We start from the raw sequence: 110,416 nt of genomic DNA, 5'->3' as shown, positions 1-110,416 counted from the left end.
TGAGCGTGCTCGAAGACATCGTCGCCGGCGTGCGCGAGGACCTCGCGGCACGCGAGTCCGTGCTGCCGTTCGACGAGCTGAAGATCCGCGCGGCGGCCGCCCCGGCGCCCCGCGACGTGATGTCCGCGCTGCGCGAGTCCGGCATCGGCGTGATCGCCGAGGTGAAGCGCCGCAGCCCCTCCAAGGGCGAGCTGGCCGACATCCCCGACCCCGCCGCGCTGGCGAAGGACTACGAAGACGGCGGCGCGCGCGTGATCAGCGTGCTCACCGAGCAGCGCCGCTTCGGCGGTTCGCTGGCCGACCTGGACGCGGTGCGCGCGGCGGTCGACATCCCGATCCTGCGCAAGGACTTCATCGTCAGCCCCTACCAGGTGCACGAGGCCCGCCTGCACGGCGCCGACATGGTGCTGCTGATCGTCGCCGCGCTGGAGAAGAACGCCCTCGCCGCGCTGCTCGACCGCGTCGAGTCGCTGGGCATGACCGCGCTGGTGGAGATCCACAACGCCGAGGAGGCCGACAAGGCCCTCGAGGCGGGCGCCAAGGTCATCGGCGTCAACGCGCGCAACCTGCACACCCTCGAGGTGGACCGCGACGTCTTCTCGCGGCTGGCCCCCGGCCTGCCGATGGACGTCTACAAGGTCGCCGAGTCGGGCGTCCGCGGGCCGGGCGACCTGATGTCCTACGCCGGCCACGGCGCCGACGCGGTGCTGGTCGGCGAGGGGCTCGTCGCGTCCGGCGACCCGAAGGGCTCCCTGGTCAAGCTGGTCACCGCCGGTTCCCACCCCGCCTGCCCGAGGCCCTCCCGGTGACCACGGAGCACGGTGTTGAACGGCCTCATGAGTTCGGCACGCACGACCCCGACGACCGTGGCTACTACGGCCCGTACGGCGGCCGGTTCATGCCGGAGGCGCTGATCGGCGTCGTCGACGAGGTCGCCGCCGAGTACGAGAAGGCCCGGCACGACCCGGAGTTCCTGAACGAGTTCAACCGCCTGCTGAAGGACTACGCGGGCCGCCCGTCGCTGCTCACCGAGGCCAAGCGCTTCGGCGAGCACGCCGGCGGCGCGCGCGTCTTCCTCAAGCGCGAAGACCTGAACCACACCGGCTCGCACAAGATCAACAACGTGCTGGGCCAGGCGCTGCTCACCAAGCGGATGGGCAAGAAGCGCGTCATCGCCGAGACCGGCGCGGGCCAGCACGGCGTCGCGACGGCGACCGCGTGCGCGCTGCTCGACCTCGACTGCGTCGTCTACATGGGCGAGGTCGACACCGAGCGCCAGGCGCTGAACGTCGCCCGCATGAAGCTGCTCGGCGCCGAGGTCATCCCGGTCAAGACCGGTTCGCGGACGCTCAAGGACGCGATCAACGAGGCGCTGCGCGACTGGGTCACCAACGCCGACACCACGCACTACCTGTTCGGCACGGCGGCCGGTCCGGCGCCGTTCCCGACGATGGTCCGCAACTTCCACCACGTCATCGGTGCCGAGGCCCGCGAGCAGATCCTCGAGCAGGCCGGCCGCCTGCCCGACGTCGTCGCGGCGTGCGTCGGCGGCGGGTCGAACGCGATCGGCATCTTCTCCGGCTTCTACGACGACCCGTCGGTGCGGCTGGTCGGCCTGGAGCCGGGTGGCGAGGGCATCGAGGGCAACCGCCACGGGGCGACGCTCACGAAGGGCTCTCCGGGCAACCTGCACGGCGCGATGACGTACCTGCTGCAGGACGAAGACGGCCAGACGGTCGAGTCGCACTCGATCTCGGCCGGGCTGGACTACCCGGGCGTCGGCCCGGAGCACGCGTGGCTGAAGGACACCGGCCGCGCCGAGTACCGGCCGGTCACCGACGCCGAGGCGATGGACGCGTTCAAGCTGCTGTCGCGCACCGAGGGCATCATCCCGGCGATCGAGTCGGCGCACGCGCTGGCCGGCGCGCTGGTGCTCGGCCGCGAGCTGGGTCCCGACGGCCTGATCGTCGTGAACCTCTCGGGCCGCGGCGACAAGGACATGGACACGGCGGCGAAGTGGTTCGGGCTGGTGAACGGATGAGCAAGCTCGACGACCTCTTCGCGACGACGCGCGCCGAAGGGCGTGGCGCGCTGATCGGCTACCTCCCGGCGGGCTTCCCGACGGTCGAGGGGTCGAAGGACCTGATCGCGGCGTGCGTCGACGGCGGCGCGGACCTCATCGAGGTCGGCGTGCCGTATTCGGACCCGGTGATGGACGGCCCGACGATCCAGGCGGCGTCCGTGACCGCGCTGGACAACGGTTTTCGCCTCAAGCACCTGTTCGAGGTGGTCGAGTCGGTGTCGGCCCGCGGCGGCAACGCGGTCGTGATGACGTACTGGAACCCGGTGAACCGCTACGGCGTGGACCGCTTCGCGCGCGACCTCGCTTCGGCCGGCGGGCTCGGCCTGATCACGCCGGACCTGATCCCGGACGAGGCCGCGGCGTGGATGACGGCTTCGGCCGAGCACGGACTGGACCGGACGTTCCTGGTGGCGCCGTCGTCGTCGGAGGAGCGGCTCGCGCGCACGGTTTCGGCGTCGTCGGGCTTCGTGTACGCGACGGCGGTGATGGGCGTGACCGGCGCGCGCGACCAGGTGGGCGCGGGCGCGGAGACGCTGGTCCGCCGCACCCGGGCGCACACGTCCCTGCCGATCGGCGTGGGTCTGGGCGTGCGGTCCGGCGAGCAGGCGGCCCAGGTGGCGTCGTTCGCGGACGCGGTGATCGTGGGGTCGGCCCTGGTCACGGCGGCGGCCGAGGGCCCGTCCGGCGTCCGGGCGCTGTCCGCCGAGCTGGCCGAGGGCGTACGCCGGGCGGTCGCGACCGCTTGACCTGGAGTGCACTCCAGGTGCCACTCTGGGTCGGTGACGTCCTACACCCCGGCCCAGGTGACCGAAAAGACCGGTTTCACGATCGACACCCTGCGGTACTACGAGCGCATCGGCCTGCTGCACGAGGTAGGCCGCACAGCCGGCGGGCGTCGGGTGTTCACCGACCAGGACGTGGAGTTCCTGCAGTTGCTGAGGTGCCTGCGGTACACGGGCATGCCGGTGGCGGAGATGCTCCGGTTCGTGGAGCTGCTGCGCTCAGGTGAGGCGACGCGCGAAGAGCGGGTGGACGTCCTGCGCGAGCACGAAGAGCGGGTGGCGGCCCAGATCGCGCGGCTGCGGGAGCACCAGGAGCACATCCAGTTCAAGATCCGGCTGTACAGCGGCGCGGGCCAGCTGGCTGTCACCTCCGCGTGACGCCCTCACCTGATCCAGAACTGTCGGTAGCGGTCCGCATACTCCTCGTGTGATGATCCACAACGAGGGGACCGAGCGGACCTGCCACACTGGAACAGACCTGCGGCGATCGGCTGGAGCGGAGGTGAAGCGCGATGGCAGCACCGACTGAGCCCCAGCCCGGCATCCCACTACGGCCCGAAGGCTGGACTGCCGAGGATGTTCTCGCCCTGCCCGAGGACCAGACCTCCCTTCAGCGAATCGAACTCGTGGACGGGGTGCTTCTCGTGAGCCCCGCCCCGACCTCGGTGCACCAGCGGCTTCTGCAGAAGTTGCAGTTCGCCTTCGCGCCCGCACTGCCGGACGGCACCGAGCTGCTGCCGGGCGTGAACGTACGTTTCGGCGGACGCCGGCTGCTGATCCCGGACCTGGTGATCTTGACCTGCGCCGAGGTTGACACCTTGGTCTACGCGGCGAGCGATGTCCTGCTGGCGGCGGAGATCGTGTCGCCTTCGACGAAGATGCAGGACCGGATCCTCAAACGGGCGATCTACGCCGAGGCTCTGGTCCCGTTCTACCTCCTGGTCGAGCCGCCGGAGCCGGTCAGCGCCACGCTCTTCGCGCTCGAAGGCGGCGAGTACGCGCCCATAGCCAAGAGCGAGAACGGCGAACTCCACCTCACCCGCCCCTTCGAGGCCACCCTCAAGCTCTGACGGCGTTTGTACGAAAGCTGTACAGCGGCGCGGGAGAGTCCGTCCCATGGACCTCAGCCACCTCCCGCGGCGCACCTTCCTCCGCGGTGCCGCCGGCCTGGCCGCCGCCGGCGCCACCGGACTCCTGCTCCCGCAAGCAGCCCGAGCCGCGACCGAACCGCGGATCTACAGCTGTGCCGAGTGGGGTGCCCGGCCGCCCTCGGATGCGCTCACCACCCTCGACCACCCGGCGAACCGCGTGCTCATCCACCACATCGCCAGCGCCAACAGCACCGACTACTCCCTCGCGCACGCCTTCCAGGTCGCGCGCGACGACCAGCACGACCACATGGACAACAACGGCTGGTCCGACACCGGTCAGCACTTCACCGTCAGCCGTGGCGGGTACCGGCTCGAAGGGCGGCATGGCAGCCTGGATGCGCTCAAGAGCCGCACCACCATGATCCAGGGCGCGCACTGCCCCGGCCAGAACACCAACGCCATCGGCATCGAAAACGAAGGCACCTACACGAGCGTCGAGCCGCCCGAAGCGCAGTGGGCGGCGCTCGTGATCTTCTGCGCCTACGTCTGCCGCCAGTACGGCATCCCCGTCGAGGAGATCAAGGGCCACCGCGACTACTACAACACCGAATGCCCCGGCGACCGCCTCTACGCGAAACTCCCGCAGCTGCGCGACGAAGTGGCCGCCTCAATGTAGGTAGCGCATGAGCGAGCACAGCTCGTCCGGCGGCAGGGAACCCAGGCGGGCGATCTCCCCGCGCCGCACGTCCATCAACGTCGTCGCCAGCTCCGCCCCGAACGCCGAGGTCAGCTCGGAGTCCGCTTCGAACGCCTTCACCGCGTCCGCCAAGGAGGTCGGCAGGCGGACCGCCGACGGGAGCGTCCCCGGGTCCACGTCCACCGGCTCCGGCAACGAGGCCGACGCCGAAACCCCGGCCAGGCCCGCGAACAGTAGCGCCGCGACCACCAGGTACGGGTTCGCCGTGAGGTCGAAGCACTTGACCTCGAAGTTCGCCGCCCGGTCGCGCTGCCCGGCCGGGCCCCGCACCAGCCGCAGCGGGGCCTCGCGGTTCTCCAGGCCCCACACCGAAAAGACGCCGGCCCAGTGGTGCGGCTCCAGGCGCAGGTAGCTGACCACCGACGGCGCGCCGATCGCCAGCAACGCCGGCAGCCGCGAGAAGATCCCGGCGCCGAACGCCTCCGCCGTCGGCGTCAGGCCGAACCGGCCGTCGCCACCGGCGCACAGGTTCCGGTCGCCGTCCCAGAGGCTCAGGTGGACGTGGCCGCCGTTGCCCACCCCGTCGGGCGAGAACTTCGGCGTGAACGACGCCCGCAACCCGTGCTGCTCGCTCACCATCCGGATGGTCTCGCGCGTCAGCACCGCGATGTCCGCCGCGCGCACCGGGTCGTCCGGTGCCACCGACAGCTCGAACTGCCCGGCCGCGTACTCCGGGTGGACCTGCTCCACCGTCACGCCCTGAGCGGACAACGTGGACACCAGTGCGCGCAGGTAGTCCGCCTGCGCGGAAAGCCGAGCGAAGCCGTAGGCCGGGCCCGCGGTGGCCGAGCGCGGGTCGTCCGGCGCGTCCTCCGCCGTGATCACCCACTCGATCTCGAAGGCCGTCCGCACGTTGTAGCCCAGCGACGCGAGCCGGGCCGTCGCCGTCGCGGCCAGCGCCCGCGCGTCCTGCGGGTGCGGCTCGCCCTCCTGGTCGTACTTGCGGACCGGCGCCCACGCCCAGCCGGGCTGCGCGGCCAGCGGCACGAGCGCGTCGAGGTCCGGGTGCAGCCGCAGGTCGCCGACCGGACCCCGCGAGTACGTCCCGTCGGTGATGTCGTCGGTCGCCAGGAAGAAGTCGAACGAGTTCGACGCGCCGACGCCCCACGCCGCCGCCGACCACAGCCGGTCCACCGGGACCGCCTTGACCCGCGCGATGCCGCTGTTGTCCACGAAGGTCAGCGCGACGAGCTCGACCCCGGCCGCGCGCAGGCCGTCCGCCCGGAGCGCGCCCTGTTGTGCGAGTTCGGCCCGATCGAGCTGGCTCATCCTGCTCCCGTCGATGTTCACTGAATACTCTTGAGAAAGAGGTGGAGATCGTGTCAGACACCGTCGAAACCCGTCCAGGGCTGCGCCGCTCCCTCTCCGTCTGGCAGGCCGTCGGCCTGTCCGTGGCGTTGATGGCCCCCAGCATGGCCGCCAACATCAACCCCCAGCAGACCGCGTCCGCCGCCGGCCGCGCCGTCCCGCTCGCCTTCCTGCTCTCCGCGGTCGGCGTCCTGCTGGTCGCGTACGGCTTCGTCAAGCTCTGTCAGCACTACCAGCACGCCGGTTCGGTGTACGCGTTCGTCGGCGCGACGCTCGGTCCGCGCGCCGGTGTCGTCTCCGGCATCGGCCTGCTCGGCACGTACACGTTCTACGCCGTCGTCACGAGCTCGGCCGCGGGCACGCTCGGGACCGCGTTCCTGACCCAGGTGGGGATCTGGCCGAACCCGCCGTCGTGGGGCCCGTTCGTGCTGACGGCGGTCGCGCTGATCGGCGCCTGGCTGCTGTCCGTGGTGCCCGCGCGCCGCGGCACGAGCACGCTGCTCGCCGTCGAGGGCGCCACGATCGCGGTGATCCTGCTGGTCACGGTCGTGATCCTGGTCCGGCTGCTCGCCGGGAACGCGCCCGGGGGCGGCCGGTTCACGATGGACGTGTTCGTCCCGGAAACCGGGGTGTCCGGCGTGTTTCTCGGCGCGGTGTTCGGTTTCCTGTCCTTCGCCGGGTTCGAAGCCGCCGCGACGCTCGGCGAGGAAACCCACGACCCGAAGCGCAACATCCCGCGCGCGATCCTCGGCACGGCGATCTTCGGCGGCGTCTACTTCGTCGTCGTCACCGCGGTCGAGATGATGGCGTTCGGCACGGACGCGACGGCGTTCCACGACTCGCCGTCCCTGCTCGGCGACCTCGGCAGCCGGTACGCGGGCGCGTGGGTCGGCGACGTGATCAGCGTCGGCGCGGCGATCAGCGCGTTCGGCTGCTGCCTGGCCTGCGTCGTCGGCGGCTCGCGGCTGCTTTACGCGCTGGGCCGCGACGCCTACGGCGGGCGTGGCATCGGCCGGACCTCCAGTCGCGGCACCCCGGTCGCCGCGGTCAGCGCGGTCACCGGCGCGGCGGTGCTGATCATCCTGGTCTGCGCGCTGTTCTTCGGCGCGACGGCGTCGGACACCTTCGCGTGGTCCGGCTCGATCGGCACGCTGACTGTTTGAAAAGATACCATAACTTCTGTGTCCTCTGACCAGCTGATTCTCCGTCCGTACGCCCGTGTTTCGCAGGACAGGAGGAAGAAAGGTCGCTCGCCGGCCCAGCAGATCGCCGTCCTTGGAGCCGACGCCGAAGAGCGGGGGTGGAGCGTCCACCCGGACGCCTACTCCGACACGGACGTGTCGGCGAGCAAGTACGCGCGCGGGGAGCGCGACGACTTCACGCGGCTGATGGACGACCTGCAGGAGGGCCGGTTCGGCGCGGATCTGCTGGGCCTGTGGGAGACCTCGCGCGGCACCCGCCAAATGGAGCAAACCCTCCCGCTGGTGAACGCTCTCGCCGCTGCCGGTATCCGGGTGTGGGTCAGTGTCAAGAGCCGCATCTTCGATCCCCGCAACCCGCACGACCGGGTCGCCCTGCTGGAGGCCGCGGTCAAGGATGAGCTGAGCAGTGCGGAGACTTCCGCGCGCGTGCGGCGGGAGGCTCGCACCAGCGCGGAGGAGGGCCGTCCGTGGGGCGAGGCGCCGAAAGGCTTCATTCGGCGCTACGACCCGGCAACCCGCGAGTTCACCGAGCAGGTGCATGACCCCGAATGGGCGCCACGGATGCGCGATGCGTTCGAACGCATCTCTCGGCGCGAGTCGCTGCGTTCGATCGAGACCGCGTGGAAGGACGCCGGTGTACGGCACGCCAACGGGCCGTACAAGCCCGCCCACATCCGGAGCATGCTGCTGTCGCCGACCTACGCGGGGCTGCGGACCATCGACAACCCGGATGGCTCCAAGCGCTTCGTCACGGCGCAGTGGGAAGGGATCGTGTCCGCCGAGCTGTGGCACACGGTGCGGGGCATCCTGGAGGACCCTGCCCGCCGGACAGCGCTCGACGGTCGTGCCAGGTACCTGCTCAGCATGTCCACGGCTGCCCGCTGTGCGTCCTGCGTGGACGAACACGAACATCGGCACCGGAAGGCCTTTCAGTGCGACGGCTGCTCCGAGTGCTCGGAGAAGCATGTGTGCGCCGGAGAACTGGGCCCCTCAAACGCACCTCGCCTCGCCGGAGTCCCGCACTACGTATGCGCGGGCCACGGTCACCTGCGCATCGAGCGCGAGCCGTTGGACACGCTCGCGGAGCGTGTGCTGCTCGCCTGGCTCGGAGTCCCCGAAAACTACGACGCCCTGGCTCAGCCAGGGGAGAGGGTGACAGCTGAGCTGCAGCAGGTTCGCAACCAGCTCGCCCAAGCCCGGCGTGACCTTGCTGAGTACGAAGACCGGGCCGATCGTGGCGAGCTGGCCGCGATCGAAGCGCGTGCCGCGGCGGGGACCGAGAAGAAGGTGGCCGAGCTGGAAGGCCGAGAGCGAGAGCTGTCCGCGCCGACAACGCTGGTCGACATCCTCGGCGGACGCCGGGAGGATGTCCGCGCCCGATGGAAGAACGCGGCCATCTCGTCCAAGCGTGTGGCCGCGAAGGTGCTCTTCACGCCCTCCCTGATCGGCGAGATGCACGTCTTCTCCGTGGGCAGAGGGAACGCGCGGCACGGCGGCCCGCCCCTGGAGGACCGGGTGCGGTTCTTCCGGATCGTCGAGGGCGAACCAGTCTACTTGCGACTCGACGCCATCCCGTAGAGGTACGATGGAGTCATCAGGGCCTCTCTGGTCAGGTGAAGGTCCTGGTCACGTCCCCGGAGTTCGCGCTCGCGGGGACACAGAAACCCCCGCCGTAAGACGGGGGTTTTCTCTTGTCGGCACGACAAGGGATTCAAGAATGCATTCACAGAATGCCAATCACGAATCGGTAACCTTGAACGATCCGAGTTGACTGCAAGATTTTTCGGTGCGTAACGTCGGTGGGGTCAGACGAACGGGACAGAATCGCAGCGCAGATAGCGCCGTCGTCATCCATCGGATGAGAGAAGCGTTGTCGTGGCGACAAGTGTTGTTGTCTCGGTCCGTCCATTCCGGACGAAGAACCTGCTGCCCGTAGCCCTCCGAGCCTACGTGGTGGGGCTGTCGCTGGGTTCCGGGGTCTCTGTTACCCCGAAAGAACTGGCGGGGCACATGCCCCCGTTCGACGAGCGGAACATCCGCCGGGCGCTCGGGCAGCTCACCGACGAGGGGCTTGCCGAGTGGTCGCCTCGGATCAGCACGACGGGCGTGATGACGTCCGCCTGGTCCTTCGTCGCCCCCGACGGCGGCGAGTGATCCGTGCTCGCCGTTCCAACCCGGACGGTCACCTTGGCGGAGCTGATCAGCTCGACTCCGCCGATCACGTCCGAAGTCCGCGCGCTGATGCGGAATATCTTGCCGCCGGTACAAGGGAAAACCCCGTCTCCGGAGAAGGAAGACGGGGTTTTCGAACCCACTTACCCCACGAGGGGACCGCGATGATGCTCAACTTTAGCACCAGCACGCGAGTCCGTTCCGAACCGTCACTCTGCACACGGATCCCGAATGTAGAAGGGCTGACTGTCGCCGAGGCTGCGCTGGAGTACGCCCGGCGCGGAATCCGTTTGCTGCCAATCGATCCGGCGACGAAGCACCCCGGTTCGATTCTTCGTGCGGGGTGGCAGAACCAGGCCACAGCCGATCCGGGGCGAGTGATGGGGTGGTTCAACCTCCACCCATCGGCGGGAGTCGGACTGGTGCTGGGACAGTCCGGGCTGCTGGCGTTTGATGTTGACGATGCCGACGCGCTGCCGCTGAAGCTCCGTCACCATCTGACCCGAGACGATCATCCCTTCCAGGCCACGCGAAGCAACGTGCCGCTTCGAGGACACCACTTGTATCGACTGCCCGAGGGTCGGAAGATTGGCTGCCCGACGAGGTTTCTCGGCGCGGGATGGGGCGAGGTCAAGGATCTCAGCGGCTTCATCGTTGCTCAGCCCACGCCACACTCCCGTGGCGGGATGTACTGGTGGATGCGGACCGGAGACGTGCCGGAACTTCCTGTCGAGCCTGCGGAGAAGCTGCCCGAGTACGTTCCTGTCAGCCAGCTCTCCAACGGTTCGGCAGGTGTGGACGAGGTGCGGCAGTTCCTCGACCTTCACACCGTCGCTGACCGACCGGGGATGCTCGATGCCCTTGTTCGGCGGGCCGAACATGCGCTTGACGAAGGCGAGCCTCGTCACGAAGTTCTCGTTCGTGCTCTCCCGCAGGCACTTCGCGAGGCGAGCTGGGGTTGGTACCGCGCCTCTGATGCTCTGGCTGCGTTGGAGCCGTTGTTCTTCCGGGGCGGGGGCAACTCGTTGTCCGAGTGGGTTGGGCTGCAGCGGCACGCCGTCGCTGCTGCTCTTGCGGACGATGCCGATGACCGACGACGGGAAGCCGAAGCGCGGCTTGGGATCCATCGCCCTGCTGGGCGGAAGCTTGTCCTCCCTCAGCAAACTCCTCAGACACAAGGGACCTCACGATGAACGAGGCGTTGCCGGAGAGCATCCGGCTTCTGCTGACCGAAGGGAATACCGCTTCCACTGCCGAGGCGGATGGACTCGTGGACGCGCTGGTGCAGGCCATGGTCAGTGCGGGCCTGAAGATCGGGCAGGTCTCCGACGAGCTTCTGCGGTTCGCTCCCGCCGTTCGCAAGTGGCCAGAGGAGGCAACGCGCGCCGCGAAGCTCGATGAGGTGTGGGACCAACAGCAGAAGGCCAAGCGCCGCCGGGACCGGGCAACGATGTGCGCCCCGGGCCTCATCGGTGACCAGTACCTGATCGAGCCGATCGACTCGCAACTGACCGACGCGTTCTTGCACTTCTTCGGCGAGCAGATGCGATTTCTTATGACACGGAGAAATTCTACGGCTACACGGCGGGCGTCTGGCGAGCCAACGCCGTGGACCCGTTGATTCGCAGGTGCATCACGGAGCACGTGTCGATGGTCGCGGACGCGCCGGAAGGTGAGGACGACGAACCCTCGGTCTCTTTCAAGAGCCGCGCGTGGATTGGGGCAGCAGCTCAGCTCGCCTCCACACGAGCAGACCTGAAGTCGCGCGGGGAAGTCATTATTGATGTTCGGGAGTTCGACCGGGTCGACACCACGGCCGAGTTGTGGAACGCCGCGAACGGCACGGTGAACCTTCGCACCGGTGAACTGCGCGCTCACGACCCGCACGACTTCATCACCATGCGAGCCCCGGTGGCGTACCACCCAACCGCCACTCACCATCAGTTCGACGAATTCTTGGAGGAGGTCCTTCCTGGCCGGCGGGCTCCAACTGAGGAGCACCCCCTGACCGATGAGGAGAGGGCGGAGGGCGTCGAGATCCGCGCGTTCCTGAAGCGCGCCCTCGGCATGGCCATGGTCGGCAGGGTCGACGATCATGTGATTCTAAATCTCGTCGGCGGTGGCCGCAACGGCAAGGGGACGCTGCTGTCGCTCATCACCTCGATCTTCGGCGAGTACGCCACAGGCCTGAAAGAAAGGGTGTTGCTGGCGAACAAGCACGAGGGGCACAGCAGCGAACTCGCGATCCTCAAAGGCAAGCGGTTGGCGGTCGCGCAGGAGACGTCCAAAAGGGATTCGTTCAACGTCAGCCGGGTGAAGTGGCTGACCGGTGGCGACGAGATCAGCGCGAATTTCATGAGGACCGACCCGATTACCTTCGTGCCGAGCCACACGCTGATGTTGGCCACGAACAACAGGCCCTCGGTCGACGGGGACTCGGCGTTCTGGGCTCGGTACGTGGAGATTCCGTTTCCAATGTCGTTCGTCGGCAGGGAGGACACCGGGTTGGGGCGCAGGCTTCGGCGGGAGTCCCAGGGCGTTCTCGCGTGGCTTGTCGAGGGGGCGCGGGAGTACTTGGAGCACGGCCTGCAGATCCCGAAGGTCGTGCGCGACCAGGTGGTCACGGCTCGCGAGGAAGCCGACGAGATCGTCCGGTTCCTGGTCGAGCGGTTCGAGATCACCGGTAACCGGGACGACTGGGTTTCCCTGGCTGAAATGCACAGCTCGTTCGTCCTGTGGGCAACCGCCGAGCGGATCGGGTCGAACTTCGTGGGAAAGCAGGCGCTGGCGAAGAGCGCGCTGACCTACTTGACCGAGCGAGGAGGAGGTAAGGGCGGTGACCAGGGAACGCCGCTCACCCGGAACAAGCCGGGTGGTGCGTCGGCTCGGTATGTGTTCGGCCTGATCCCGAAGGCGTTGGAGTGAGGCGCCACTTTTTGCCGCTGGTCCTGGAGCTGGAAAGTGGACCGGAAGTGGAGGCAATTGTGGACCCCATAAACCACTGTTGACCTGCAGTTATATCCCCTGCAGTGGTCTAACTCCACTTTCCACTTTTCAAAGCAGGGGGGTGCCCGTGGGGAGGGGTTGATCATGAGATTGAGGACTCGTTGCAGGCTGGGAGAAATCCTTGTCAGCCTGACAGTCAATACGTGGGCTGCGGGTGCTGCAGCTGCCACGGGACCCCCCGAAAAGCCCGGTGGAATGGTGGATGCGTGGAGATATGCAGGTCAGAGGCCATTTTCCCATCCACTTTCACTCCACATTCGATCGCCACTTTTCGAGGAGAGCCAGTGAGCCACACCTTTGCCGAGGTACTCGACGACAACCCGCTGCTGCACCGGAGCGGGTACGGACACCCGAAGATCCCGCCACCCGGCTTCTCGTTCAGCCGGGAGCGGGAGGAGCTTGCCGACCTGGAAGACCGAGTCCTTCTCGTCCACGCGTCGCTCGGTGTCGCCCTCAGGCCCACGAGGACGGTCCGCAGTGTCCACCCGAGCAGCTACCGCTTGAAACACGTCGCCGAGAAGCTGGCCGGCGATCTGGGCGGCTACGTCGCCAACGGGGAGCTGATCGCCGCCGCGCTGATGGCGGGCTTCCCGGTCGACACTCGGCAGTTCAACCCGCGCATCGGAGTCCGGGCTGATGACCTGCGGGCAGCGGCCTTCTCCGCCGACTTCGCCCGTCCTGTCTGACCCGCCGCCAGAGCGAAGAAGGAGTAGAGGACACCCCGCTGAGCTGCCGGACGGGGCCGTCCTGTTCAACGCGCTACGAGACCAACCCAATCAGTGAAGCGATAGAACGACTCCGAGGAGGACCGATGAGCACCCGTCGGCACGAAAACAAGAGCCCCTACGAGTACATGTCTCCCGCACTGCGCGCCGAGCTGGTGCAGGCCTGCTTCCGTCACAACGAGCCCGCGCCGTGGCCGCTGATGGAACTCGCTCTGCAGGACATCTTTCAGCGGAAGACCCGCAGCGCAGCGGAGCCGGAGCAGTGACCGCGGCCACCGTGCTGCTGTGGGCCGTCGTCGCCTTGACCGTCCTCGTAACGGTTGCCGCCCGACAAGAGATTGACCGCCTCCGCGAGGAGGTCCGAGAGCTGAAGGAGACGGCTCGTGACTGAATTACTCTATCGCACCGCTACCGACGCCGAGCTGTGGGAGAAGCACTTCGCGTGCCTGAACGAGGACCGGACCTTCGCTGCCGATCTCGCCGGGTCTCGCATCCTCTTCGGGCTCGACGAAGAGGAAACGGATGACCTGGCGGCCAACGGGCTGACGTTCGGGTACGTGGCCCGGGTCGCCGCCCACATCGACATCGTCCGCATCAAGCTCGGCAAGGAACCGTCGCTCTGCGACGTCCTGCGGGAGTACGGCGACGAGACCCAGCTGATCGAAGAGAAGAGGACCAGGAATGAGTGAGCAGTGGTTGCGGATCAAGCCAGCAGGATTGAAGAACCCGAAGTGGGAGGAGATGCGCGGCGAGGTCGCGGCCGACGGGTCGGTGATCGTGGATGACGGTCATGACGTCATCCCGGCGCGGGACATCGCTGAGCTTGAGGTGGTTAACCGTGCTTGAGATGACCGCCGAAGAGCAGTCCAGCCACGACGAGTGGGTTGCCGAGCTGCAGGAGCGGGCGAAGGGCGACACCCGTTCCCTCTACGCACCGCCGTATGGCACCAAGGACGTCCCGCCGATGGAGGTCGGAGAGCTGATCTGGGTCGACTGCGTGGGTCAGGACTTCGTCGGGTTCGGGATGTTGATGGAGCTGAGTAAGGACGGGTTCACAGTCGATCTTCACCCGGACGACGTGCACTGGCTCCCGGCCGACGAGTGGGACTTGCCGTACGCGGAGACCTTCCGGATCGGACACCTGAGGGACGGCTTCGAGTACGTGGACAACCCCGGTGTGTTCGACGAAGAGGCATACGTCGCGAAGCGGGACAAGCTAGTCCAGCGCCCTGTAAACAGCAAAAAACATATCCGTCCTCTCGCTGTTCCGACCAATGGACGAGAGTTGGCCATCGGGCGCACGAAGCCAGTCGGTCCCGTTGTTGTCACGGAACGCAATCGCTATGCGGGGGCTCTGCAGAAGCTGTGCGCGGTAAGAGTTCTTTACCGATGTCGGAACGTTGTAATGGTCGACTATCCAGTCATGGGCCATCTCTACCCGTTGCTGAACCAAACCGTTGAGCATGTACAACAGAGCAGGTTCAGCCATCGGCCCCACTGTTGACGACTCCCATTGCACTCGCCTCTGCTCAAACGGGACCTCCAGGCGGCTCGGCTCGGTTAGCTCGACGGCCACGTGCAACCCAAGGATTGGCAGCCCCGATGCGTTGTAGTGCATCAGTGGCCGGCCATCCTCGCCGTGCTCCTCGAACCAGACGGCCACCTTGCCTGCCTGCTCCGAGGCGCGGTCTTCTTCCAGTCGTTCAAGTTGTCGAGATTGAGTCCGGTTGGTTTGGATCGTCGCACGTGCCGCGATCCCGGCGGCAATGAGAGCAAGCAGTGCGATCACCCCGGATCCCAACGAGAACCACACGCTCAACCAATCAGTGATCTTCGGTTCGTCAGCCAGCGTCAGCATGAAGGGAGTATCCCTTGTCGCACTGACATGGTTACCGAACGACACTCCGTGCCTAGCCTGGATCCGGTGAACTGGGTCCAGCAGCAGACAGTGCGTGAGCGATGACCGACGGCGCGAACAGCTTGTAACGCTAGTCGAGCGCGATCGTCTCAGTCGGATCCGGGTCATCCATGAAGTCAAAGATCCACTGGGTCAACTCGGACGTCGATATCTTCCGATCTGGTAGAACCAGATGCCCCTGAGGCGAGCGAACCCATGCGTTCCGTTGTTGTCTCTGAAAACATCGCGATACGGGGACGTCGAAACATTTGACTCCTGCGTAAATTCCTTGCACCCTCAGAGAGTTCAATTTGCTCATGTAGCCAGTCGATCGCCTCTGTGGCTATCTGTTGAACGCCCGAGTCCAAGACGGAATTATGCGCAGGCTTCGTCATTGGCCCGACGGTCGGCGACGGCCACAAGACTCGCCGCCTGTCCGGTGGTATCTCATGGTCGAGAGGATTTGATAGCTCGACAAGTATGTACAGGTCGTGGACTGGCAATCCTGAGGCGTTGTAGTACATTGCCGGTCGACCCGTCTCCGTGAATTCTCCGAACCAGACGGCCATCTTACCGGCCTGCTCGCGCAGGGAATTGTAATTCGACCGATCTGCCTGCTCGCGGGTTTGCTTATCCGACCGATTCCATCCCTCGATGGCGATCCACGCCGCGGTCATGGCGGCCGCAATGCTCCCCAGGCCGCCGACCCACTGACCCCAAGCTGACCACCAATTCGAATCCTTCCCGGTGCCCATTCCCCATGCAAGGAGCAGGAGGCCGGCCATCACGCCCAGGAAGCCCAGAAACCAACGTTCGCGCCGAAGGAAGTTCACTCTGCCTGCTCCTCGACCTTCGCACTGGGCGTCAGTTCTCCGGCCGTGTTGGTCTCCTCGGCGCGTCCCAATGTGTGGATGTGGCCGACGAGGTCTAGTCGGCCCGTGGGAAGGCGACGCCATCTCGATTCGCCATCCGAAAACTCCAACTGAATCTCAATTGGGAATTCGTGGAATAGTCGCTTGCTTGTCTCGAATGCGGCCCTTTTGTAGGCGGAAACTGCATCGCTCTTGGCTTGGACGTTCTCCCAGACCGCATCGTCCAAAGGTTTGCCTGGTGTGTGCATTTCGGCGACCTTAGAGATGAATTGCTCCATCGCGGTGGTGGCTCGTTTGAGTGTCTCCGGTCCTGTGGTCGGCGCAAGGGTTCTGAAACGATATTTATTTTCCTGCCCCACGAAAGAAAAAGTGAGTACGGCATCATATACGGGCAAGGTGCCAGCATTTTGAAAGCGCAGTGTCCGCGTTTCGCCGGTTCCCGGATATTTTACTGTGTCGGCGAAATGCAGCCACACTGCCACTTTGGACGCTTGGTCACGGCGCTGGCTCTCTTCCAGGCGTGCAAGCTGCGCGCTTTGGTTCCGGTTGGTCTCGATCGTCGCGATCGCAGCCACGCTGGCAGCCCCGAGGGCGAAGACGGCCACGACGGCGCTTGCTGCTGATGCCCATGCTGAGTACCAGGCTGAATCCTTACCGCCCCATATCCCCCACGTGACGATCCCAGCGGCGCAGAGCAGCATGACTACGCCGCCAACGATCAGCCACCTCTTCCACTTCGGTCTCATGGGGAAATTATCCCTTGTCACCTTGACATCGTTACTTATTTCGCTGCTGTGCATACCGTGTCGTGATGATCGAGTGCACCGTGGATGGCTGTGGCCGTCCCGCTGATGGCTTCGTGTGCCGGACCCATCAAGACGAACTTCGAGTGGCTCTTCGGGACCTCGCAGACGTTCTGCTGACCGAGCTGAACGTGACTCGCTGGAAGCTCTCCAAGTCCACGGCGAACACTGGCGTGGTCTCCCGGTCGGCCAGCTCCTCCCTCCTGTTCCACTCTGCGGCCTCGGACCTGGCGGGCACGGCGTACCAGACGCTTCAGGTGTGGGTACGTGAGCTGCAGAAGCGAAGCCCGGAGCTTCACCCGCCCGGCCCGTCGGCGAATGCCAGGGAGCTGGCCGGCTGGCTGAGCCTCTTCATCGGACGCATCGCGTTGATGCCGGACGGCGGCATGATGGCCGACGAGGTCGTCTGGTTGGCCAACGAAGTCCGCAAGGTCATCGACAGTCGACCGGACAGCCGCTTCCTCGGGATCTGCAGCACGCTGAACCAGGAGCGCGAGCGTTGCGAAGCTGACTTGTACGCACCGGTTGAGAAGGCCTATGTGACCTGCTGGGAGTGCGGGGCGCTGCATGACACCGAGGAGCGCCGCCGGATCCTCCTGAACGCTGTAGGAGGCCAGAAAGGCACCGTTACCGAGCTGGCTCGCGCGCTGCCGGAACTCGTTGGCCGCCCGATCTCCGTTGAGAGCGTGAAGACGTGGGTGCGGAAGGGCGAGCTGATCCCCGCCGGGCGCAACGAACGCGGGCACTCGCTGTTCCTGGTGGACGACCTGGTGGCCCTGGTGATCACGAAGCAGACACGTAAGCGGGGCAGGGTGGCATTGACCGTGGTCGGCGCTTAAACTCGCTGATTAGCAGAGGGAGAGCTGCGCTCTCGATCAGTCGCATTTCTGCGCATTCTCCTAAATGCATTCTTCGCTAGCCCTCGCCCGAGCCACCCGGCGAGGGCTTCTTGCTGTCAGGGGCAAGGCGCAAAATGGTTTACACCCTTACAGATTTGTTTTGCGGGGCAGGTGGCTCAGGTCTCGGTGCGACGTCGGTTCCCGGCGTCGAGCTGGTGATGGCGGCGAACCACTCGCCCCGTGCGATCGAGACGCACTCGCTGAACTTCCCGAACGCCGAGCACGATTGCGCGGACATCAGTCAGGTTGAGCCTCGGCGGTACCGGAGCACGGACATCCTGTGGGCTTCGCCGGAGTGTACGAATCACTCGATCGCGCAGGGCAGGAAGAAGAGCTACGGCCCCGATGAGAACGGCGAGACCCTGTCCTCCGACGTGGCCCAGCGGTCCCGCTCGACGATGTGGGACGTACCGCGGTTCGCCGAGGTCCACCAGTACCAAGCCGTCATCGTCGAGAACGTCGTGGACGCGGCCAAGTGGCCGCCATTCCAAGCATGGCTCGGTGCGATGGACGCTCTTGGGTACGACCACCAGATCGTCTCGCTGAACAGCATGTTCGCCCCGGCGGTCAACGCACCGAGGGCGCCGCAGTCCAGGGATCGCCTTTACGTGATCTTCAGCAGGAAAGGTAACCGGCGTCCCGACCTCGACATTCGCCCGGTTGCCTGGTGCTCGAACTGCCAGCAAGAGGTCCGAGCGGTCCAATTCTGGAATCCAGGTAGGACGGTCGGACGGTATCGGCAGCAGTACCGGTACCACTGTCCCCGCTTCGCGAAGTGCAAGACCGTCGTCGACCCGTAGGCCGAGCCGGCCAGCTCGGTGATCGACTGGAATCTGCCCGCGCAGCGGATCGGCGACCGGAGCAAGCCGCTGTCGCCGAAGACCATGGCTCGCATCGCCATCGGCCTGGAGAAGTACGTGCTCCCGCAGCTCGTGCCCGCAGGCGGCAGCTGGAGCGACGGAACCACCCCGGTGACCGACCCGTTCCGTACTCGCACCACCCGGGAGTCCGAGGGCCTGTTGGTGCCTGTGGAGGGCCGTCCCGGCAAGCAGGCGTCCCCGACCTGGAACCCGATGCGGACACAGACCGCGAGGGCTGAAACCGCTTTGTTGATCCCGTACTACCGGACCGGGGTCGCCCGTCCCGTCGATCAGCCGATGCCCACCTTGACGACGGTGGACCGGGCAGCGCTGGCTTTCGTGGCCGAACTCCGAGGCGGTGGGTCCACGGCTCGCTCGGTGCGTGACCCGCTGGCCACCGTGACGGCCAATGGCAACCACCACATGCTCGTGCAGCCGACGGTTCCATCGGCCGTGGAGGACTGCCGGTTCCGGATGCTGGCGGTGAAGGAGATTCAAGCGGCGATGGCGTTCACGCCGTCGTACGTGATCACCGGCACGAAACGGGAGCAGGTCCGGCAGTTGGGCAACGGGGTCACCGCGCCCAGCGCCGAATTCCTTGTGGGGGCCGTTGTGGGTTCTATAACCTAAGGGTGCTTTGGTCAAGATTTTCAATTTCTCGAAGAACGCCTTTCTCTGTGCGCTCCCAGCATCGTCCGTTTCCGTCTCGGAAAAGGACAATTATCTCTGTGTTCCTGATGATAAAATGCTGAGTCTGCAGCCCGCCGTCTCCGCCGTTCTCTGCCAAACTCTCCAGATCCTCTGTGACATCCCCGTTGTTAAAATAGGCGATTATCAGAGGGTGTGCGTCGTTGTCTGGGCCAATCGAATTTGCTATTCGCACGCTTTTGCCTGCTGATGGATTCTTTGCCCATCGGAGTATGACTCGGACGTCGTAGACGGGTAGTCGGCCGGCATTGCGATAGTATAAGAATATTTTCTTCTTCCTTGGCTGTAGCCATACCGCGAAGTTGGCGGCTAGCTCTCGCTCTCTATCCTCTTCGAGGCGTGCCAGCTGACGTGTTTGCGTTCTGTTCGTCTGGATTGTCGCCCGTACGGCGATCGCAGCGGCAATTAACGCAAGCAGGGTGATCACCCCAGATCCGAGGCCGAACCACACGCTCAACCAGTCGGTGACTTTCGGTTCGTCGGCAAGCACCATGCAGACGAGTCGTCCGGGAAGCCGCCCACGTTGCCCTCGTGATCGATCCGAGAGGAACCCGTGATGAACCTCTTCGGCGTCCTGCTGGCCATCGGCGTCGCCGTCTTCGTCCTGGCCGGCTTGATCTCCGACGTGACGGCCCGCATCGCCGTGACCGTGGTGTCAGCGTCCTGCCTCGTCCTAGCCGCTCTCGTGGCCGCTGGGGTCTTCTGATGGTCTGGTGGTTCATCCGCTTCACCGTCAGCGTGCCGACGATGCCGACCAACGTGGGCCCGTTCTCCAACAAGGAACAGGCCGAGCTGTTCGTGAGGCGGCATTGCGTCGAAGCCGACTACGAGATCCTGTCGATCGTCCCGCCTACTGAGCTGCGCGACGACCACGACTGAGCGGAGACCTACCGGTGCGGGACGAGCTTCCCATCTTGGTCACGGAACCAACTCTGGCCATTGGCATCGCGGAAACTGATCACGATCTCGACGCTTGCCCGAAGTCGTAGTCGCTCGGTCATCTCCTCAAGCACGGTCATTCTCCGCTGACCGGTTTCCTGATCCTGAGCTGATCGGAACAGAGTTTCGAGTCTGTTCCCGAGTCCTTGCCGGAGCGCTGCAGAGGCGGCAACGTGCTCCTCGGTCTTCTGTGTCGGCCCCACATTCCCGATCTTGATCAGTGGAGTGACCGGGCTGCGGTCGACCAACAGTTGCATGTGTACGTCAAAGGCCCGGAGCGGCGCTCCGTTGTAGTAGGAAACCGCCGGTGCTCCCTCCTCGGTCCAGTGAATCCAGAACGCGAACTGACGTGCTAGCTCGCGTGAGTCCCGCTGCTTTCGGTCGCGGTCGCTTCGCCGCCACCCCTCGCCCGCGATCCAGACGGCGGTCACCGCAGCGGCGATACTGCCGATGCCGCCAATCCATTCACCCCAAGCGGACCACCATCCTGAATCCTTGCTCAGGGCGATCCCGAGCGCCAAGAGCAAGACGAAGCCGACGGTAACCAGGAAGCCAACGAACCAGGCGTGATCGCGGAGCTTGTTCGACATGGCAGCAGTATCTCTTGTCAGCCGGTAGGCATTCGCGCACGACACGAGCCGGCCGACATGATCCACCAAGCCCGGGAGCGCGCTACGGCAACCTGAGTAGAGCTGGAAAGCCTGACTCTAGAGGGGGCCAAGCCAGAGTACGAAGGCAACACCGGACGTGATTAGCAGACGCCTTGCGCCGCGATCTGGAAGGCTCGTCGGGTCGCGGGCATCGAGCCAGAACGGACCGCCCTGAAGCTGCTCCCTTATGTGCTGCTGAAGCTGGTCCGGGTCCTGGTCATCTATCTGGAACAGAGCGCCTGCGTACTGGAAGCGAACAGCCATGACCGAGTAGTCGTCAGTAGTTGTTCCCTCGTTTCGTCTCGCTAGTCACGATCGGGGATCGGTCGTGATCAGCGGGTATACCGGCGGGCAAGGACGGCGAACTGACGGGTTGCTTCGTCGAGTTCACGAAGCGCGGCTTCGAGTTCAGCTGGAACGCTCATGATATCGGTGACTTCCTCCGTGGCAGTGATTCGACGGTATGCGGCATCTTCGGCTATAGCTACCTTCCGTGACTCAACTGCGAGATCATCCGGTCCATAGAGGTAGAGCAGGTTGGAGGTCTGCCGGAGGGCATCCCGCGCATCGTTGATCGCGGTTATCCAGCCATGTCGCTGTTCCTCCCTGGCCTGGAGTTGCCGCGCCATCCTCGCTCGGTAGTCGCCGTTAAGAGACACGATGCTTTCCCGGACCGTCGTCACTGCACCGATGAGCTTCGCGCACTGCTCGCCACGGATCTGCCTGGTCTTCGCCCTGGCTGTGATCAAGCTCTTGACCGGCTCCATCGCGGTGCCGACGACGACGCCGAACAGCGTGAAGAGACCCGTGACGACGGTGGCCCACATACCCGGTGAGTCGCTGACCGGCAGTACGGCGTTGCCGCTCCGGTGATCACGATCAGAGGTCGATCGCGATGCGCGTCTTCTGCGGAGGGCACGTCCGGCCCGCCGTCCGTGCGGAGCAGCGGGCTCGGAGCGCGGTGGGTCAGTCCTCCTCCCGCCCGATGATGACCAGCGACCACCAGGGGTGCGGTGACGCTGAAGAGCGCCCCTACCTGCGGATCAATGTGGTTGATGACCTGTGTAAGCACCGCGATGAGTGCGGTCATCAGGGCCTTGATCTCGTCGATCGACATCGGCTTCTCCTGCCGACGGAGCAGACGCCTGAAGCGCCACAGTCCGGAGTTCCCTTTCCTGCGCGCATTGGCGCTCGAAATCCCGCCCGCATACAGGACGGTGAAAGCCGACATCTGCCGTCCCGTCCATCACATGCAGCGAAGTGGCTGGTGAGACCGGTGTTCGACCTCACTCTGTTGCACCCCGATGATCACGATCAGAGGTGACCCCTGCCTACCCCGTCCCAAACAGGCGGTACGGGGAGGGCAGTGCGATGGCCTCCCAGCTAGAACTCAAGGCTCCCCAGCTCTGGCGCTACTGGACCCACGGCGAGGGCCTGGCCCGCTGGGCCGACAGCGCCACCCCATACCGCACCCTTGTTGCCCAGCTCGCCAGCGAGGAAGTCCCAGCTGGACAGATCCACGGCCTCGCTGCCCGGATCTACCACGAGGTCTTCGGCACCTGGCCCGGCAAGCACGACGGCGGGAAGCACTGATGGCCGGCGGCTGGAAGCGGGAGACCAGGCGGGTTCACTCCCGCGAGTGGCACCGCGTGATGGCCATCGTCGCCACCCGCTCTGGCGGTAAGTGCGAGGTTACGGAGAACGGCCACCGCTGCAACGCCCCGGCCAAGGACACCGACCACATTGTCCCCCACTCGGCAGGTGGATCGGACACCGTGGACAACGCCCGGCGAATCTGCGATCGGCACCACCGTGCCAAGTCCTCGGCCGAGGGAGTGGCAGCCGGCGGTCACGGACCACGACGGCTCCGCCCTGCCCCGCCCCACCCCGGGCTCCGGTCCTGACGGACACGAAGCCTCGGCGAGCAGCAGGCCAGCACGACCATGGCCGTACCCCGCATGACCAACGAGGCCTCGTTCTTCCACGCGAGCCACGTCCTCTGGCCAACCCAGGGGGCACTCCCCACCCCTCCAAGGTGCCCTGGTCGGTGGTTTAGCGAAAACGAATGTCCTCCCCGAATCGTCTTTGCCCAGGTCAGGAGGTTGTGACCATGCCTGGAGTCCCGGGACGCAGCGGCGGAGCGAACCGCAAGCGCAGTGACCAGAAGCTCGGCCACCCGAAGGTGGGCAGGGACAACCCCGCTCACCCGGACAATGTCTCGAAGCCTACGGCCCAGGTAGCCGCCGAGCAGCCGCCCTTGAAGTTCCCGCCCGGGGTGCAGGCCCCGTTGAAGGTCACGAAGGACCTGTGGGACTCGATGGCCGTCTCCGGCTACGACGAGTTCTTCACGGCCTCGGACTGGGCCACCGCCCAGATCTACATGATGGCCATCGACGACTTCATTCGAGACCTGATCGCCGGGAACGGCTGGAGGGCCGTGAAGATGGCCGAGGTTCGCTCGATGATGTCGGAGATGCTGACCACCGAGTCCGCCCGGCGACCTCCGGCGCGGGACTGGTGCCATCGGCGGGGTCCGGATCGTCCTACCCGGCGATTCCGATACCGCAGGTCGGGTCGGGGATCAGCGCTATAACCCGACGACCGACCTTTTCGAGGTCAAGGACAGCTCGGGTGCGTGGCGGCAGTCCGTCACCAACGTCGGCACCACCGACAAGGTGGCGCGCGGGGTGGTCGGCACCCAGGCAGGCAACACCGACACGAACGTCAACACCGGTACCGAACAGATCATCGTCTCGAAGACGTTCACCGCGGTCTCCGGTCGCCGGTACAAGTTCACCTTCGACGGCGAGTACTACCCGAAGAACGCAGGCGCGCAGAACAGCAACATGAAGATGACTCTCCGCGTGATCGCCGGTAGTACGCCCACCGCGACGGCAGGCACGGAGGTCCGGAACAAGTACCCGAACATGGCCGCAACCTCGTTCATCACACTGCCCTTCACGCTGTGCGGGACCTGGGTCGCAACCGGAAGCGGCACGTTCGCCGCGTCGTTCACGGCCAAGGTGGACGGCGGCCAGGGCGGCATCGCGGGCGGCGCGTCCGCCCACACCTACGAACTGCTGATCGAAGACGCGGGTCTGTGATGAGCGAGTACACCGCGTTGGCCTACGACACCGCGAGCGGTCGTGTGCTGTACGAGCTGGACCTGGCCGCTGAGCCGGAGTGGTCGGCGAGGATCAACGATTCCGGCGATTGGAAGGTCTCGGTTCCCCTTGAAGGCGGAGCCAGGACGTCACGCGTCCGGGAGTGGTGTGTGCCGTGGCGGTTCTCCGTCGCGGTCGTGCGAGGCCGTGGAACACCTGCCGACACCGTATGCCAAGCGGGACCGATCGTGGCGTACGCGCCGAACGACGACTCTCCCGTGCATACGGTGGTCGGGAAGGGCCTCTGGGAGATCTTCACCAAGAAGCGGGTGTTGCACGCCCGCACGTGGAACCCCGTCACTGCCCGGATCACCGACATGTCGGCCGACCTGACGCTCAACGACAGCTTGCCGAACATTGCCCGCAGCATCGCCGACCACGCCACCTCGATGACGTACCGGACCGGTTCTGCACTGCCCTTGGACCTGCCGGTGCCGACCGCGGTGGGGACGAGTACCCGGACCTACCACGGCTACGAGATGGCGTTCGCCGGCCAGCGGCTACAGGAACTGACCCAGGTCGACGGTGGCCCGGACGTGCTCTTCCGGCCGTACCTCACGGTCTCGGGCGGGCTGCGCTACGTCCGGCACCGGATGCTGATCGGCAATCCGTACCTCGTGCAGCCGGGCGTGCCGCTGCTCTTCGACTACCGCTCGAATCTCGTGAAGCTCACCATCGCGGGGGACGGGTCAGGCCAGGCGAACACCGCGTTCGTCAAAGGCGCGGGGAACGAGGCCGGGCAGCTCTACGGCTACGCCACCGACAGTTCGCTGATCTCGTCGAACTGGCCGCTGCTGGACATGGTGGACTCCGGGCACGCTTCCGCGTCTGATCAGTCCACGTTGGATGGCTGGTCCACGGCCGATGTGGCGCTGTACAACTCGCAACCAGAGCAGTGGCAGGCCACCGTGCGCGCCGACACGGAACCGCAGCTCGGCTCGTACCTGCCGGGACACTTCGCCGACTACAGCGTGAAGAACCACCACTGGCTCAAGAACGGCAAGTACTCCTATCGCATCATCGGCATCTCGAACGGACCGGACCGAGACAAGGTTTTGCATCAGCTGCAAGCGGTCAGGGGGTCCTGAGTGGTTGCGAACCAACCGATCGAACGTCCCCAGTCGACCGACTTCCTGTTCAATCAGCTGAGTGATCTTCAGCGACAGCTCGACGAGTTGACCCATCAGTCGAAGTTCCCGTTCACGGTGTCGCACACTGGCGGGGTCCTGGACTTCGCCGTGGTGCCTCGACCGAACGCCGCCGGCGGGGCTGCGGTGCTGATCTACGACGGCGCTGCACACCTCGTGCTCGGGTCCGATGTGGACGTCGGATACGGACTGGCGCAGCCCTACATCCAGGTGCCGATGTACCCGACAAACCCGGGGCTGATCTTCAACACCAGCACGTCGTTCGCCTCCTACTACACCGGGCAGGTTCAGCAGCTCAACAGCTGTTTCCTGGCGCAGTGGCGAATGAACGACTCCTGGGGCGGCGCCGGAGCCGCGTCGGTGGTCGAGAGCTACGTGAAGATCTACGACGCGACGACCGGGTGGACCTGGACCAGCCCCACCGTGACATCGCCCGCGTCAAGCACTACAGCCCCGGGTGTGCTGACCACGTGCGGCCCGTACTCGGTGCAGGTGCCCGCAGCGTCGATCGGGAACTTCCTGGGCGTCGACATCTTCTCGCGGGTGGTATCGGGTGGCGCCCAGTCGGCCATCGCGGTCACGCCGGTGTCGATGCTCGGTGCTGCGTACTCGTTCGCTCGGACGTGGTTCGGCGGGACCACGTCCCCCTGAATCAATTGAAAAAGGTCGGCTACGGCGCGGTCTGACGGAGAGGACCTTGTGGCTAATAAGCAGGTTGTGCTCTACGGCGATGTGATCCAGTGGCAGAACGACGGCAAGACGAACAACTTGGCCGAGATCCAGGCGGTCGCCGTGGTGCCGAACGCGCAGCTCTACCCGGATGACAACAACGCACTCGGGATGCTGAAGCAAGGGCCGACGAACTACCAGTGTTACGCCTACCCCGGGGACTACCTGTTGTGGTCGATGGACCGATGGTGGCGCATCCCGCAGACGGACGCCACCACAGCGGTCTCCCTTGCCACGGCCAAGCCGGTCACGGTCCAGCGCAAGACGATCGCAGTCCCGGCGATGCTGCTGGGCTGGAGGCAGACCCTCACGGTCACGTGGGACGCCGCGATGGCGTCGACGGACTACATGGTCGTCGTGACAGCGATAGGTGCTCAGAACGTCACTGGTGGCCTTGCGTGGGGACTGGTTTCGCGTACAGCTAGCGGAATTCAGCTTGCTGTCACCGCAACAAGTGCACTCCTCGCGGGTCAGATCACGCTCGACGTGGCCGCAATAGGCACTTAGGCACTGGGGGAAGCCGTGGACGCTGGCACGTGGGTGGCGGTGCTCGGGATCGTGGTCACGCTGCTGCTTGCGTTGATTGCTGGCGGGTGGACGGTATTCACGCGACAGAACGACCAGCTTCGCGAGCGGATCAGATCACTTGAAGCCGATCTGAAGGTGGCCCAGGCGACCACGGTCACGAAGGACCAGCTCGTCTCGGAGCTGAAGCTGCAGAACTCGAAGCTGGAGATCACGGCGCAGATCCAGAACCAGTTCTTCGGCGAACTGCGCGCACGGGCACCGCACCGAAACGAGGGTGGCGATACGCCATGACGTGGTGGCGCAAGCGGCGAACGCACGATCGCACCGTCGCACCGAGTGCAGAGCAAGTAGTTCAGTACGAGCGAGCCGAGCGGGAGCTACGAGAAATCCGCGCCAACCGCCGGAAGGTCGATGACATGCAGTCGAACTTGCTCGATCACCTTGAGGCCAACGGCTTTGCCTGGCGGATGGCCGAGGCGATGCGAGAGACGAGGCGGGCATGAACCTGACCGGCTGGGAGCGGTGGATGTTCCTCGCACTCCTGATCATCGGGGCGGCTGCCTCGTGGTCCTTCATCGGCTACTACACGTACAAGTTCAGCTGGTGGCGGAACTCCCTCGGCCAGAACCTGGTGTCCTTCTCCGCGATCGTCGGAGTGTTCTACACGTGGTACCTGGTTCTCTTCATCTGGCCGGACATCCCCTACAAGAACGCGGTCAGGACCGTGCTGTTCCTCGCACTGACCCTGGTCGTGGTGTGGCGGACCGCCCTCTTCGTGAAGATCACCCGCGAGCTTGAGCGCTCCAATGTGGAACGCATCGTCCCGCGCAAGGAAGAGAGGCGGGTCGATGACGCGAGGCATTGACGTTCACCCGTACTACCAAGCGGGCCTCAACTGGAGTCAGGTGCAGAACGTCGGCTTCGTGTGGGTCAAGGCCTCCGACGGGGCAACGGCCTACACGAAGACCGTCAACGGCGTGGTGTACCGACCGGACACCCACGTTGCCGGAGCGAAGTCGCGCGGTATCCCCGTGGGCGTCTACCACTACGCACAGCCAAGCCCGGCCCCTGAAGTGCAGGCGGACGTCATGCTCCGCGAGGCCGAACGCCTCGGCGCGATGGACGTGGTGCCGATGCTCGACTTGGAGGCACCCTTCACGGCGAACGCGGCAGCGAAGAGCTTCGCCACGGCTTTCCTGAACCGGGTGATCGCCCGGGGCTACCGGCCCTGCGTCTACCTGAGCAACGCCTTCGCGAAGGTCTTGCGCCCGGACCTATGGGGCATCCCGAACCTCGTGATCGTCATCGCCCGGTACGGGGCGAAGCCGGATGCGGCAGCCGGCCGCTACGACGTCCACCAGTACGACGACAAGGGGTCCGTGGCGGGCTTGGCGGTCGACCTGGACGAGTCCTACACCAGCGCCCACCTGATGACCTCGGAGGACGACATGCCCAGCGTCAATGACTTTCTGAACGCCAGCATCGGCAACCGGCCGAACGGAACTTCCGTGAAGCTCGGGGAAGCTATGTTGAACCTGTACAACGGAGCCTACTACGGCGGCGGCGACGCAGGCCCGAACCCGGTCTTCAAGACGGTGAACGCCACCGACGCGAAGGTGGACGCGCTTGCCGCAGCGCTCGCTGCAGCGACGAACGATCCGGACATCGACCTGGACGCCGTGCGGACCATCGTCACCGAGGCAGTGAGGGCCAACATGCGGATCACGGGGACCTTGGAGGTCACCGGCAAGGACGCGACGTGAGCCAGTTGGAACAGGTCACTCGGAGCTGACGGCCCGCCTGAACCAGTAAGAGGTCTCGCGCACGAGGTTGTTGATGGTTGGGCCGTCCGGCGTGCGTTTGCTCGCCTCGGTTTTCTGGGAGTGGCCAGCGTCCTTCATCCATTGCCAGCCGTCAGCACCCAGGCGGTTCAAGAACTCGGTGAACTCCTCGATGTAGTTGGGCTGTTCATCGAGGGGGTCTGGCTTACTGCTGGCCGTGCCATCGGGTCCGACCATCACGTACTGGACTGTCCAGAAGGTCTGTGCGACGAGGGCCCGCCCGTCTGGATCCAGCGGCGTATGTGTGCCTTCGAGTCGTGTGATGTGTGTGTACTCCCACTTGGTGACCACATATCCTCCCAGTTCGCGTTCGCCCTTGAGTCGGCAAAGTTGGATCATCCGTTACCGACTTGGCAGTTTGTCAGCGCGGAACCTAAGCAATGGGCGATCGCCATCAGGCACGCCTTCAGCTGCGAGATCGACCCGGCACTTACCGCGGTCATCGTCGGCATCGCTTCCACGCTGGCCGGCTACCTGACCCCGTCCCCCGCCACCAACGATCAGGAAGGAAGCCCGCAGTGAGCGAGCAGGAGTATCACCCCCGAGCGCCCAGTTCAACCCGGCCCACCCGGACAACGCCGGTTGGGCGAACGGACCGAAGCCGCCTCAGCTTCCCGCCGAGGCGCAGATCGTCCGGAACTTCACCGACCCGGAGCAGGCCCCGCCCGCCGAGTCCGGGATCGTGCAGGCGCACCAGGACGGCGCGTTCGCCGACGAGCACGTCGCCATCCCAACAGCCGAGGACGAGCCGAAGCAGCCTGAGCCGGCCAAGGCCGAGTCCGACGAGACCCCGCAGGACAAGACGGCCCGCAAGCGCTGACCGGTTCCGGCACTACGAAGCCGACCCGCCCTGACGCGGGTCACCAAGGCCCCCGCGCTCCCTGGCACTCGATCGCCGGGTTGAGCGCGGGGCCTCCTTTGTGTCTTCGGGGTGTAGCGGGTGGCCGATCTCTGCCGACAAGAAAGGTGTAGGTCGACATAGGGAGGCACGCCAGTGCAGCGACAGCAGATCGACGTCTTCACGAATGATGATCTGAACCAGCTTGCGTTGGACATCGAGAGAGACCTTGAGCAGAAGCGGCTCAGCCACCCACGAACAGAGATCCGTGTGTCGTCGATGACGTTGACCAACGTCTTCGTGCCGAGAGGCCATCCGGACGCCGGGCTCACGTTCAGCGCCCTCGTCTGCTTCGACATCGGCTGACTGAGGTCCATGCAGTAGCGATGGCGCTCCTGTCATCAACTCTTCGTGAGAACCCGACTAAGGAGGTAGCAGTGCCCAAACAGGTCATGGGTGCGTACACCCACGTGGACCCCAATCACATCGCGCAGCAGGTGAGCAAGACGCTCGAAATGAACTCGGAGTGGACTGTGTCGTCGATGTCTATGAGCGAGAGTTGGACCCCGGACGGTACCAACTACCGGATGACCGCGCTGGTGGTCTTCAATGTCGTTGAACCCGTCTAGCCCTGCGTCTTAGGCGGATAGTGCGGAGCCCCACGGCGGCCGACTGGGACGTGGGACCGTGGGGCTCCGCCTTCACCCGAAAGTGAAGTGGACACCCGGCCGATGCGCACACTTCGGAGGACCGCGCACCGACCGGGCTGACTATGGGCGACGCCTGGGAATGTTCTCGCTCTGGCGATAGGCCACGTCGCACTCCCAGCACGTCGTGACACATGGGGGTCGGTGCTCGCTCGGCTCGAACTCGATGTCCTCGACCCGACCGCACAACGTCGTCAGGGTGCGTTCGGGGAAGTCCACCCGGGCAACTCGGTGCCACATGTCATCGACGACCGGTTGAAGCCCGGCCCGGTTCAGATAGACAACGACGCTCACGTGGACCACCCGCACACCGGCGTCCGGACCTTGGTGCCGCCTTCAAGGACCTCCACGCGCGTGTCTGCCCGCACGGGCACTTCTCATCCGGGAGCGGCCTCGCGTTGCGGGTGAGGATGACCTTCGGTGCCTCGCTGGTCTTCATGACGGCCGTCCGTTCCGAGCTTCCTGCCGCTCGCTGAGGCACCCGGGGCACACCTCGAACCGGCCGTGCCGCTGCAGGGGCACCGGGTCGATCTCTCGCCGGACGTGCTGGAGAGGAAGAAGCCTTCCGGCCTCGCACCACGGCGTCAGGTGAGCGAACGAGGGATCGGCCAACTCGCGCTTGCGGTAGTCGGGGACCAAGCCGTCCGCCGATCGGTGCCGTTGGGCGTAGTCGGCTTCGGTGTCGGCCCTGACCAGTCCTCGCACTCCGCTCATGACTTTGGTCCCCATGTGTGTTGCCCATCGCCACTTATCATGACGTCCTGACAAGTTTACTGTCACATGCGGCGGGCAACTGGTCAAGACGAGTTGACGAGTGGAGAATGGTTGTCATGGTGGACCGCACGAGTGGAGTTCCAGCGTTCCGGCAAGTGGCTACCGATCTTCGGCGGAAGATCGATGCCGGTGAGTACGCGCCCGGAGCCAAGCTTCCGAGTGAACGCGAACTGATCGACGCCTATGGCGTTTCGCGGCCGACCGTCCGCGAGGCGGTGAATCTGCTGAGGTCCGAAGGCGTGGTCAATGTCGAGCACGGACGCGGCGTGTTCGTCCGGCCTCCGTCGAACATTCAGCGGCTTGCCCGTTCCCGGCTCTCCCGAGAAGCACGCGGTCGGAACGAAGGCGCGTTCCTGGCCGAAGCGAAGGCCAAGGGCTTCACGCCGTCGAGCAACGTCAAGGTCCGTTTCGAGTCAGCCGACGAGCGTGCGGCCGAATACCTGCAGGTAGACGTGGGTACTGAGCTGACCGTGAGAGATCGGGTGATGCGAGCCGATGGGCTGGTGGCTCAACTCGCGGTGTCCCGGCTGCCTCGCGAAATCACTCGGGGCACCGCGATCGAGAAGGTCGACACCGGACCGGGAGGTGCGTACGCCCGTCTCGAAGAAGCCGATCACGAAATCGGTTCCTTCGCCGAACACGTCGGTGCCCGGATGCCTTCTCCGGACGAACTCCGGCTCTTGCAGCTCGGTGACGGCGTGCCGGTCCTGACGATCACTCGCGTGGCCTACGGCACCGACGGCAGGCCGCTGGAGATGAACGACATCACGCTCCCGGCCAGCCTGTACCAGCTAAGTTATGAGTGGGCCGCCGACTGAGCTGAAACACGCGAAGGCCCCCGACGCCATGAGGTGCCGGGGGCTTCTTGCTGGTCAGGCTAGGTGTACATCGCGTCTTCGATCGCTTCCACGAGGGCTTCGATCTGCTCGGCGCTCTGCTTCGAGTACGGGAACTGGTTCGACGGCGCCTTCGACGACATCGCGGGCATCTGCTTGGGCAGCTCCGGCGACTCGCCGGACAAGCGGAACGTGAGCATCCCTGTCGGGTCCAGCCGGGCCGGACGCTTGTGCTCGATGGCCTGGATCCGATCGATCCGGAACCGGTTCTTCAGCTCGCCCCGGGATGCCCAACCGCCGGTCACGATCGTGATGGTCACGGACTTGCCGTCGAACTTGATCCTCCGGTGCGCTCCCGGTGCGCCGATCTCAAAGGTGGTCTCTGACATGCGGGTTGCTCCTTATCTACCGGCGTGAATCTGAGACGACGAGCCAAGTCAGTACGACCACTCCCAGCCATGGGCGCCGGGGCCGAACAGCCCGGACCCGTCGGTGAGCTGTAACGTGCCGCTCTTCGACGGCGTCCCTACGGCCACCTGACCGGTGTAGGTCCGGTTGGGGGCGTAGGCCGAGGGAAAGGCCTTCGGCGTGACGCACATGTCGGTCTCCGCCTGGTTCGTGACGCCGTCGCTGCCGGTCGTGGAGAACGCGTACGGGTTGATCAGGCCCGGCAAGACGTTGAACGCGCTGACCCCGTTGGCGGTGTCCGTGTCGGTGTAGGTCTTGACCGTCACGTCGAGCAACACGGTGTGTTTGCCCGCCTCACGGGAGGCGTACGGGCTGCACTTCGGGTCGACGGAGATCTTCGTAACCCAGAAGTCGACGGACGGGCTGCCGTCGTTGCCCGAGATACCGGCCTTCTCGCCGATCTTCTTCGCGATGTAGGCCGGCTGGGTAGTGGACGGGGCGGCCGAGGTCGACGAAGTCACGCTGGCCGGGGCAGCCGCCGGTGATGCTGAGGTCGGAGCCGGGGCGGGTGGCTCGTTCCCGCAGGCAGTGAGGCTGAAGGCGGCGATCGCAGCCGTGACGAAGAGGATCGTGCGCTTGATCATGATGTAGCCCCTCGGGGGTGTAGTGATCAGGAGTCGCAGCCAGCAGCAGGCCTGTTACGCCCGATTCGCGAACCCCTGACGAGTAGTGGTTCTTTGTTGGATGAGTAGCACGCTGATCCTGCTGGTGATCTACCTGCTCACGACCGTCGGCGCGATCCTGCTGCTGTTCGTGAAGCGCCGGATGCGCGTGCCGGGCTGGCACCTCGTGTTCCCGATCGGCGCGCTCGCCGTGCTCGGGTACACGGTGTACGTCAACGTCGTGCCGTACCCGACCGAAGGTCCGGCGCGGTGGTTCCCCGTGGTGGCCGGGGCCGTGCTGGTGCTCGCGGTGATCTTGGTGCTGTCCGCGCCGGGCTTCGCTCGTAGGGTGGGGGACAGGCTGACCACCATGGACGGAGGCGCATGACCGACCTGCTCCCGTTCGTCGCGGACCTGCCACTGGTGGACCACCACTGCCACGGTGTCGCCACCGGTGGCGTGGCCCGCGCGGACTTCGAGGCGATGCTGACCGAGGCGGACACGACGTCGCCGCTCGGCACCAGCCTGTTCGACTCGCTGATCGGGCTGGCCGTGCGCGCACGCTGCGCACCGGTGCTCGACCTGCCCGAGCACGCGGCAGCCGATGCCTACCTCGAACGCCGCGCCGAACTGGGCGCGGCCGAGGTGGCGCGGCGGTTCCTGCGCGCCACCGGCACGACGGACTTCCTGCTGGACGGCGGGTTCCTCCCGGACGCGCTGACCACGACGGCCGAGTTCGCGGAGCTGGCCGGCGCCCGCGCGCACGACGTCGTCCGGCTGGAACAGGTCGCCGAACACGTCATCCGGGGATCCACCGCGGCCGGGTTCGCCGCGGCCTGCACCGACGAGCTGGGGAAACGGGCGAAGACCGCGGTGGGGTTCAAGTCGATCGCGGCCTACCGCGTCGGGCTCGAGCTGGCGGGGGAGCGGCCGTCGCCGCCGGAGGTCGAAGCGGCCGCCGGCCGGTGGCTCGCCGGGGGCGGCGGGCGGCTCGCCGACGAGGTCCTGCACCGGTTCCTCGTCTTCACCGGCCTCGACCTCGGCCTGCCGGTGCAGTTCCACGTCGGGTACGGCGACGCCGACGTCGACCTGCACCGCTGCGACCCGCTGCGGCTCACCGGGCTGCTGCGGGCCACCCGCGACCGCGGCGTGCCGATCCTGCTGCTGCACAACTACCCGTTCCACCGCAACGCCGCCTACCTCGCGCAGGTCTTCGAGCACGTCTTCGTCGACGTCGGCCTCGCCACCCACAACGCGGGCTTCCGCGCGCCGGCGATCCTGGCCGAGCTGCTGGAGATCGCGCCGTTCGGGAAGGTCCTCTTCTCCACCGACGCGTTCGGCCTGGCCGAGCTGTACCACCTGGGCACGGCCCTGTTCCGCCAGGGACTTTCGGACTTCCTGCGCGCCGGGCTCGCCGCCGGCGCGATGTCCGAAGTGGACGCCGTCCGGCTGTGTGCTTTGGTGGGACACGAGAACGCGAAGAGGATCTACCGCTTGGAGCACGGGTGAACGACCTTTGGGACCGCTGGACGCGGGCGATCGACGAGGAACTGCCCGCCGCGATCGAACTCCGGCACGCGGTGCACGCCGACCCGCGCGGTTCAGGCGACGAGGAGGACACCGCCCGGCTGGTGGCCGAGGCCCTCGGCGCCGGTGACGGCACCCGCGTCGCCAAGACCGGCCGCGCGATCCCGCTGCCCGGCGGCGACGGCCCGGTCGTGGCGCTGCGAGCGGAGCTCGACGCGCTGCCGGTGCTGGAGGGCACGGGCGTGCCGTGGGCGTCGGGCAACGAGTTCATGCACGCGTGCGGTCACGACGTCCACCTCGCCGCGCTGGTCGCGGCCGGCCGGGCGGCCGTGCGCGTCGGCGTGCCGCGGCCGATCCTGGCGCTGCTGCAGCCGCGGGAGGAGACGTCGCCGCCCGGCGCGCTCGACATCGTCGAAGCCGGTGTGCTGGCCGAGGCCGGGGTGGACGCGGTGATCGGCGCGCACGTCCAGCCGCGGCTCGCGCACGGCGTCGTCGCGGCGGTGCCGGGCCCGGTCAACGCGTCGACCGACGAGTTCGAGGTGACGATGCGCGGCCAGGGCGGCCACGCCGGCTACCCGCACCTGCTGCGCGACCCGATCCTGGCGCTGGCGCAGCTGGTGGTGAGCCTGCAGCAGCTCGCGTCCCGCCGGATCGACCCGGTCCACGGCGCGGTCTGCTCGGTCGGCCGGATCCAGGGCGGCACCGCGGCCAACGTCGTCCCGAACAGCGCGAGCGCGTTCGGCTCGCTGCGCCTGATGCGCGAGGTCGACCGCGAGCGCGCGCTGGAGACGCTGGCGGAGATCGTGCATGGCACGGCGAAGGCGCACGGCTGCACCGCCGAGCTGGAGATCAGCCCGTGCGAGCCGGTGCTGGCCAACGACCCGGCGCTGGCGACGGGGGCCCGGAAGTGGCTGAGCCGCGCCGGCTTCACCGTCGACGACCAGTTCCGTTCGTTCGGCGCGGACGACTTCGCCCACTACTGCGGCGGCGCGACGCGCGGGCTGATGCTGTTCGTCGGCCTCGGCGACACCGCGGGCGTCCCCAGCCTCCACGACGAACGGTTCCTCCCGCGCGACCAGGCTGTGGTCCGAGTGGCGCACGCGCTGGTGGCGGGCTACCTGGCCGCTGTGGAAGCCGAGAGCCGCTAGCGCTACGGTGGCCGCGTGATGAGCGCCTACCTCGCGACGATCCCGAGCCCGGACCAGGGCGTCTGGCACCTGGGGCCGATCCCGGTCCGTGCGTACGCCCTGTGCATCATCGCCGGCATCATCGTGGCGATCTGGTGGGGTGAGCGGCGCTGGGCCGCCCGCGGCGGCACCAAGGGCACCGTGATCGACATGGCCGTGTTCGCCGTGCCGTTCGGCCTGGTCGGCGGCCGGTTGTACCACGTGATCACCGACCCCGAGCTGTACTTCACCGAGGGCAAGAACCCCTGGAACGCGTTCGCGATCTGGGACGGCGGCCTCGGCATCTGGGGCGCCATCGCCCTCGGCGCGGTGGGCGCGCTCATCGCGTGCCGCCGCAAGGGCGTCCCGCTGCCGGCGATGGCGGACGCGATCGCCCCGGGCATCGTCGTCGCGCAGGCCATCGGCCGCATCGGCAACTACTTCAACCAGGAGCTCTACGGCGCGCACACGGACCTGCCGTGGGGCCTTGAGGTCTACCAGCGCTTCAACCCGGACGACCCCAACAACCTGCTGAACGGCGTCGCGACGGGGCACATCCCGCTGCCGGAGAGCCCGGTCCACCCGACGTTCCTGTACGAGCTGATCTGGAACCTCCTGGTCTCGCTCGTGGTGGTGTGGGCAGACCGGCGCTTCAAGCTCGGGCACGGACGGGTGTTCGCGCTGTACGTCGCGGGGTACACGGTCGGCCGCGGCTGGATCGAGATGATGCGCACGGACACGGCGAACCACATCCTCGGCCTGCGGGTGAACGTGTGGACGTCGATCCTGCTGTTCATCGCGGCGGTGGTGTACTTCGTGCTGGCGGGCAAGCGCGGGCCGCGGGAGCTGCCGGAGACGCTGGTGAGCAAGGACGCGCTCACCGACGCCGAAGTTCCGGTGGCGGCGGAGCCCGCCTCGGAAGAGGAGCCCGAGCACGCGAAGGTGGCCGCCGAGGCCCCGGCATCGGAGAAGCCCGCGTCGGAGGACACCCCGGCCGAGGAGCCGAAGAAGACCGACGAGAGCTGAGGGTCAGAGGTCGGGCAGGCCCAGCTCCAGGTTGGGCGCCTGCAGGCCGCCGTCGACCTCGAGGATCTTGCCCGTGATGTACCCGCCGGCGCGGGATGCCAGGAACACCACCGTCGCCGCGATGTCCTCCGCCTCGCCGATGCGACCCAGCGGCGTCGCGGACTCCATCTTCTCCTTCAGCTCCGGGTTGCCGACGACGATCTCCAGCGCCGACGTCGCCACCGAGCCCACGGAGATCGCGTTGACGCGCACCTTCGGCGCCAGGTCCGCGGCCGCCAGGCGGGTGTAGTGGGCCAGGGCCGCCTTCGCCGTTCCGTACGCCGCGAAGCCGCGGCCGGACAGCCGGCCCATCACTGACGAAATGTTGACGATCGAGCCGCCCGTCTTCACCAGCGAAGGCGCCGCCGCCACCGTCAGCGCGTGGGCCGTCGCCACGTTGAAGCGGAACGCTTCCTCCATGAAGTCCACCGAAGACTCCAGCAACGGGCGCGGGTACGTGCCGCCGACGTTGTTGACCACCAGGTCGAGCCGCCCGAACTCGGCCACCGCCGTCGCGGCCAGCTCCGCCGTGGCGTCCGGCGACGAGAGGTCCACCGGCACGGCGTGAGCCCGGCGGCCGACGGCCGAAACGCGCGAAGCGACTTCGGAAAGCTGAGCGGCGGTGCGGGAGGCGATGACCACGTCGGCGCCCGCTTCCGCGAGGGCCACGGCGGTGGCCGCGCCGATCCCGCGGCCGGCGCCGGTGATCACCGCGACCTGGTCGGTGAGATTGAACCGATCGAGGATCATGCGGCGAAATGTAACACGTTCTAGTGATCGGCAACACATTCCCGAGGTGCCGCGTCGGGCCCGTCACGTTAGGCTTGACGTGAGTTTCCGAGCCGTATACTTAGCAGAACGAACTACCGGGAACCCATCAGGAACTACGTCGTTCCGCGCAGCCAGATCGTTACCGTCCGACGTCGCTCGGGGCGCTCTGAACGGGTGCTGGCATGTTTCCCAGGTGTTAAAGTCGCGCTAACAAGCGGGCCATCGTCGTCCCGTGCGCTCCCCGGCCGGTAGCCCGGCCCCGCACGACAAGACGACGAAGGAGGTCCCTTCATGATCTTCTCCGCCATCCCCGGCAAGCAGGGTCTCTACGACCCCGAGACCGAACAGGACTCCTGCGGTGTGGCCATGGTGGCCGACATCCGCGGGCGGCGCTCCCACGGAATCGTCACCGACGGCTTGGCCGCGTTGACCAACCTCGACCACCGCGGCGCCGCCGGCGCCGAACCCACCAGCGGCGACGGCGCCGGCATCCTGTTGCAACTCCCCGACACGTTGCTGCGCGCCGAAGCCGGCTTCGCGCTTCCCGAACCCGATGAGCACGGCAACCACGCCTATGCCGCCGGCATCGCGTTCCTGCCCGAAGACGCCGAGCAGCGCCGCAAGGCCGTCGAGCTGGCCGGACGCATCGCCGTCGAAGAGGGCCTGGAGGTCCTCGGCTGGCGCGAGGTCCCGGTGGACGCCGACCGCGCGGACATCGGCCCGACCGCCCGCTCGGTCATGCCGCACTTCGCCATGCTTTTCGTGGCCTCGGAAGGAAAAGCGGGCATCGAGCTCGACCGCCTGGCCTTCTGCCTGCGCAAGCGCGTCGAGCACGAAAGCGCGAACTCCGGGTGTGGCACGTACTTCCCGTCGCTGTCGTCGCGGACGATCGTCTACAAGGGAATGGTGACGCCGGAGCAGCTGCCCGCGTTCTTCGCCGACCTGCGTGACGAGCGGCTGGAAAGCGCCATCGCGCTGGTGCACTCCCGCTTCTCCACCAACACCTTTCCGTCCTGGCCGCTGGCCCACCCGTTCCGGTTCGTGGCCCACAACGGCGAGATCAACACCATCCGCGGCAACCGCAACCGCATGCGGGCCCGCGAGGCGCTGCTCGAGTCCGAGCTCCTCGACGGCGACCTGTCCCGGCTGTTCCCGATCTGCTCGCCGGACGCGTCCGACTCCGCGTCCTTCGACGAGGTCCTCGAGCTGCTGCACCTGGGCGGGCGGTCGCTGCCGCACGCCGTGCTCATGATGATCCCGGAGGCGTGGGAGAACCACGCCACCATGAAGCCCGAACGCCGTGCCTTCTACCAGTTCCACGCGAGTCTCATGGAGCCGTGGGACGGCCCGGCGTGCGTCACCTTCACCGACGGCACCCTGGTCGGCGCGGTCCTCGACCGCAACGGCCTCCGTCCCGCGCGCTGGTGGCGCACGGCCGACGACCGCGTCGTGCTGGCCAGTGAGGCCGGCGTCCTCGACGTCGCCCCCAAGGACGTCGTGGCCAAGGGGCGGCTCAAGCCCGGCCGGATGTTCCTGGTGGACACCGAGGCCGGCCGGATCGTGGACGACGAAGAGGTCAAGTCCGCGCTCGCCGGCAAGCTCCCGTACGAGGGCTGGCTGCACGCGGGCCTGCTGAAGCTCGCCGAGCTGCCCGACCGCGACCACGTCGTGCAGAGCCACGACTCGGTGCTGCGCCGCCAGCTTTCCTTCGGCTACACCGAAGAAGAGCTGAAGATCCTGCTCGCGCCGATGGCCGAGAAGGGCGCCGAGCCGATCGGCTCGATGGGCACGGACACCCCGCCCGCGGTGCTGTCCCAGCGATCCCGGCTGCTCTACGACTACTTCAAGCAGAACTTCGCGCAGGTGACCAACCCGCCGCTGGACGCGATCCGCGAGGAGCTCGTCACCTGCATGGCGCGGATCATGGGCCCGGAGCGCAACCTCCTGGCCCCGGGTCCGGCGTCCTGCCGCCACCTCAAGCTGCCGTACCCCGTCATCGACAACGACGAGCTCGCGAAGCTCATCCACATCAACGACGACGGCGACCTCCCCGGCTTCGCGTGCAGTGTCCTTTCCGGACTGTACGAAGTGGACGGCGGCGCCGAGGCGCTGGCCGGCGCGATCGAGCGCGTCCGGCGTGAGGCGTCCGAGGCGATCGCGGCCGGCGCGCGCACGCTCGTGCTGTCCGACCGCGACTCCGACCACCGGATGGCGCCGATCCCGTCGCTGCTGCTGGTCTCCTCGGTGCACCACCACCTGGTGCGCACCAAGGAACGCCTGCGCGTCGCGCTGGTAGTCGAATCCGGTGACGCGCGCGAGGTGCACCACATCGCGCTGCTGCTCGGCTACGGCGCCGCCGCGGTCAACCCGTACCTGGCCTTCGAGACCATCGAGGACATGATCGGGCAGGGCGCCGTGACGGGCATCGAGTCCGGCAAGGCGATCCGCAACTACGTGCAGGCGCTGGTCAAGGGCGTCCTGAAGATCATGTCCAAGATGGGCATCTCGACGGTCGGCGCGTACACCGCCGCCCAGGTCTTCGAATCCCTCGGCCTCGCTCAGGACCTGCTCGACGAGTACTTCACCGGGACGTCGTCGAAGCTCGGCGGCGTCGGCCTCGAGGTGCTCGCCGAAGAGGTGGCCGTGCGGCACCGCCGCGCGTACCCGGACAACCCGACCGAGCGCGTCCACCGTGGACTCGACACCGGCGGCGAGTACGCCTACCGCCGCGAGGGCGAGCTGCACCTGTTCACGCCGGAGACGGTGTTCCTGCTGCAGCACGCGTCCAAGACCGGCCGCGAAGAGGTGTACCGCAAGTACACCGACGAGGTGCACCGCCTCTACCGCGAGGGCGGCACGCTGCGGGGGCTGTTCTCCTTCCGCGGCGGCGTCCGCGAGCCGATCCCGCTCGACGAGGTCGAGCCCGCCGAAGCGATCTTCAAGCGCTTCAACACGGGCGCGATGTCGTACGGCTCGATTTCGGCCGAGGCCCACGAAACCCTCGCCATCGCGATGAACCGCATCGGCGGCCGGTCCAACACCGGCGAGGGCGGCGAGGACCCCGAGCGGCTCTACGACCCCGAGCGCCGCAGCGCGATCAAGCAGGTCGCTTCGGGCCGCTTCGGCGTGACCAGCGAGTACCTCGTCAACGCCGACGACATCCAGATCAAGATGGCGCAGGGCGCGAAGCCCGGCGAAGGCGGCCAGCTGCCGCCGAACAAGGTGTACCCGTGGATCGCGCGGACCCGGCACTCGACGCCGGGCGTGGGGCTGATTTCCCCGCCGCCGCACCACGACATCTACTCCATCGAGGACCTGGCGCAGCTGATCCACGACCTCAAGAACGCCAACGAGCACGCCCGCATCCACGTGAAGCTGGTGTCCTCGCTCGGCGTCGGCACGGTCGCGGCGGGCGTGTCCAAGGCACACGCGGACGTCGTGCTCATCTCCGGGCACGACGGCGGCACCGGCGCGTCCCCGATGAACTCGCTCAAGCACGCGGGCACGCCGTGGGAGATCGGTCTCGCCGAGACCCAGCAGACGTTGCTGCTCAACGGGTTGCGTGACCGGATCACCGTGCAGGTCGACGGCGCCATGAAGACCGGGCGCGACGTCGTCATCGCGGCGCTGCTCGGCGCCGAGGAGTACGGCTTCGCGACGGCCCCCCTCGTCGTCGCGGGCTGCATCATGATGCGCGTCTGCCACCTCGACACCTGCCCGGTCGGCGTCGCCACGCAGAGCCCCGAGCTCCGCAAGCGCTACACCGGCCAGGTCGAGCACGTGGTGAACTTCTTCAAGTTCGTCGCCGAAGAGGTCCGGGAAACCCTGGCCTCGCTGGGCTTCCGCACGCTCGACGAGGCCATCGGCCACGCCGAGCTGCTGGACACCGACGAAGCCGTCCACCACTGGAAGGCGTCCGGGCTGGACCTGGCGCCGATCTTCGAGATGCCGTCCGAGACCCCGTACGGCGGCGCGAAGCGGCGCACCCGCGGCCAGGACCACGGCCTCGAGCACGCCCTGGACCGCACGCTCATCCAGCTCGCCGAGGCGGCCCTGGAGGACGCGCACCCGGTGCGGCTCGAACTGCCGGTGCGCAACGTGAACCGGACCGTCGGCACGCTGCTCGGCTCGGAGATCACCCGCCGCTACGGCGGCGACGGCCTGCCCGAGGGCACGATCACCGTCACGCTGACCGGGTCGGCGGGCCAGTCGCTCGGCGCGTTCCTGCCGCGCGGGCTCACCCTCGACATGGTCGGCGACGCGAACGACTACGTCGGCAAGGGCCTGTCCGGCGGCCGGATCGTCGTCCGGCCCGACCCGGAGGCCGCGTTCGCCGCCGAGGCCCAGACGATCGCGGGCAACACGATCGCCTACGGCGCGACCGGCGGCGAGATCTTCCTGCGCGGCCAGGTCGGCGAACGCTTCTGCGTCCGCAACTCCGGGGCCACCGTCGTCGCCGAGGGCGTCGGCGACCACGCCTTCGAGTACATGACCGGCGGCCGCGCGGTGGTGCTCGGCCCGACCGGGCGCAACCTGGCGGCCGGCATGTCCGGCGGCATGGCGTTCGTGCTCGACGTCGACCGCAAGAAGGTCAACCAGGACATGGTGGACCTGCTCAAGCCGACCGCCGACGACCTGGTGTGGCTCAAGAAAACCGTGCAACAGCACTACGATCTCACCCGCTCCGCGGTGGCGGCCTCGCTGCTCGGCGACTGGCCGCGCCGCTCCGTGGCGTTCACCAAGGTGATGCCGCGTGACTACCAGCGGGTCCTGGACGCGGCCAAGGCGGCGAAAGCCGCGGGCCGCGACGTCGACGAGGCGATCATGGAGGCCGCTCGTGGCTGACCCGACGGGCTTTCTCAAGTACGACCGCGAAGAGCCGAAGAAGAAGTCCAAAGAGGACCGGCTGCACTCGTGGGGCGAGGTCTACGCGGACGTCGACCCGGGCGAGCGCAACGAAAAGGTGCGCAAGCAGGCGTCCCGCTGCATGGACTGCGGCATCCCGTTCTGCCACTCCGGTGGCTCCGGCTGCCCGCTCGGTAACCTGATCCCGGAGTGGAACGACCTGGTCCGCCGCGGCGACTGGGCCGCGGCGAGCGACCGGCTGCACGCCACCAACAACTTCCCCGAGTTCACCGGGAAGCTGTGCCCGGCGCCGTGCGAGGCGGGCTGCGTCCTGTCGATCTCGCCGGACTCGGGCGGGCCGGTGGCGATCAAGCGCGTCGAGCAGGCGATCGCCGACCAGTCGTGGGAAGCGGGCTACGTCCAGCCGCAGGTGTCCGAAGTGGCCAGTGGGCAGCGGGTCGCCGTGGTCGGCTCCGGCCCGGCCGGGCTCGCCGCCGCCCAGCAGCTGACGCGCGCCGGTCACGAGGTCACGGTGTTCGAGCGCGACGACCGCCTCGGCGGCCTGCTGCGCTACGGCATCCCCGAGTTCAAGATGGAGAAGAAGGTCCTCGACCGGCGCCTCGCGCAGCTGCGCAAGGAGGGCACCAAGTTCGTCACCGGCTGCGAGGTCGGCGTCGACCTTTCGGTGGACGACCTGCGCGCGCAGTACGACGCCGTCGTGCTCGCGGTCGGCGCCCTGCGCGGCCGCGACGACACGACGACGCCCGGTCGCGAGCTGGCCGGCGTCCACCTCGCGATGGAACACCTGGTGCCGGCCAACAAGTACGTCGAGGGCGACGGCCCGTCGCCGATCGACGCGCGCGGCAAGCACGTGGTGATCATCGGCGGCGGCGACACCGGCGCCGACTCCTACGGCACCGCCACCCGCCAGGGCGCGCTTTCGGTGACGCAGCTGGACCAGTACCCGACGCCGCCGTCCGTCCGCGACGACGAGCGGTCGCCGTGGCCGACCTGGCCGTACATCCTCCGCACCTACCCGGCGCACGAGGAGGCGGGCGAGCGGAAGTTCGCGGTCGCGGTCAAGCGGTTCGTCGGCTCCTCGGAGGGTCGCGTGACGGCGGTGGAGCTCCAGCAGGTCCGCGTCCGGAAGGACCCCACGACCGGCCGCCGCGAGGTCATCCCGGTCAACGACGAGATCGAGACGCTCCCGGCCGACCTGGTCCTGCTGGCGATCGGCTTCGAGGGCGTCGAAGAGATGCCGCTGCTGGAGGGTCTCGGCCTGGCGCTCACGAAGCGCGGCACGCTCTCGTGCGGCGCGGACTGGCAGACGGAGACCCCGGGGGTCTTCGTCTGCGGCGACGCCCACCGCGGCGCGTCGCTGGTGGTCTGGGCGATCGCGGAGGGCCGTTCGGTGGCGAACGCGGTCGACGCGTTCCTGACCGGCGCGTCGGACCTCCCGGCCCCGGTCCACCCGACGGCGTTGCCGCTCGCCGTCGTCTGAGCTCCCGAGTCCGAAGGCCCCCTCGCCGCTGGTGAGGGGGCTTTCGACCGTTTCGACCCATTACGCCGAACGGTGGCTGTGCTCTGTGTACACGGACAACTACTTTCGAGTAGTTGTGCCGGTTTTGCGACAATTCACTTTCGCGGAAGGTGGGGCGTCTTGAAGCACACTTCGTTCCGGGCAGCGGTCGTCACCGCGGTCCTCTCCCTCGCGTTCGCCCTGGTCGGCATGCCCGCCCAGGCCGCGCCGAAACCCTTCTGGACGCCCGATGCGATGCGGGCGGCCATCCCGATGGACAACCTCGTCAAAGCCCCCGCCTTCACACCGAAGGACGTCGAGCGCGGGCGAAGCGCGATCATCCAGAGCATCCCCAACGGCGGCGGCGCCTGGACCGGCGGCGGCCAGGTCACGCACACCGCCGGGCGCGTGTTCTTCGTCTTCAACGGACAGAACGCCTCCTGCTCCGGCGACGCCGTCACGAGCACCAACGGCAGCGTCGTCGTCACGGCCGGCCACTGCGTCAAGTACCAGGGCACGTGGCACACGCAGTGGACCTTCGTCCCGGGGTACGACAACGGCACCGCGCCCTACGGCCAGTGGGCGGCCAAGACCACGCTGACCACCCCGCAGTGGGAGGCCAGTGAGGACATGAACTACGACGTCGGCATGGCCGTGGTGAACCCCCTCAACGGCCAGCGGCTGACGGACGTCGTCGGCGCGCAGGGGATCGCCTTCAACCAGCCGAAGAACCAGAGCATGTACACGTTCGGCTACCCGGCCGCGGCGCCCTACGACGGCACGAAGCTGATCTACTGCAGCGGCAGCACGTTCACCGACTTCCTGCTGACCAAGGACCACGGCATGAAGTGCAACATGACGGGCGGTTCGAGCGGCGGGCCGTGGTTCCTGTCGTTCGCCGAGGGCACCGGCACCGGTATCCAGGCCTCGGTGAACAGCTTCGGGTACACGTTCCTGCCCGGCTACATGTTCGGGCCGTACTTCGGCACGGACGCCCAGAACCTCTACAACCGCGCGCAAGCCGGCTGACGTCCCCTGGGCCGTCCGCGTTCGCGTCCGGCCGTCCCCGCTGAACCGGGGCGGGTTCTCCCGCCGTGCGGACTCGTGCCCGGCCCGCCGGGCACGAGTTCCCAGCTCGGCGGGGAAAACCGGGGGTTTCCCGCTTCGCCACTTCTAGTGGTCTGCCAGCTCCGGGGCGAACCGGGCGAAGCGGAGTGGGGCGGGAACCTTATCCTGGTGTTCGTGAACTGGACTGTGGACGTCCCCGTCGACACACTGCCCGAACTGCCGCCGCTCCCGCCCGAGCTCCGGGCCCGGCTCGACAAGGCACTCGCCCTCCCGGCCGCGCAGCAGCCGGAGTGGCCGGATCCCGAGCTGACCAACCGCGTCCGGGGTGTCCTGGAGAGCGTGCCGCCGATCACCGTCCCGGCGGAGATCGACCGCCTCAAGGGCCGGCTCGCGATGGTCGCCCGCGGCGAGGCCTTCCTCCTGCAGGGCGGTGACTGCGCGGAGACGTTCGAGTCCAACACCGAGCCGCACATCCGCGCCAACCTGCGCACGCTGCTGCAGATGGCCGTCGTGCTGACCTACGGCGCCAGCCTGCCGGTGGTCAAGGTCGGGCGCATCGCCGGCCAGTACGCGAAGCCGCGCTCGGCCGCGACGGACGCGCTGGGCCTGCCGGTGTACCGCGGCGACATCATCAACTCGCTCGTCCCGAAGCCCGAGTTGCGCGTGCCGGACCCCGGCCGGATGATCCGCGCCTACGCGAACGCGGGCGCGGCGATGAACCTGGTCCGCGCCCTCACCGGCGCCGGCATGGCCGACCTGCACCAGGTGCACGACTGGAACAAGGACTTCGTCTCGGCGTCGCCGGCGGCGCAGCGCTTCGAGGCGCTGGCCAACGAGATCGACCGCGGCCTGCGGTTCATGTCGGCGTGCGGCGTCACCGACACGTCGCTGCAGTCCACCGAGATCTTCGCCAGCCACGAAGCGCTCCTGCTCGACTACGAGCGTTCGATGCTGCGCCTGGACAACGCCGACGCGGCGAACCCGAAGCTGTACAACCTGTCGTCGCACTTCCTCTGGATCGGCGAGCGGACCCGCCAGCTGGACGGCGCGCACATCGCGTTCGCCGAGCTGCTGGCCAACCCGATCGGGTTGAAGATCGGCCCGACGACCACGCCCGACCAGGCCGTCGAGTACGTCGAGCGGCTCGACCCGCGCTTCGAGCCGGGCCGGCTGACGCTGATCGCGCGGATGGGCAACGGCAACGTCCGCGAGGTGCTGCCGGGCATCGTCGAGCGGGTCGAGGCGTCCGGGCACAAGGTCATCTGGCAGTGCGACCCGATGCACGGCAACACGCACGAGTCGTCCACCGGCTACAAGACCCGCCACTTCGACCGGATCGTCGACGAGGTCCAGGGCTTCTTCGAGGTCCACAACCAGCTGGGCACCTACCCGGGCGGCATCCACGTGGAGCTGACGGGCGAGGACGTCACGGAGTGCCTGGGCGGCGCCCAGGAGATCTCGGACGTCGACCTGTCCGGCCGCTACGAGACGGCCTGCGACCCGCGCCTGAACACCCAGCAGTCCCTGGAGCTGGCGTTCCTGGTCGCGGAGATGCTCCGCGGCTGACGCCCGCCCGCTTGCTCGGCGTCAGGAGGCGTCGAGCAGGCGGGCTGTCGATTTCAGCACCGCGTCCCGCAGCGAACCGACGTCCGGCACCGCTTCGCCGTTCACTTGCAGTCCGATGTGGACGGAATCGCGATAGGTCGCGACCGCGATGCCGACCGCGTGACGCGGGGCCAGCGGCACGAACGGGTAAACCTCCGAAAGCCGGGCGCCGTCGATCGACAGGCGGGCCGGCGGGACCGGGACCGTCGTGATCACCAGGTCGAACAGCAGCGGGGCCGCCTGGCCCGCGGTGCGGGCGCCCAGCCGGTGCAGCAGCGGCGGGACGCGGCCGGCCAGCAGCGGCAGCGCACCCGCGCCGCGGCTCGGGCCCGCCGCCTTGTTGCGGGCCATCTCCCGGCGGACCACGCGCAGCCGCTCGGCCGGGTCGTCCTCGCCGACCGGCAGGTCGCAGAGGTACCCCGAAAGCTTGTTGCCGCCGAGCTCGTCACCCGCCCGGCCGCGGACGCTCACCGGGATCAGCGCGCGCAGCGTGCGGCCGTCGGCGCGGTGGCCGCGGTTCACCAGCCATTCGCGCAGTGCGCCGGAAAGCACCGCCAGCACGACGTCGTTGGTCGTGCCGCCGTGGGCCTTGCGCACCTGGCGCAGCTCCGCCAGCGGCAGCCGCACGAACCCGAGCCGCCGCTCGGCGGACGCGGGCGCCGACACCGGGGACAGCGTCGGCCGGGTGGCCCGCACCACCGACGACGCGATGCCGGCGGCCTCGTTCGCCTGGTCCCACGCGGTGCCGAGCGCGTCCTTCATCGTGTCCAAAGTGGACCGCCGGGCCGGGGTCCGCTGAGCGGGGATGCGCTCCGGCAGCTCGACGCCGTCGAGCAGGCCGGCCGCGACCGCGTACGCGCCGGCGCCGTCGGTGAGCGCGTGGTGCAGTTTCAGCAGCAGTGCGAACTTCCCGTCCGGCAGTCCGGTGACCAGGGTGAGGTCCCACAGCGGCCGGGACGTGTCGAGCGGCTCGGCGATCCACCGCGACGCGTACGCCGCGAGGGGGTCCGGTTCGTACAGCGAGCTCAGGGTGGCGTGGTGGATGTGGTCCGCGGCAGCGAATCCCGGGGCTTCGGCCCAGCTGGCCGAGCCCGGCGGGAACAGCTCGGCGCGGGCCCGCTGGCGCAGCTTCGGCAGCCGGGCGGCGCGTTCGGCCAGCACCGCGGTCAGCGCGGCGGGGTCCACCGGGCCGCGAGCGGTGAAGGTGACCACCGCTCCCATGTGCATCGGGGAGGTTTCGCTTTCCAGGCAAAGGAAAGCGACGTCGAGGGCGCTGAGCGGAGAGCCTGCCATGGGCGACCTTTCCGGGTTCGCGGGGTGTGCACGGCCACGTGCGTCGGAAGGGGAGGAGACCCACTCCACCAGCCCGACATGACGGCCGGGTGGTCGAAGTGTTTCCACGACGCTAACGACCCACCCGGTTCATCCATTCGAGATACCCCGGGCGCCGGTGCGCGGGGTCACAGATCAGGAAACGCGCTACTCCGCGGGGGTGGACCCGGGTTCTTCCGCCCGCACCACCGGGGTCCCCCATTCGGGGGTGAGCGCCACCTGCTTGCCGACGCGGCGCACCGGCAGGCCGTTCACCTGCCGCTTGTGCAGCCCCGGCCAGATTTCCGCGGCGTCCTTCGCCGCGGCCCGGATCGCGCCGCCGTCGAGCGTCGTGCGCGTCTCGGGGATCTCGCGGTCCGTCCACTGCACGACCAGCTTCAGCGGGCCGGCCGGCGGCAGCGGCCACAGGAACACTTCGTGCTCGACGGCGAAGCGCGTGCCGCCGACGGGCTGCGCCCGCAGCACCGGGTCCTCGGGCTCGGACGCGGACGGCACCGAGATCGTCTCGGAGCTCGCCCGGCTGCCGTCGGCGTAGAGCACGCCGATGAGCAGCCCGTTGTAGTCGGGCTTGCGCCGGTGGTCGATCAGGCCATCGGCGGGGTCGTCGACCAGGCTGTCCCGGGAGAACACCGTGATGCGCAGCGTCAGCGCCTCCGGCCACACCTCGACGGACCGCAGCGCGACCACCGTGCGCTCGGAGCGGCCCAGCGGCTGCGCCAGCGGCAGCACGGCCGGGACGATGTACTCGCGCGGGGGATCGGTCCAGTGCCGGCCGTTGAACGCGTAGAGCTCCTGCTCCGGGACGGGGAACAGGGGACGCTCGCGGGGGCCGCCGGTGAAGAAGCTCATCGGGCGGCCCGCGACCCGCTGTCCGGCACCATGCGCCAACGGTAGGACAACCGCCCGGGAATTTCCGCCCCCGAACGGGCGTACGGCCCTTGCCTCCCGTGATCCGGGACACAAGGGCCGCACGCAGCGTGACGCACCGGTCGCTGAACCAGTGCCTAGTCGGTCAGCTTCAGCTCGCCGTTCGCCTGGGCCTGCTTCTCGAGTTCCTTGTCGGCCGGCTTGCCCATGGAGTCCATCAGCTGGCGGGCCAGGCCGAGGCCGGTGCCGCCGAGCGACAGCGCCTTGGCGAACATGTCGGACATGCCCTCGGCGCCGTTGAGGACGACCATGTGGTCGATGTTGCCGAACGCGCCGGCGCCCGCCTCGACGATCTCCGGCCAGCGCTCGGCCAGCTGCTGCGCGACGACCGCTTCCTGGTTCTCGGCCAGCGCCGCGGCCCGCGCCTTGATGGCGTCCGCCTCGGCCAGGCCCTTCGCCCGGGCCGACTCGGCTTCGGCGAGACCCTTCGCCTTGGCCGCTTCCGCCTCGGCCAGACCGCGGGCCTTGGCCGCGGCGGCCTCGGCCTCACCGGTCGCCCGGGTCGCGCCCGCCATCGCCTCGGCCCGCGCCTTCGTGGCCTGCGCCTCGGCCTCGGCCGCGGTCTTCACGCGGGTCGCGTCCGCCGCGGCCCGCAGCTCGGTCTCCTTCGCCTCGGCCTGGGCCTTGGCGATCGAAGCGTCACGGGCGGCGTCGGCCGACGTCCGCGTGTCGTACGCCTTCGCGTCCGCGGGCTTGCGGACCTGCGACTGCAGCCGCTGCTCGGCCAGCGCCGCTTCGAGCTCGGCGGCCCGCGTCTCCTGGACGACGACCTCCTGCCGCGCCGTCGCCTCGGCCAGCGGGCCGGACTGGCTCGCCTTCGCCTTGGCCTGGTCGACCTCGGCCTGGTAGCCGGCCTGCTTGATCTGGCTTTCGCGCATGGCCGCCGCGCGCTTGGCGGCCGCGACCTGCTCGGCCTCGGTGGCCTCCTGGTCGCGCTCGGCCTCGGCGATGCGGGCGGACGCGGCGATCGCGGCCGCGTGCGGCTTCCCCAGGTTCAGGATGTAGCCGGACTCGTCGTCGATCTCCTGGATCTGCAGGGAGTCCACGATCAGCCCGAGCTTGATCATCTCCGTGGCCGAGGACTGGCGCACCTCGCCGGTGAGCGCGTCCCGGTTGTGGATCATCTCTTCGATCGTCAGCCCGCCCACGATCGAGCGCAGGTGCCCGGAGAAGAGCTCGTGGATGGTGTCGTTCATGCCCTTCTGCTGGTCCAGGAATCGGCGGGCGGCGTTGGCGATCGACGAGAAGTCGTCACCGACCTTGTAGATCACCACGGCGCGCACGGTGACCGGCAGCCCCTGCCGGGTCACGCACGAGACCTGCAGGTTGACGCCGCGGGTGTCCAGGGACAGCCGCCGGGCGGTCTGGAAGCCGGGGATGACGTTCACGCCGCGGCCGGTGATGATCTTGAAGCCCAGGCTGTCCGCGGTCTCGCTGCGTTCGACCCGGATCCCCCAGCCGGACACGATCAGCGCCTCGTTCGGCTCCGCGACCTTGTACAGGATCCGCAGCAGCCCGAAGATCACGATCACGCCCACGACGGCGATGCCGACGATCAGCAGGATGTTCATTGGCCTCCCACACCCCTCGGTTTTCAGTTGTTGCAGTCGGTTGGTAGCCCTACGACGCCGCTAGACGCTCAGCGGTTGCCACCGTTCGACATAAACCGTGCGGGGAGGTTCGAAGTCCACGACGAGCACCTGCGTGCCGGACGTGAAGGTCGCTTCGGGGTCGATCGGGTAGGCGTAGAACGCCTCGGTGCCGCCCCGGACGTTCAGGAGCACCTCGCCGATGAGGCCGGGGCCGATCGTGCCGGTCACGCGGCCTCGGCTGCCGATCATCCCCCGAAGCCCTTCAGCTTGACCTTGCTGCCCTTCTGCACGAACGTGCCCGGCTGCGGGTCCTGCTGGAAGACGAAGTCGAACCCGCCGCCGCCCCCGCCCCGGCCGCCGCCCTTGCCGTCGCGGTCGGCCTTCAGCCCGGCCTGCTCGAGGATCTTCTGGGCGTCGTCGAACGAGCGGAACCGCACGTCCGGCACCTGGACGGCGTTGTTGACGAAGACGCCGATCCGCTTTTCCCTGGCCTGCGCGTTGGCCGGCGGGTCGGTGCGGGTGACGGCGCCACCCGCGACGTCCTGCTTGAACTCCTCGCCCGCCTGGAACGGCTCGAAGCCGGCCTGCTGCAGCAGCTGGAACGCCTCGTCCTTGCTCCGGCCGGTGACGTCCGGGACCGGCGGCAGCGGGATCGGGCCCTTCGACACGATGATCGTGACCTGGCCGCCGATGTTCAGCTGGCTGCCCGCGCCCGGCGTGGTGCGGATGACCGCGCCCTGCGGGACGTCGGCGTCGAAGTCGTCGGCGCCGCGGGTCGGGGTCAGCTGCGCGGTCTTGATCGCCTGCTCGGCGTCGGCCAGCGCGGTGCCCGGCCGGATGTCCGGCACCGCCGGGCGGCCCTTGGACAGCACGACCGACACCTGCGAGTTCGGCTGCAGCGGCGTGCCCTCCGCGGGCTCGGCCCGCAGCACGGTGTTCGACGGGACCGAGTTGTCGTACTCCTGGCTGAACTGCGGGTTCAGCTTCACCGCCCGCAGCGCGTCACCCGCCGCGGCCTGGTTCAGCCCGACGAGCTTCGGGACGGTCGCGGTCTTGTCCCCGCCGGTGTCGGTGAGCATGAAGATGAACGCCGTGATCAGCCCGCCGAACAGCAGCACCGCGCCGGCGATGATGGCGATCCGCTTCCGGTTGTCCCGCGGCTTCTCCGGCTCCGGCTCGCCGCGGCGCCGCGCCGACGGCGGCCGCGCGGGCGGGAGCTGCTGGGTGAAGCCCGGGGGAGGGGTGCCGGGGTGGCTCAGCGCCTGGGTCGCGTTCGGGCGGCTCACCGGCATCGTCTTCTCGGTGTCCGGCACCTGCGGGATCCGCGGCAGCGTGCGCTCGGTGTCGGCGAGGTCGCCCTGGCCGTGGGAGACCGGGACGGGCACGGTCACCGGCAGCAGGCCCAGCTGCGCGCGCACGGCGGTCAGCTCGGTCAGGAACTCCCCGGCGTCGGCGGGGCGCAGCGCCGGGGCCCGCCGGGTCGCGCGCATGATCAGCTCGTCCAGCGCGGGCGGCAGGTCGGGGCGCAGCTCGCTCGGGCGCGGGACGTCGTCGTTCACGTGCCGGTACGCCACCGAGATCGCGGTGTCGCCGGTGTAGGGAACCTGCCCGGTGAGCATTTCGTAGAGCAGGATGCCGGCCGAGTAGACGTCGCCCTGCGAGGACGCCGCGCCCGTCTCGACCTGCTCCGGCGACAGGTAGGCGACCGTGCCCAGGATGACGCTGGAGCTCGTCGTGCCCGCGCTCGCCACGGCCCGCACGAGCCCGAAGTCGGCGACCTTCACGACGCCGCCGGTGTGCGGCCCGGAACGGCCGATCAGCACGTTCTCCGGCTTGACGTCCCGGTGCACCAGTCCCGCCCGGTGCGCGGCGGCCAGCGCCGAGAGCACCGGCTCGGCCACGCTCAGCGCCAGCGCGATGTCCAGGGGGCCCTTGTCCTCCAGCAGGTCGCGCAGCGTCCCGCCGTCGACCAGCTCCATCACCAGGAACGCGAGCCCGGACTCGGCGCCCTGGGGCAGGTCGAAGCCCTGGTCGTGCACCGCCACCACGTGCGGGTGGTGCAGCTGGGCCGCCGACTGCGCCTCCCGCACGAACCGGTCGACGAACGACCGGTCGTCGGCGAACCGCGGGTCCATGATCTTGATCGCGACCGGACGGTCCAGCCGGGTGTCGGTCCCCCGGTAGACGGAGGACATCCCCCCGTGCGCGAGCAGCCGGTCCACCCGGTAGCGCCGCTCGAGGAGCGTGCCGACCAAGCTGGGTTGGGTGCGAGTCACGAGTATGGATCGTACGGAACCGCACACGGTTGGTGGAGGAGACCTCACGGGTCACCCATGCGCACTAACGGGCGTGAGTGCGGAATGTGGCAGAGTGTCACGTGTGAGTGGGATTCCTGTCGCCGACGACGTCCTCGACACCGCCATCGCGGTCCTCCCGGTGGGAGAGGTCGCGAAAGTACTCGGGACGTCGGCCAACAAGGTCCGCCAGATGCTGCGAGACGGGCAGCTGATCGCCGTCAGGCGTGACGGTGACCTGTGCGTTCCCGGCGCTTTCTTCGTCAAGGACGGGATCGTGAAGGGCCTGGCCGGGACGATCACGGTGCTGGCCGACTCCGGGTTCTCCCGGACCGAGATGCTCCGGTGGCTCTTCGAGACCGACGAGTCCCTGCCGGGCAAGACGCCGGTCAACGCCCTGCGCACCAGCCACGGCACCGAGGTGAAGCGGCGCGCGCAAGCGATGGCCTTCTGACCTGCGCAGACAGCTGGCAGCAGCGGTGAGCTGAACGGCCGCGGCGACGCTCAAGCACGCCGGCAGCGACCAGGTCGCGAGCGGCCCGGCGGCGGCCGCCCCGGCCGCGAGACCGGTGATCTTCACGCTGGCCGCGGTCGTGAACACCTGCGCCCGGACGTGCTCCGGCGCTTCCCGGTGGCGGATCGCGAACAACGCCGTGAGCTGCGGTCCTTCGGCGAACCCGGCGATCGCGGCCGCCGCGACCAGCGTCTTCGCGTCGGTCGCGAACGCGGCCAGGGTGGCGCTCGCGCCCAGGACGAGCGTGCTCAGCCAGACCGTCCGGTCCGGGGACCACGGCAGCGGGTACTTCGCGAAGACCGCGTTGGCCAGCAGGGACGTGGTCGCCAGGACGGTCAGCAGGAGGGCACCGTCGGCCGGGCCGCGGAGGTGGGCCGCGCCCAGCAGCGGGTAACAGACGGTGACCATTCCGATGCCCGCGCAGGAGATCGCCGACGCGCGGGTCGCCCGCCTCAGCGGGGCGTTGCGCACGAGAACCGTGAAGCCGTCCTTGAGCCGGCTCGCGGCGGCGGGCCGTTTCCCGGGAAGTGACCACGCGACCGGGCTCGCGGCGGCGACCAGGACGACGGCCACCCCGAGCCCGAGCGGCCCGCCGAGCAGTCCGGCGAGCCCGGGACCGGCCAGGGCGGCGGCGGTGAACGTCAGCGCGTCGAGCCGGCTGGCCCGCTGGATCCCCGGTCGGGCGACCGAGGGCAGCTGAGCGGTCCAGCCGCCGGCGATGGCCGGGTTGAGCAGGCCGGTCACGACCGCTCCGGCGACGAGGGTGCCGAGGGGCAGGTGCCCGAAGAGGGCGGTGATGACGGCGATCCCACCGGCGTACCCGGCCAGGGCGATGGCCAGCAGCCGTCCCGGGGTGGGGGAGCGGTCGAGGAAGGCCCCGAACACGGGCCCGCCCACGGCGGCGGCCGCGGTCAGACCGGCGAGCAGCGCGGCGCCGGCGTGCGGACTGGCGGTCAGTCCGAGCAGGAGGAGGGCGGGGCCGGACAGCTCGTCGCCGGTCCGCGCCAGCGTCGCCCCGACCAGGTAACGCCTTATCATGAGCAAGACGTTACAGTGGGGTATGGCTTTTCCGCACCGCGATTCCGTGCAGCGCGCGGTCGACCTGCTGGGCGTGCTGCTCTTCGACGGCGACTCGGCCGCGGTCGCTGGTGTCTTGCGTGCGCACGGGGAGCCGGAGATTCAGCTGTCGCCGTCGGATCTGGCGGAACTGCGCACGGCGGCGGTTTCGCTCCGCGAGGTGTTCGCGGCGCCCGACGTGGCTTCGGCGGCTTCGGTGCTCAACGGTCTCTTCGCGGCGTACGCAGGTCCACCGAGGCTGACGGACCACGAAGAGGGCTACGGCTGGCACCTGCACGCGGACGCGGCGGATGACGGCCCGTGGGGAGCGTGGCTGGTGACGTCGTCGGCACTGGGGCTGGCAGCGCTGCTGGCCGAGCGCCAGGACGTCCCGGGAGGACTGTGCGCGTCACCGTCGTGCGGCAAGCCGTTCGCCCACACGGGCGGCGGAAGCCCCCGGAGGTACTGCTCACCCCGGTGCGCGACCCGCGAACGCGTCGCCGCGCACCGGGCGGGCCGAACGTGACGCGCTGAGGTCGTCAGGCCTGTCGAGCAGGGAGACGGGCCGCCTTCGCGAACGCGAGGGAGCAGGCCTATGAGAGCAGCGCGTCGGAGTCCGCGGGGCAGTCTTCGGAGGCGGCGGCCTGCTCAGCTGTGGCTGAAAGCCCGCCCCGGCAACCCCGGGGCGGGCCTTTCGAAACTCAGCCGTTGTTCTTGTCGCGCCAGGCGATCCAGGACTTGAGGGCGCCCAGGTCGTAGTCCGGGCCGCCCACGCCGACCGTGAACGTCGTGACGCCCAGGCTCAGCAGCTTCGGGCCCAGCTCGTCCGGCTCGCCCTGGACGCCGCACGAACGCTCGATCTCGGCCGGGTCGCGGCCGACGTCCGCGCAGTGCTGGTCGAGGATCTTCACCTTGCGCTCGACGACCTCCGGGTCGCCGAAGCCGTGCCAGATATCTCCGTGCTTCGCGACCAGCTTGAGGGTCTTCTTCTCGCCGCCCCCGCCGATGAGCACCGGGATCTTGCGGGTCGGCGGCGGGTTCAGCTTGCCGAAGCGGGCCTCGATGCGGGGGAGCGACTCCGCCAGGTTGTCCAAGCGGCCGCCGGCGGTGCCGAACTCGTAGCCGTACTCGTCGTAGTCCTTCTCGAACCAGCCGGAGCCGATGCCGAGGATGAGCCGGCCGCCGGAGATGTGGTCGACCGTGCGGGCCATGTCGGCCAGCAGCTCGGGGTTGCGGTAGCTGTTGCAGGTCACCAGCGCGCCGATCTCCACGCGCGACGTCGACTCCGCCCACGCGCCGAGCATGGTCCAGCACTCGAAGTGCTTGCCCTCGGGATCGCCGTACAGCGGGTAGAAGTGGTCCCAGTTGAAGACGATGTCGGCGCCGAGGTCCTCGGCGGCCGAGGCGGTGCGCCGGATGGTGTCGTAGTCGGCGTGCTGCGGCTGGAGCTGCAGCCCGATCCGGATGCGTCGTTCGGTCATGAACGCAGCCTACGACCGCCCCGGAACGTCTCGCGCGCCCAAACCGTGGCCAAGGGTGGTAGCGCGACTACCAGCCTGCGGGACTTCGGCACCACCGCGCGCCGCGTCAGGATGTCGTAGTCCAGGGCCGCGATCTCGTCCAGGATGCCTTCGTACAGCGTCAACGCCGTCCGCACGCACGCCCGCGATTCGGGACGCAGCAACGGAACCCCCGCTTCGGCCCGCCGGTACACCGCCCGCGTCCGCGAGACGAAGTACGCCAGCGCCGCCCGGATCCGCGGGTCGGGCCGCCGCTGCTCCAGCAACGATCGCGAGACGCCGAACGCCGCCAGCTCCGAAGTCGGCAGGTACAGCCGGCCACGATCGAGGTCCTCGCCGACGTCGCGCAGGAAGTTCGTCAGCTGGAACGCCTCGCCCAGCGCGATCGCGCCCGGGGCGGCGTCCGCCAGAGCGCCGACCGTGCCGAACACCGGCAGCATCTGCAGCCCGATCACCGCGGCCGAGCCGTACATGTACTCGCCCAGCTCGGCGAACGTCCGGTACTCGACCGGCTTGAGATCCATCCGCATCGACTTCAGGAACGCGTCGAACAGGCCGCGCTCGATGCCGTACCGGCGCACCGTGTCGGCCAGCGCCGCGAGCACCGGGTCGGCCGGGGTCCCGCCGTCGAAGACGACGTCGACGAGCGCGGCCACCCGGTCGAGGGCCACCGCCGGATCGCTGCCCGGCTCGGGGTTGTCGACCAGTTCGTCGGCCATCCGCGCGAACCCGTAGAGCGTGTGCGCGGCCGGCCGGGCCCGCGCCGGCAGCAGCCGGGTGGCCAGGAAGAACGTGCGCCCGTGGTGGGCGTTGATGCGGCGGCACTCCGTGTACGCGGCCCGCAGGTCCGGGTCGGCGATGCCCGCGGCGTCCAGTTCCCGATTCGGCCGAAAGCAGGCGGACACGGCCCGCAGTCGATCCGCATGAGGCGAGGGTTTCCGCCGTGACTGCCGGTCGGATCGGGAACTATCGGCAAAGTCGTTCACCGGCCGGTGATCCTTTCCGCTGCCAGTCGTCCGGAGATGAGCACGGGCGGGATGCCGACGCCGGGGGTCGTGCCGCAGCCGGCGAGCACGACGTTGCCCGCCGCGCGCACCAGGTTCGCGGGCCGGAACGGGCCGGTCTGCGCGAACGTGTGCGCCAGCGAGAACGGCGTCCCGGCCGCGAGCCCGCGCGCCGCCCAGTCCGCCGGGGTGATCGTCTCGTCGAGGGTGAAGTCGTCGCCGAAGCCGGTCAGGCCGCGCGCTTCGAGCGTGCGAAGGAGCTCTTCGCGGTACGGCCCGCGTACGCGCTCCCAGTCGATCGGCCCGCGACGCAGGTTCGGCGCCGGCGCGAGCACCGAGACGATCTCGCCGCCGCGCCCGGCGAGCCCCGGGTCGGTCGCCGTCGGGCGCGTGACCAGCAGCGACGGGTCGCTCATGAGCTTCCCCTCGCGGATGATCTCGGCGAACGTCCGCTCCCAGGCGTCGCCGAAGTAGATCGTGTGGTGCCCGAGGTCCCACGCCCGCGTCGTCCGGCCGTGCAGGACGACGGCGGACGGCGAGTACCGCAGCGGCACCGGCCGCCGGGGCCGGGCGCCGATGAGCCGGTAGGCCGCGGTCAGCTCGGTGGCGAGGACGACGGCGTCGCAGGCGATCCGCTCGCCCGAGCGCGTCCGGACCGCGCGCACCCGCGAACTCACCCGCTCGAGCCACGCGGCCTCGGTGCCGAACCGCACGTCCGCGCCCGCCCGGGCCGCCGCGCCGGTCATCGCCCGGCCGATCTCGCCCATCCCGCCCTCGGGGTAGTAGACGCCGCCGACGGTGTCCATGTAGGCGATGACGCCGTACGCGCCGATCGCGCTCGCCGGGTCGAGACCCGCGTAGAGCGCCTGGAAGGTGAACAGCCGCCGGACCCGCTCGTCGAGCAGGTAGCGGCCGACGCGCGGGCCGAGCCGGCCGAACCCGCCCAGCGCCGCGAGCTTCGCCAGCTCGGGACGGGCCAGGTCGAACGGCGAATCGAAGTTCGTCGCGAGGAACCGGTCCTTCTGCACGGCGTACAGCTCGGTCAGCCAGCGTCGCAGCGCCCGGTAGCCCGCCGCCTCGCGAGCACCCGCGAAGGCACGGATCTCGGCCTCCATCGCGTCGCCGTCGGTGTGCAGCGCCAGCTCGCGGCCGTCGGCGAACCGCGCCCGGTAGGCCGGGTCCAGCCTGGTCAGGCGAAGGTTCTTGGCCAGCGGCTCGCCGACCGCGGCGAACGCCTCTTCGAGCAGTTCGGGCATGGTCAGCACGCTCGCGCCGGTGTCCACGGCGTTGCCGTCGAAGTTCGCCTGCCCGGCGCGCCCGCCCGGGACGTCGGCCTGCTCCAGCAGCGTGACGCGGCGGCCCGCACCGAGCAGGTGCAGGGTCGCGGAAAGCCCGGCCAGCCCGGCCCCGATGACGACGACGTGGTCGGCCGGGCCGTCGATCCGCCGCACGTCAGTACGTCCGCTGGGTGGCCTTGACGACCAGCCCGGTCAGCGCCTCCGGCGCGGGCTCGGCCAGGTGCGCGCGCTCGAGGGCGGCCATCGCCGCGGTGGTCAGCTCGTCGATCCGCCGCTCGACGGCGTCGACCGCGCCGACCTGCTGCAACGCCATCCGCACGGTCTCGACGCCCTCGTCGGAGAGGTCCGCGTCGCCGATCGCGTCGGCGATGACCGTCGCCGCGGCCGTCTCGCCCGTCTCGGCGGCGAGCTGCAGGCCGAGCGCGACGAGCAGCGTGCGCTTGCCCTCGCGCAGGTCGTCGCCGGCGGGCTTGCCGGTGACCGACGGGTCGCCGAACACGCCCAGCAGGTCGTCACGCAGCTGGAACGCGATGCCGACCTCGCCGCCGAACTCGAGCAGCGTGTCGATCAGCTCGGGGGAGGCCCCGCCGAGCGCGGCGCCGAGGTGCAGCGGCCGCTGGACGGTGTAGGCGGCGGTCTTGAGCCGGTCGATCTTGAGCGCGGCCTCGACGGAGGCGTCGCCGGTCGCCTGCGTGCGGACGTCGAGGTACTGCCCGGCGAGCACCTCGGTGCGCATCGCGCGCCACGCGGGGCGGGCCGCGGCGAGCGTTTCGGCGGGCAGCGGGGCGTCGGCGAACATGTCGTCGGCCCAGGCCAGGGCCAGGTCGCCGACGAGCACCGCGGTGGCCAGGCCGAACGTCGCGGGGGAGCCGAGCCAGCCCTGGTCGGCATGCAGCTTCGCGCCCGCGATGTGCACGGTCGGGAAACCGCGGCGGGAGTCGGAGGAGTCGATCAGGTCGTCGTGGATCAGCGCGCACGCCTGGATCAGCTCGAGGCTGGACACCGCCTGCAGCACGCCCTCGGCGTCCGGGCCCGCCGGGTCGCCGCCCGCGCCGCGCCAGCCCCACCAGGCGAACGTGGGGCGCAAGCGTTTGCCCCCGGTCAGCACGAACCCGCTCAGCGCGTCGATCCCGGCCTTCACGGTCGGTTCGGTCGCCACGATTTCCGCGCTCGCCCGGCCGAGGAACCCGGCCAGCGCGCGCTCGACGTCGGCGGGCAGATCGGCGTCGGAAACGGGCGTGTTCATGCGGCCATCCTCGCGGAACCGGCGGGGGCGCGGGCCGCCGGGGCACCCGGATGTGGCGAATCAGACTCCGGTCAGACTCCGGCTGTGGCGGCCCAGAACGGGCCGGTCAGGCCCGCTTCGGCGAAGTAGGCGACGGCGCTGTCCGGTTCGCGCCGCCGGTAGCCGCGCTCGAGCCGGCCTTCGTACCAGCCGCGGGCGAGCCGCCAGAGCGTGACGAGGTCCATGACGTACCCCTTGGCCTGCCCGGTCGCCGCCAGCCAGGCGTCCACACAGGACTCGCAGCAGAACAGCCGCTGGTGCCCGCAGGTGTGCAGCACGTCGTCCCACATCCGCGCGGCGGGCACGAGGAAGTGCGCCACCTGTGCGCCCGCGGGCGGCGCGGCGCGGTCGACGACCAGGGCGTGCGGCTGGTCGCAGCCGGGACAGCGGGTCGCGACGAGCACCTCCGGCTCGTCGGCGACCAGGTGGGGGATGGCGAAGGAGTCCCACGCGCAGCCGCCCCACCACAGCGTGTGCGAGCCCATCACCGAGAAGCCGAGCGACTTCGCCGCGAACGGGTGGGCCAGCACGACGTGCTCGCACTCGTCGAGCACCAGGTGGTGGGCGCCGGCGAGGCGGTGCAGCGCCTGCTTGGCGACGGCCAGCGACCCGCCGGCGGCGTCGGCCAGCTCCGGCCCGCTCGGCGCGCGGCCGCGGTCGGCGAAGGCGTGGTAAACGGCCAGGCGCACGTCCTCGTCCCAGCTCGCGTCGTCATCCCTCATCGCTCACTCCTGTATCGAGTCTAGAGCCGGGACCCTTAACATTCGAGGTATGACGTCGGTGATCGAGCGGTTGCGCGGAGAAGGGCCGAAGTTCTCCATCGAGTTCTTCCCGCCCCGGGACACGGCGGACGAGGCCGTCCTCTGGAAGGCGATCCGGGAGCTCGAGCCGTACGACCCGGCCTACATGTCGATCACCTACGGTGCCGGCGGCTCCAGCCGCGACGGCACGATCCGCAGCATCGCGCGCGTCGCCACCGAGACCACGCTGGTGCCGATGGCGCACCTGACCGCGGTCAACCACACCGTCGCCGAGCTGCGGAACGTGATCGGCTGGTACGCCTCGGTCGGCGTCCGCAACATCCTCGCGCTGCGCGGCGACCCGCCGGGCGACGTCTACGGCGACTGGGTCCCGCACCCGGAGGGCCTGACCTACGCCGAAGAGCTGGTGCAGCTGGTGCGCGAGCTGGGCGACTTCTGCGTCGGCGTGTCGGCGTACACCTACGGCCACCCGCGCTCGGCCGACCTGGAGACCGACACGAAGTACCTGGTCCGCAAGCTGCGCGCGGGCGCGGACTTCGCGATCGCGCAGCTGTTCCACGACGCCGAGGACTTCCTCCGGCTGCGCGACCGGGTCGCCGCGACCGGCTGCGACGTCCCGGTGCTGCCCGGCGTCATGCCGCTGACCACGCTGCGGACCCTGCAGACGACGATCAAGCTGTCCGGCGCACCGGCGCCCCGCAAGCTGCTCGACCGGCTCGAGCCGCTGGCCGACGACCCCAAGGCGTTCCGCGCGGCGGGCATCGACGTCATCACGGAGCTGTGCGAGAAGCTGATCGCCGAGGGCGTGCCGAACCTGCACTTCTACACGTTCAACCGGTCGAAGGCGACGCGCGAGGTCATCGCGCGGCTGGGGCTCGTCCCGGCCCGCACTTAAGTCCGTACCGCGGGCCCGTAGTGGCCCGGTAGCGTGCGGCGCATGGCTTCTACTGCTTCCGAAGGCGTTCACGAGATCTGTGACCGCTACGTCGACGACTACGCGGCCGCGGACCCGGTCGTCGCGACGGTCATCGGCGTCAAGGGTCACGACCGCCGGCTGACCGACTACTCGGCGGACGGGTTCGCCGAACGCGCCGGGCTCGGCGCCCGCGCGCACGCCGGCGTCACGGCCGCCGAGCCTCGGGACGCCGCCGAGCGCGCCGCCAAGGCCGTGTTCACCGAGCGCGTCGGGCTGGAGCTGGAGATCCACGAGGCCGGCCTCGACGTCGCGAGCCTGAACGTCATCTCCAGCCCGGTGCAGGAGCTGCGGATGGCGTTCGACCTGATGCCGCTCGACACCGAGCAGGACTGGTCGGTCGTCTCGGCCCGGATCGGCGAGGTCCCGCAGGCCCTCGCGAACGTGCGCAACGGCCTGCTCACGGCGGCCGACGCGGGGCACGTCTCGGCGCTGCGTCAGGTCGCGAAGGTGGCGGAGCAGTGCGAGACGTGGGCCGGGCTGAAGGAGGAGAAGGGGTTCTTCACCCAGCTCGTCGGCGGCGCGGCTTCGCAGGGTGAAGCGCTGAAGGGCGACCTCACGCACGGCGCGCGGGCGGCCGAGGAGGCGTTCGCGGAGTTCGCCGGGTTCCTGCGGGCCGAGCTGGCGCCGAAGGCCCCGGTCAAGGACGCCGTCGGCGAGGACGTCTACCGCCTGTGGTCGCGGTACTTCGTCGGCGCGGCGCTGGACCTGCGCGAAGCGTACGAGTGGGGCTGGGCGGAGTTCGCCCGGATCGAGTCGGAGATGCGGGCCGTCGCGAACCGCGTCAAGGCGGGTGCGTCCCTGACGGAGGCCGCCGCGATCCTGGACGCCGACCCCCGCTACCGCGTCCGCGGCCGCGCGGAGTTCGAGGCGTGGATGCAGAACCTGTCCGACGAAGCGCTGAAGTCGTTGCGCGGCAAGCACTTCGACATTTCCGACCGCGTGATGGCACTGGAGTGCAAGATCGCCCCACCGGGCGGCGGCGTCGGCGCGTACTACACGGGCCCGAGCGAGGACTTCGGCCGCCCGGGCCGGATGTGGTGGTCCCTGCCGTCCGGCCGCGAGGAGTTCGTCACGTGGCGCGAGACGAGCACGGTGTACCACGAGGGAGCACCGGGCCACCACCTCCAGATCGCGACGGCGGTGGACCAGTCCGAGGGGCTGAACAAGTACCAGCGCCTGATGGCGTTCACGTCGGGCCACGCGGAGGGCTGGGCGCTGTATTCGGAGCGCCTGATGGAGGAACTGGGCTACCTGTCCGACGACGGAGACCTCCTGGGAATGCTGTCCGAGCAACTCTTCCGCGCGGCGCGCGTGGTGGTGGACCTGGGCATGCACCTGGAGCTGGAGATCCCGGCGGGAACGGGCTTCCACGAGGGTTCGCGGTGGACGCCGGAGCTCGGGCTGGAGTTCATGCTGACCCGCACGATCACGGACGAAGCCCACGTACGCGACGAGATCGACAGGTACCTGGGCTGGCCCGGCCAGGCCCCGGCGTACAAGATCGGCGAGCGCCTCTGGCTGGCGGCCCGTTCGGAGGCCCAGAGCCGCGCGGGTGCGGGGTTCGACATCAAGCGGTTCCACACGCAGGCGTTGAGGATGGGCGGGATGGGGCTGGACACGCTGCGGGAGCAGCTGGCCCAGCTGGACTGAGGTTCGCCGTGCGGTCGCCGGAAAACCGGTGGCCGCACGGCGCTCACCGCCGTTAGGTTCGCCCTCGTGCGCCGAATTCTCGTCATCTCCCCGCCGCCCCGCGTCTGAGCGGGGTGGTCCCTCGCCGCGTGGCCTCGAGTGCCCGCGGCTGATTTCTGGTGCGCACCGCCCCGCGTCGTCGATCTCCCGAATCCTTCGACGCAGGAGCGTTTCCTTTGCTGTCACTACCCACGCGCGCCCGTTCCTCGGCCGCGCTCGTTCTCGCCGGTGTCCTCTGGGGCACCGGTGGCCTCGCCGGCTCGCTGCTCGGTCAGCTCGCCGGCCTCCACCCGCTCGCCGTGGCCGCGTACCGGCTGCTCGTCGGCGGCGGCGTCGCCACCCTCTTCGTCCTGCTGAAAGGCGGCACTCTCCCGCGTACGGCCGAAGCAGCGAAGCGCCTTCTCGCCGTCGGGGCGCTCTTCGCGCTCTTCCAGGCGAGCTACTTCGCCGCCGTCGCGCTCAGCTCGGTCAGCGTCGCCACGATGACCACCATCGGCGCCGCACCCGTCTTCGTCACGCTCGCCGCGGTGCGCCGGCCCCATCGCTGGACGCTGCTCTCCCTCGCCGGCACGCTCGCCGGCCTGGCGCTGCTCCGCTGGTCACCGGACGAACCCGCCCACCTGTTCGGCGGTCTCGGCCTCGCGCTCCTCGCCGCGGCGGGCTTCGCGACCCTGACGCTGCTCACCGCGAAGCCGGTCGACGGCCTGGGGCCGCTGCCCACGACGGCGTTCGGCTGCCTGACCGGCGGCCTCCTGCTCACCCCCGTGGCGAGCTGGACGGGCATGGCGCTGCCGCTGCACGCGGACGTCCTCGCGGTGGTCTGCTACCTCGGCGTGGTGCCCACCGCGCTCGCCTACGCCGCCTACCTGCGCGGCCTGGCGACGGCGCACCCCGTCCTGGGCGCGCTGTCGGCGGTGCTCGAGCCGCTGACGGCCGCGGTCCTGTCCGCCGCGTTTCTCGGGGAACGGCTCAGCGTCACGGCCTGGTGCGGCGCCGCCGTCCTGGCCGGGGCACTGGCGATCGGGTACTGGCGGCCTGAGCGACGCTGAGGTTCAGCGCGGGTCGAGGGGCAGCGCGCGCCCGAGGATCGCGAACGGCCGCGGGTCGCCGGCGAAGTGGTAGTCGCGCAGGACGTCGACGAACCCGGTCCGGCGGTAGAGCTTCCACGCCCGGCTCGTGCCCTCGGGCGTCGACAGCAGGACGTTCGCGCTCGGCACGCTGTCCAGCAGGCTCCGCAGCAGGTCCTCGCCGATCTGGTGGCCCTGGTTCTCCGGCTTGACGTGGATCTCGGTCAGCTCGAAGTAGTCCGACAGCCAGCGCTCCGCCGCTTCGGGCCCGAAGCGGCGGCTCAGGCCGTGGCGCACCTGCTCGTGCCACCACTGCCCGGCCCGGCCGCGGTAGCCGTAGGCGAGGCCGAGCAGGACGCCGTCGGCGTCGAGCGCGGCCATGCAGCGCCAGCCCTCACGCAGCGCGTGGGTGAGCCACATCGGCGCGCGCTGCTCGGCGGTGCCGGCCGGGTAGCGCATCGCCCGGACGTAGATGTCCAGCGCCTCGGGCAGGCGGGCGCGGAACTCGTCCGAGGAGAGCTGGACGTAGCGGGAGCAGCCGGCGGGCATCGCGGTCACGGCTGTCCATCTTCCTCCGCGCCGCTGAGCGCGCCCGGGGTGCCCCCGGTCAAGGCGACCAGCTCCGCGAAGGTGGTGGGGTAGACGGTCTTGGGGTGCCCGGCGGCGGCCCACACGACGTCGTGGGCGCGCAGGGCGGTGTCGACGAGGGTCGGCAGCGGCGACGGGTGCCCGGCCGGGGCGACGCCGCCGATCGGCTGGCCTGTGTGCTCTCGCACAAAAGTCGCGTCGGCCTTGCCGATTTCGGCCCCGGCCAGGCGTTCGAGGGTTGCCGGATCCGCGCGGTGGGCACCCGAGGTCAGCGCGAGGAGCGCTTTTTTGTCGGACCCCAGGCGGAAGATGAGGCTGTTGGCGATGGCCCCCACGGGCACGTCGAGCGCTTCGGCCGCCTGGGCGGCGGTCCGGACCTCGGCGGGCAGCACGCGGATGCCCTCGGCGGCGGCGTGCTGCCCGGCTTCGGCCAGCGCGGCCGCCACCTTGGCGACGGCGGGGTGGTCCAGCGAACTCATGAACCTATGAGATCACGCCACCGACCTGGTGTCCCGCACCACGTCCGGGGATTCCACCCGTGGGGTTGAGCGGACACCGGGTCGGGGTTACTCTGGAAATTGTTCGAACAGACGTTCGACATCGGTGAGCGCGCACCGGTCAGGTGCCCGGCGGCGGGGCGGGGGAAGCGTCCCGCCGCCGGGTGCTCGATCGGGCTCACCCCGCGCAGGAGGAGGGTCGTCATGTCCGTCAAGGTCGTGTCCCCCACGGAGTCCGGGCAGCCGCAGCTGCCCATGCCGCTGCGCCCGCCGGTCACCCCACCAGCGGCCGGCACCCACCACGGCCGCCCCCGGCGAACCCCGCCGAGGTCCGCGGGGTCCCGTCCGCGCTCGTCGGTTCCGGTCGACTCGGGACAGCCTGAGCTGCCGATGTCGCCGCGCCCGGTGGGTGCGAATTCCCAGCTGCCCACCTCCCCGCGCCCGCCTGCCGCCCGTGCGGAGCGCTCGCCGGTCGCCGGTGCGGAGCGCTCGCCGGTCGCTGATGCCGAGCTTGAGCAGGCCCAGCTGCCGATGCCGCACTCGTCGGTGCCGACCGCGGTCTCGGGGCAGCCAGAGCGCCTGGCTGCCGCCGGTGCGGATGGCGGTCGGGCCGAGGTGCCTGCCTCGCCGCGCCCGGCCTCCGCCGATGCGGATGGCGGTCCGTCCGAGCTGCCCGCCTCTCAGCGCCCGGCTGCAGCGCGTGCGGAGCGCTCGCCGGTCGCCGGTGCGGAGCTTGAGCAGGCCCAGCTGCCGATGCCGCACCCCTCGATGCCGACCGCGGTCTCGGGGCAGCCAGAGCGCCCGCCCGCCGCCCGTGCGGATGGTGCTCGGTCCGAGCTGCCCAGCCCCCCGCCCGCCGCCCGTGCGGATGGCGGGCCGTCGATGTCGCTGCCCCGGCCGGCCGCCGATGCGGAGCTTGAGCAGGCCCAGCTGCCGATGCCGCACCCGCCTGCGCCGACCGCGGACCCCAGTCAGCCTGAGTTGCCGACCTCGCTGCGCCCGCCCGCCGCCGATGCCGAGCACGTCCAGTCCCAGCTGCCCATGTCCCTGCGCCCGCCCGCGCCGCCCGTTGCGGCCGGGCTGCTCGCCCAAGCTCGGCGCGGGCTCGCCGAGGCCGAACGGGAGACCGCTCCCGCCGAACGCTTCATCGGTGCCTACCTCGCCGCCCTGCGCGGGGCCGCCGCTGTGCTCGCTGCGCGGGGGCGGCCGCACCGGGGGCGTGCGCGGCCGGCCAGCACCTGGCTCCTGCTCGACTCCGTTGCCCCTGAACTGCGGGAATGGTCGGCCTTCTTCGCGGGCAACTCGTCCGCGCGCGCCGCCGCGCAGGCCGGGATCACCGGCAAGGTCACCGCCGAGTCGGCCGATGGGCTGGTGCGCGCCGCCACGCCGTTCCTCGAACTGGTCCGGCGCCTGGTGCACGGCCTCCCGATCACCGGGGAAGCCCATGTCGCGTGAGCACGGCCCGGTCGACCAAGGGCGGCTGCTCACGGCGCTGGGGATCGAAGGCCGGGTGCTGGCCGAGGCCGTCCACGCGGCGCCCGCCGAAGCGCCGGTGCCCGCCTGCCCGGGCTGGTCGGCCGCCGAGGTGGCGCGGCACGTCGGGAGCCTCTACCGGATGGTCCGGCGCCGGCTGGCCGAAGGCCGCAACCCCGAAGACTGGCAGCGTGACCCCGAGCCGGGCCAGAGCGTGGCGGCCTACCTGGAGATCGGTCTGGCCGAGCTGCTCGACGAGTTGGCCGCGCACGAACCGGAAGAGCGCGCCGACACCTGGTGGCCGGCGGACCCGACGTACGGGTTCTGGCGGCGGCGGATGCTGCACGAGACGCTGGTCCACCGCGTCGACGTCGAGCAGGCGGCGGGCACCCCGGAGCGTGACATCGCCGAAGACCTCGCGATCGACGGCATCGACGAGGCGCTGACCCTCTGGTTCGGCCAGAAGCTGCCGATGCTGGGGCTGACCGGCACGAAAGCGGGCTCGGTCGGCGTGCGCACCGGCGCGCACAGCTGGATCGCGCGGGCCGGGCCCGAGGCGACGGAGGCCTGGCGCTGTTCGGCCGAGGAGGCCGAGGCCGCGGACGACGTCGTCACGGCCGCGGAACCCGGGCGGATCTACCTGTGGTTGTGGGGCCGTTCGTCCCTGACCTCGGTGACCGTGCGGGGAGTGCACGACCAGGCCGCCCAGCTCTGGGCGCTGATGCGGCTCGCGACCCGATGACCCGGCCGGTGGGGAAGCCGAACCGGAACTGTCGGGGGTGGCGGTTAGCCTGCGGCGCATGACCACGCGCCTGGTGAACCTGGTGATCGACGCGGCGCGGCCAAGGGTCCTGGCGGACTTCTGGGCCGCGCTGCTCGGCTGGCACGTCGCGCTCGAGGAGCCGGACGAGGTCGACGTGCGCGCTCCGGAAGCCGACGGCTGGGGCCTGGACCTCGTCTTCGTGCCCGTTCCCGAGCCCAAGGAAGTGAAGAACCGGATCCACCTCGACCTGGCGAGCACGACGCTCTCGCACCAGGCCGAGCTGGTGTCGCGTGCCTTGGAGCTCGGCGGCAGCCGGGTCGACCTCGGGCAGGGCGCGGTGCCGTGGGTCGTGCTCGCGGACCCGGAGGGCAACGAGTTCTGCGTCCTCGAGCCCCGCGACCGGTACGCGGGGGCGGGCGCGGTGGCCTCGATCGTGGTCGACGCCCATGATCCGGACCTCATGGCGGGCTTCTGGGCGCGGCTCACCGGCTGGCCGGTCGGTGCCCGCGAAGGTGACGTCCTGGTGGGGCTGCGCGCGCCGTCGGGGCGCGGGCCGTGGCTGGAGTTCCTCCGCAACGACGACGTGAAGCGGGTCAAGAACCGGGTCCACCTCGATGTCGCGCCGCCTTCGGGTACCGAACACGCGGAGGCGGTGTCGGAGGTCGTGGCCGCGGGTGCGGCGCCCGCGGACCTCGGCGGGCCGGCGCTGCCGTGGCGCGTGCTGATGGACCCGGAGGGCAACGAGTTCTGCGTGCTGACGCCGCGCTGACCGTTTCGGCCGGGTTGCCGGCCGCGGCGAACGCTGATCTGCGCGAAACACTCGCGTCCCGGAGCTGCAACAAGCGCGGAGGACCGTGGGGGGCATGAAGACCTCCAGAGCGTTGCCCCAGCTCGGCCTGGACACGGCCGTCGAAGTGGCGGCCGAGCCGCCGGTGTGGCGGGTGCGGATCCGGATGCACGACCACCCCGGCACGTTGGCCCGCATCGCGATCCGGCTCGCCGACCTCGAGTGCAACATCCTCGGCCTGGCCGTGCTACCCGTGCCCGGCGGGGTGCTCGACGAGATCGTCCTGCGCCCGGCGACCGGCCTGCCCCGGCGGCACCTCGTCGACGCCATCCGCGCCGAGGGCTGCGAGTGCACGGCGATCATCGACGCCGACGTCCACGAGCTGGTCGACCCGGCGTCGTCGACGCTGCTCGCGGTCCGCCGCGCGGTCGACCAGCCCGCTCGGCTCGCCGAGGTGCTGAAGGACGTGCTGGCCGCGGACGTGGTGACGCGCGTCCCCACGGCGGAGGCGAACCCGGCCCGCACCGAGAGCGGGCACCGGGCCGTGTTCGGGCTGAGCGGCGGGGACGCGCTGGTGGCGCGGCGTCAATGGGCGCCGTTCGTGCAGCTGGAGCTGACCCGCGCCGAAGCGCTGGTGACGCTGCTGACCGCGGCGGCCCGGAACGTCTCGGGCCCGGTGGTGCTGAACCGCCCGGACGGCGCGGCGATCGTCCTGCGCAAGGGCGTCCCCGCCGACGCCGAAGCGGTGTCCGGACTGCACCGCCGCTGTTCGACGGCGACGCTCTTCCGCCGCTACCACACGGGAGTCCGGACGGTCCCGCGCCGCTGGCTGCACCGGTTGCTGGTGCCCCCGCGCGGGACGAGCGTGCTCGCGGTCTTCGGCCGCGAGGTGATCGGCCTGGCCCAGCTGATCCCGTCCGCGGCGGGCGGCGCCGAGATTTCCCTGCTGGTGGAGGACGACTGGCAGCGCCAGGGCATCGGCACGGCCCTGCTGGACAGGGTGGCGGTGCTCGCGGAGGCCGAAGGGATCAGGGAGCTGCGGGCGGACTGCCTCCCCGGCGACGAGGTCCTGGCTCGCACGGCGGCCCGAGCGGGCTTGCGGACGGAACGCACCACCGAGGACGGCACCCAGCTGCGGATGGTTCTGCCGGCCTGACCGACGACCCGACCGCGGCGACGGCTTGACCGACGCCGAGACGGCCCGCGCCAAGGGCCGGCTGCGCGGCTTAACCGACGCCGGGTGGCCTGGGGCCGAGGACCGGCTACGCGGTCTGGCCGACGCCGAGGTGGCCCGCGCCAGGGCCGGCTGCGCGGCCTGACCGAGGCCGAGGTGGCCTGGGGCCGAGGACCGGCTACGCGGTCTGGCCGACGCCGAGGTGGCCCGCGCCAGGGCCGGCCGCGCGGCCTGACCGAGCCGAGGTGGCCTGGGACCAGGGGCCAGTTGCGCGGTCTGGCCGATGCCGAGATGGCCCGCGCCAAGGGCCAGCTACTCCGCCGACCGGCGCCGAGGTGGCCTGCCAAGGGCCGGCTGCGCGGCTTGACCGGCGCCGAGGTAGCCCGGGGCCGAGGGTCGGCTGTGCGGCGGGATCGTGCCGGGCCTGGAGGACACGTCGTCGCCTGGTTGCCGGGATGGTCTCGGTGCCGCGAGTGCCGCCTGCGTGCGCGATGCCATCGTGCGCAGTGAGGGACCCCGCCGCCGGGCTCAGCTGGTCAGCGCTTCCAGAACCAGTCCTTGTCGCGCGCTTCGCGCATGGCCGTCTTCTTGCGCTCGGCTGTGAGGCGGTCCAGGTAGAGCACTCCGTCGAGGTGGTCGGTTTCGTGCTGGAGGCACTGGGCCAGCACGTCCTCGCCTTCGACCTCGATCGGCTCGTTGTGGATGTCGACGCCTCGGACCTTCGCGTGCTTCGCGCGCTTCGTGGGGAACCACAGCTCCGGTACCGACAGGCAGCCCTCGTCGATCTCGTGCGTCTCCTCGGACAGCTCGACGATCTCCGGGTTGACGACGTACCCGGCGAGCCCGGCGACGTCGTAGCTGAAGATGCGCAGCCCGACACCGATCTGCGGTGCGGCCAGCCCGGCGCGCCCCGCCGGCTTCACCGAGTCGACCAGGTCCCGCACGAGTGCCTCGAGCTTTGCGTCGAACACCTTGACCGGGTCGCAGACGGACTTGAGGATCGGGTCCCCGAAATAGCGCAGTTCGCGCATGGCCATGAGCAGAACATCCTTCGTGCGTGTCGGACTGGCAGCTTAGGCCCGCAGACGCAGGCCTGAGGGCGTGGCCCGGAAACCGGCTTCCCGCAGGACCTCCGCCAGCTCCGACGTCAGCGCCTGCTCGCCGTCCGCGCGCTGGACCGCCAGCTGGCCCAGCCAGCCTTCCCGGACCGCGGCCGACAGCGCCTGCGCCGCGTCCGACAGCGGTTGCCGTTCCTCGGTGAAGCTCAGCAGTGACCGGCCTCCTCGCTCGACGTACAACGCCGGAACTCCGTCCACCAGCACCGCCAGCGCACCGGCCTTGCGTGCCGGACGGTGCTTCGTGTCGCCCGTCGCGGCCGGCCAGGGGAGCGCCGCGCCGTACGGCTGGGCCGGGTCCGCCGCCGCCAGCACCACCGCGCGGCCGGGTGCCGGGCGGCCCGGGCCCGACAGCGCGCGCAGCCTGTCCACCGCCCCCTTCGCCGCGAACTGGGCCGCGCCCAGGCCTTCGACGACGTAGCCGCGGATCACCTGGCCGGTGTCTTCCATGCCGCGGAGCACCTTGTAGATCCCCGAAAACCCGCCGGTGACGCGTTCGGTGTCGAGCGCGCCGCGGGTCAGGACGCCGTGGCGCTCCAGGAACGCTTCCGTCCGCGCGTGGGCCCGCCGGGTCGCGTCGGTTTCGCGCGACGGCGTCAGCGCCCAGCGGCCGGCGACCGTCGGTGGTCCCGACCGTGACGGCATCTGCGGCCGCCCCGCCCGCAACCGCGCGTACCGGCCGCGAGGCGCCTGGCGCCGCGGCTTGTGCGCGCCGTGGCCGGCCACCTGGGCCCGCAACGGTCCCAGCGTGTCGCCCGTGACCAGCCCGGCCCACACCAGGTCCCACAGTGCCGCCACGACTTCGGCGTCGTCCGGTGCCTTGTCCACCAGCACGCTCGCGCGGTCCACCAGCTGGCGGAAGAACAGCGCGCCACCCTCCAAAGTGGACACGATCGCGTCGTGCAGCGGGCCGGTCGGGATGTCCTCGACGACCTCCGGCAGCAGCAGGTCGGCGACGTCCGTGGGAGCGAGGGCGATCCACCCGTCCCCGCCGGACAGCGCGCCGCAGCCCGCCCACGTGACCTCGCCCGCGGTCGTCAGCTCGTCCAGCAACGCGGGGGAGTAGCCCGGCAGCCGGCCGGGCAGGATCAGCGACTCCACCGCGCTCGCCGGCAACGGTGCCCCGGCGAGCTGCTCGACCACCGACAGCACGTCGTCCGCCGTGGGTGCCGCCCGGACGCGGCCGCCGAACCCGTGCCACGACGGCAGGAACCGGCCCAGCGCCGCCGGTTCGACCGGCTCCACCTCGGCCCGCAGCTTCGCCAGCGACGCCCGCCGCAGCCGCCGCAGGACCGCCGAATCGCAGTATTCGACACCCACTCCGTGGGTGTCCGGATGACCGATCGGGCTCAGCTCGCCACGTACCAGGCGGCCTTCCCCGGTCATCCGGTCGAGGACGCCGGTGACGACCGCCATGCCCAGACCGAACCGGGCGGCGACGGTCGCCGCCGCGAACGGCCCGCGGCCGCGGGCGTAGCGGGACAGCAGGTCGCCGAGCGGGTCCGCGACCGGTTCGGTGAACGCCTCGGGCACCCCCACCGGCAGCGCGGTGCCCAGCGCGTCCCGCACCTTGCCGGAGTCTTCGATGGCCAGGAACCGTTCCGTGCCGCCGATCCGCACCCGGATCGCCCGCCGCGCCGCCTCCAGCTCGGTGAGCCATTCGGCCTGGATGCCGCGCTCGGCCGCCTCCTCGACGGTCAGGTCGCCGAGGAACCGCAACAGGTCGGCGGCGTCCTCCGCCGAGCGTGCGTGCCGATCGGGCTCGAGCCGCTGCAGCGACCGTTCGACCTCGCGCACGGCTTCCGGGTCGAGCAGTTCGCGGATCGCTTCCGTGCCCAGGAGCTCGGCCAGCAGCCCCGAGTCCAGCGACAGCGCCGCCGCGCGCCGCTCGGCCAGCGGCGCGTCGGTCTCGTACAGGAACATCCCGACGTAGCCGAAGAGCAGGCTCCGCGCGAACGGCGACGCGGCCGGCGTCTCGACCTCCACCAGCCGGACCTTGCGGGCCCGGACGTCGGCCATCAGCTCACGCAGTCCGCCCACGTCGTAGACGTCCTGCAAGACCTCCCGCATCGCTTCGAGGACGACCGGGAACCGTTCGTACTTCGACGCGACCGACAGCAGTTGCGACGCGCGTTGCCGTTGCTGCCACAGGGGAGTGCGGCGCCGCGGGTCCCGGCGCGGCAGCAGCAGGGACCGGGCCGCGCACTCCCGGAACCGCGCCGCGAAGACGGCCGAGCCGCCGACCTCCGCGACGATCAGCTGCTCGACCTCTTCGGGATCGAGCAGGATGTCGTCCGCGCCGATCGTGACGTCGCCGCCCTCGGCGTCGAGCGCGTCCGGCAGGCGCAGCACGATACCGTCGTCGGAGTGCGCGACCTGCGCGTCGACCCCGCGGTTCTCCCGCAGCCGAGCGGCGATGGCGAGGGCCCACGGCGCGTTCACCTGCGCACCGAACGGCGAGTGCACGATGATCCGCCAGTCGCCCAGCTCGTCGCGGTAGCGCTCCAGCAGGATCGTCCGGTCGTTCGGCACGTGCCGGGTGGCGGACTTCTGTTCGGCCAGGTAGGCGAGGAGGTTGTCGCACGCCCGCTCGTCCAGCCCCGCCGCGGTGGCCCGCTCGCGCGCCTTCTCGTCGTCCGATGTGGACAGTTCGCGGACGAACTTCCCCAGCGCCCGGCCGAGTTCCAGCGGACGGCCCGGCGCGTCGCCCTTCCAGAACGGCATCCGCGCCGGCTCGCCCGGCGCGGGCACCACGATGACCCGGTCGTGCGTGATGTCGGTGATCCGCCACGACGACGTGCCGAGCAGGATGGTGTCGCCGACGCGCGACTCGTACACCATCTCCTCGTCGAACTCGCCGACGCGCGAACCGGGCTTGTCGTCCCCGCCCGGCGTCATCACGGTGAACAGGCCGCGGTCCGGGATGGTGCCGCCGGAGGTGACGGCCAGCCGCTGCGAACCCGGTCGCCCGCGCAGCTCGCCGGCGATGCGGTCCCAGGTGATCCGGGCTCGCAGCTCGCCGAACTCCTCGCTCGGGTACCGGCCGGCGAGCATGTCGAGCACCGCGTGCAGCGCGTCGTCCGGCAGCGAGGCGAACGGCGCCGCCCGGCGCACCAGCGACGCGAGGTCCGCCACCGTCCACGGCTCCAGCGCCACCATCGCGACCACGTGCTGCGCCAAGACGTCCAGGGGGTTGCGCGGGTAGCGGACCGCTTCGATCGCGCCACTCGCCATCCGCTCGGCGACCACCGCGCAGGAGACGAGGTCGCCGCGGAACTTGGGGAACATCACGCCGGACGACACCGCGCCGACCTGGTGCCCGGCCCGGCCGACGCGCTGCAGCCCCGATGCCACCGTCGGCGGCGCCTCGATCTGCACCACGAGGTCGACCGCGCCCATGTCGATGCCCAGCTCCAGCGACGACGTCGCCACCACGCACGGCAGCCGCCCGGACTTGAGGTCTTCCTCGACGTGCGTGCGCTGCTCCCGCGACATCGACCCGTGGTGCGCGCGGGCGATCACCGGCGGCGCGCCGGTGCTCACCCCGGACTGCCCGACGGCTTCGGCCGGGAACGTGTCGGCGGGCGTCAACTCGGTCTGCTCCGCGGCCAGTTCGTTGAGCCGGGCCGTCATCCGCTCGGTGAGCCGCCGGGAGTTGGCGAACACGATGGTCGAGCGGTGGTCCTGGATCAGGCTCAGTACCCGCTCCTCGACCGCGGGCCAGATGGACGGCCGCTGCACGGGGTTGCCGGCGATCTCCTCCAGCGTGCCCAGGCCACCGGGCGCGATGTCGCCGGGCGGGAACGCCTCGGTCAGCGACTCCAGTTCGTCGAGCGGGCTCGGCGCCGGACCGCCGCGCGGCGCGTCGAGGTTGCTCATGTCCTCGACCGGGACCTCGACGCGCACCTCGATGGTCTTCGCCAGCTTCGGCTGGACCACCCGCACCGGACGGCCGCCGGCCAGGAACGCGCTCACCTCGTCGACCGGGCGGACCGTCGCCGACAGGCCGATCCGCTGCGCCGGCTTCGGCAGCAGCGAGTCCAGCCGCTCCAGCGACAGCGCGAGGTGCGCCCCGCGCTTGCCGCCGGCGACCGCGTGCACCTCGTCGACGATCACGGTCTCGACGCCGCGCAGCGACTCCCGCGCCGACGACGTGAGGATCAGGAACAGCGACTCCGGTGTGGTCACCAGCACGTCGGGCGGGGTCTTGGTGAAGGAGCGGCGCTCGGCCGCGGTGGTGTCGCCGGTGCGCATGCCGACCTCGATCGCGGGCACCGGGAGCCCGAGCCGCCGCGAAGCCTGCGAGATGCCGGCCAGCGGCGCGCGGAGGTTCCGCTGGACGTCGACGGCGAGGGCCTTCAGCGGGGAGACGTAGAGGATCCGGCAGCGTTTCGTGGCCTCCGCCGGCGGCGGTTCCACCGACAGCCGGTCCAGCGCCCAGAGGAACGCGGACAGCGTCTTGCCGGACCCGGTCGGCGCGACGACGAGGGCGTGCTCGCCCGCGTGCGCCGCCCGCCAGGCCCCTTCCTGCGCCGCGGTGGGCGCGGCGAAGGCCCCCGCGAACCAGTCGCGGGTCGCGGGGGAGAAGAGGTCGAGCACGTCAGCTGCCACGTCGTCCATGATGCGCGGCACCCCCGACAGTTTCCGATCCTCCGGCGAGGATCACGCTCTGGGCGAACTGCGGATACGTGACGTCGACCTTCGGTTCGTCGGTGATGAGCCGGTAGTCGCGGTCGAGCGGCGTCCAGTAGGAAAAAGGGGCCTGGTCCAGCTTGGAGTGGTCGGCCAGGACGTACGCCTCCGCGCCCGCGTGCAGCATCGCGTGCTTGACCACCGACTGCTCCAGTGACGGGCAGCACAGGCCCCGGCCGGCGACCAGGCCGTCGGCCCCCAGGAACACCCGGTCGGGTGAGATGTGCCGCAGCTGCGCCAGCACGGTCTCGCCGAGGATCGCTTCGTTCGGGTGCCGGAGGCGGCCGCCGAGGACGATCAGGTCGATCCCGGCGAAGCCCGCGAGCTCACGGATGGCGTTGACGCCGTTCGTGACGACGGTCAGCCCTTCGCGGTGGGCGAGGTGGCGGGCGAGCCTGCCGGTGGTCGTGCCGGCGTCGAGCAGCACGACCTCGCCGTCCTCGACCAGCGCGGCGGCCTCGCGGGCGATGGCGTCCTTGGCCGCCGCGTGCTCCTGGTCCTTTTCCCGGGGACTGCGTTCGGTGTCGAGCGCGCCGCCGTAGGTGCGGACGACGTGCCCGGCCCCGGCGAGCGAGGCGAGGTCGCGGCGGATCGTCGACTCCGAGACGCCGAATTCCTCGGCCAGCTCCGCGATGCCGCCGGAGCCGTCGCGGACGGCTTCCAGGAGCATCGCGCGCCGGTCACGGGTGCCTGGTCGCGGCTGGGACATGCGCCGACTCTTCCACAGTCGCGGGTTTCAGCCCGAAGAACGCCAGCCCGGCGGCCACGGCGAGGAACGCCGCCAAGACCACGAACCCGGTGGTCGCGCTGCCGGTGACGTCGGTGAGCCAGCCGACCAGGTACGGCCCGGCGAACCCGCCGAGGTTGCCCAGCGCGTTGATCAGGCCCATCGCCACGGCGACGACCTCGATGCCGAGGATCCGGCTGGGGATCGCCCAGAACGGCCCGTAGGGCATGTAGACGCCGGTCGCGACGACGCAGAGCAGCACCAGCTGCACCGCCGCCGGCCAGTGCACGAGGTTGCCGAGCAGCAGCCCGGCGATCGCGACGAGCAGCGGGACGGTGACCGCGAGCCGCCGGTCCCCGGTCCGGTCCGACCAGTGCGCGCACGCGACCATCCCGGCCAGCGCGAGGACGTACGGCACGGCCGACAGGAACCCGACGGCGGTCGCCGAACCCCCGGTCATCGTCTTCACCACCGACGGCAGCCAGAGCGAAAAGCCGTAGAACCCGGTGATCCAGAAGAAGTAGATGCCGATCAGCAGCAGCACCTGCCGGTTCGCCAGCGCTTGCCGGTAGCCCTGTTTCGCGAACGCGGGCTTCGCCTCTTCTTCGGCCTTCAGGGTGGTTTCGAGGTACTCCCGCTCCTCGGCGGAGATCCAGCGGGCCTTCGCCGGCCGGTCGGCCACCGCGAACCACCAGACCACCGCCCACAGCAGCGGCGGCAGGCCCTGGATCACGAACACCCAGCGCCAGGACATGTGGTCGAGCATCAGCCCGGACAGCGGGGACATGACGATCGCCGAGATCGGCAGGCACGTCATCCACAGCGCGTTCGCCCTGGCCCGTTCGGCCTGCGGGAACCACGACGCCAGCAGGATCAGCACCGCCGGCCACACGCCGCCCTCGAACAGCCCGAGCAGCAGCCGGGCCAGGTGCAGCTGGGTCTCGTTCCGGACCAGTCCGCACAGCACCGTCGCGACGGACCACGCGATCATCAGCAGCAGCACGGTTTTGCGGGCGCTCCACTTCACCGCCAGCACCGCCGCCGGGATCTGCAGGACGAGGTAGCCGACGAAGAAGATGCCGCTCGCGAGTCCCTTGGCGCTGGCCGACAGCGGGAAGTCGTCGCCGATGTAGGGCAGGATCACCGCGACGTTCGTGCGGTCGAGGTAGGCCAGCATGTACATGACCACCGCGACCGGGATGACGTACGCCCAGCGCTTGCGGGGGATCACCGGACGCCCGGCGGGTAGATGGCGGGCAGCTTCCGCGCGTACGGCGCCAGTGTCGCCGCCGCCTTGAACGCCGCGACCATCGTGCCGTGTGAGGCCCGGCCGGTGCCGGCGATGTCGAACGCCGTGCCGTGGTCGACCGACGTGCGCAGGATCGGCAGGCCGACCGTCACCGACACCGTGCCGTCGAAGTCGTACGTCTTCGACGCGATGTGCCCCTGGTCGTGGTAGAGCGAGAGCACGCCGTCGAACCGGCCCTGGATCCCTTGGTGGAACACGGAGTCCGCCGGGATCGGGCCGACCACGTCGAGCCCGGCCGCCCGCGCGGCGGCGACCGCCGGGGCGATCGCGACGATCTCCTCGTCGCCGAACTTGCCGTTCTCCCCGCCGTGCGGGTTCAGCGCCGCCACGGCGAGTCTCGGTTTCTCGGTGCCGAACACCTCGAGCGCGGTGTAGGCCTCGCGGATGGCGTGCTCGATGTTCTCGCGGGTGATCTGGTCGATCGCCTCGCGCAGGGAAAGGTGCCGGGTGGCGAAGAAGATCTTCAGCCCCGACACCCAGAACATCGTGTTGAACCGGGTCGAGCCGGTCAGCTCGCCGAGCATCTCGGTGTGCCCGAGGTGCTGGGAGCCCGCCGCCCAGATCGCCTCCTTGTTGATCGGCGCGGTCACGACCGCGTCGACCTCGCCGGCCAGCGCGAGCCGGGTGGCCACTTCGATCGCGCCCACGGCGGCGGCCCCCGCGGTCGCGTTGACCTCGCCCCACGGCAGGTCTTCCCGGACGACGCCGAGGTTGAGGATGTCGATCACGCCGGTGGTGAAGCGCGCGTCGGCGACCGTGGCGATGGGGTTGATCTCCAGGTGCAGGCCGAGGTGCCGGACCAGGCGTTCCAGCACGACCGCGTCACCGACCGCGACGCCGCGGGCCATCTGCAGCGACTCGGGCTCGGCGAGGGTCTTGAGGGTGATTTCCGGGCCGATGCCCACGGGGTCGCCGAGGGTGACGGCGAGGATGGGGAGGTCGCTCACGGGTTCTTCCTTCCGGTGGCCAGCACGTGGTTCAGGTGTTCCAGGCAGGCGACGGCGGCGTCGCGCCCGCCGATCAGCCCGCCTTTGGTGGCGAAGGGCAGCCCGTCGTGCGGGCCGCCGGAAAGCCGCCCGGCGACCGCCAGGGGCAGTACTTCGGTGTCTATCTCGAAGCCCTCGGCGCCGAGTGACTTCGTGACCTCGACGGCGATGTCGCCGCCGGTGGCGTACAGCCCGCCGATCCGGTGCGTGCCGAGCACCAGCCGGGCCGCCTCGCCGAGCGCTGGCGGGATCCGCGCCGCCACCTCCGGATCGACCGGGACACCCGGCGCAGGGGCCCGCGTCCGGATGCCCACGACCCGGTGCCCGGCATCCAGGAGCTCCCCGGCCGCGGCGGCGATCGACGGTGGATCCGGGTGCTCCGGGTCGACGTCGACGTACCGCGCGTCCAGCACCAGCTCGGTTTCCAGCAGCTGGTCACGGGTCTGCCCGGTGATGCTGCCGACCACGGAAAGGACCGGCGGGACGGTGCCGTGGCCGGGTGCGAGGCCCAGCGCGGCCGCCAGCCGGACGCCGAACGGCCCGGAGTCCACCGAGATCCACCGCGTGCCTTCGGCCGCCAGCCGGGCCGCGGCCTTGGCGACGGTGGTGAGGTGCCGGTTCGTCGTGGCATCGCAGACGACGATCCCGGCCGGGCGGCGCAACGCGGCCACGACCGCCTCCACGCCCTCCTCGACGACGTCCAGCGGCAGTTCGGCGATCTCCCGGTCGGTCGGCTGCAGGAGCGTGCGGATCCGCGACGACCGGACGGGGGCCAGCGGATCGCGCGCCGCCGGGCTTTCGGCCAGGGGCACGCCGTCGACCAGGTGCAGGCCGCCCAGGGTGACCCGGCCGGCGTCCGGGAACGCAGGTACGACCAGGGCCCGGGCGTCCGGCGCCGAAGCCAGGACGGCCTCGGTCTCCACGCCGACGTTGCCGCGCAGCGTCGTGTCCACGCGCTTCACCGTCAGCGCGACGGGCCCGGCCAGCTCGATCGCGGTTCGCACCGCCCGCGCGGCGTGTGGTGGCGGTGCGTGGCGGGTACCCGGGTTGACCACGAGGGCGTCGATCCCGCTCTCCGCGCGGAAGCAGGGCGCGTCCGGCTCGAGCGGCGCGTTGACGGAAACCGCGCGCAGCCCGAAGCGGGCGTACAGCGCTCCGGTCGCGTTGCTGCCGGTCAGGTCGTCCCCGAGGACGAGCAGCTTCGGCATCCGGACGCTCCTCTGCGCGATCTGAGCAACTCGGTTGACCGAACTGCGCAACTATCGTGCCCCGAGATCACCGCCCAAGTCAAGGAGCGATGACTTTCGCGGGTCCGCACGCACGGTGACCGCGCGCATGGCAGCATCACGGCGAACGCCGTCAAGGCGTGTTTTTCGTGAAGGGGAGTGCAGTGCGGATCCTGTCGGTGGACCTCGGGACGTCCAACACCGTCGCCGTCCTTTCGGCGCACGGCATGCCGCCCCGGGTCGTCGAGGTGGACGGCTCGGCCAACATGCCGTCGGCGGTGTTCGCGACCGAAGAGGGCACGATCATGGTCGGCCGCGACGCCGAGCGCCGCGCCCGCCTCGACCCGACGCGCTTCGAGCCGAACCCCAAGCGCCGCATCGACGAGCAGACTCTGCTACTGGGCACCGACGTCGTCCCGGTGACCGACGCGCTGGCCGCCATCCTGCGCCGCGTGCTCGAGGAAACCTCCCGCCAGCTCGGCGGCGAGCAGCCCGACGAGGTCCGGCTGACCCACCCCGCGCAGTGGGGCCAGACCCGCCGCAACGTCCTGATGTCCGCCGCCCGGCTCGCCGGGATGGACCGGAACATCCTGCTGGTGCCCGAACCGGTCGCCGCGGCGGCGCACTTCGCGTCGTTCCCCGGCAAGTCGCTGGCCCCCGGCCAGGCGCTCGCGGTCTACGACCTCGGGGCGGGCACCTTCGACGTCGCCGTCGTCGGCGCCACGCAGAACGGGTTCACCGTGCTCGCCGAGGACGGCCTGCCCGACCTCGGCGGCCTCGACGTCGACCAGGCGCTGATGGTGCACGTCGGGCGCGAGGTCTCGCACTCGGACCCGCAGCGCTGGCAGCGGCTCCTGCGTCCCGAGTCCACCGGCGACCGGCGCACCCGGCGCGCGCTGCAGGAAGACGTCAAGGCGGCCAAGGAGGCGCTGTCGCGGCACCCGCAGACCGAGGTGCCGATGCCCGAGCCGTTCAAGGACGTCCTCGTCACGCGCGGTGAGCTGGAAGGCCTGGTCCGGCCGGCGATGCTGCGCAGCGTCGAGCTGCTCGCGCGGACGCTGCGCTCGTCCGGCCTGACCCCGGACCGGCTGGCCGGCATCTACCTCGTCGGCGGGTCGAGCCGGCTGCCGCTGGTCGGCACGATGATCGCGGAGAAGCTCGGCGTCGTGCCGGGCAGCCTCGACCAGCCGGAGACCGCCGTCGCGCTCGGTGCCCAGCACGTGGCCCGCGACGGCTTGGGCGCGCGCACCCAGAACGTCGAAGGGGCGGTGGCCGCGGGCCGCCCGCAGTACGCGCCGCAGCCCCCGCCGCCGCAGTACCAGGGCTACGCGCCGGCGAACTTCCCGCCCAGCGGCCCGCAGCAGGTGCAGAACCCGGCGCCGTCGAACTTCCCCAGCTACTCGCCCGCGCCGGAGCGGGCCGAGCCGAAGTCCGGCGGGAAGAAGAAGCTGCTCATCGGCATCGTGGTCGCGGTCGTCGTGGTGCTCGCGGCCGGGCTGGCCTTCTTCCTGACGTCGTCGTCCTCGGCGGCCACCTACACCGCCGATCAGTGCAAGACGCCCGGCCAAGCCGACGACAAGGGGCTCACCGGCTGCCTGCGCCAGCTCGCCGGGAAGATCGCCGACACCGGTGACTGCAAGCCGGGCATGGGCAACGGCCCGGCGGCGCCGGCGGAGAACCTCGGGGTGGCCTCGACCTGCTCCGCGCCGGGCCGCGCGGGCACGCAGGTCACCTACGTCCAGGGCAGCAGCGCCGACTCGCTCAAGCAGTACACCGACGGCCTGCTGACCTCGGCGGGCGGCGACCGCACCGAGGCGGACTGGGGCGGCAACGGGCTCACCGGCCACTACTCGTCGGCCGCGGGCCGGACGTCGGCGGTGCTCGTGTTCACGGTCTCGGACCGGCCGCTGGCAGGGTTCATCTACCAGCTGAACTCGAGCGACCAGGCCCAGGCGACCACGCCGGACACGCTCGCCAACTACTTCGAGGCGAGCGTCCAGCCGGGCGGGTAGCGAACGGACCGTTCGCGCCCTCCGGTTAGAGTGGTTCCGATGCGGATCACGGTTTTCCGGCGGCTGATGGCCGAGGAGTTCGGCCCTGGGCGGGCGCAGGTGCTGGCCAGGGACCACGTGATCAGCGCGCTCGGCGGCCGCACGGTCGACCAGGCGCTGACCGCGGGAATTCCGGCCAAGGAGATCTGGCACGAGGTCTGCGACGCCTTCGACGTTCCGCGTGAACGGCGCTGACCTGGGCGGATGCGCACGAACCTGACCCGGGCGGGCGAAAACTCTAGCGCAAGGGTGTGTCGCTGCCGACCTCGAACAGGTGTTCGTCTAAGGTGTTGTCCACATCGGGTCCAGCGATCCACAGATTGGGCGCCGCGCCTGGAATTGTCGGTCCCCGCCGCTAGCGTCGGACCGGACAGCTGAAGAACCGACACAGAGCCCTCGGGACGGGGGGCTTCGACCAGCGAGGTGGACTTCCATGCCTGCAGCACCCGACAAGGACAAGGCGCTCGAGCTCGCGCTCGCGCAGATCGACAAGCAGTACGGCAAGGGCTCGGTCATGCGGCTCGGCCAGGACGGCCGCGCGCCCGTCTCCGTGATCCCGACCGGCGCCATCGCCCTCGACGTCGCGCTCGGCATCGGCGGGCTGCCCCGCGGCCGCGTGGTCGAGATCTACGGCCCGGAGTCCTCCGGTAAGACCACGGTCGCCCTGCACGCGGTGGCGAACGCGCAGCGCGCCGGCGGCATCGCGGCGTTCATCGACGCGGAGCACGCGCTCGACCCGGAGTACGCCAAGAAGCTCGGCGTCGACACCGACGCGCTGCTCGTCTCCCAGCCGGACACCGGTGAGCAGGCGCTCGAGATCGCGGACATGCTGATCCGCTCCGGCGCGCTCGACATCCTGGTCATCGACTCCGTGGCCGCGCTCGTGCCGCGCGCCGAGATCGAGGGCGAGATGGGTGACTCGCACGTCGGTCTCCAGGCCCGCCTGATGAGCCAGGCGCTGCGCAAGATGACCGGTGCGATGAACAACTCCGGCACCACCGCGATCTTCATCAACCAGCTGCGCGAGAAGATCGGCGTCATGTTCGGCTCCCCGGAGACGACGACCGGTGGTAAGGCGCTGAAGTTCTACGCGTCGGTCCGCCTCGACGTCCGTCGCATCGAGACGCTGAAGGACGGCGGCGAGCCGGTCGGCAACCGCACCCGCGTCAAGGTCGTGAAGAACAAGATGGCCCCGCCCTTCAAGCAGGCCGAGTTCGACATCCTGTACGGCCACGGCGTCTCCCGCGAGGGTTCGCTCATCGACATGGGTGTCGACCAGGCGATCCTGCGCAAGTCCGGTGCCTGGTACACCTACGAAGGCGACCAGCTCGGCCAGGGCAAGGAGAACGCGCGGAAGTTCCTGCGCGACAACCCGGACATCGCCAACGAGATCGAGAAGCGGATCAAGGAGAAGCTGGGCATCGGCGCGCAGGTCGACGCCGAGGCCGTCGAAGCCGTGCCGGCGCCGGTCGACTTCTGATCGAAGGAGTTCCGGGGCTGCGGGATTGGGTGAAGTGTGCTCGCGGAGTGCGCTTGCCTTGATCCCTTCGCCGTGTCCTCCGGGGGTCGAACCCCCGGACCCCCGCCAGGGGGCGAGCCCCCTGGACCCCCGCGGTGGTTGCGTTGCGCTGTGGTGCTTGGGTTGTGAAGACGAGGAGTGATCGAGGGTGGCGAGGGCGCCGAAAATTCCGCCGGCCGAGCTACCTCCCGAGGAGCGCTACAAGAAGGCCAAGGAGATCTGTTACGACCTCCTGGCCGTGCGTGCGCGGACTCAGGAGGAGCTCCGGCAGGCCTTGCGCCGCAAGGGGTTCGACGAGGAGACCAGCGAAACCCTGCTCGGCAAGCTCGACCGGGCAGGGTTGGTGAACGACGCGGAGTTCGCGGAGCTGTGGGTGAAGTCCCGGCACGAGACCCAGGGGCTGTCCCGCACCGCGCTGATGGCCGAGTTGCGACGCAAGGGCGTCGACGACGAGGTCGCCGCGCAGGCTGCGGGCGAGGTAGACCGCGAGTCCGAGGAGCAGATGGCCAGGGAGCTGGTCCGCAAGCGCCTCGGCTCGCTGGGCAACGTCGACGAACAGACGGCGCTGCGGCGGCTGCTCGGCTTCCTGGCCCGCAAGGGCTACCCGCAGGGGCTGGCGTACAAGGTGATCAAGGAGGAACTCCGCGAGTACGGCGCGGAGTCCACCCTGCTCGACGACGCCTACATCGACTGACGGCGGCCGGCTCCCCCGACGGCATGTGGGTGGGGGAGTCCGGTGCGTCAGTTCCGGAGCTTCTCCACGTCCACCTCGCGCAGCTCCGAGCCGTGGCAGCGGCGCTCCGGGCCGGCCGCCGGGAAGCGGGACACGGGCGCGGCGACGCGGGTCAGTGCCGGCGAAACCGGTGCGGCCGGGGCGGTCGCCGCGACTGTCGCGGTTTCGCGGACCGGCGCTCGGCGGTCCGAGCGGTGCTTGCGGACCACCAGCAACAGCACCGCGAGCAGCCCCATCACCCCGCACGTGACCACCGCCGACAGCACCAGGAACTCGTTCAGCTGCCCGGCCGCCAGGTACGCGCCCAGTGCCACCGCCACCACCGCGCACACCGCGCGGTCCACAATGGACTCCATCGACAGGAGTGTCGCGCGGTAGCGGGAGTCCGGGATGGAGTCGTTCAGCAGCTGCTTCTGGACCGGGAAGGAAATCCCCGTCGCCACCGCGAAGACGCACAACGCGAGCACCGTCGCGAAGGAGCCCACGAACACGACCACGCCCAGGCAGAGCGCCATCACGATCGTCAGTGTGAACACCGACCCCACCGGGCCGATCGCGCGGCGGAGCCGGTGGGGTCGGGCCGCGCCCAGTGCCTCGAAGACCGTCATCGCGGCCAGGACCGCGCCGTACCAGTTCACCGACAGCGACTTCGACTCCAGGATCGGCTGGAACAGGTTCACCTGGCAGATCCGGACCAGCGTGAACATCGCGATGCCCTGCACCATCAACAACACCAGCCACCGCGACGAACGCAACGCCGACAGTGCGCCGCCGACTCCGGCGAGCAGCGAGGCCGTCTTGCCCGCGGCGCGCCGGCCGCCCGGGATCGCCGGGAGCTTCAAGGCGAACACGAGCGCGACACCCGCGTTGAGCGCCGTCAGCCAGTACGGGGAAGGGAGGTTCCACGTCATCAGCAGGCCGATCACCGGCCAGTACACGATCTTGCCGATCAGGCTGAACGCGCGCCCGACCCCTTCGACCCGCAGGTAGTCCTCCCCGGAACCGGACGCGTGCAGGTACTCGTACAGGTACGCGCTCTGCGCGCCGGACACCAGCGACCGCGCCAGTGCGATCAGGATGAAGTGCAGCAGGAACCCCGTGTACGAGCCGAGGAACACCGGCACCAGGTTCGCCGCCACGAGCACGCCGGCGCCGGCCGCCAGCGAGGTGCGGTAGTCGAACCGGTCGGCGATCATCCCGGTCGGGATCTCCAGCAGGCAGAACACGATGTAGTAGATGCTCTGGATGCCGAAGATCTCGCCGTCGGACAGGCCGACGAGCTTCTGGTACTGGTAGAAGATCGGCACCCACAGCAGCAGGCCGAAGAAGAACTGGAACCCGTAGGTCAGCCGGACGGTGCGGCGGACGGCGGGGTTCGCGGGCATGCGAAGGCCCAGCATGACGCTTTCTCCTGAACTCAAACGGAATACGGACGCAGCTGCACGAGGTGGAGGTGGTCGCCGTCGGCGAGCCACTCGACGTCCACCGGCGAGCCGAACGTGTAGTCGGGCGAGAAGTGCCCCTGCAGCAGGCGCCCGGCGATCGCGAGCCGCTGCAGCTGGTCGTGCGCCCGCGAGTCGAGGTCCGACGTCGCGTCGCCGAGCGACACCGTGCGGCCGCCGCCCTCGACCGTCGAGTACAGGTACTGCATCGGCAGGGCCGAACCGTCGACGACGTCGGTCACGCGAGGCGACACGTTGACGTACACCGTGCGGAAGTCCGCGCGGTTCATCGGGTTCGTCGTCACCAGCACGCCGCCGAAGTCAGCCGCGACCTGTTCCTGGATCACGACACCCATGTAGCACTCGTCGAGGGAGATCCCGGCCTGCCGCCGCAGCCGGACGCTGCGCACCGACACCAGCGAAGCCCAGACCTCCTTGACGCTGGCGAAGATCCGCTCGGCCGTGGTGACGTGGTTGAGCGACTCGTAGATCCCGGCCGCCGAGAACCCGGCCAGGTCTTCGGCGTTCGACGAGCTGCGCACGACGAACGTCCGCACGCCGGCCAGCTGCGACACGAGCGCGGAGTCGATCTCCCCGGCCAGCGCGCCCGGCATCCGGGCCGACCGGATCAGGCTCTGCAGCTCGACGCACAGCGGCTCGATCTCGCGGGCGTCCAGCTCCAGGGCCATCTTCAGCTTGCCGATGGCCTGCTGGATCCGCGGCGACGACTCCAGGAACCGCCGCTGCAGCGAGAACGGCAGCGCGATGCCGCGGGGCACGCGGACGTGGTCGTCCAGCAGCCGGCGGGCCGCCTCGGCGAGGTCGGCCTCCGGCGAGACGTCCAGCAGCCGGGCCAGGTAGGGGAGCAGGTTCTCCCGCGGCGGCCGGGGCACCTGGTAGAAGCCGAGCAGCCGCTGCGAGCCGTGGGCCAGCACGTGGTGCAGCTCGCCGAGGTTGGCCGCCTTGGTGCCGTAGCGGTAGCGGTCGGCCGCGCGCAGCCGCGCGAGGTTCACGATCGGGCTGCGCTCGGACTCCGGTTCCTCCAGCGTGACGCGCTGGGCGTACCAGCTCGGCGGCGGGGCCGAGGCCGGCTCGGCGATCTCCCGCAGCGAGAGCTCCTGGGCGTCCACCGTGTACTCGACCCACTTGCCGTCGAGCCCGCGGCGCTCGATGTCGGCCAGCGCGCCGAGCTGGACGGCGTTCGGGATCTGCCAGCCGGTGGCGAGGACGTTGGTGTGCGACAACGGCGTCGTGTGCCGGGCGTTGACGATGCCCGACAGGCGCGGGATGTCGTCGGGCACGCGGTCCATCACGATGATGTCCGACCAGTCCAGCGTCGCCGCCCGGTACTCGGCCTCGGTGCGGAACGCGCGCAGCCGGCCCGTGGCCGTGCCGGGGTTCAGCGCGACGAACGGCGCCGTCGAGAACAGCTCGTGTGCGAACACGCGCGGCAGCTCGCCGGCCGGGATCTCCCGGACGATCCGCTCCTGCAGCTGGTTGGCCGGCTTGAACACCAGCGGCAGCGCCGGGTCGACGTACTGCGCGACGAAGGCGTGGAACTCCCGGATCAGCGCGGCCGGCATGGTGTCGACCTCGACCGTCTCCAGCGAAAGCATCTGCGGGTGCCGGGCCAGGATGCCGAGCAGGAACCGGCGGTCCGGCGCGTGGTAGAAGTCCTGGTTGAAGGAGTCGATCTCGGCGCGCACCCGTTCTTCGGGGACGCCGAGGATCTCTTCCCCGATATAGATCGCGTGAAAGGAATGACGCGCGTCGTTCAGGAAGTGGATGACCGAATTCTCGCGGTCCACCACGACCTTGACGAAGGAATAGCCGCCGAGGGTGCCGCCCAGCTGGTTGAGGGCGGACAGCGAAAGGCGTTCGCCGATGAGTGCGGCGACGTTCTCGGGGGCAGGACTGGGGGCGACCACGCTGGTCAGGGACACCGGTTCTCCTCGCTCGAAACAGCGAGGAGGAACGATAACAGGGGGTGAATCACCCACCGTCAGGCAAATGGACCGATCACTGGCACAAATGGGCGAACGCATGACCGGCGCCACACCCGTTAGGAGCACCGTTCCAGTGTCTGGGAACGGTGCTCCCGGAATCCGGACGTCAATTGCGCCGTTCGGGCCCGGAATTCCGTGGGGTGATCTCGGCTACAGCTTCGCGGCTTCCGCGGCCAGCTTCTCGATCGTCGCGACGTCGAGCGAGGCCGTCAGCCACGAGCCGCCGATGCAGCCGACGTTCGGCAGCGCCAGGTAGGAAGGAGCCGACGCCACCGTGATGCCGCCCGTCGGGCAGAACTTCAACGACGGCAACGGGCCCGCGATCGACTTCAGGTAGGCGACGCCGCCGGACGCCTCCGCCGGGAAGAACTTCAGTGCCGAAAGCCCGCGTTCGGCCAGCCGCATCGCCTCGGACACGGTGCTCGCGCCGGGCAGGAACGGCAGCCCGGTCTCGAAGCACGCGTCGACGACCGCGTCGGTGCAGCCGGGTGTCACGAGGAACTTCGCCCCGGCGTCGGCCGCCTGCTTCGCGTGGTCCGCCGCGGTGACGGTGCCGGCACCGACGACGATGTCCGGCACCTCGGCCGCGACGCGCTCGATCGCCGACAGCGCCGCCGGGGTGCGCAGGGTCAGCTCGATGACCCCGATCCCGCCGGCGAGCAGCGCCCGGGCGACCGGCACCGCGTCGGCGGCATCGTCGATCACCACGACGGGCATCACGGGGGACAGCTCGAGCAGGTCCTGACCGGTGGTCACTGACCGACCTCCTGGGTTGCGAAAACGGGCGTTCCGAAGTGCTCCGGCGTCAGGCCCCCGAACACGGAAGCGCCCTGGTCGGCGGGGCCGACGGCACGGCGCAACGCGGCGAACAGCTCTCGGCCGGTGCCGGTCCAGGATGCTTCGGACGGCGGTGCGTCCACAAGCTCACGGCGGGCGAGTTCTTCGTCACCGACCAGCACGTCGAGGCTGCCCGTGGACGCGTCGAGCCGGATGACGTCGCCGTCCGCGATCCGCGCGATGGGGCCGCCCGCCGCGGCTTCCGGCGTCACCTGGATGGCGGCCGGGATCTTGCCCGACGCGCCCGACATCCGGCCGTCGGTGAGCAACGCCACGGCGTGCCCGCGGTCCATCAGCACGCCCAGCGCCGGGGTGAGGCCGTGCAGCTCCGGCATGCCGTTGGCCCGCGGACCTTGCTGCCGGACCACCACGACGACGTCGCGGTCCAGCTCGCCCGCCTCGAACGCGGCCGTGAACGCCTCCTGGGTGGTGAACACCCGGGCCGGCGCCTGGACGACCCGGTGCTCGGGCGCCACCGCGGACACCTTGACGACCGCGCGGCCGAGGTTGCCCTCGACCATCCGCAGCCCGCCGTCCGCGGCGAACGGGCGCCACGCCGGGCGCAGCACCTCTTCGTCGAGGCTGCGGGTCGGGACGTCGCGCCAGACCAGCTCGCCGTCGGACAGGATCGGCTCGGCCCGGTAGCGGTGCAGCCCGAAGCCAGCCACGGTGTGGACGTCCTCGTGCAGCAGCCCGGCGTCGAGGAGCGTGCCGACCAGGAACTGGATGCCGCCGGCGGCGTGGAAGTGGTTGATGTCGGCGCTGCCGTTCGGGTAGACCCGCGCCAGCAGCGGCACGACGGCCGAGAGGTCCGAGAAGTCGTCCCAGGTCAGCTGGATGCCCGCGGCCGCGGCGACGGCGACCAGGTGCATCGTGTGGTTCGTCGACCCGCCGGTCGCGAGCAGCGCGATCACGCCGTTCACGAACGCCTTCTCGTCGAGGATCCGCGAGACCGGCGTGTACTCCTCGCCGCGCGAGATCGCGACGATCCGGCGTCCGGCTTCCTCGGTCAGCGCCTGACGCAGCGCCGAGCCGGGCTGGACGAAGCTGGCGCCGGGCAGGTGCAGGCCCATCACCTCGACGACCATCTGGTTGGAGTTGGCCGTGCCGTAGAACGTGCAGGTGCCGGCCGAGTGGTACGACGCCGCTTCGGCGTCCAGCAGGTCTTCGCGGGTCGCGAGGCCCTCGGCGTACAGCTGGCGGACGCGCGCCTTCTCCTTGTTCGGCAGCCCGGAGTTCATCGGCCCGGCCGGGACCAGCAGAGCCGGCAGGTGTCCGAAGGACAGCGCGCCGATCAGCAGGCCCGGCACGATCTTGTCGCAGACGCCCAGCAGCAGGGCCGCGTCGAACATGTCGTGGGAGAGCGCGATCGCCGTCGACATCGCGATGACCTCGCGGCTGAACAGCGACAGCTCCATGCCCGCGCGGCCCTGGGTGATGCCGTCGCACATGGCCGGGACGCCGCCGGCGAACTGGGCGACACCCCCGGCGGAACGCACGGACTTCTTCAGCCAGGCCGGGTACTCCTGCATCGGCTGGTGCGCGGAGAGCATGTCGTTGTAGGACGACACGATGGCGACGCCGGGAGAGCGCGCGGCCCGCAGAGCCGCCTTGTCGGCGCCTTCCATGGCGGCGAAACCGTGGGCGAGGTTGCTGCACGCGAGGCCGCGGCGGACCGGGCCTTCTTCGTGCGCGGCGGCCGTGCGGCCGAGGTAGGCGGTGCGGGTCGCGGCACTGCGCGCGGTGATGCGGGCGGTGACTTCGGCGACGGTGTCGTTCAGGGAGGTGGGGCTCATGTCCGGCTCCGGATCACTGGTGTGTGGTGGTCCGCGGGACGGCAGCGCTGACGCCTCTGGGTCGTGACACTGGCCACAGTACCTCGGGAAAACGCCGAATCAAAATCGATTCAGAAGATCCACCCGCGTGACCCCGATCACCCGGGGAACCGTTAGTGTGCTAGTTGTCACACTGCACGACGCGTGGCAAAGCCCTACGGCGAGCGATCGCCCGGCCGGCTCCCTGCCAGCCCCACCACCACCCGGGAGGAATGATGTCCACCTCCGAGATCGCCGAGCTGCGGCGAACCATCGGCCAGCTCAGGCAGTGCGTCGGCGCACTGCGCTCGCGTTACGGCGACGCTTCGGCGGTCCGCCGGCTCGCCAACGACGTGGAGCGCCTCGACATCGACACCGCGGACCTCGACGGCACGCCGCTCGCCGTGCCCGCCCAGGCGAAACCCGCCGAGCGCGTCCCGGTACCCGACACCCCCTACGACCCGGCGCTCTGGCACGGCGCCGATGACGAAGGCGTCGGCGGCTACAAGCGCGACCAGCGGTGAGCGCACCGGCTGACAACGGCGTCGGCACCGGCGTCCGGGCCCCCAAGCGGGCCCGGATCGCCGAGCGCACCCTCCGCACGGACCGGTGGTGGCTCCAGCCGCTGCTGACCGTGCTCGGTCTGTCGGCGTTCATCATCTACGCGACGGTCCGGTCGTTCGTGCGCACCGCGTACTGGGTGCCCGACTACCACTACCTGACGCCGTTCTACTCACCCTGCCTCTCGACGTCCTGCGTCGAGGGCTCGAGCCACTTCGGCCACTGGTTCGGCGACCTGCCCGGGTTCATCCCGCTCGGCTTCGTCGTGCTGCCGTTCCTGCTCGGGTTCCGCCTGACCTGCTACTACTACCGCAAGGCCTACTACCGGGCCGTGTGGTTCTCCCCGCCCGCCTGCGCGGTCGCGGAGCCGCACGCGAAGTACACCGGCGAGACGCGGCTGCCGCTGATCATCCAGAACGTCCACCGCTACTTCTTCTACGTCGCGCTGGTCGTTTCGCTGATCAACACCTACGACGCCATCACGGCGTTCCACGGGAAGACCGGTGGCTTCGGGTTCGGGCTGGGCAACATCGTCCTGCTCGCGAACGTGATCCTCCTGTGGGCGTACACGCTTTCCTGCCACTCGTGCCGGCACGTGACCGGTGGCCGGTTGAAGCACTTCTCCAAGCACCCGGTGCGCTACTGGATCTGGACGAAGGTCTCGAAGCTCAACACCCGCCACATGGCGCTGGCCTGGACGACGCTCGGCACGCTGGTGCTGACCGACTTCTACGTCATGCTCGTCGCCAGTGGCGCGATCTCGGACCTGAGATTCGTCAACTAGCCCCGTCCCGACAGTGCTCCCCAAAAACTGACGTCCCCAGTTCCGAGGTGGAATTTCTCTATGACCGAGGTCGAACGCCACAGCTACGACGTGGTGGTGATCGGTGCCGGTGGTGCCGGGCTGCGCGCTGTGATCGAGGCGCGGGAGCGCGGCTTCCGCGTCGCCGTCGTGTGCAAGTCCCTGTTCGGCAAGGCGCACACGGTGATGGCCGAGGGCGGGTGCGCGGCGTCGATGGGCAACGCGAACTCGAACGACAACTGGCAGGTCCACTTCCGCGACACCATGCGCGGCGGCAAGTTCCTCAACAACTGGCGGATGGCCGAGCTGCACGCCAAGGAGGCACCCGACCGCGTCTGGGAGCTGGAGACCTACGGCGCGCTGTTCGACCGCACCGCCGACGGCCGGATCAGCCAGCGCAACTTCGGCGGCCACACCTACCCGCGCCTGGCGCACGTCGGTGACCGCACCGGTCTCGAGCTGATCCGCACGATGCAGCAGAAGATCGTGTCGCTGCAGCAGGAGGACTTCGCCGAGACCGGCGACTACGAAGCGAAGATCAAGGTCTTCGCCGAGTGCACGGTCACCGAGCTGCTCACCACCGACGGTGCCATCGCCGGCGCGTTCGGCTACTGGCGCGAGAGTGGCCGGTTCATCCTGTTCGACGCGCCCGCGGTCGTGCTCGCCACCGGCGGCATCGGCAAGTCGTTCAAGGTGACGTCGAACTCGTGGGAGTACACCGGGGACGGCCACGCGCTGGCCATGCGGGCGGGCGCGAACCTGATCAACATGGAGTTCGTCCAGTTCCACCCGACCGGGATGGTCTGGCCGCCGAGCGTCAAGGGCATCCTCGTCACCGAGGGCGTCCGCGGTGACGGCGGCGTGCTCAAGAACTCCGACGGCAAGCGGTTCATGTTCGAGTACGTGCCCGACGTCTTCAAGGGCCAGTACGCCGAAAGTGAAGAGGAAGCCGACCGCTGGTACGCCGACGCGGACAACAACCGGCGCACGCCGGACCTGCTGCCGCGCGACGAGGTGGCCCGCGCGATCAACTCCGAGGTCAAGGAGGGGCGCGGCTCCCCGCACGGCGGCGTCTTCCTCGACATCGCCAGCCGGCTGCCGACCGAGGAGATCAAGAAGCGGCTGCCGTCGATGTACCACCAGTTCAAGGAGCTGGCGGACGTCGACATCACGGCGGAACCGATGGAGGTCGGCCCGACCTGCCACTACGTCATGGGCGGCATCGAGGTCGACCCGGACACGGCCGCGGCGAGCGTGCCCGGCCTGTTCGCGGCCGGCGAGTGCTCGGGCGGCATGCACGGCTCCAACCGGCTCGGCGGCAACTCGCTGTCCGACCTGCTGGTGTTCGGCCGTCGCGCGGGACTCGGCGCCGCCGAGTACGTGGACGGCCTGGCCGAGCGGCCCGCGGTCGCACAGTCCGATGTGGACGCGGCGGCGAAGATGGCGCTCGCGCCGTTCGACCCGCCCGAGGGCGCGTCGGCGGAGAACCCGTACACCCTGCACACCGAGCTGCAGCAGTCGATGAACGACCTGGTCGGCATCATCCGCAAGGCCGGGGAGATCGAGCAGGCGCTGGAGAAGCTGGGCGAGCTGCGGCAGCGGATCCTGCGCGTCACCGTGGAGGGGCACCGGCAGTTCAACCCCGGCTGGCACCTCGCGATCGACCTGCGCAACATGCTGATGGTCAGCGAGTGCGTCGCGAAGGCCGCGCTGACGCGGACCGAAAGCCGGGGCGGGCACACCCGCGACGACTTCCCGGGCATGGACGCCGAGTGGCGCCACAAGCTGCTGGTGTGCTCGTCGTCGCCGGGTGACAACCCGGTCGTCCCGGACATCGGCGTCGTGGTGAAGGAGCAGGTGCCGCTGCGGCAGGACCTGCTGGAGCTGTTCGAGTTCGGCGAGCTCGGGAAGTACTACACCGGCGGAGAGCTCGAGACGCACCCGGGGAGCAAGGAATGAGCTACAAGGCGAGTTTCCGGGTCTGGCGCGGTGACGACACGGGCGGCGCGCTGCAGGACTTCACGGTGGAGGTGAACGAGGGCGAGGTCGTCCTCGACATCATCCACCGGCTGCAGGCCACCCAGGCGTCGGACCTCGCGGTGCGCTGGAACTGCAAGGCGGGCAAGTGCGGTTCGTGCTCGGCGGAGATCAACGGCAAGCCGCGCTTGCTGTGCATGACGCGGATGTCGACGTTCACCGAGGAAGAGGTGATCACGGTGACGCCGATGCGGACGTTCCCGGTGATCCGCGACCTCGTCACGGACGTGTCCTTCAACTACACGAAGGCGCGCGAGATCCCGTCGTTCACCCCGCCCGCGGACCTCAAGCCCGGTGACTACCGGATGCAGCAGGTGGACGTCGAGCGGTCGCAGGAGTTCCGGAAGTGCATCGAGTGCTTCCTGTGCCAGAACACCTGTCACGTGGTGCGCGACCACGAGGAGAACAAGGAGTCCTTCGCCGGGCCGCGGTACCTGATGCGCATCGCCGAGCTGGAGATGCACCCGCTCGACGTCGCGGATCGCCGTGACGCCGCGCAGGAGGAGCACGGCCTCGGCTACTGCAACATCACCAAGTGCTGCAGCGAGGTCTGCCCGGAAGGCATCCACATCACCGACAACGCGCTCATCCCGATGAAGGAGCGCGTCGCGGACCGCAAGTACGACCCCATCGTGTGGCTGGGCAACAAGCTCTTCCGCCGGGACAAGTAACGCTCTTTCGTTCGACGCTCGCGAACCGCGTGCCGGCCGCCCTCGAGGCGGCGGTCGCCGGTTCGCGAGCGTCGTTACGGGGTTCGCTCGCCCGCGGAACCGCGGACGCCTGCAGCGACATCGACGTCGAGTGGCAGGTGCCTTCGGCCGCGTTCCCTTCCTGTCTCAACGTCGCGCCGGTGTTGTCGGCGGTTCAGCCGGTGGCGGCAGTCCGGTTCTCGCCGGACTTCCTGCATTCGCCGGTGCAGCGGTTGGTCTTCGTGCGCTTCGAGGGCGTGCCGCTGTTGTGGCGGCTCGACCTCGACGTCCGCACCGAGGCGGCCGACGATCGTCCTGCTCCCGCGGCGGAGGGGGAGTGGTCGCGGTCGGCCAGTACCTTGGCCAACGCGCTCGGCGCGGTGAAGGCCGTCGCCGCGCGGGCGGTTCGACGACGCGCGGGGACTGCTCGACCGGGGCTTCGAGCGGATCGGCTCGGCCGACCGGGCCACTGGCGAGTGGGTCGAAGACATCGACCGGCTGGCCTTGGCGTGCTCGCGTCGCGAGCCGGAGCTCGGCGTGCTCGCGTGACAAGGTGGGGGCATGGAGATCGAGCTGCTGCCGCCGTCCGCCGGTCCTGCTGTGATCGCGCGGATCACGGCTCTCGTCAACCAGGTCTACGCCGAGTCCGAGAAGGGGCTCTGGCTCGGCAGTACCGACCGGACCTCCTCCGACGAGGTGGCTGGGTTCGTGCGGGCCGGGGAGATCGCCGTCGCCCGGGTCGACGGTGACGTCGCCGGATCGGTGCGGGTCCAACGCCTCGACGACGCGACCGGCGAGTTCGGCATGCTCGCGGCCGACCCCGCGCGGCGCGGGCTCGGCATCGGACGGGACCTCGTGACGTTCGCCGAGCGGGCCAGCCGGGACGCGGGCTGTCGCGAAATGCAGCTGGAACTGCTCGTGCCGCGCGAGTGGACGCATCCGGCGAAACAGTTTCTCGCCGAGTGGTACGACCGGCTCGGCTACCGCGTGACGCACCGCGCCGATCTCGCCGAGGACTACCCGCACCTCGCGCCGTCGCTGGCCACGCCGTGCGATTTTCTCGTCTACCGCAAGGATCTCGCGTGACGCTGCTCGCCGGCGCGCGCGTCTTCGACCCCGAAACCGGTGAGACGACCCGCGCGGACGTCCGGCTCGACGGCTCGCGGATCGCCGAGGTCGGGCCGGGCCTCGACGGCGACGAGCGCGTCGACTGTTCCGGCGGGCTGCTGATCCCCGGGCTCATCGACTGCCACGTGCACGTCGCGTTCCGGCAGTCCGGCTCCCTGCCGCGCAGCGCGCGCGTCCTCGAAGCCGTGCCGGTGCTGCGCCGGTTGCTGGCGCGGGGAATCACCACCGTGCGGGACGCCTGGGGCGCCGACGCCGGCTTCCGGCACGCGCTGCGCGAGGGCTGGATCACCGGGCCGGACCTGCTGGTCAGCCTGCGTCAGCTCGGGCCGACCGGCGGGCTCGGCGACACGTGGGACCCGGCCGCGGGCGCCGTCGACAACTACGGCGATCCGTCGCTGCCGGACCCGCTGTTCGACGGCCCGGACGCGGCTCGCGCGGCCGTCCGCCGGATGGTGCGGGCGGGTGCCGACTGGATCAAGGTCGGTGCGAGCGGCTCGATGCGGGCGGTCCGTGCGGGCGTGGACGTCCGCCCGACCGACGACGAGCTCGCCGCCGTGACCGACGAGGCCGCCCGCTGCGGCCGTGACGTCCTGGCCCACGCGCACACGTCGGCGGCGGTCGTGTCGGCGGCCCGCGCGGGGGTGCGCAGCATCGAGCACGGCACGTTCCTCGACGACGACGCCGTCGCGGCCCTGGCGGACGCCTGGTACGTGCCGACGCTGTCGCCGATGAGCGACACCGAGTTCGCCGGCACGCACCGGCGTTCGCTGCGCCTCGCGATGGAGGCGGGCGTCCGGATCGCCGCGGGGTCCGACCTCGCTCCGCGTCCGCATGTCGACTTGACGACCGAGCTGCGTTTGCTGGCCGCGGTCCTCGGCGACGCGGCGGCCCTGAAGGCAGCCACGTCCGAGGCCGCCCGACTGCTCCGGCTCGACGACGACCGTGGCCGCGTCGAACCGGGCCTGCGCGCGGACCTCGTCCTGCTCGACGGCACGGACCTGGACGTGACGGACCTGCCCGGGCGGGTCCGCGCTGTCTGGCACGACGGGAAACGGGCCGGCGAGGTCACTTCGTCATGAGATCGAACTCCTCGGCCAGCCGGACCAGGAACTGCCGGGACTCGTGCTCGGACAAGGCCACCTGCTCCAGCCGCGTGCGGAGGACGTAGAACGCTTCGACCGCTATGCGTTCGTCGATGAACAGCCCGGCGGCGAAGGTCTCTTCGTAGGCCACCGGCGGGTGTTCGGCGAACTCGAGGATCGTGAACCGGCTGCCGACCAGGTGGTACGGCGGCGCGGAGGCGGGGATGACGCGGATGGTGCAGTGCGGGAGGTTGGTGGCCAGCACCAGGTACTGCAGCTGTTCGTGCATCAGCGCCGGGTCGCGCAGGACCGACCTCAGGGTGTGCTCGTAGACGAAGTAGAGGCACTGCGGCGGGTTCCGGCGTTGCAGCAGCTGTTGCCGCTCGACCCTCGCTTGGACGAGCGCCTGCAGCCGATCGCTGGTGTACCGGCCGGACAGCTCGAAGGCGGTGCGCACGTAGTCTTCCGTCTGGAGCATGCCCGGCAGGGCCAGCGGGCTGTTCGAGATCACCGCTGTGGCCAGGTTTTCCTGGATGATCAGGGACTTCATCGGGTCGACGAACTTGTCGAAGTACGGCCGCACCCAGTACAGGTCGCTCGGTGGCCGGGTCAGGTGCAGCAGCCGTTCGCGTTCCGGTGCGTCGGTTCCGCAGTGCGCGAGGTAGATCGCCGCGTCGATCGGCGAGATCCGCCGGCCGTTCTCCCAGCCGGACACCTTCGACGCCGACCAGTGGGCGCGCCGGGCGACCTCGCGCAGCGACATCTGTCTCGCCTCGCGCTGGGTCTTCAGCTCGACACCCATCTCCCGGGTGCGCACCGTGCTCGTTTCGGTCATGCCCCGCACGTTAAGGGCAAGCACCGACAAAACGGCTCTTGCCGCGCAGTGGTTCACCGGAAGGGATGTTGCTGTTCTGCCTGTGTGACAACAGGTTTCGCGCGCGAAGCGCTGCGAAGCACCTTCGCATAATGAAGCGCGCTTCGCAGCTCTAGTAAGCCACAATGGCATTCATGACGTTCATTCCGGGAATCGAACTGAGCCGCCGGTTCTACGCTGAAACCGTTGCGCCGCAACTGCATGAACCCTACAGCGCGGCGCTGGTCGGACCCGGCTCCGAGGTGCTCGGCTTCGACACCGGACGCTCCACCGACCACGACTGGACCGCCCGCGTCTTCCTGTTCCTCCCCGAAGTCCGCGAAATCCGGGTTCCGGCCACGTTCCTCGGGCACCCGGCGAAAGCGGTCGTCGCGACGCTCGACGGCTGGACGCGCGGCTTCCTCGGCTTCGACCCGCGGTGCCCGGAGCCGCGCGACTGGCTCGCCACGCCGACCCAGGTCTTCGCGGAGTTCACCGGGGGCGCCGTCTTCCACGACGACCTCGGGCTCGAAGCGCTCCGGCAGCGCGTCGCCTGGTACCCCGGCGACGTCTGGCGGTACGTCCTCGCCTGCCAGTGGCAGCGGATCGGCCAGGAAGAGGCCTTCGTCGGCCGGTGCGGGGAGGCCGGCGACGAGCTGGGGTCGGCCGTCGTCGCGGCGCGGCTCGTGCGGGACCTCATGCGGCTGTGCCTGCTCATGGCGCGCCGGTACCCGCCGTACGGCAAGTGGCTGGGCAGCGCGTTCGCGCGGCTGCCCGCGGCCGCGACGCTGTCGCCCCACCTCACTGGCGCCCTCGCGGCGACGACGTGGCCGGAGCGCGAACGTCACCTCGTCGCCGCCTACGAGACCGTCGCCGAACTGCACAACGCGCTCGGCCTCACCGAACGGCTGGACCCGCGGACCAGGCCGTACTTCGACCGGCCGTTCCAGGTCGTCGACGCCGGCCGGTTCGTGCCGCCGCTGCTGGCCGGGACGCCGTGGACGCACCCGATCGGGGCGATCGACCAGTTCGTCGACAGCACCGACGCGCTGGGACACCGCACGCTGACCCGCGCGGTGGTTGACTGCGCGCATGGCTGAACCGAAACCACGGGACCTGGCCGCCCTGCTGCTGACCCTGACCGTCGTGACCGGGATCGTCGACGCCGTCAGCTTCCTCGGGCTGGGCCGGGTGTTCGTGGCCAACATGACCGGGAACGTCGTCTTCCTCGGGTTCGCGGCCGCGGGGGAGGCGACGCTGTCGGTGCTCGCGTCGCTGACCGCGGTGCTGGCGTTCCTGGCGGGCGCGCTCGCCGGTGGACGGCTGGCCCGCCGCGAGGACGACTACGACGCCCTCCGCCAGGCGACCGCGGTCCAGGCGGCGCTGGTCGCGGTGGCGGTCGTGCTGTCCGCGACGCTCGGCAGCGGCACCCGGCTCGGCAGCGAGCTGCTGATCGTCGTGCTGGGCGTGGCGATGGGCCTGCAGAACGCGGCGGTCCGCCGGATCGGCGCGCCCGACCTGACGACGACGGTCCTGACGATGACGCTGACGGGCTTCGCGGCGGACTCGAAGGCGGCCGGCGGGCCCGGGTCGCACCCGCTGCGGAAGGTCGTCGCCGTGGGCGCGATGCTGGTGGGCGCCTTCGCGGGCGGCCTGCTCCAGCTGCACGTCGCCATGTGGACGGCGCTCACGCTGGCCTGGGTGCTCATCCTCGGCGTGCTGGCGATGCTGCAGGTCAGCCGAGGGCGCGGCCGCCGTCGACCAGGAGCCGCTGGCCCGTGAGGAAGCCCGCCTCCTCCGAGGCGAAGAAGCTCACCGCCGCCGCGACGTCGTCGGGGGTGCCCAGGCGGCCCACCGGCACGCCCGCCAGATAGGCCTCGCGCTCGGCCTGGGGGACGTCCGCGTGACGCTCGACCGGGACGAAACCCGGGGCGACCGAGTTGACCGTGATGCCGTCCGCGGCCAGTTCGCGGGCCCACGACCGGGCCAGGCCGACCTGGGCCGCCTTGGCCGTCGCGTACGCCGAACGGCCGGGCGGCGGGCGCTCGGCGACCTCCGAATCGATGTGGATGATCCGGCCGTAGCCGCGGGCGCGCATGCCCGGGAGCACCGCGTGGCCCAGCAGCACCGGCGACCGCACGAAGAAGTCCAGGTGGCCCAGGTGGTCCGCCCAGTCCACTTCGGACAGGAAGACGTCCGGCTGCGGACCCGTCGCGTTGAGCACCAGCACGGTGATCGGGCCCAGCAACGCCGTCACCGCGTCGACCAGCTCGCCGACCTGGTGCCGGTCGGTCACGTCGGCGGCGAAGGCCGCGGCCTTGCCGCCCTCGGCGAGGACGCTCTCCGCGGCGGTCTTGAGGTCGGGGTCGTCGTGCAGGCCGTTCACCGCGACCGCGAGCCCGTCGCGGGCCAGCCGCCGGGCGATCACCCGGCCCAGCCCTCGGGAACTTCCGGTCACCAGTGCGACGCCCATGAGTCCGACGCTAGGGGAGACCCCCGGGTAGGACAACCCCGGCGAGCCTCGATCGGGGCAAAAGAAAAGCGGGTGGGTGCGCCGATGCGCACCCACCCGCTTCCGTGGCCGAGGGTCAGACCGCCCGGCCGGTGTTGAAGTCGGTCGCCGCCGTCACCGCCGCCGGCGGCCCCTCCAGCGGCTTCGCGCCCCGAGGCGCCTTCTTCCGCCGCGACAGCTTGCGCTCCAGGTACGAAGCGAGCCGCGTCAGCAGCAGGTTCAGCACGATGAAGATGAGCGCGATGACGATCAGCGTCGGGATCGTGTTGTTGAAGTTGCCGGTGATCGGTCCCGAACCGCGGATCAGCTCGTCGTAGCCGATGGTCAGCTGACCGGCCAGAGCCGTGTCCTTCAGGATGACCACGAGCTGGCTCACCAGCGCCGGCAGCATGAGCGTGACGGCCTGCGGGAGCAGGACGTTGGTCATCAGCTGCGTCTTGCGCAGGCCGAGCGCCGAAGCGGCTTCGGTCTGTCCCTTCGGGAGCGAAAGGATGCCGGCCCGGAACACCTCGGCCATCACCGAGCCGTTGTAGAGCACCAGGCCCGTGACCGCGGCGAACAGCGGGCGGGTGTCGGCCTCGATGCCGGTGTAGTAGGCGTAGAACGACGCGGCGAACACCATCAGCAGCAGCACCGGGATCGCCCGGAAGAACTCGACGACCGCGCCGACCGGGATGCGCACCCACTTGTGCGCGGACAGCCGGCCGATGCCCAGCAGCGCGCCGATCGGCAGGGCGATCACGATCGACAGCGCGGCGGCCTTGAGCGTGTTGAGCAGGCCCGGCAGCAGGAACTGGGTCCAGGTCGACCCGTCGATGAACGGCTTCCAGAGAGCACCGGCCCACTGGCCCTTCTCGTCGAAGCCCTTGTAGACGAACCACGCGACCAGGAGCATCACCAGCACGAACAGCACGCTGTAGAGCCAGTTGCGAGCGCGGGCCTTCGGGCCGGGGACGTCGTAGAGGACGGACTGCGTGCTCATCGCTTGACCTCGGCTTTCTTGGCGACCCAGCCCAGCAGGAGGCCGAGTGGCAGGACGATCGCGACGAACACCGCGGCGAAGACGACGAAGACCAGGAAGAGCGAGCTCGACTCGTTCTCCACCATGGCGGCCATCAGGGCGGCGGCTTCGGCCACGCCGATCACCGAGGCCACGGTGGTGTTCTTCAGCAGCGCGATCAGGACGTTCGCCAGCGGCGCGATCACCGCCCGGAACGCCTGGGGCAGCACGATGATGCGCAGTACCTGCAGGAAGTTCAGGCCCAGCGCCCGTGCGGCCTCGGCTTGGCCGACGGGCACCGTGTTGATGCCCGAGCGCAGCGATTCGCAGACGAAGGTCGACGTGTAGACGATGAACCCGAGGATCGCCAGCCGGAACGCGTTGTCGTCCAGCGACGTCGGCGAGTTGGGGTCGGCCAGGTTGATGCCGAGCGTCGACGACAGCCCCAGCGACGTGAACACGATGATCACGGTCAACGGGGTGTTCCGGAAGATGTTGACGTACGTCGCGGCGAAGCCCCGCATGATGGGGACCGGGCTGACGCGCATCCCGACGAGGACGGTGCCCCAGATGAGCGAGCCGATCGCGGAGAAGAACGTCAGCTGGAGCGTCATCCAGAAGGCGCCGACTAAGTCGTACTCAGGATTGCTGAGGAAATCGAACACGGTTGTCCAACCTGGCCTCGGAACGGGAACGGTGCGCCGCTTGCACGGCGCACCGTTCGACTTCGGAACCGGATATCAGGGCGCGATCGCCGGCGCGGCCGGGATCTTGTAGCCCGAGGGGCCGACGTTGGTCTGCAGCGCCTTCTCCCAGGAACCGTCCTGCTCCATGGCCTGGATCGCCTTGTTGATCGCGGCCTTGCCGTCGGCGTCGTCCTTCTTCAGGCCGACGCCGTAGTTCTCGTCGGAGAAGCCCTTGCCGACCAGCTTCAGCTTGCCGGGCTGCTGCGCGGCGTAACCCGCGAGGATCACGTCGTCCGTGGTCATCGCGTCGACGGTGCCGTTGAGGAGCGCGGTCACGCAGTCGGTGTACTTGCCGACCTCCTGCAGCTGCACGTCCTTGGCGTACTTCGTCTTGACGTTCTGCGCCGGGGTCGAGCCCTTGACCGAGCAGAGCTTCTTGTTGCCGGTCAGCGACTCGGGGCCGGTGATGTCGGTGTTGTCCTGACGCACGAGCAGGTCCTGGTGCGCGACGAAGTAGGGGCCACCGAAGGAGACGTCGTTCTTGCGCTTGTCCGTGATCGAGTAGGTGGCGACGATGAAGTCGACCTCACCCTTCTTGATCAGGTCCTCGCGCTGCGCCGACTGCGCTTCCTTCCAGGTGATCCCCGACTCTTCGACGCCGAGCTGCTTCGCGATGTACTTCGCGACGTCGACGTCGAAGCCGGCGTAGCTGCCGTCCGGCTTCTTCAGGCCGAGGCCCGGCTGGTCGAACTTGATGCCGATGACCAGCTTCTTGTTGTCCTTGGCCCGCTGGACCAGGTTCTTGTCGCCGCTCGCGCCGCTGCCGCTGCCGGAGCCACCGCCGCAGGCCGTCAGGGCCAGCCCGGCGGCCAGCACGACCGCGCCGACCTGCAGAACTCGGTTCAACCGCATCGTCTCTCAGGTTCCTTCCGAATCATGTCCGGCCACGCGGGCCGGGGAAAAAGTGTTCAGTGGGTCAGGATCTTGCCGAGGAAGTCCTTCGCGCGCTCGCTCTTCGGCGCGGTGAAGAACTCTTCCGGCGTCGTGTCCTCGACGATCTCGCCGTCGGCCATGAAGATCACCCGATCGGCTGCCCTGCGGGCGAAACCCATCTCGTGGGTGACGACCAGCATGGTCATGCCGTCCTTGGCCAGGCCGGTCATGACGTCGAGGACCTCCTGGACCATCTCCGGGTCCAGCGCCGAGGTCGGCTCGTCGAACAGCATGACCTTGGGCCGCATCGCCAGCGCCCGCGCGATGGCGACGCGCTGCTGCTGGCCACCGGAAAGCTGCGCCGGGTACTTGTCGGCCTGGTTGGCGATGCCGACGCGCTCCAGCAGCTCCATCGCGGTCTTGCGGGCCTCTTCCTTCGAGGCCTTGCGGACCTTCGTCGGCGCCAGCATCACGTTCTCGACGATGGTCTTGTGCGCGAATAGGTTGAACGACTGGAACACCATGCCGACGTCGGCGCGCAGCGCGGCCAGCGCCTTGCCCTCCGCGGGCAGGGGGACGCCGTCGACGGCGATCTCGCCCGAGTTGATGGGCTCGAGCCGGTTGATCGCCCGGCAGAGGGTCGACTTGCCCGACCCCGACGGACCCAGCACCACGACAACCTGGCCGCGAGGTACCTCGAGCGTGATCTCCCTGAGCACGTGCAGGTCGCCGAAGTACTTGTTCACGACGGACGCCTTGATCATCGGCGCCGCCACCTCCGCGGTCATCTGGCCTCCAGGGTCGTTCGAATGCGGCGTGGGTCACCCGCGATGGCGAGAACCTACCGTTGCTTTACCGGCCCGCAAGGCCGCTTGAGCAATACTTAGGGTTTCAACTGCGTATCGATGTCCATTTTGGGGGGTATCGGGGTGGCCGCCACCCGCGTACCCCGATACTCACTGAGGGTGACCGTACGGGTGGCTCGTGCGCGCCGCTCCCCGAGGTCCTAGAGTTCGGCGCTACCGGCCGGTGGAGCAGGTCACCATGGGAGGCGGACGGGTGCGGGTGCTGCTGGTGGAGGACGACGACCGGGTCGCGGGTGCGCTCATCCCGGCGCTGGCCCGCCGCGGTCTGGCGATCGCCCGGCTGGCGACCGGCGCCGGCGTCCTCGAGCGCGTCCACGAAGTCGACGTCATCCTCCTCGACCTCGGCCTGCCGGACATCGACGGCGTGACCCTGTGCACCCAGATCCGCGCGGTCAGCGACGTCGCGATCATCGTGGTGTCGGCCCGCGGCGAGGTCGACGACCGGATCCGGGGCCTGCGCGCGGGCGCCGACGACTACCTGGTCAAGCCCTACGACGTCGAGGAGCTGCTCGCCCGCGTCGAGGCGGTGCGGCGGCGGCGCCCGGAGCACGCGGCCGCCGAGCCGGCGGTCATCAAGGTGGGGGACGTCAGCGTCGACCTGGCCCGGCACGAGGTGCTGGTCGACGGGCAGGCGATCGCGTTGTCCCGCAAGGAGTTCCAGGTGCTCGCCCTCGTGGCGGGCGCGCGCGGCGCGGTGTGCTCGCGCGAGCACGTGCTCACCGAGGTGTGGGGGCACCGGGGTCCCGCGGAGAGCCGGTCGCTCGACGTCCACGTCGCGACGCTGCGGACGAAACTGGGCCGCCCGGCGCTGATCGAGACGGTGCGCGGGGTCGGCTACCGGCTCGGCGGCCAGACCGCCCGGAGCTGACGGCGTGCGCGTCCGGCTGCAGGGCATCGTGCTGACGCTGGTCGCGCTGCTGGTCTTCGGCCTCGGCATCCCGCTGGCCATCTCGATCGCCGCCGGCGCGCAGCAGGACCTGTTCCTCGACCGGCTCACCGACACCGCGCGGTTCGCGTCGCTGGCCCAGCGTCCGCTGCTGGACAACAAGCCGTACCTGATCGAGCCCGACGTGCGCCGCTACACCGAGGTGTACGGCGTCCAGGTGGTGGTCGTCGACCAGGACGGCAAGCCGGTCGTCACCTCGCTCGGCCCGGCCGCCGCGCGCATCGACCTGCACGACGAGCGGATCAGCGACCCCGTCCACGAGGCGCTGGCCGGCCGCCGGTCGCAGCCCTCCGGCGTGCTGATGCCGTGGGACTCGACGCCGCTGGTGCTCTCCGAACCGGTGCTCGCCGACGGCGAGGTGCGCGGCGCGGTGCTCACCGTGTCCGCCACCGACTCCGAGCGCGCCGCCGTGCTGTGGTGGTGGCTGCTGCTCGCCGCGGGCGGGATCCTCGCCTTCGTGGTCGCGCTGGCCGTCGCGATCCCGGTGGTCCGGTGGATCCTCAAGCCGGTGAAGCGGCTCGACGACGCGACCGGCGCGCTGGTGGCCTCGGTGGTCAGCGGGCGGGAGGCCGAGCCGGTCGGGGAGGGCGGCGGCCCGCCGGAGCTGCGGCAGCTCGGCCGGTCCTTCGACCGGATGGCCGAGAGCGTGTCGGGCGCGCTGGCCGCGCAGCGCGCGTTCGTCGCGGACGCTTCGCACCAGCTGCGCAACCCGCTGACCGCGTTGAAGATCCGGCTCGGGAACCTCGACGGTCACGTCGTGGACGACCAGTCCGCCGCCGATCTGGAAGCCGCGCGCATCGACGCCGGGAGGCTGCACCAGATCCTCGACGGCCTGCTGTCGATGGCCCGCGCCGAGGCGTCCGGCGGCGAGCTCGACCCGGTCGTGCTCGACGAGGTCGTCGCCGAGCGGGTCGCCGACTGGACGGTGGTCGGCGAGGCCAGGGACGTGCGGCTGGTCGTCGACACCGCGGGCGACGGCGCCCGGGTCCGCGTGCCGCCGCGCGGTGCCGAGACGATCCTCGACGCGCTGCTCGACAACGCGCTCAAGTTCACCGCGTCCGGCACCGAGATCCGGGTCGCCGTCGAGCGCGACGGCGACCGGGTGCGCCTGTCGGTGCGCGACCACGGGCCGGGGCTGCCGCCGGACGAGCTCGACCGCGCGCTGGACCGGTTCTGGCGGAGCCCCGCGCACCAGAACGTGCCGGGGTCGGGGCTGGGCCTGGCGATCGTGTCCGAGCTGACCGCGCACTCCGACGGCGAGCTGGCGCTGGACCTGCCCGAAGGCGGCGGCCTGCGGATCGCGATGACGTTCCCGGCCGCTTAGGTCTTCTTCGCGCGGTAGTAGCGCAGTGCGCCGGGGTGCAGGGGGATCGGCTGGGTCTCGATGCCCGGGTGGACGTCGATCGACAGCGCCGCCGGGTTGGCCACCGCCAGCTGCTGGCGCGCGTCGAACAGGCCGCGGACCAGCGCCTCGGCGACGTCGTCGCTCATCGATGTCGGGACGACCAGGAAGTTCGGCACCAGCAGCGTGGTCACCGGGCCCGGCTGGTTGTAGGTGGTGGCCGGGATGGACGCCGTGCCGTAGACCTGGTTGACCTCCTGCATCTTCGGCATCACGTCGGCGATGTCGAGCAGGCGCAGGGACTGCTTGTCGTTGTACTTGGCCAGGCCGGGCGTCGGCAGGCCGCCGGACCAGAAGAACGCGTCGATCTCGCCGTTCAGCAGCGCCTTGACGGAGTCGTCGAGCCCGCGGGCGCTGGTGGTCACCGACCCGGTGAGCCCGGTCGCCCCCAGCAGCCGGGTGGCGATGTACTCGACGCCCGACGACGGCGAGCCGATCGCGATCCGCCGGCCCCGCAGCTGGTCGACGGTCCGGATGTCGGAGTCGGAGCGCACGACGATGTGCAGGTAGTCGTCGTGGATCCGGGCGAGGGTGGCCAGCCGCCGGTCGTCCTTGTACCGGTCGGCGGCGACGTCCGCGGCGACGAACGCGACGTCGGCCTTCCCGGCGAGGACCTTGTCGAGGTTGTCGGGCGACCCCTGGGTCTGCAGCACGGTGGGCCGGTCGATGTCGAGGCCCGCGGCCCACGCGGTGGCGAGGGTCTGGGCGAGCTTGTCGTAGACCCCGCCCGGGTTGCCCGCGGCGATCCGCAGCTTGAGCTCGCCGAAGCCGGCGCTGCAGGAGGCGAGCACCAGCAGCAGGGCGGCCGCCATCGCGAGCACTCGCCCCCGCCGCGTCCCGACCACCGCCCGATCGTGCCAGATCCGGCGGCCCGGTGGTTGGCGACGGCCGATCCGGGCACTCCCCGGGAGGACGGAAGGAGACCGGGATGGACGTCGTGGTCGTGGGTGGCGGGCTGGCCGGGCTGAGCGCGGCGCGGCGGCTGAGCGAGGCCGGGGCGGCGGTCACGGTGCTGGAGGCGGGCGACGACGTCGGCGGCCGGGTGCGCACCGACGTCGTCGACGGGTTCCGCCTCGACCGCGGCTTCCAGGTGCTGCTGCCGGCTTACCCGGCGCTGCGACGGCTGGCCGACGTCGGCGCGTTGCGGCCGCGCCCGTTCACGCGCGGGACGATCGCGATGACCGGCTCCGGGCGCCGCTGGCTCGCCGGCCCGTGGCACGGGCTGCCGGCGGTGCGCGGGGCGGCGGGGTTCGTCGCGGGCCGCCCCGCCGACGGCGCGCGGATGGCGGCGCTCGCGGCCCGGGACGTGCTGAAGGCCGACCGCGCCGACACCGGGCGCACCACCGCCGAGGAGCTGCGACGCTGGGGGCTCACGGAGTCCACGGTCGAGGAGGTGCTGCGGCCGTTCCTCGCCGGGGTGTTCCTCGACCGCGACCTGGCGACGTCGGGCCGGCTGTTCCACCTGATCTGGCGCAGTTTCCTGCGCGGCGGGGGCGTGCTGCCGGCCGAGGGCATGCAGGCCCTGCCGCGTCAGCTGGCCGCCGGGCTGCGGGTCCGCACCGGCGTCGAGGTCGGCTCGGTCACCGAGGACGGCGTGCGCACGCGCGACGGCGAAGACATCGCCGCGCGGGCCGTGGTCGTCGCGACCGACGGGGACACCGCCGCCCGCCTGCTGCCCGGCGTCGAGGCCCCGGCGTGGCACGCGGTGACGACCTTCTACTACCGCGCTCCCGTGAGCCCGCTGCGGTCGCCGACCTTGCTGGTCGACGGCCTCGACGAGCTGCTGCTCAACACGGCCGTGCTCAGCGAGGTGGCGGCGGGGTACGCCCCGCCCGGGTCGGCGCTGATCAGCGCGTCGGTGCCCGATCGCGCCGATCCCGGTCTCGAGCCGCGGGTGCGGCAGCGGCTGGCGCGGATCTACGACACCGACACGCGGGGGTGGGAGCTGCTGCGGACGTACGCGGTCCCGAAGGCGCTGCCGGTGTTCGGCCCCGGTGCTCCGCTGCGGCGTCCGGTGCGGGTCGGCCCCGGCCGGTACGTCTGCGGAGACCACCGGGACACACCGTCGGTGCAGGGCGCGCTCGTGTCGGGCCGGCGGGCGGCGGTCGCGGTGCTGGCCGATCTCGTGGCTTGAGCCCAGTGTCCACAGTGGACACAGAGGACACGGTGGACGTCGTGCGCAGGGCACCGCTGGACATGGCTGACTCCCGGTGAGCCGGCCCCTGAGCGGGTGGCGGCGCCACGCAGAGGGTCGATGGAACCGGTTCCGAGGATCGCCCCGTAGCTCCGAACTGTCAAGGGTTGACAGGTCGGGGGCGGTGGTATGAACCTTTTCATCGATCGTCCCCGCCGGCCCTCGAGGGCATCCGCCCGGCGCTCGGGGACGAGCCGGACGACGCCGTCCCCTGACCGGCGGCGGGTCCGCCCCACTTCCCGGCCAGGGAGGAACCATGCCCTCGAACACCCTGCCGCGGCGCCGCCGCGGACCCGGTACCCGCTTGGCGGCGCTCGCGGCGGCCCTCGCGGTCGCCGTGCTCGGCTTCGCCGCTCCGGCCGCGAACGCGGCGGACAGCCTGATCTCGCAAGGAAAACCCGCCACGGCGTCCTCGGTCGAGAACGCCGGGACGCCCGCATCCGCCGCGGTGGACGGGAACACCGGCACCCGCTGGTCGTCCCAGTTCAGCGATCCACAGTGGATCCAGGTCGACCTCGGCGGCGCGGCGACCGTCAGCCGCGTCGTGCTGAACTGGGAGGCCGCCTACGCCACGGCCTACCAGATCCAGGTGTCCGCCAACGGTTCCACGTGGTCCACTGTGTACCAGACGACGACCGGGACCGGCGGGACGCAGACGCTGACCGTCACCGGGTCCGGGCGGTACGTGCGCCTCGCCACGACCGCGCGGGCCACCCCGTACGGCGTCTCGCTGTGGGAGTTCCAGGTGTTCGGGACGGGCGGCGGGACCACGCAGCCCGGGGCCGGCACCCCGCCCGACTCCTTCTGGGGCGACACCGCGAGCATCCCGGCCGCGCGCAACGTGCTCACCGTGAAGGTGCTCAACCGCACCAACGGCAAGTACCCGGACAGCCAGGTGTACTGGAACTTCGGCGGCCAGACCCACTCGATCGCCGAGCAGCCCTACATCGACATGCCGGCCAACTCGGCCGGCCGGATGTACTTCTACCTCGGCACGCCGAACGGCCAGTACGCCGACTTCATCGAGTTCACCGTCGGGCCGGACGTGTTCAACGGCAACACCACCCGGGTCGACGCGTTCGCGCTGAAGCTGGCCATGCGGCTGCACGCGCACGACGGTTACGACGTCCAGGTCGGTGACGACTACGGGACCTTCCAGGAGGACCGGGCGGCCACCTTCGCCAAGTTCCAGGCCGAGGTGCCGACCGAGTTCAAGGGCCTGGCGACGGTGAACGCGCCGTACCGGATCCCGGCCCCGGGCAGCGCGCCGGACTTCCGCGCGGGCGGCCGGTACGCGAACTACTTCACCGCCTACGCGCAGTCGGTGGGCGTCAACGAGCCGACGTCCAACATCACCGGCTGCGCGGGTTCGCTGGCGGGCAACCCGAACATGTGCGCGGCGCTGAACCGCCACACGGCGCAGCTGCCGGCGTCCCAGCAGCAGGACCCGGCGAACTACTACAAGGCGGCGCCGGCGAACTACTACGCGAAGTACTGGCACGACCACGGCATCAACAACCTGGCGTACGGGTTCCCGTACGACGACGTGGCGGGCCAGTCCTCGTTCGTCTCCCACGGCGACCCGCAGTGGCTCCTGGTGGCGGTCGGCTGGTGACCGGTCCCCGGTGTGGCGGCTTCCGGGCCGTCACGCCGGGGTTCGGCTCAGGCCGGCCAGGAAGATGTCGATGCCGGCCAGGAACTGCTCGCGGTCGTCGTGGTCGCGCAGCCGCGCCGCGGCCTTGCGCACGAACGGGTACCGCTCCGGGTCGAGGTCGTCCCACTGGGCCGCGACCTCGGCCAGGAAGGCCGACCGGTCGGCGTCACCGGCGGCCAGGAGCCGGGCGTTGGCGGCGTTCTGCCCGGCGACGCCGAGGACGTAGTTCACGAGCGCGCCCGCGGCGTCGAAGAGCGTCCGCTCGGGAACGCCCAGCGCGTCGAGCAGCCCGCCGATGCGCTCGTAGATCGTCAGCAGGGCGGGGCGCCACGGCTCCCGCGAGAGCTGCGCGCCGACCCAGGGGTGGGCGTCGATCGCGTCGAACAGGCCGAGTGCGACGGTGCGCAGCGCTTCCCGCGGTTCCGTGGCCGCGACGTCGCCGGTCATGACGTCCGCGATGACGTCGTCGGTGGCCGCCGCGAGCAGGTCGCTCTTGTTCGCGACGTGGTGGTAGATCGCGCCGTAGCCGGTGCTCAGGTGAGTGGTGAGCGCGCGAAAAGTGAGCGCTGTCTCGCCGCCGGCGTCGAGGAGGTCCTTCGCGGCCTTGACGATCAAGTCCTTCGACAGGCCGTCGATGCGCCGCTTCGTCATGGGTGCAGTATCGCACGTTTGGATCGTCGATCCAAAGTCGTGCTAGCGTGGTTGGAATGACGATCCAAAATCCTGTGACGATCATCGGAGCCGGCCTCGGCGGCCTGGTACTGGCCCGCGTCCTCCACCTCCACGGCATCCCGGCGACGGTCTACGAGGCCGAGCTGTCGCCGGCCGCGCGCCGCCAGGGCGGGATGCTCGACATCCACCCCTGGAACGGGCAGCAGGCGCTCGAGGCGGCCGGCCTGATCGAAGGGTTCCGCGAACTCGTCCTGGCGGGCCGCGAGTCCTACCGGGTCGTCGACCGCACCGGGGCCGTGCTGGCCGACCGGCCCGACGACGGCACCGGCGAGCGCCCCGAGGTGCAGCGCGGCGAGCTGCGGCAGCTGCTGCTCGACGCGCTGCCGCCCGGCACCGTCCACTGGGGACACAAGGTCACCGGCGTGCGGGCCCTCGGCGAGGGGAAGCACGAGGTGAGCCTGGCCGACGGCACCACCGTCGTCACGAGCCTGCTCGTCGGCGCGGACGGCGCGTGGTCGCGGGTGCGTCCGGTGCTTTCCGACGCCATTCCGTCCTACGTCGGGTTTTCCGTCGTCGAGACGTTCCTCTTCGACGGCGACACGAGGCATCCGGCCGCCGCGAAGGTGGTCGGCGCCGGGTCGCTGTTCGCGCTGGCGCCGGGCAAGGGAATCCTGGCCCACCGGGAAAGCGGCGGGACCCTGCACGCGTACACGCAGCTCCGGAAGCCCGCGGACTGGCTGGACGGTGTCGATCCCGCGCGGGTCGTCGACGAGTTCGCCGGCTGGGCCCCCGAGCTGACCGCCCTGATCACCGACAGCGACGTACCGCCGGTCCTGCGCCGCCTGTTCACCCTGCCGGCCGGACACCGCTGGGACCGGGCACCGGGCGTGACCCTCCTCGGCGACGCGGCCCACCTGATGCCCCCGAACGGCGAAGGAGCCAACCTCGCCATGCTGGACGGCGCCGAACTGGGCCAGGCCCTCGCGGCGCACCCGGACGACGTCGAGACCGCGCTGGCGGAGTACGAAGGGCGGATGTTCGAGCGCGCGGCGGCCGAAGCGGACGACGAGGACATCTACGCCGTCATGTTCGGCGATGACGCGCCCCACAGCATGGCCGCGCTGCTGACCGGGGCCGAGTAGCAGGTGGGACCAGGTCTACCCTGATCGGTGATGACCGAGACACAGGCACCCAGGGCGTACCAGATCCGCACCTTCGGCTGCCAGATGAACGTGCACGACTCCGAGCGGCTCGCCGGGCAGCTCGAAGACGCCGGGTACGTCCCCGTCGACCACGGGGCCAAGCCCGACCTCATCGTGTTCAACACCTGCGCCGTCCGGGAGAACGCGGACAACAAGCTCTACGGCACCCTCGGGCACCTGCGGCCGGA

General features: G+C 70.0%; 115 protein-coding genes (2 of these 115 running past the window's edge). 75 read left to right on the top strand and 40 right to left on the bottom strand.

Annotated features, from left to right (window positions below):
- The 6 genes from trpC to ACZ7PG_RS10750 form a co-directional block, all read left to right on the top strand.
- Positions 1-809 carry the 3' portion of an indole-3-glycerol phosphate synthase TrpC gene (gene trpC / locus ACZ7PG_RS10775; protein ID WP_470238835.1) on the top strand. Its footprint begins 1 nt before the window's first position, so the window shows 809 of its 810 coding nt (coding positions 2-810); its start codon straddles the left edge of the window (only 2 of its three bases are visible, at positions 1-2); it ends in the stop codon at positions 807-809.
- Positions 788-2,041: a tryptophan synthase subunit beta gene (gene trpB / locus ACZ7PG_RS10770; RefSeq protein ID WP_470239037.1), complete on the top strand. Its 1,254-nt coding sequence runs from the start codon at positions 788-790 to the stop codon at positions 2,039-2,041. Before trpC ends, trpB begins: the two co-directional genes overlap by 22 nt.
- Positions 2,038-2,829: a tryptophan synthase subunit alpha gene (gene trpA / locus ACZ7PG_RS10765; RefSeq protein ID WP_470238834.1), complete on the top strand. Its 792-nt coding sequence runs from the start codon at positions 2,038-2,040 to the stop codon at positions 2,827-2,829. The genes trpB and trpA overlap by 4 nt, the downstream gene beginning before the upstream one ends.
- A 33-nt stretch (positions 2,830-2,862) precedes the next feature.
- Entirely contained in the window at positions 2,863-3,243 is a 381-nt protein-coding gene (locus tag ACZ7PG_RS10760) for a MerR family transcriptional regulator (RefSeq protein ID WP_470238833.1), read from the top strand.
- A gap of 134 nt (positions 3,244-3,377) precedes the next feature.
- Entirely contained in the window at positions 3,378-3,935 is a 558-nt protein-coding gene (locus ACZ7PG_RS10755) for a Uma2 family endonuclease (RefSeq protein WP_470238832.1), read from the top strand.
- A 46-nt stretch (positions 3,936-3,981) separates the two neighbouring features.
- A complete protein-coding gene (locus tag ACZ7PG_RS10750; RefSeq protein ID WP_470238831.1) occupies positions 3,982-4,632 on the top strand; it encodes a peptidoglycan recognition protein family protein in 651 nt (216 codons plus the stop codon).
- On the opposite strand, the gene ACZ7PG_RS10745 is transcribed toward ACZ7PG_RS10750, so the two are convergent.
- Positions 4,624-5,982 (bottom strand): type I glutamate--ammonia ligase, encoded by a 1,359-nt coding sequence (locus tag ACZ7PG_RS10745; protein WP_470238830.1) that lies wholly within the window; start codon positions 5,980-5,982, stop codon positions 4,624-4,626. The two genes, ACZ7PG_RS10750 and ACZ7PG_RS10745, sit on opposite strands and share 9 nt — an antisense overlap.
- Positions 5,983-6,032: 50 nt before the next feature.
- Here ACZ7PG_RS10745 and ACZ7PG_RS10740 point away from each other — a divergent pair, with 50 nt between their 5' ends.
- The 11 genes from ACZ7PG_RS10740 to ACZ7PG_RS10690 all read left to right on the top strand — a co-directional run bounded on the left by ACZ7PG_RS10740 (position 6,033) and on the right by ACZ7PG_RS10690 (position 14,630).
- Positions 6,033-7,184, top strand: coding sequence for an APC family permease (locus ACZ7PG_RS10740; RefSeq protein WP_470238829.1), 1,152 nt, complete (start codon positions 6,033-6,035; stop codon positions 7,182-7,184).
- Positions 7,185-7,202: 18 nt separating this feature from the next.
- A complete protein-coding gene (locus tag ACZ7PG_RS10735) occupies positions 7,203-8,801 on the top strand; it encodes a recombinase family protein (protein WP_470238828.1) in 1,599 nt (532 codons plus the stop codon).
- 432 nt (positions 8,802-9,233) lie between these two features.
- Complete coding sequence (locus ACZ7PG_RS10730) at positions 9,234-9,377, top strand: hypothetical protein (protein ID WP_470238827.1); 144 nt, start codon at positions 9,234-9,236, stop codon at positions 9,375-9,377.
- Positions 9,378-9,559: 182 nt separating this feature from the next.
- Positions 9,560-10,588, top strand: a complete 1,029-nt coding sequence (locus ACZ7PG_RS10725; protein WP_470238826.1) for a bifunctional DNA primase/polymerase — start codon at positions 9,560-9,562, stop codon at positions 10,586-10,588.
- A complete protein-coding gene (locus ACZ7PG_RS10720; protein WP_470238825.1) occupies positions 10,585-11,016 on the top strand; it encodes a hypothetical protein in 432 nt (143 codons plus the stop codon). The genes ACZ7PG_RS10725 and ACZ7PG_RS10720 overlap by 4 nt, the downstream gene beginning before the upstream one ends.
- Positions 11,004-12,320: a DNA primase family protein gene (locus ACZ7PG_RS10715; protein WP_470238824.1), complete on the top strand. Its 1,317-nt coding sequence runs from the start codon at positions 11,004-11,006 to the stop codon at positions 12,318-12,320. Before ACZ7PG_RS10720 ends, ACZ7PG_RS10715 begins: the two co-directional genes overlap by 13 nt.
- A 365-nt stretch (positions 12,321-12,685) precedes the next feature.
- Positions 12,686-13,087 (top strand): hypothetical protein, encoded by a 402-nt coding sequence (locus ACZ7PG_RS10710; protein WP_470238823.1) that lies wholly within the window; start codon positions 12,686-12,688, stop codon positions 13,085-13,087.
- A gap of 125 nt (positions 13,088-13,212) precedes the next feature.
- Positions 13,213-13,392: a hypothetical protein gene (locus ACZ7PG_RS10705; protein WP_470238822.1), complete on the top strand. Its 180-nt coding sequence runs from the start codon at positions 13,213-13,215 to the stop codon at positions 13,390-13,392.
- 117 nt (positions 13,393-13,509) lie between these two features.
- Positions 13,510-13,815 (top strand): hypothetical protein, encoded by a 306-nt coding sequence (locus tag ACZ7PG_RS10700; RefSeq protein WP_470238821.1) that lies wholly within the window; start codon positions 13,510-13,512, stop codon positions 13,813-13,815.
- The gene (locus ACZ7PG_RS10695; protein ID WP_470238820.1) at positions 13,808-13,972 is read left to right on the top strand and encodes a hypothetical protein; all 165 of its coding nucleotides are present in this window, start codon (positions 13,808-13,810) and stop codon (positions 13,970-13,972) included. The genes ACZ7PG_RS10700 and ACZ7PG_RS10695 overlap by 8 nt, the downstream gene beginning before the upstream one ends.
- Positions 13,965-14,630, top strand: coding sequence for a hypothetical protein (locus ACZ7PG_RS10690; RefSeq protein ID WP_470238819.1), 666 nt, complete (start codon positions 13,965-13,967; stop codon positions 14,628-14,630). The genes ACZ7PG_RS10695 and ACZ7PG_RS10690 overlap by 8 nt, the downstream gene beginning before the upstream one ends.
- A gap of 530 nt (positions 14,631-15,160) precedes the next feature.
- On the opposite strand, the gene ACZ7PG_RS10685 is transcribed toward ACZ7PG_RS10690, so the two are convergent.
- Together ACZ7PG_RS10685 and ACZ7PG_RS10680 are read right to left on the bottom strand one after the other, a co-directional pair.
- Entirely contained in the window at positions 15,161-15,856 is a 696-nt protein-coding gene (locus ACZ7PG_RS10685) for a hypothetical protein (protein ID WP_470238818.1), read from the bottom strand.
- Positions 15,853-16,641, bottom strand: coding sequence for a hypothetical protein (locus ACZ7PG_RS10680; RefSeq protein ID WP_470238817.1), 789 nt, complete (start codon positions 16,639-16,641; stop codon positions 15,853-15,855). The genes ACZ7PG_RS10685 and ACZ7PG_RS10680 overlap by 4 nt, the downstream gene beginning before the upstream one ends.
- A 65-nt stretch (positions 16,642-16,706) precedes the next feature.
- Here ACZ7PG_RS10680 and ACZ7PG_RS10675 point away from each other — a divergent pair, with 65 nt between their 5' ends.
- The 3 genes from ACZ7PG_RS10675 to ACZ7PG_RS10665 all read left to right on the top strand — a co-directional run bounded on the left by ACZ7PG_RS10675 (position 16,707) and on the right by ACZ7PG_RS10665 (position 19,087).
- Positions 16,707-17,537 (top strand): hypothetical protein, encoded by an 831-nt coding sequence (locus tag ACZ7PG_RS10675; RefSeq protein ID WP_470238816.1) that lies wholly within the window; start codon positions 16,707-16,709, stop codon positions 17,535-17,537.
- A gap of 134 nt (positions 17,538-17,671) precedes the next feature.
- Positions 17,672-18,397 (top strand): DNA cytosine methyltransferase, encoded by a 726-nt coding sequence (locus ACZ7PG_RS10670; RefSeq protein ID WP_470238815.1) that lies wholly within the window; start codon positions 17,672-17,674, stop codon positions 18,395-18,397.
- Between the two features lie 84 nt (positions 18,398-18,481).
- A complete protein-coding gene (locus tag ACZ7PG_RS10665) occupies positions 18,482-19,087 on the top strand; it encodes a hypothetical protein (protein ID WP_470238814.1) in 606 nt (201 codons plus the stop codon).
- On the opposite strand, the gene ACZ7PG_RS10660 is transcribed toward ACZ7PG_RS10665, so the two are convergent.
- Complete coding sequence (locus ACZ7PG_RS10660; RefSeq protein WP_470238813.1) at positions 19,077-19,658, bottom strand: hypothetical protein; 582 nt, start codon at positions 19,656-19,658, stop codon at positions 19,077-19,079. The genes ACZ7PG_RS10665 and ACZ7PG_RS10660 overlap by 11 nt on opposite strands.
- A 63-nt stretch (positions 19,659-19,721) precedes the next feature.
- On the opposite strand from ACZ7PG_RS10660, the gene ACZ7PG_RS10655 reads away from it, so the two are divergent.
- Both ACZ7PG_RS10655 and ACZ7PG_RS10650 read left to right on the top strand, forming a co-directional pair.
- On the top strand, positions 19,722-19,871 hold the full coding sequence (locus ACZ7PG_RS10655; protein ID WP_470238812.1) for a hypothetical protein: 150 nt from the start codon (positions 19,722-19,724) through the stop codon (positions 19,869-19,871).
- Complete coding sequence (locus ACZ7PG_RS10650) at positions 19,871-20,044, top strand: hypothetical protein (protein WP_470238811.1); 174 nt, start codon at positions 19,871-19,873, stop codon at positions 20,042-20,044. The genes ACZ7PG_RS10655 and ACZ7PG_RS10650 overlap by 1 nt, the downstream gene beginning before the upstream one ends.
- 8 nt (positions 20,045-20,052) lie before the next feature.
- Here ACZ7PG_RS10650 and ACZ7PG_RS10645 read toward each other — a convergent pair whose 3' ends face one another.
- Together ACZ7PG_RS10645 and ACZ7PG_RS10640 are read right to left on the bottom strand one after the other, a co-directional pair.
- A complete protein-coding gene (locus ACZ7PG_RS10645; RefSeq protein ID WP_470238810.1) occupies positions 20,053-20,694 on the bottom strand; it encodes a hypothetical protein in 642 nt (213 codons plus the stop codon).
- Between the two features lie 392 nt (positions 20,695-21,086).
- Positions 21,087-21,581 (bottom strand): hypothetical protein, encoded by a 495-nt coding sequence (locus tag ACZ7PG_RS10640; protein ID WP_470238809.1) that lies wholly within the window; start codon positions 21,579-21,581, stop codon positions 21,087-21,089.
- Between the two features lie 544 nt (positions 21,582-22,125).
- On the opposite strand from ACZ7PG_RS10640, the gene ACZ7PG_RS10635 reads away from it, so the two are divergent.
- From ACZ7PG_RS10635 to ACZ7PG_RS10585, 11 genes are all read left to right on the top strand, one after another.
- Positions 22,126-22,347: a hypothetical protein gene (locus ACZ7PG_RS10635; protein ID WP_470238808.1), complete on the top strand. Its 222-nt coding sequence runs from the start codon at positions 22,126-22,128 to the stop codon at positions 22,345-22,347.
- Positions 22,347-22,658: an HNH endonuclease gene (locus tag ACZ7PG_RS10630; protein WP_470238807.1), complete on the top strand. Its 312-nt coding sequence runs from the start codon at positions 22,347-22,349 to the stop codon at positions 22,656-22,658. Before ACZ7PG_RS10635 ends, ACZ7PG_RS10630 begins: the two co-directional genes overlap by 1 nt.
- Before the next feature lie 206 nt (positions 22,659-22,864).
- Positions 22,865-23,347, top strand: a complete 483-nt coding sequence (locus tag ACZ7PG_RS10625) for a phage terminase small subunit (protein ID WP_470238806.1) — start codon at positions 22,865-22,867, stop codon at positions 23,345-23,347.
- A gap of 94 nt (positions 23,348-23,441) precedes the next feature.
- Positions 23,442-23,858, top strand: a complete 417-nt coding sequence (locus ACZ7PG_RS10620; RefSeq protein WP_470238805.1) for a hypothetical protein — start codon at positions 23,442-23,444, stop codon at positions 23,856-23,858.
- A complete protein-coding gene (locus ACZ7PG_RS10615; protein WP_470238804.1) occupies positions 23,858-25,006 on the top strand; it encodes a hypothetical protein in 1,149 nt (382 codons plus the stop codon). Before ACZ7PG_RS10620 ends, ACZ7PG_RS10615 begins: the two co-directional genes overlap by 1 nt.
- 153 nt (positions 25,007-25,159) lie before the next feature.
- Positions 25,160-25,717 (top strand): hypothetical protein, encoded by a 558-nt coding sequence (locus ACZ7PG_RS10610; RefSeq protein WP_470238803.1) that lies wholly within the window; start codon positions 25,160-25,162, stop codon positions 25,715-25,717.
- A gap of 66 nt (positions 25,718-25,783) precedes the next feature.
- Positions 25,784-26,302: a hypothetical protein gene (locus ACZ7PG_RS10605; RefSeq protein ID WP_470238802.1), complete on the top strand. Its 519-nt coding sequence runs from the start codon at positions 25,784-25,786 to the stop codon at positions 26,300-26,302.
- 15 nt (positions 26,303-26,317) lie between these two features.
- Positions 26,318-26,614: a hypothetical protein gene (locus tag ACZ7PG_RS10600; RefSeq protein WP_470238801.1), complete on the top strand. Its 297-nt coding sequence runs from the start codon at positions 26,318-26,320 to the stop codon at positions 26,612-26,614.
- Entirely contained in the window at positions 26,611-26,826 is a 216-nt protein-coding gene (locus tag ACZ7PG_RS10595; RefSeq protein ID WP_470238800.1) for a DUF7620 family protein, read from the top strand. Before ACZ7PG_RS10600 ends, ACZ7PG_RS10595 begins: the two co-directional genes overlap by 4 nt.
- On the top strand, positions 26,823-27,188 hold the full coding sequence (locus ACZ7PG_RS10590; RefSeq protein WP_470238799.1) for a putative phage holin: 366 nt from the start codon (positions 26,823-26,825) through the stop codon (positions 27,186-27,188). Before ACZ7PG_RS10595 ends, ACZ7PG_RS10590 begins: the two co-directional genes overlap by 4 nt.
- Positions 27,172-28,086 carry a glycoside hydrolase family 25 protein gene (locus ACZ7PG_RS10585; protein WP_470238798.1) on the top strand — a complete coding sequence of 305 codons (915 nt, stop codon included), beginning with the start codon at positions 27,172-27,174 and terminating at the stop codon, positions 28,084-28,086. The genes ACZ7PG_RS10590 and ACZ7PG_RS10585 overlap by 17 nt, the downstream gene beginning before the upstream one ends.
- Positions 28,087-28,101: 15 nt before the next feature.
- Here the strand turns inward: ACZ7PG_RS10585 and ACZ7PG_RS10580 are convergent, their stop codons facing one another.
- Positions 28,102-28,455 (bottom strand): hypothetical protein, encoded by a 354-nt coding sequence (locus ACZ7PG_RS10580; RefSeq protein WP_470238797.1) that lies wholly within the window; start codon positions 28,453-28,455, stop codon positions 28,102-28,104.
- 39 nt (positions 28,456-28,494) lie between these two features.
- Here ACZ7PG_RS10580 and ACZ7PG_RS10575 point away from each other — a divergent pair, with 39 nt between their 5' ends.
- From ACZ7PG_RS10575 to ACZ7PG_RS10555, 5 genes are all read left to right on the top strand, one after another.
- Positions 28,495-28,686: a hypothetical protein gene (locus ACZ7PG_RS10575; protein WP_470238796.1), complete on the top strand. Its 192-nt coding sequence runs from the start codon at positions 28,495-28,497 to the stop codon at positions 28,684-28,686.
- A 160-nt stretch (positions 28,687-28,846) separates the two neighbouring features.
- Entirely contained in the window at positions 28,847-28,984 is a 138-nt protein-coding gene (locus tag ACZ7PG_RS10570; protein WP_470238795.1) for a hypothetical protein, read from the top strand.
- A gap of 174 nt (positions 28,985-29,158) precedes the next feature.
- The gene (locus tag ACZ7PG_RS10565) at positions 29,159-29,368 is read left to right on the top strand and encodes a hypothetical protein (RefSeq protein WP_470238794.1); all 210 of its coding nucleotides are present in this window, start codon (positions 29,159-29,161) and stop codon (positions 29,366-29,368) included.
- 71 nt (positions 29,369-29,439) lie between these two features.
- A complete protein-coding gene (locus ACZ7PG_RS10560; protein ID WP_470238793.1) occupies positions 29,440-29,631 on the top strand; it encodes a hypothetical protein in 192 nt (63 codons plus the stop codon).
- Between the two features lie 908 nt (positions 29,632-30,539).
- On the top strand, positions 30,540-31,301 hold the full coding sequence (locus ACZ7PG_RS10555) for a GntR family transcriptional regulator (RefSeq protein WP_470238792.1): 762 nt from the start codon (positions 30,540-30,542) through the stop codon (positions 31,299-31,301).
- Between the two features lie 59 nt (positions 31,302-31,360).
- Here the strand turns inward: ACZ7PG_RS10555 and ACZ7PG_RS10550 are convergent, their stop codons facing one another.
- Both ACZ7PG_RS10550 and ACZ7PG_RS10545 read right to left on the bottom strand, forming a co-directional pair.
- A complete protein-coding gene (locus tag ACZ7PG_RS10550; RefSeq protein ID WP_470238791.1) occupies positions 31,361-31,708 on the bottom strand; it encodes a hypothetical protein in 348 nt (115 codons plus the stop codon).
- Positions 31,709-31,756: 48 nt separating this feature from the next.
- On the bottom strand, positions 31,757-32,248 hold the full coding sequence (locus ACZ7PG_RS10545; RefSeq protein WP_470238790.1) for a hypothetical protein: 492 nt from the start codon (positions 32,246-32,248) through the stop codon (positions 31,757-31,759).
- 223 nt (positions 32,249-32,471) lie between these two features.
- Between ACZ7PG_RS10545 and ACZ7PG_RS10540 the strand changes: the two genes are divergently transcribed.
- Genes ACZ7PG_RS10540 through lgt form a run of 4 tightly spaced genes read left to right on the top strand, consistent with a single transcriptional unit; the run spans position 32,472 to position 36,108 of the window.
- Positions 32,472-32,777: a hypothetical protein gene (locus tag ACZ7PG_RS10540; protein ID WP_470238789.1), complete on the top strand. Its 306-nt coding sequence runs from the start codon at positions 32,472-32,474 to the stop codon at positions 32,775-32,777.
- Positions 32,774-33,898, top strand: a complete 1,125-nt coding sequence (locus tag ACZ7PG_RS10535) for an amidohydrolase family protein (RefSeq protein ID WP_470238788.1) — start codon at positions 32,774-32,776, stop codon at positions 33,896-33,898. Before ACZ7PG_RS10540 ends, ACZ7PG_RS10535 begins: the two co-directional genes overlap by 4 nt.
- Positions 33,895-35,064: a M20 metallopeptidase family protein gene (locus ACZ7PG_RS10530; protein ID WP_470238787.1), complete on the top strand. Its 1,170-nt coding sequence runs from the start codon at positions 33,895-33,897 to the stop codon at positions 35,062-35,064. The genes ACZ7PG_RS10535 and ACZ7PG_RS10530 overlap by 4 nt, the downstream gene beginning before the upstream one ends.
- 18 nt (positions 35,065-35,082) lie before the next feature.
- Complete coding sequence (gene lgt / locus ACZ7PG_RS10525) at positions 35,083-36,108, top strand: prolipoprotein diacylglyceryl transferase (RefSeq protein ID WP_470238786.1); 1,026 nt, start codon at positions 35,083-35,085, stop codon at positions 36,106-36,108.
- 3 nt (positions 36,109-36,111) lie between these two features.
- Here the strand turns inward: lgt and ACZ7PG_RS10520 are convergent, their stop codons facing one another.
- A complete protein-coding gene (locus ACZ7PG_RS10520; protein WP_470238785.1) occupies positions 36,112-36,897 on the bottom strand; it encodes an SDR family oxidoreductase in 786 nt (261 codons plus the stop codon).
- A 312-nt stretch (positions 36,898-37,209) separates the two neighbouring features.
- Here ACZ7PG_RS10520 and gltB point away from each other — a divergent pair, with 312 nt between their 5' ends.
- The 4 genes from gltB to ACZ7PG_RS10500 all read left to right on the top strand — a co-directional run bounded on the left by gltB (position 37,210) and on the right by ACZ7PG_RS10500 (position 45,916).
- The gene (gene gltB, locus ACZ7PG_RS10515) at positions 37,210-41,763 is read left to right on the top strand and encodes a glutamate synthase large subunit (protein ID WP_470238784.1); all 4,554 of its coding nucleotides are present in this window, start codon (positions 37,210-37,212) and stop codon (positions 41,761-41,763) included.
- Complete coding sequence (locus tag ACZ7PG_RS10510; protein ID WP_470238783.1) at positions 41,756-43,264, top strand: glutamate synthase subunit beta; 1,509 nt, start codon at positions 41,756-41,758, stop codon at positions 43,262-43,264. The genes gltB and ACZ7PG_RS10510 overlap by 8 nt, the downstream gene beginning before the upstream one ends.
- Positions 43,265-43,423: 159 nt before the next feature.
- Entirely contained in the window at positions 43,424-44,311 is an 888-nt protein-coding gene (locus ACZ7PG_RS10505; RefSeq protein WP_470238782.1) for a trypsin-like serine peptidase, read from the top strand.
- 213 nt (positions 44,312-44,524) lie between these two features.
- On the top strand, positions 44,525-45,916 hold the full coding sequence (locus ACZ7PG_RS10500) for a class II 3-deoxy-7-phosphoheptulonate synthase (protein WP_470238781.1): 1,392 nt from the start codon (positions 44,525-44,527) through the stop codon (positions 45,914-45,916).
- A 21-nt stretch (positions 45,917-45,937) separates the two neighbouring features.
- Here the strand turns inward: ACZ7PG_RS10500 and ACZ7PG_RS10495 are convergent, their stop codons facing one another.
- The 5 genes from ACZ7PG_RS10495 to pknB form a co-directional block, all read right to left on the bottom strand.
- Entirely contained in the window at positions 45,938-47,182 is a 1,245-nt protein-coding gene (locus ACZ7PG_RS10495) for a wax ester/triacylglycerol synthase family O-acyltransferase (protein ID WP_470239036.1), read from the bottom strand.
- Positions 47,183-47,434: 252 nt separating this feature from the next.
- A complete protein-coding gene (locus tag ACZ7PG_RS10490; protein ID WP_470238780.1) occupies positions 47,435-48,136 on the bottom strand; it encodes a hypothetical protein in 702 nt (233 codons plus the stop codon).
- 155 nt (positions 48,137-48,291) lie between these two features.
- A complete protein-coding gene (locus tag ACZ7PG_RS10485) occupies positions 48,292-49,785 on the bottom strand; it encodes an SPFH domain-containing protein (RefSeq protein WP_470238779.1) in 1,494 nt (497 codons plus the stop codon).
- A 60-nt stretch (positions 49,786-49,845) separates the two neighbouring features.
- Positions 49,846-50,055 carry a hypothetical protein gene (locus tag ACZ7PG_RS10480; RefSeq protein ID WP_470238778.1) on the bottom strand — a complete coding sequence of 70 codons (210 nt, stop codon included), beginning with the start codon at positions 50,053-50,055 and terminating at the stop codon, positions 49,846-49,848.
- The gene (gene pknB, locus ACZ7PG_RS10475) at positions 50,052-52,082 is read right to left on the bottom strand and encodes a Stk1 family PASTA domain-containing Ser/Thr kinase (RefSeq protein ID WP_470238777.1); all 2,031 of its coding nucleotides are present in this window, start codon (positions 52,080-52,082) and stop codon (positions 50,052-50,054) included. The genes ACZ7PG_RS10480 and pknB overlap by 4 nt, the downstream gene beginning before the upstream one ends.
- A 103-nt stretch (positions 52,083-52,185) precedes the next feature.
- Between pknB and ACZ7PG_RS10470 the strand changes: the two genes are divergently transcribed.
- The 4 genes from ACZ7PG_RS10470 (at position 52,186) to ACZ7PG_RS10455 (ending at position 54,196) form a co-directional block, all read left to right on the top strand.
- Positions 52,186-52,554, top strand: coding sequence for an Rv2175c family DNA-binding protein (locus ACZ7PG_RS10470; RefSeq protein WP_470238776.1), 369 nt, complete (start codon positions 52,186-52,188; stop codon positions 52,552-52,554).
- 115 nt (positions 52,555-52,669) lie between these two features.
- Complete coding sequence (locus tag ACZ7PG_RS10465; protein WP_470238775.1) at positions 52,670-53,008, top strand: hypothetical protein; 339 nt, start codon at positions 52,670-52,672, stop codon at positions 53,006-53,008.
- Positions 53,009-53,014: 6 nt separating this feature from the next.
- Positions 53,015-53,314 carry a hypothetical protein gene (locus ACZ7PG_RS10460; RefSeq protein WP_470238774.1) on the top strand — a complete coding sequence of 100 codons (300 nt, stop codon included), beginning with the start codon at positions 53,015-53,017 and terminating at the stop codon, positions 53,312-53,314.
- Positions 53,315-53,674: 360 nt separating this feature from the next.
- Positions 53,675-54,196, top strand: a complete 522-nt coding sequence (locus ACZ7PG_RS10455; protein ID WP_470239035.1) for a CGNR zinc finger domain-containing protein — start codon at positions 53,675-53,677, stop codon at positions 54,194-54,196.
- Positions 54,197-54,371: 175 nt separating this feature from the next.
- Here ACZ7PG_RS10455 and ACZ7PG_RS10450 read toward each other — a convergent pair whose 3' ends face one another.
- From ACZ7PG_RS10450 to merB, 5 genes are all read right to left on the bottom strand, one after another.
- Entirely contained in the window at positions 54,372-55,151 is a 780-nt protein-coding gene (locus ACZ7PG_RS10450) for an LLM class F420-dependent oxidoreductase (RefSeq protein ID WP_470238773.1), read from the bottom strand.
- Complete coding sequence (locus tag ACZ7PG_RS10445; protein ID WP_470238772.1) at positions 55,148-56,095, bottom strand: phytoene/squalene synthase family protein; 948 nt, start codon at positions 56,093-56,095, stop codon at positions 55,148-55,150. The genes ACZ7PG_RS10450 and ACZ7PG_RS10445 overlap by 4 nt, the downstream gene beginning before the upstream one ends.
- Positions 56,096-56,172: 77 nt before the next feature.
- Complete coding sequence (gene crtI, locus ACZ7PG_RS10440) at positions 56,173-57,645, bottom strand: phytoene desaturase family protein (RefSeq protein ID WP_470238771.1); 1,473 nt, start codon at positions 57,643-57,645, stop codon at positions 56,173-56,175.
- Between the two features lies 1 nt (position 57,646).
- Entirely contained in the window at positions 57,647-58,738 is a 1,092-nt protein-coding gene (locus ACZ7PG_RS10435) for a polyprenyl synthetase family protein (protein WP_470238770.1), read from the bottom strand.
- A 71-nt stretch (positions 58,739-58,809) separates the two neighbouring features.
- Entirely contained in the window at positions 58,810-59,499 is a 690-nt protein-coding gene (merB, locus tag ACZ7PG_RS10430) for an organomercurial lyase (protein WP_470238769.1), read from the bottom strand.
- Positions 59,500-59,548: 49 nt separating this feature from the next.
- Between merB and metF the strand changes: the two genes are divergently transcribed.
- The 3 genes from metF (at position 59,549) to ACZ7PG_RS10415 (ending at position 63,252) form a co-directional block, all read left to right on the top strand.
- Positions 59,549-60,433 (top strand): methylenetetrahydrofolate reductase [NAD(P)H], encoded by an 885-nt coding sequence (gene metF, locus ACZ7PG_RS10425; protein WP_470238768.1) that lies wholly within the window; start codon positions 59,549-59,551, stop codon positions 60,431-60,433.
- Positions 60,434-60,475: 42 nt separating this feature from the next.
- A complete protein-coding gene (locus ACZ7PG_RS10420) occupies positions 60,476-62,164 on the top strand; it encodes a DUF885 domain-containing protein (RefSeq protein WP_470238767.1) in 1,689 nt (562 codons plus the stop codon).
- A gap of 215 nt (positions 62,165-62,379) precedes the next feature.
- Positions 62,380-63,252, top strand: a complete 873-nt coding sequence (locus ACZ7PG_RS10415; protein ID WP_470238766.1) for a DMT family transporter — start codon at positions 62,380-62,382, stop codon at positions 63,250-63,252.
- A 3-nt stretch (positions 63,253-63,255) separates the two neighbouring features.
- Here ACZ7PG_RS10415 and ACZ7PG_RS10410 read toward each other — a convergent pair whose 3' ends face one another.
- Entirely contained in the window at positions 63,256-63,828 is a 573-nt protein-coding gene (locus tag ACZ7PG_RS10410) for a GNAT family N-acetyltransferase (protein ID WP_470238765.1), read from the bottom strand.
- Positions 63,825-64,337: a YbaK/EbsC family protein gene (locus ACZ7PG_RS10405; protein ID WP_470238764.1), complete on the bottom strand. Its 513-nt coding sequence runs from the start codon at positions 64,335-64,337 to the stop codon at positions 63,825-63,827. The genes ACZ7PG_RS10410 and ACZ7PG_RS10405 overlap by 4 nt, the downstream gene beginning before the upstream one ends.
- A gap of 222 nt (positions 64,338-64,559) precedes the next feature.
- Here ACZ7PG_RS10405 and ACZ7PG_RS10400 point away from each other — a divergent pair, with 222 nt between their 5' ends.
- The 4 genes from ACZ7PG_RS10400 (at position 64,560) to ACZ7PG_RS10385 (ending at position 68,534) form a co-directional block, all read left to right on the top strand.
- Entirely contained in the window at positions 64,560-65,810 is a 1,251-nt protein-coding gene (locus ACZ7PG_RS10400) for an SAV_6107 family HEPN domain-containing protein (protein ID WP_470238763.1), read from the top strand.
- Positions 65,800-66,570 carry a maleylpyruvate isomerase family mycothiol-dependent enzyme gene (locus ACZ7PG_RS10395; RefSeq protein WP_470238762.1) on the top strand — a complete coding sequence of 257 codons (771 nt, stop codon included), beginning with the start codon at positions 65,800-65,802 and terminating at the stop codon, positions 66,568-66,570. The genes ACZ7PG_RS10400 and ACZ7PG_RS10395 overlap by 11 nt, the downstream gene beginning before the upstream one ends.
- 58 nt (positions 66,571-66,628) lie before the next feature.
- Complete coding sequence (locus ACZ7PG_RS10390) at positions 66,629-67,360, top strand: VOC family protein (protein WP_470238761.1); 732 nt, start codon at positions 66,629-66,631, stop codon at positions 67,358-67,360.
- A gap of 94 nt (positions 67,361-67,454) precedes the next feature.
- The gene (locus tag ACZ7PG_RS10385; protein ID WP_470238760.1) at positions 67,455-68,534 is read left to right on the top strand and encodes a GNAT family N-acetyltransferase; all 1,080 of its coding nucleotides are present in this window, start codon (positions 67,455-67,457) and stop codon (positions 68,532-68,534) included.
- Positions 68,535-69,088: 554 nt separating this feature from the next.
- Here ACZ7PG_RS10385 and def read toward each other — a convergent pair.
- From def to ACZ7PG_RS10355, 6 genes are read right to left on the bottom strand one after another with little or no spacing between them, the layout of a single operon-like run.
- Complete coding sequence (def, locus tag ACZ7PG_RS10380; protein WP_470238759.1) at positions 69,089-69,589, bottom strand: peptide deformylase; 501 nt, start codon at positions 69,587-69,589, stop codon at positions 69,089-69,091.
- A gap of 36 nt (positions 69,590-69,625) precedes the next feature.
- Positions 69,626-74,287 (bottom strand): DEAD/DEAH box helicase, encoded by a 4,662-nt coding sequence (locus tag ACZ7PG_RS10375; RefSeq protein WP_470238758.1) that lies wholly within the window; start codon positions 74,285-74,287, stop codon positions 69,626-69,628.
- A complete protein-coding gene (locus ACZ7PG_RS10370) occupies positions 74,268-75,068 on the bottom strand; it encodes a DeoR/GlpR family DNA-binding transcription regulator (RefSeq protein WP_470238757.1) in 801 nt (266 codons plus the stop codon). Before ACZ7PG_RS10370 ends, ACZ7PG_RS10375 begins: the two co-directional genes overlap by 20 nt.
- Complete coding sequence (locus ACZ7PG_RS10365) at positions 75,040-76,317, bottom strand: MFS transporter (RefSeq protein WP_470238756.1); 1,278 nt, start codon at positions 76,315-76,317, stop codon at positions 75,040-75,042. Before ACZ7PG_RS10365 ends, ACZ7PG_RS10370 begins: the two co-directional genes overlap by 29 nt.
- Positions 76,314-77,342: a 4-hydroxythreonine-4-phosphate dehydrogenase PdxA gene (gene pdxA / locus ACZ7PG_RS10360; protein WP_470238755.1), complete on the bottom strand. Its 1,029-nt coding sequence runs from the start codon at positions 77,340-77,342 to the stop codon at positions 76,314-76,316. Before pdxA ends, ACZ7PG_RS10365 begins: the two co-directional genes overlap by 4 nt.
- Complete coding sequence (locus tag ACZ7PG_RS10355; protein WP_470238754.1) at positions 77,339-78,589, bottom strand: four-carbon acid sugar kinase family protein; 1,251 nt, start codon at positions 78,587-78,589, stop codon at positions 77,339-77,341. The genes pdxA and ACZ7PG_RS10355 overlap by 4 nt, the downstream gene beginning before the upstream one ends.
- A gap of 182 nt (positions 78,590-78,771) precedes the next feature.
- Here ACZ7PG_RS10355 and ACZ7PG_RS10350 point away from each other — a divergent pair, with 182 nt between their 5' ends.
- The 4 genes from ACZ7PG_RS10350 (at position 78,772) to ACZ7PG_RS10335 (ending at position 82,871) form a co-directional block, all read left to right on the top strand.
- Complete coding sequence (locus ACZ7PG_RS10350) at positions 78,772-80,619, top strand: Hsp70 family protein (protein WP_470238753.1); 1,848 nt, start codon at positions 78,772-78,774, stop codon at positions 80,617-80,619.
- Positions 80,620-80,658: 39 nt separating this feature from the next.
- A complete protein-coding gene (locus ACZ7PG_RS10345) occupies positions 80,659-80,853 on the top strand; it encodes a DUF3046 domain-containing protein (protein ID WP_470238752.1) in 195 nt (64 codons plus the stop codon).
- Between the two features lie 238 nt (positions 80,854-81,091).
- The gene (recA, locus tag ACZ7PG_RS10340) at positions 81,092-82,138 is read left to right on the top strand and encodes a recombinase RecA (RefSeq protein ID WP_247012292.1); all 1,047 of its coding nucleotides are present in this window, start codon (positions 81,092-81,094) and stop codon (positions 82,136-82,138) included.
- A 205-nt stretch (positions 82,139-82,343) separates the two neighbouring features.
- The gene (locus ACZ7PG_RS10335; RefSeq protein WP_470239034.1) at positions 82,344-82,871 is read left to right on the top strand and encodes a regulatory protein RecX; all 528 of its coding nucleotides are present in this window, start codon (positions 82,344-82,346) and stop codon (positions 82,869-82,871) included.
- Between the two features lie 47 nt (positions 82,872-82,918).
- Here the strand turns inward: ACZ7PG_RS10335 and ACZ7PG_RS10330 are convergent, their stop codons facing one another.
- The 4 genes from ACZ7PG_RS10330 to edd form a co-directional block, all read right to left on the bottom strand.
- On the bottom strand, positions 82,919-84,310 hold the full coding sequence (locus tag ACZ7PG_RS10330; protein WP_470238751.1) for an MFS transporter: 1,392 nt from the start codon (positions 84,308-84,310) through the stop codon (positions 82,919-82,921).
- A 17-nt stretch (positions 84,311-84,327) separates the two neighbouring features.
- Positions 84,328-86,295 (bottom strand): PEP/pyruvate-binding domain-containing protein, encoded by a 1,968-nt coding sequence (locus ACZ7PG_RS10325; protein WP_470238750.1) that lies wholly within the window; start codon positions 86,293-86,295, stop codon positions 84,328-84,330.
- 213 nt (positions 86,296-86,508) lie between these two features.
- Positions 86,509-87,114 carry a bifunctional 4-hydroxy-2-oxoglutarate aldolase/2-dehydro-3-deoxy-phosphogluconate aldolase gene (gene eda, locus ACZ7PG_RS10320; protein ID WP_470238749.1) on the bottom strand — a complete coding sequence of 202 codons (606 nt, stop codon included), beginning with the start codon at positions 87,112-87,114 and terminating at the stop codon, positions 86,509-86,511.
- Positions 87,111-88,991: a phosphogluconate dehydratase gene (gene edd / locus ACZ7PG_RS10315; protein ID WP_470238748.1), complete on the bottom strand. Its 1,881-nt coding sequence runs from the start codon at positions 88,989-88,991 to the stop codon at positions 87,111-87,113. Before edd ends, eda begins: the two co-directional genes overlap by 4 nt.
- A 254-nt stretch (positions 88,992-89,245) precedes the next feature.
- On the opposite strand from edd, the gene ACZ7PG_RS10310 reads away from it, so the two are divergent.
- From ACZ7PG_RS10310 to ACZ7PG_RS10285, 6 genes are all read left to right on the top strand, one after another.
- Positions 89,246-89,533, top strand: coding sequence for a hypothetical protein (locus ACZ7PG_RS10310; protein WP_163046790.1), 288 nt, complete (start codon positions 89,246-89,248; stop codon positions 89,531-89,533).
- Entirely contained in the window at positions 89,530-90,354 is an 825-nt protein-coding gene (locus ACZ7PG_RS10305; RefSeq protein ID WP_470238747.1) for a hypothetical protein, read from the top strand. The genes ACZ7PG_RS10310 and ACZ7PG_RS10305 overlap by 4 nt, the downstream gene beginning before the upstream one ends.
- Before the next feature lie 60 nt (positions 90,355-90,414).
- Positions 90,415-92,331: a fumarate reductase/succinate dehydrogenase flavoprotein subunit gene (locus ACZ7PG_RS10300; protein ID WP_470238746.1), complete on the top strand. Its 1,917-nt coding sequence runs from the start codon at positions 90,415-90,417 to the stop codon at positions 92,329-92,331.
- On the top strand, positions 92,328-93,080 hold the full coding sequence (locus tag ACZ7PG_RS10295) for a succinate dehydrogenase/fumarate reductase iron-sulfur subunit (protein WP_284741074.1): 753 nt from the start codon (positions 92,328-92,330) through the stop codon (positions 93,078-93,080). The genes ACZ7PG_RS10300 and ACZ7PG_RS10295 overlap by 4 nt, the downstream gene beginning before the upstream one ends.
- A 579-nt stretch (positions 93,081-93,659) precedes the next feature.
- On the top strand, positions 93,660-94,184 hold the full coding sequence (locus ACZ7PG_RS10290; RefSeq protein ID WP_470238745.1) for a GNAT family N-acetyltransferase: 525 nt from the start codon (positions 93,660-93,662) through the stop codon (positions 94,182-94,184).
- On the top strand, positions 94,181-95,305 hold the full coding sequence (locus ACZ7PG_RS10285) for an amidohydrolase family protein (protein ID WP_470238744.1): 1,125 nt from the start codon (positions 94,181-94,183) through the stop codon (positions 95,303-95,305). The genes ACZ7PG_RS10290 and ACZ7PG_RS10285 overlap by 4 nt, the downstream gene beginning before the upstream one ends.
- Here ACZ7PG_RS10285 and ACZ7PG_RS10280 read toward each other — a convergent pair.
- On the bottom strand, positions 95,292-96,143 hold the full coding sequence (locus ACZ7PG_RS10280; RefSeq protein WP_470238743.1) for a helix-turn-helix domain-containing protein: 852 nt from the start codon (positions 96,141-96,143) through the stop codon (positions 95,292-95,294). The genes ACZ7PG_RS10285 and ACZ7PG_RS10280 overlap by 14 nt on opposite strands.
- Before the next feature lie 173 nt (positions 96,144-96,316).
- Here ACZ7PG_RS10280 and ACZ7PG_RS10275 point away from each other — a divergent pair, with 173 nt between their 5' ends.
- Together ACZ7PG_RS10275 and ACZ7PG_RS10270 are read left to right on the top strand one after the other, a co-directional pair.
- The gene (locus ACZ7PG_RS10275; RefSeq protein WP_470238742.1) at positions 96,317-97,261 is read left to right on the top strand and encodes a DUF4037 domain-containing protein; all 945 of its coding nucleotides are present in this window, start codon (positions 96,317-96,319) and stop codon (positions 97,259-97,261) included.
- Positions 97,254-97,943 carry a YoaK family protein gene (locus tag ACZ7PG_RS10270; protein WP_470238741.1) on the top strand — a complete coding sequence of 230 codons (690 nt, stop codon included), beginning with the start codon at positions 97,254-97,256 and terminating at the stop codon, positions 97,941-97,943. The genes ACZ7PG_RS10275 and ACZ7PG_RS10270 overlap by 8 nt, the downstream gene beginning before the upstream one ends.
- On the opposite strand, the gene ACZ7PG_RS10265 is transcribed toward ACZ7PG_RS10270, so the two are convergent.
- From ACZ7PG_RS10265 to ACZ7PG_RS10245, 5 genes are all read right to left on the bottom strand, one after another.
- Entirely contained in the window at positions 97,897-98,634 is a 738-nt protein-coding gene (locus ACZ7PG_RS10265; RefSeq protein ID WP_470238740.1) for an SDR family NAD(P)-dependent oxidoreductase, read from the bottom strand. The genes ACZ7PG_RS10270 and ACZ7PG_RS10265 overlap by 47 nt on opposite strands.
- A gap of 115 nt (positions 98,635-98,749) precedes the next feature.
- Positions 98,750-99,655 (bottom strand): amino acid ABC transporter permease, encoded by a 906-nt coding sequence (locus tag ACZ7PG_RS10260; protein ID WP_470238739.1) that lies wholly within the window; start codon positions 99,653-99,655, stop codon positions 98,750-98,752.
- Complete coding sequence (locus ACZ7PG_RS10255; RefSeq protein WP_470238738.1) at positions 99,652-100,338, bottom strand: amino acid ABC transporter permease; 687 nt, start codon at positions 100,336-100,338, stop codon at positions 99,652-99,654. The genes ACZ7PG_RS10260 and ACZ7PG_RS10255 overlap by 4 nt, the downstream gene beginning before the upstream one ends.
- 75 nt (positions 100,339-100,413) lie before the next feature.
- Complete coding sequence (locus tag ACZ7PG_RS10250) at positions 100,414-101,271, bottom strand: glutamate ABC transporter substrate-binding protein (protein WP_470238737.1); 858 nt, start codon at positions 101,269-101,271, stop codon at positions 100,414-100,416.
- 56 nt (positions 101,272-101,327) lie between these two features.
- Positions 101,328-102,056 (bottom strand): amino acid ABC transporter ATP-binding protein, encoded by a 729-nt coding sequence (locus ACZ7PG_RS10245; RefSeq protein ID WP_470239033.1) that lies wholly within the window; start codon positions 102,054-102,056, stop codon positions 101,328-101,330.
- A gap of 295 nt (positions 102,057-102,351) precedes the next feature.
- Here ACZ7PG_RS10245 and ACZ7PG_RS10240 point away from each other — a divergent pair, with 295 nt between their 5' ends.
- Together ACZ7PG_RS10240 and ACZ7PG_RS10235 are read left to right on the top strand one after the other, a co-directional pair.
- On the top strand, positions 102,352-103,026 hold the full coding sequence (locus ACZ7PG_RS10240; protein ID WP_470239032.1) for a response regulator transcription factor: 675 nt from the start codon (positions 102,352-102,354) through the stop codon (positions 103,024-103,026).
- Between the two features lie 4 nt (positions 103,027-103,030).
- Entirely contained in the window at positions 103,031-104,428 is a 1,398-nt protein-coding gene (locus ACZ7PG_RS10235) for a sensor histidine kinase (protein ID WP_470238736.1), read from the top strand.
- Here ACZ7PG_RS10235 and ACZ7PG_RS10230 read toward each other — a convergent pair.
- A complete protein-coding gene (locus tag ACZ7PG_RS10230) occupies positions 104,425-105,318 on the bottom strand; it encodes a TAXI family TRAP transporter solute-binding subunit (protein ID WP_470239031.1) in 894 nt (297 codons plus the stop codon). The two genes, ACZ7PG_RS10235 and ACZ7PG_RS10230, sit on opposite strands and share 4 nt — an antisense overlap.
- Positions 105,319-105,434: 116 nt before the next feature.
- On the opposite strand from ACZ7PG_RS10230, the gene ACZ7PG_RS10225 reads away from it, so the two are divergent.
- Entirely contained in the window at positions 105,435-106,640 is a 1,206-nt protein-coding gene (locus tag ACZ7PG_RS10225; protein WP_470238735.1) for an NAD(P)/FAD-dependent oxidoreductase, read from the top strand.
- 316 nt (positions 106,641-106,956) lie between these two features.
- Positions 106,957-108,315, top strand: a complete 1,359-nt coding sequence (locus tag ACZ7PG_RS10220) for a beta-1,3-glucanase family protein (RefSeq protein WP_470238734.1) — start codon at positions 106,957-106,959, stop codon at positions 108,313-108,315.
- A 30-nt stretch (positions 108,316-108,345) separates the two neighbouring features.
- On the opposite strand, the gene ACZ7PG_RS10215 is transcribed toward ACZ7PG_RS10220, so the two are convergent.
- Positions 108,346-109,005 carry a TetR/AcrR family transcriptional regulator gene (locus ACZ7PG_RS10215; RefSeq protein ID WP_470238733.1) on the bottom strand — a complete coding sequence of 220 codons (660 nt, stop codon included), beginning with the start codon at positions 109,003-109,005 and terminating at the stop codon, positions 108,346-108,348.
- A gap of 56 nt (positions 109,006-109,061) precedes the next feature.
- Between ACZ7PG_RS10215 and ACZ7PG_RS10210 the strand changes: the two genes are divergently transcribed.
- On the top strand, positions 109,062-110,168 hold the full coding sequence (locus tag ACZ7PG_RS10210) for an FAD-dependent oxidoreductase (protein ID WP_470238732.1): 1,107 nt from the start codon (positions 109,062-109,064) through the stop codon (positions 110,166-110,168).
- Between the two features lie 30 nt (positions 110,169-110,198).
- Positions 110,199-110,416: the start of a tRNA (N6-isopentenyl adenosine(37)-C2)-methylthiotransferase MiaB gene (gene miaB / locus ACZ7PG_RS10205; protein WP_470238731.1), read on the top strand. The gene runs 1,264 nt beyond the window's last position; the window shows 218 of its 1,482 coding nt (coding positions 1-218); its start codon is at positions 110,199-110,201; its stop codon lies off the right edge, out of view.

This window comes from Amycolatopsis sp. NPDC114504 (genome assembly GCF_055633595.1).
The sequence above is the reverse complement of the archived record's forward strand: the minus strand, read 5'-3'. Positions and strand labels throughout refer to the sequence as shown.

What these genes read in the sequence shown, in the direction of transcription:
- trpA (WP_470238834.1), top strand. Translation starts at nt 2,038, where the DNA reads ATGAGCAAGCTCGACGACCTCTTCGCGACGACGCGCGCCGAAGGGCGT.
- ACZ7PG_RS10755 (WP_470238832.1), top strand. Translation starts at nt 3,378, where the DNA reads ATGGCAGCACCGACTGAGCCCCAGCCCGGCATCCCACTACGGCCCGAA.
- ACZ7PG_RS10750 (WP_470238831.1), top strand. Translation starts at nt 3,982, where the DNA reads ATGGACCTCAGCCACCTCCCGCGGCGCACCTTCCTCCGCGGTGCCGCC.
- ACZ7PG_RS10745 (WP_470238830.1), bottom strand. Translation starts at nt 5,982, where the DNA reads ATGAGCCAGCTCGATCGGGCCGAACTCGCACAACAGGGCGCGCTCCGG.
- ACZ7PG_RS10730 (WP_470238827.1), top strand. Translation starts at nt 9,234, where the DNA reads ATGCCCCCGTTCGACGAGCGGAACATCCGCCGGGCGCTCGGGCAGCTC.
- ACZ7PG_RS10725 (WP_470238826.1), top strand. Translation starts at nt 9,560, where the DNA reads ATGATGCTCAACTTTAGCACCAGCACGCGAGTCCGTTCCGAACCGTCA.
- ACZ7PG_RS10720 (WP_470238825.1), top strand. Translation starts at nt 10,585, where the DNA reads ATGAACGAGGCGTTGCCGGAGAGCATCCGGCTTCTGCTGACCGAAGGG.
- ACZ7PG_RS10705 (WP_470238822.1), top strand. Translation starts at nt 13,213, where the DNA reads ATGAGCACCCGTCGGCACGAAAACAAGAGCCCCTACGAGTACATGTCT.
- ACZ7PG_RS10695 (WP_470238820.1), top strand. Translation starts at nt 13,808, where the DNA reads ATGAGTGAGCAGTGGTTGCGGATCAAGCCAGCAGGATTGAAGAACCCG.
- ACZ7PG_RS10680 (WP_470238817.1), bottom strand. Translation starts at nt 16,641, where the DNA reads ATGAGACCGAAGTGGAAGAGGTGGCTGATCGTTGGCGGCGTAGTCATG.
- ACZ7PG_RS10675 (WP_470238816.1), top strand. Translation starts at nt 16,707, where the DNA reads ATGATCGAGTGCACCGTGGATGGCTGTGGCCGTCCCGCTGATGGCTTC.
- ACZ7PG_RS10670 (WP_470238815.1), top strand. Translation starts at nt 17,672, where the DNA reads ATGGTTTACACCCTTACAGATTTGTTTTGCGGGGCAGGTGGCTCAGGT.
- ACZ7PG_RS10665 (WP_470238814.1), top strand. Translation starts at nt 18,482, where the DNA reads ATGGCTCGCATCGCCATCGGCCTGGAGAAGTACGTGCTCCCGCAGCTC.
- ACZ7PG_RS10660 (WP_470238813.1), bottom strand. Translation starts at nt 19,658, where the DNA reads ATGGTGCTTGCCGACGAACCGAAAGTCACCGACTGGTTGAGCGTGTGG.
- ACZ7PG_RS10655 (WP_470238812.1), top strand. Translation starts at nt 19,722, where the DNA reads ATGAACCTCTTCGGCGTCCTGCTGGCCATCGGCGTCGCCGTCTTCGTC.
- ACZ7PG_RS10650 (WP_470238811.1), top strand. Translation starts at nt 19,871, where the DNA reads ATGGTCTGGTGGTTCATCCGCTTCACCGTCAGCGTGCCGACGATGCCG.
- ACZ7PG_RS10645 (WP_470238810.1), bottom strand. Translation starts at nt 20,694, where the DNA reads ATGTCGAACAAGCTCCGCGATCACGCCTGGTTCGTTGGCTTCCTGGTT.
- ACZ7PG_RS10640 (WP_470238809.1), bottom strand. Translation starts at nt 21,581, where the DNA reads ATGTGGGCCACCGTCGTCACGGGTCTCTTCACGCTGTTCGGCGTCGTC.
- ACZ7PG_RS10635 (WP_470238808.1), top strand. Translation starts at nt 22,126, where the DNA reads ATGGCCTCCCAGCTAGAACTCAAGGCTCCCCAGCTCTGGCGCTACTGG.
- ACZ7PG_RS10630 (WP_470238807.1), top strand. Translation starts at nt 22,347, where the DNA reads ATGGCCGGCGGCTGGAAGCGGGAGACCAGGCGGGTTCACTCCCGCGAG.
- ACZ7PG_RS10625 (WP_470238806.1), top strand. Translation starts at nt 22,865, where the DNA reads ATGCCTGGAGTCCCGGGACGCAGCGGCGGAGCGAACCGCAAGCGCAGT.
- ACZ7PG_RS10615 (WP_470238804.1), top strand. Translation starts at nt 23,858, where the DNA reads ATGAGCGAGTACACCGCGTTGGCCTACGACACCGCGAGCGGTCGTGTG.
- ACZ7PG_RS10595 (WP_470238800.1), top strand. Translation starts at nt 26,611, where the DNA reads ATGACGTGGTGGCGCAAGCGGCGAACGCACGATCGCACCGTCGCACCG.
- ACZ7PG_RS10590 (WP_470238799.1), top strand. Translation starts at nt 26,823, where the DNA reads ATGAACCTGACCGGCTGGGAGCGGTGGATGTTCCTCGCACTCCTGATC.
- ACZ7PG_RS10585 (WP_470238798.1), top strand. Translation starts at nt 27,172, where the DNA reads ATGACGCGAGGCATTGACGTTCACCCGTACTACCAAGCGGGCCTCAAC.
- ACZ7PG_RS10555 (WP_470238792.1), top strand. Translation starts at nt 30,540, where the DNA reads ATGGTGGACCGCACGAGTGGAGTTCCAGCGTTCCGGCAAGTGGCTACC.
- ACZ7PG_RS10550 (WP_470238791.1), bottom strand. Translation starts at nt 31,708, where the DNA reads ATGTCAGAGACCACCTTTGAGATCGGCGCACCGGGAGCGCACCGGAGG.
- ACZ7PG_RS10540 (WP_470238789.1), top strand. Translation starts at nt 32,472, where the DNA reads ATGAGTAGCACGCTGATCCTGCTGGTGATCTACCTGCTCACGACCGTC.
- ACZ7PG_RS10535 (WP_470238788.1), top strand. Translation starts at nt 32,774, where the DNA reads ATGACCGACCTGCTCCCGTTCGTCGCGGACCTGCCACTGGTGGACCAC.
- lgt (WP_470238786.1), top strand. Translation starts at nt 35,083, where the DNA reads ATGAGCGCCTACCTCGCGACGATCCCGAGCCCGGACCAGGGCGTCTGG.
- ACZ7PG_RS10520 (WP_470238785.1), bottom strand. Translation starts at nt 36,897, where the DNA reads ATGATCCTCGATCGGTTCAATCTCACCGACCAGGTCGCGGTGATCACC.
- gltB (WP_470238784.1), top strand. Translation starts at nt 37,210, where the DNA reads ATGATCTTCTCCGCCATCCCCGGCAAGCAGGGTCTCTACGACCCCGAG.
- ACZ7PG_RS10495 (WP_470239036.1), bottom strand. Translation starts at nt 47,182, where the DNA reads ATGCACATGGGAGCGGTGGTCACCTTCACCGCTCGCGGCCCGGTGGAC.
- ACZ7PG_RS10490 (WP_470238780.1), bottom strand. Translation starts at nt 48,136, where the DNA reads ATGAGCTTCTTCACCGGCGGCCCCCGCGAGCGTCCCCTGTTCCCCGTC.
- ACZ7PG_RS10485 (WP_470238779.1), bottom strand. Translation starts at nt 49,785, where the DNA reads ATGAACATCCTGCTGATCGTCGGCATCGCCGTCGTGGGCGTGATCGTG.
- ACZ7PG_RS10480 (WP_470238778.1), bottom strand. Translation starts at nt 50,055, where the DNA reads ATGATCGGCAGCCGAGGCCGCGTGACCGGCACGATCGGCCCCGGCCTC.
- ACZ7PG_RS10455 (WP_470239035.1), top strand. Translation starts at nt 53,675, where the DNA reads ATGGCTTTTCCGCACCGCGATTCCGTGCAGCGCGCGGTCGACCTGCTG.
- ACZ7PG_RS10450 (WP_470238773.1), bottom strand. Translation starts at nt 55,151, where the DNA reads ATGACCGAACGACGCATCCGGATCGGGCTGCAGCTCCAGCCGCAGCAC.
- ACZ7PG_RS10435 (WP_470238770.1), bottom strand. Translation starts at nt 58,738, where the DNA reads ATGAACACGCCCGTTTCCGACGCCGATCTGCCCGCCGACGTCGAGCGC.
- merB (WP_470238769.1), bottom strand. Translation starts at nt 59,499, where the DNA reads ATGAGGGATGACGACGCGAGCTGGGACGAGGACGTGCGCCTGGCCGTT.
- metF (WP_470238768.1), top strand. Translation starts at nt 59,549, where the DNA reads ATGACGTCGGTGATCGAGCGGTTGCGCGGAGAAGGGCCGAAGTTCTCC.
- ACZ7PG_RS10420 (WP_470238767.1), top strand. Translation starts at nt 60,476, where the DNA reads ATGGCTTCTACTGCTTCCGAAGGCGTTCACGAGATCTGTGACCGCTAC.
- ACZ7PG_RS10405 (WP_470238764.1), bottom strand. Translation starts at nt 64,337, where the DNA reads ATGAGTTCGCTGGACCACCCCGCCGTCGCCAAGGTGGCGGCCGCGCTG.
- ACZ7PG_RS10400 (WP_470238763.1), top strand. Translation starts at nt 64,560, where the DNA reads ATGTCCGTCAAGGTCGTGTCCCCCACGGAGTCCGGGCAGCCGCAGCTG.
- ACZ7PG_RS10395 (WP_470238762.1), top strand. Translation starts at nt 65,800, where the DNA reads ATGTCGCGTGAGCACGGCCCGGTCGACCAAGGGCGGCTGCTCACGGCG.
- ACZ7PG_RS10390 (WP_470238761.1), top strand. Translation starts at nt 66,629, where the DNA reads ATGACCACGCGCCTGGTGAACCTGGTGATCGACGCGGCGCGGCCAAGG.
- ACZ7PG_RS10385 (WP_470238760.1), top strand. Translation starts at nt 67,455, where the DNA reads ATGAAGACCTCCAGAGCGTTGCCCCAGCTCGGCCTGGACACGGCCGTC.
- def (WP_470238759.1), bottom strand. Translation starts at nt 69,589, where the DNA reads ATGGCCATGCGCGAACTGCGCTATTTCGGGGACCCGATCCTCAAGTCC.
- ACZ7PG_RS10375 (WP_470238758.1), bottom strand. Translation starts at nt 74,287, where the DNA reads ATGGACGACGTGGCAGCTGACGTGCTCGACCTCTTCTCCCCCGCGACC.
- ACZ7PG_RS10370 (WP_470238757.1), bottom strand. Translation starts at nt 75,068, where the DNA reads ATGTCCCAGCCGCGACCAGGCACCCGTGACCGGCGCGCGATGCTCCTG.
- ACZ7PG_RS10355 (WP_470238754.1), bottom strand. Translation starts at nt 78,589, where the DNA reads ATGCCGAAGCTGCTCGTCCTCGGGGACGACCTGACCGGCAGCAACGCG.
- ACZ7PG_RS10345 (WP_470238752.1), top strand. Translation starts at nt 80,659, where the DNA reads ATGCGGATCACGGTTTTCCGGCGGCTGATGGCCGAGGAGTTCGGCCCT.
- recA (WP_247012292.1), top strand. Translation starts at nt 81,092, where the DNA reads ATGCCTGCAGCACCCGACAAGGACAAGGCGCTCGAGCTCGCGCTCGCG.
- ACZ7PG_RS10330 (WP_470238751.1), bottom strand. Translation starts at nt 84,310, where the DNA reads ATGCTGGGCCTTCGCATGCCCGCGAACCCCGCCGTCCGCCGCACCGTC.
- edd (WP_470238748.1), bottom strand. Translation starts at nt 88,991, where the DNA reads ATGAGCCCCACCTCCCTGAACGACACCGTCGCCGAAGTCACCGCCCGC.
- ACZ7PG_RS10310 (WP_163046790.1), top strand. Translation starts at nt 89,246, where the DNA reads ATGTCCACCTCCGAGATCGCCGAGCTGCGGCGAACCATCGGCCAGCTC.
- ACZ7PG_RS10300 (WP_470238746.1), top strand. Translation starts at nt 90,415, where the DNA reads ATGACCGAGGTCGAACGCCACAGCTACGACGTGGTGGTGATCGGTGCC.
- ACZ7PG_RS10295 (WP_284741074.1), top strand. Translation starts at nt 92,328, where the DNA reads ATGAGCTACAAGGCGAGTTTCCGGGTCTGGCGCGGTGACGACACGGGC.
- ACZ7PG_RS10290 (WP_470238745.1), top strand. Translation starts at nt 93,660, where the DNA reads ATGGAGATCGAGCTGCTGCCGCCGTCCGCCGGTCCTGCTGTGATCGCG.
- ACZ7PG_RS10280 (WP_470238743.1), bottom strand. Translation starts at nt 96,143, where the DNA reads ATGACCGAAACGAGCACGGTGCGCACCCGGGAGATGGGTGTCGAGCTG.
- ACZ7PG_RS10275 (WP_470238742.1), top strand. Translation starts at nt 96,317, where the DNA reads ATGACGTTCATTCCGGGAATCGAACTGAGCCGCCGGTTCTACGCTGAA.
- ACZ7PG_RS10270 (WP_470238741.1), top strand. Translation starts at nt 97,254, where the DNA reads ATGGCTGAACCGAAACCACGGGACCTGGCCGCCCTGCTGCTGACCCTG.
- ACZ7PG_RS10265 (WP_470238740.1), bottom strand. Translation starts at nt 98,634, where the DNA reads ATGGGCGTCGCACTGGTGACCGGAAGTTCCCGAGGGCTGGGCCGGGTG.
- ACZ7PG_RS10260 (WP_470238739.1), bottom strand. Translation starts at nt 99,655, where the DNA reads ATGAGCACGCAGTCCGTCCTCTACGACGTCCCCGGCCCGAAGGCCCGC.
- ACZ7PG_RS10250 (WP_470238737.1), bottom strand. Translation starts at nt 101,271, where the DNA reads ATGCGGTTGAACCGAGTTCTGCAGGTCGGCGCGGTCGTGCTGGCCGCC.
- ACZ7PG_RS10245 (WP_470239033.1), bottom strand. Translation starts at nt 102,056, where the DNA reads ATGATCAAGGCGTCCGTCGTGAACAAGTACTTCGGCGACCTGCACGTG.
- ACZ7PG_RS10230 (WP_470239031.1), bottom strand. Translation starts at nt 105,318, where the DNA reads ATGGCGGCCGCCCTGCTGCTGGTGCTCGCCTCCTGCAGCGCCGGCTTC.
- ACZ7PG_RS10225 (WP_470238735.1), top strand. Translation starts at nt 105,435, where the DNA reads ATGGACGTCGTGGTCGTGGGTGGCGGGCTGGCCGGGCTGAGCGCGGCG.
- ACZ7PG_RS10220 (WP_470238734.1), top strand. Translation starts at nt 106,957, where the DNA reads ATGCCCTCGAACACCCTGCCGCGGCGCCGCCGCGGACCCGGTACCCGC.
- ACZ7PG_RS10215 (WP_470238733.1), bottom strand. Translation starts at nt 109,005, where the DNA reads ATGACGAAGCGGCGCATCGACGGCCTGTCGAAGGACTTGATCGTCAAG.
- ACZ7PG_RS10210 (WP_470238732.1), top strand. Translation starts at nt 109,062, where the DNA reads ATGACGATCCAAAATCCTGTGACGATCATCGGAGCCGGCCTCGGCGGC.